Raw genomic sequence first — 112,240 nt, forward strand, 5'->3', positions numbered from 1 at the left:
GTTTGGAACACGTTTGTTATGCCCCAATAAATTAACTTCTGTTCCGCCCTACTAAAAAGTCTTAAATGGCACAAAAAAACGCTTCAAAGCGTTTTTTTGTTTGCTCATATATTAAAATCTTGAAGAAAAGGATTATTTTGGCGCTCATAGCCTATGCTACTTTTGGGACCATGCCCACAAATAAAACAAACATCATCGCCTAAGGGTAAAACTTTTTCTCGAAGAGATTGCATCAATTTTTCATAGGAACAGAAGGGGAAGTCCGTACGTCCAATAGAACCACGAAAAAGAACATCACCCAAGAGGGCTAAGCGCTCTTTTTCATTGAAATAAATAACATGACCAGGGGAATGTCCTGGGGTGTGAAAAACCTTAAACACATGTCCAGCAAAATGAACACACTCACCATCTTCTAACCATTTGTCAGGAATACAGATGCAAGCATCAGTGATGCCATAATTTTTTGCGCTTTCGCTCACAGCATCCATCACAGGCTTATCATCGCGATGTGAACCGATAATTTTTACATTAAGCGCTTCTTTCGCTTGCATTGCTGCTCCTACATGATCAAAATGACCATGTGTTATCCAAATAGCCTCAACGATAACGCCATTCTTTTCGATTACGTCTTGAATCCGCGGCCAATCACCACCAGGATCAACGAGAACCCCCGTTTTACATTCACTATCAAAAAGCAAAGTGCAATTTTGTTGGAATGTCGTAACGGGAATAATATGTATATTAAGACTACCCATAATATCCTTTTCAAAAGTAACTTTTTTAAATTTATAAATAAAACTTTCTCTCCTTTAAGGTAAAGGTGCTGCTCGACAGCTTTATACAACTTATGTAAACTTGCATTTTGTGTAAACTAAATTTTTATCAAGGTTTTTTTAAGAATGACCAATCACGTTCAAGTTTTGTGTGACGATGCCCCTCACCTTCTTGTGATTGATGACGATACTCGTATTCGCAATCTTTTATTTCAGTTTCTCATTAAAAATGGATTTCGTGTTTCAGTTTCAGCCAATGCGAATGAAGCAAGACGACTGTTGGCAAGTTTAGATTTTGATCTTCTTATTGTTGATGTCATGATGCCTAGCGAAAACGGTATTGATCTCACTCATTCACTCCGCCAAACAAAAGATGTTCCTATCTTGATGCTAACAGCTTTATCAGAAATAGACAATCGTATCCGTGGATTAGAAGCAGGGGCCGATGATTATCTGTCTAAGCCGTTTGACCCTCGTGAACTTCTCCTTCGCATCAACGCCATTTTACGACGTGGTTTTCCTCTTAGCCAACCTAAAATTGAGCAAATCGTTTTTGGTCCTTATATATTTTCAATTTCACGACGCGAACTCAAAAAAGGAGGAGAAATTATTAAATTAACAGATAAAGAACAAGAAATGATGGTCATGTTTGCCGAAAATGCAGGCGATACAATTCCGCGCCATAAATTCGCGACAGATGACAGCAATATAAGTGAACGTGCCATTGATGTGCAGATCAACCGCCTTCGTCGTAAGATCGAAACAAAACCAGCACTGCCTATATGGCTCCAAACCGTGCGAGGAATAGGGTATAAACTCTCTATTGAATAGGCACAAGAATGATCAAACCTTTAAGATTTTTTCTTCGATGGTTAACGAAAAAAATGCCTAAACGGCTTTATGCTCGCTCTTTAATCATTATTATCGCTCCCATGGTGCTTCTGCAAACGGTCATTGCTTATGTCTTTATGGAACGCCATTGGCAAATGGTAACCGAGCGTCTTTCAACGGCTGTCGTGCATGATATTTCAGCCATTATTGATATTCTTGAAACATATCCCCAACAAGATAACTATGAAGATATCAAGCGTATTGCACAACAACGTATGGGATTAAATATTTCTATTCTATCTCCTACCTCCTTACCCCCTCCAGGACCTAAGCCATTTTTTGCAATTCTTGACTATTTTTTAAGTGAAGAAATCACCCGCCAAATTAACCGTCCCTTCTGGATTGATACCGTAGGAGATTCTGATCTTGTTGAAATCCGTATCCACCTTGGTCACAACATCTTACGCGTCTTTGCTCCACGCAGCCAAGCCTATGCTTCCAATACTGCTATTTTTTTAAGCTGGATGGTAGGAACAGCTCTTGTTTTATTGCTGATAGCAATTTACTTTTTGCGCAATCAAATCAAACCGATTCAACAATTGGCTGAAGCAGCAGAAAGCTTTGGACGCGGTCGTCCTTTACCAAAAGGATTTCAACCACAAGGAGCTGATGAAGTCCGTCGTGCAGGCATCGCTTTTTTACGCATGCGTGAACGTATTGAACGCCAAATTGAACAACGTACCATGATGCTCTCAGGAGTAAGTCATGATTTAAGAACCATTCTTACACGCTTTAAACTTCAGCTGGCATTAGTAAATACTGACTTTGATATTAAACCGCTTGAGCAAGATGTAAGTGACATGCAAAATATGTTAGAAGATTATCTTGCTTTTGCTCGTGGTGAAGGAAGTGAAAGTGTCAAGACTTTTGATTTAAATGCTCTTATGCAAAAATTCTCCACCGATGCTCGTCTTCACAAACGTCAATTTTCTTACACCATTGAAGGTCCTACAGAAATACAAGTACGTCCCCGTGCTTTCACACGCTTAGTCAGCAATCTTGTAACAAATGCATTTTGTTACGGCACGACTGTTAAACTAACCGCTAACTCTCAACAAGAATCTTTTATATTGATAATCGATGATAATGGACCTGGAATTCATGAAGATATGCGCACAGAAGTTTTTAAGCCATTCTTTCGACTTGATAAAGCGCGAAATCAAGATGCAAGTGGAACAGGACTTGGTCTTTCTATTGCTCAAGACATAGCACGCAGCCATGGTGGCAATATACAATTAGATGAGAGCCCACTCGGGGGAGTGCGCGCTATTCTTGATGTCCCCCTATGAGCAATATTTCCGCAAACCGTCTGTAAAAATAACAGACTGTATATTTTAGGCATTCCCTACAGTTTCAAACAAAGTGTACTGTAGTGCCTTGTAAGCACTTTCTCCCGACAAAGCAACCATCTGAAATGCAACATAATGGCTTTCACAGGCTTTAAGTGCATGTATCAACAATGTTTCAACCTGTATATGAGATGGATGCATCCCACCAGCCAAAAGAAGACCTTGTCGATAAATGACTGAATTATTCCTTTGCCAGTAATCAAAATGTCCCAACAACAACTTTTCATTAATTGCTAGCAATAAGCGCTGTATTTCAGCTGTTCGAGCATTTTTAATAGAGAGATCAAACGAACAAGCTAAATGAAGTGCTTCATGCTCTTCCATCCATGAAAAAGCAAGACGATAGTTTGCGCGTTTTCCTTCCACACAAACGCTAATTTCATCTTGTGCATCCCGCTCAAACGACCAATCATATTCACAGGCAATCTGTTCGATAAAGTCAACAGGGTGCTCTTTTCTTTCTGTGGCGCAAAATGCAAGCCTCATCACAATCCTCAATCATCTTAAAACATTGTCAACAGAATATAAACCGTCTAAACTGTAACAATATTTTGCTACAATCAGAACCTTTACACCAAACAAATACACATAAAAACATCGACAGTACACAAACACCCAGAACACAATCGCGCTGTTTAGGGCAACCTGATAGTCATAAAACGAATCATCAAGTCTTTTCAGTGTATTGATACAATTTCATAGCGCCAGCCCCCCTGATTCAAAAAAATGTATTTTACCCCAAAAAAAATCAAAAATAAACAAATGCTCCGCTCTAACAGACTCAAGATTAAGCATTTTTTAGTTTCACGCATCACATTGAAAAATTGGGGATATTTTTTGAAGATTCTTTTTTTAAGAAACTATTTTACTTTTTTGTGTCTGCGTTTTTTTTTAATCACCTTTCTTTAAATCATCAAGGCGCCTTTTCAAATCAGCATTATCAGCATGGATTTTCAGCACCATCTCCTTAAAAGTCTCAAACTCTTCGCGAGAAACAAGATCAAGTTTGTTTGCTATCTTTTCAGCCTGCACACGAAAAGCTGTTCCAGCTTCACGTCGTATGCCTTGCGCAACGTCAGCAGCATCCGTTGCTAATTTTGCTAATTCATCAAGAATACGATTTGATCCATTACGCATAACATTTTTCCTTAAATTTTAATTATTGACGCACGCATTATAGCGTATTCTCATAACATTTAGATACTGTAATTTGTTCCTTTTACTCTATATTTTACATACTATGTAGACTTTTCATAACGATTTTGTTTAAGATTTTTTAATATTCCTTTATCACCATATTTTTTTACCGCGATAAACCAGTGGAAATCTATCCCCCTTTCTGACTAGCCTCCCTACTGACTTGACCATTGCGCATTCATCTGTCATTTCTGACCATCAGAGTCACTTCATATTCATCTCGTATAATGTAAGATGCTTAATTCATGAACAATCTTTCTTGTCCAGCCATTGCTTTTCCGTCTTTTCTTGATCCTGTCATTATCCAGCTAGGTCCCATAGCACTTCATTGGTATGGACTTGGTTACGTGGTGGGTATTCTTTTTGCTTGGTGGTATGCGCAAAAATTATTAAAAAAAACATCTCTGTGGTATAGAGACCACCCTCCTATGGATAAAGAAAAGATCGGAGATTTTGTTGTCTGGTCTGCTATAAGTGTTGTTGTCGGAGGGCGTTTAGGACAAGTTCTTGTATGGGATCCCATTTACTATTTTAACCATCCAAGTGCTATCATTGCTGTATGGGATGGGGGAATGTCCTTTCATGGCGGACTTATTGGCATTATCATTGCTATGATCTGGTTTGCCCGTAAAAATCATATTAACATACGAGCCATGTTTGATATCATTGCTGCAGGTGCTCCTATTGGCATCGGCATTGTACGAATTTGCAACTTCATTAACCAAGAGTTATGGGGCAATATTACTACACATCCTTGGGCTGTTTGTTTTCCTCTCGATCCTCACTATCTACCGCGCCATCCAAGCCAACTTTACGAAGCTTTCATGGAAGGATTTCTTCTCTTCATCATCCTGTGTTTTCTTATTTTTGGGTTCAACGCATTAAAACGTCCAGGTACTGTATCAGGAACATTTATTATAGGCTACGCAATAGCACGCAGCATTTCTGAAGTTTACCGTGCACCTCAAGAAGATCCAGAATGGTTTTCGACTCTTTTCCATTCTACTGGTTTTACCTATGGCATGGCTTTATCTCTTCCCATGCTTCTTTTAGGGGGGTATCTTCTTCTCCACGCCTTTAAATATAAATCGACAGCAAATGGCCAATCTAAAAGAAAAAATTAAAGAAATTATTGCCCTTAATGGACCAATCACTGTTAGCCAATATATGACGTTGGCACTTACCGACCCTCAATTTGGTTATTATCAAACACAAACACCTTTTGGACGTGCTGGTGATTTCATTACAGCACCCGAAATAAGCCAATTATTTGGAGAGATGATTGGGATTTGGACTCTCGCAAGCTGGAACGCTCATGGTTGTCCTCACCCTTTTATCCTCGCTGAAATAGGTCCAGGACGTGGAACTCTCATGGATGATGTTTTGCGTACCATTCAAAAATTATCTACGACAGCATTTAATGCCGCTGAAGTTTTTCTCCTTGAAATAAGTGAAAAACTCGCAAAAGAACAAAAAAAGCGCCTTTGCTCTTATCAAAAACAAATCCATAGCATTGAAAATTTTAATCAAATTCCTTCAAAACCTCTCTTCCTCATTGCTAATGAATTTCTCGATACAATCCCTATCAACCAATATATTAAAGTCAATGGAGAATGGAAAGAGCGCTGCATTACAGTCAATCAAAATGGAGATTTCATCTTTATTGCTGCCCCGCATAAACTTCCCTCTTCTTGTCTACAAACCTATTGTTCTAAAGTGCCTGACGGAACAATTTTTGAACATACCCCTTTACGGCATCAATTCATGCAACAAATCAGCCACCATTTAGTGCAAGTGACAGGTTCTGCTTTACTTATCGACTATGGTGCTTGTGAGCTTGCCTTTGGCGATACCTTGCAAGCACTCTCAAAACATAGATTTCGTGATGTTTTTGATGCCCCTGGTGAACATGATTTAACATCCCATGTTGATTTTTCTTTTTTAAAAAACATAGCTCTTGAACAGGGCTGTTTTGCTGAAATCTTAGAGCAAGGAGAATTTCTTTTTAAAATGGGGCTACTGGAGCGCGCAAACCAGCTTGGAGTTGGCAAAAGTGCTCCTTTGCAAGACAAAATCCGCCAAGACATCGAACGGCTCGCTGGTCCAGATCAGATGGGAAAATTATTTAAAGTTTTACATTTCAGTGATAAAAACATCTCCATACCTCCTCAATTTTGATGATCGGCGCTTTTGTCAATAAGCACATCAGTATCTGAAATATTCATTGACAAATATGAACATCTCCATCCTCATTTCAAATAATCTCCATAAGGAACTTTTATGAAATCTATCCCTCATCCCATTCTTGCAAAAAATCTTTCTACTTTACACACCCATGGGATAAAACATGGATTTTTTACACGTCAAGGTGGTGTTTCAAAAAATCTTTATCATAGTCTTAATGTTGGGAAAGGTTCAAATGATCAGCTTGAATATATTGTACAGAATCGTCTTTTGATCGCCAATTATTTTTCTATTGAGGCGCAAAATTTAGTCACAGTCAATCAAATACACTCCTGTAACGTTGTCGTAGCTCATCAAGCAACTATCGGTGCACCTCCTCAAGCTGATGCTCTGGTTACGACCACTCCAGAACTCGTTATTGGGGTTCTTACAGCAGATTGCGGACCCATTCTGTTTGCTGATCCACAAGCTGGAGTCATCGCTGCAACTCATGCTGGCTGGCGTGGAAGCTTAAATGGAATTATCGAGAAAACAATTGCTGTTATGGAAACACAAGGAGCCAAAAGACAATCAATAACAGCAGTCCTTGGACCTTGTATTGGCCCTTATCACTACGAAGTAACAAATGAATTTTACGACCAATTTATTGATTACCACAGCAAATACCAAAAATATTTTTTAAAAACAGACAAAATAAATCGCTTTTATTTTAATCTATGGGCATTTATTATAAACCAACTCAAAGAAGCAGGCGTTAATGCTTCTTGTGTAGAGCTTTGTACCTATCAAGATGAACAGCGTTTTTTCTCCTATCGCCGTGCAATACACCGCAACGAACCCGATTACGGACGGCAAATTTCTGCTATTATGCTGAAAAACAAAAGATGAGCCCCTTTTATACTTGAGAACAATACCAAAACTGCAAAACTAAACTTTTTACCCAAATGTAAAAATAAATCCCATTGGACTTTGCTTTTTTCACGAAATTATCTACCAGCACATAAAATATGATAGCCTTCGCTGTGATCATTTTCAATGTTTGGTTATAATAATTGAAGGCAAGATGATACTTCTTTTTATTACTCCCCTTCATTCATCTTAAATATGAAACATTCCCCATATTGAAAGCATTTTTATAAAGTAATAACCAAAAAGATTAATCAATATGTATTTCTTTGCCGCATGGAGAAAAAACTTTGCTCTAAAAGTAACAAACTTTTGGAAAAAGAGAAAACATACTGCATAGCTCTTTAATAATAATCGATAAAATTGTAAGGCTTTTGTAATTGTTCTCTTGCAATTTAATAAAAAAAAATTAAAAACCGTGTCGCATTCCACCATGATAATTCAGAGGTTCTACTATGAAACTTTTCTGCGGAAATTCTAATCCACGCCTAGCTGAAGATGTTGCAAATTATTTGAACATCCCCTTAGGCAAAGCAACTGTAAAGCGCTTTGCTGATCAAGAAATTTTCGTAGAACTGCATGAAAATGTACGTGGCCAAGATGTTTTTGTTTTGCAATCTACATCCTATCCCGCAAATGATCATTTGATGGAATTGCTCATCATGATTGATGCCCTTCGTCGTTCTTCTGCACGTCGTATTACAGCTGTTATCCCCTATTTTGGCTATGCCCGCCAAGATAGAAAACCAGGACCGCGGACTCCTATTTCTGCAAAACTTGTTGCCAACCTAATTACGGAAGCAGGGGCCCATCGTGTTTTAACATTGGACCTTCATGCAGGACAAATTCAAGGTTTTTTTGATATCCCTACAGATAATCTCTATGCTGTTCCTGTCATTTCTCGCGATGTCAAAGTACATTATTCTCTTGAAAATGTTATCGTTGTTTCACCTGATGTGGGTGGTGTGGTTCGCGCGCGCGCGCTCGCCAAGCGCTTGAACAGTTTGCTCGCTATTGTGGATAAACGTCGCGAAAGCCCCGGTGAATCAGAAGTTATGAATATCATTGGAGATGTATCGGGAAAAGATTGCCTTCTGCTTGATGATATTGTTGATTCAGGTGGAACTTTATGCAATGCAGCAAGTGCTCTGCTTAAACATGGTGCCAATAGTGTCACGGCTTATATCACGCACGGTGTTCTTTCTGGTAATGCAATCGAACGAATTGCCAATTCAGAGATGAAAGAATTGGTTATTACAGATTCAATTATGCCAACACAAGCTATTGAGAAAACCCATAATATTCGTGTTTTGCCCATTGCCGACCTTATTGGAGAAGCAATAGCAAGGACAGCAGCAGAACAATCAGTTTCCAGCTTATTTGGTTAAAGTGGTTCCTTGGGGTCTCCCGGTGCTGTTTCAACACCAAGATCAGGAAATGCAACAATACGTTGACCACTAAAATGCGTGTGAATAACAATAAGTCCACGCTCTTCAAAGTAGGTTAAAAGTCGGCGTGCACGGCTTAAAGAATGAGTTCCATAAAGACGTGCTAAAAATGCGTCAGATGGACATGGCTTTCCCCCTAATGCGGCCTGTGCCACATTCAAGAAGACTCCTTGAACATCTTCTTCCAAACTTTCTGATATCTGCAAAATATGTTTCCAATGTTCACTGACAGCCGTTTGTTCATCAACAAAAGCCTGAGCAATAGCCAATTTACGCCGAAATTGTGAAAGATTAAAAGGAACCTTTGACATACCATGGATACGGCAACGAACTGAAAAATCTTGATAAAGCACCGCTGTTGAACGATAAAAAGCCTCAGAATCCTCAAGAATTTCCCGAATAATATGTTCTGCTTGGCCGTCACGCTCAACATCAGAAAGTTCAGGAAATAAACTCAGATTTTCTTCCAACAGCTCTTGTTTTTTATGCACTACCTCCTCTAACATCTCGTGCATTGATTTTTCCCTCATCGGCTCTCGTGTTTGTTTAAATAGCGTTAAAATTTCCTCTGGTGAAGCAGTAAAAACGAGCTCTTGCACATCATCCCGCTCTGTTGGAAGTGGCATTAATTTAGGACTAGAAGAGCGTGCCAAAGTTTCAACAGAACCGATAATGATTGGTAAGGGACGTCGTGATAAAGCAGGGCCTAAAGCTATAAAATTTCCCCGTTCAAGATCTCTAAACATTTCCGCTTGGCGACGCTCCATTCCCAAAAGATCAGCAGCGCGCACCATATCAATATCTAAAAAAGTCCGCCCTATTAAAAAGTTTGAAGCTTCAGCAGCAACATTTTTGGCAAGCTTAGCCAAACGTTGTGTCGCAATAACACCAGCAAGACCACGTTTACGTCCTCGACACATAAGATTGGTCATAGCGCTCAAAGAAATTTTACGCGCTTCATCAGAAACTTCTCCTGCTGCAGTTGGAGCAAACAATTGCGCTTCATCGACAACGACAAGCATAGGATACCAATAATCACGTTCCACATCAAAAAGTGCCCCAAGGAAAGCCCCTACAGCACGCATCTGTTGTTCAGTATCCAAGCCTTCAAGATTAAATACCACTGAAACTCGATGTTGTCGAATGCGATGGGCAATACGATTCAACTCTAATTCACTACGTTGAGCCTCTACAATAACATGACCAAATTTATCTGCCAAAGTTACAAAATCGCCTTCTGGATCAATTACACAATGCTGCACCCACTTAGCACTTTGCTCCAAAAGACGGCGTAAAAGATGTGATTTCCCTGAACCGGAATTACCTTGTACAAGAAGACGTGTCGCCAATAATTCTTCTAAGTCAAGAAGTGCTGGCATCGATTTATGCAAAGCACGATTCTCTGACATCTCACCCAAGGCAATCTCAACCTTCATAACATCTCCAGTGTTTGATTTTGAACATATCAGTGCCAGCACATATTGGTTGATTCTCCATCCACACCGCAATTTGTAACATTTCCTCCTTTTTAACGGTAGAAATCATCGATTTTTCCCACAACTCTTGCATCTATGAATAGTTTGAACTATAGAACAAACTTCTGCGTAGACACCCTTGGAGGCAACGTAGAATGGAGTGATCGCTGTTGGTTAGCGCATATCTTCATATCCATGCAAAAACTATTACTGTTTTTGAAGGATCTCCAATCATGTAAAAAGGACTTAAATTATGAGTAAAAGCTACACTCTTAAGGCCGAAAAACGCGAGCGGGTTGGTAAGGGGTCCTCCCGTGAACTTCGCCGCAACGGTCTTATTCCTGCTGTCATTTATGGTGAAAAACAACCACCCTTGGCAATAACAGTTCCCTATAAAGAAATTTTCTACAAAATTCATGCCGGTGGCTTTCGTACCACCATTGCAACGATTATTCTTGACAAGCAAAAAATTATGGTTTTGCCAAAAGATTATCAATTAGATCCCGTGCGTGACTTTCCCCTCCATGTAGACTTTTTACGCATTTCAGCAAAATCCGTTGTAGAAGTGAATATTCCTGTCCACTTCCTCAATGAAGATACGGCACCTGGACTTAAAAAGGGTGGTGTCCTCAATATTGTTCGGCACGAAATTGAATGTACAGCTCCAGCAAGTGCTATTCCTGAAGCTATTGAAATTGATCTCTCCAGCTACTCTATTGGTGATTCTATTCACATTTCAGCAGTGCAACTGCCAAAAGATGTGACTCCCATCATCCAAGATCGAGACTTTACCATTGCAACCATTGCAGCTCCTGCTGGCATGGATGTCAGCGATGAAACTTCTGAACAAGAAAATGATGAAGAAAACACGGAAACTTCATAAAACTCAAAAGGCGGGAATTTTTTCCGCCTTAATTTATGAGACATTACCCTTACTCATACTTTGACTGAAAATACACATGTGGCTTATTGCTGGTCTTGGCAATCCTGGTTTACAATATCAAAATAACCGCCATAATATCGGTTTTATGGCTGTTGATGCCATTTTTCAGTCCTTCTCTTTTTCTCCATGGTCAAAGAAGTTTCAAGCAGAAATCTCCAATGGTTTCATAAGTAATGAGAAGATTTTTCTTATAAAACCACAAACTTTCATGAATCTTTCTGGTCAAGCTATTGGCGAAGCTTTGCGATTTTATAAATTAGATTTGAAGAATTTGATCATCATTTATGATGAGTTAGACCTGTCACCGGGAAAAGTTCGTATAAAAATTGGTGGAGGAAATAATGGGCATAATGGCATTAAGTCTATTGATGCCCATTGTGGTACTGACTATTGTCGTATACGCATAGGAATTGGTCATCCTGGAAGCAAAGAACTTGTTCATCAGCATGTTCTGGGAAATTTCACCAAATCTGATCAAGAATGGTTATCCCCTCTCTTAGAGGCAATTGCAAAAAATATCGCTCTCCTTATAAAAGATGAAAAATCCCTCTTTATGAATGAAGTTTCACAAACGATAAAAAACAATCAAAACCATTGGCTTGAGTGTCCCAGTCGCGTGAAGAATATGGATAAGAACTCTTAAAAAAAATCCTCTTATAAACTTTCTCAAAGGAAAAATCTGTTGGCAACGTGAGAAGCTAGAAAATAGAATCAGAATACAAGCTTGTATGCACTTTTGAAAAAGAAAGGCTTATTTTCTCTTTTAAGAAAAAGAGAAGATTGAACAGAAAACCAAAATACTTAAACAGCTCTCTCCAATCTTCTCCCCAAAATTAAAAAAATTCATTTGGCTGAATGGTCGACTGTAGCGGATCATAGCCATTTGATTGTTGACTATAAACTGTAGGAATACTCCTATTGTTTTGCAATACCACAACACGCGAACCAACGGGAACACGATCATAAAGATCGATAATATCTTGATTAAGCAAACGAATGCACCCACTTGAAATAGCACGCCCAATTGACCACGATTCGTGTGAACCATGAATACGGAAAAGTGTATCTTTCCCATTTTTGAACAAATAAAGTGCCCGCGCACCTAATGGATTATCGGGTCCTGGTGGCATTCCTTTCCCAAGATGTCCATAACGTTCTGGTTCTCGAGCCATCATAGCTGCAGTAGGAGCCCAATTTGGCCACCGACGCTTGCGCTGTATAACCCCCTCACCTTCAAATGCTAAACCTTCCTTACCGACCCCAATCCCATAACGCAAAGCTTTTCCATTTTCACCAATAAGGTAAAGAAAACACTCTTGCGTATCTACAACCAATGTTCCAGGTGGATAAGATGTATAATAAATCACTTCTTGTCGCCAATATTTTGGATCAATTGTCGCAAGATCAACAGCAGGTAACGAATAAGTCTCATTCGTTACAGGACCATACAAAGCCTGTATTTCTGGTGGAATGTATCGAACTTGTTGAAAAGAAACCGATGACATATCTGACTGATGTGTAGCACATCCAGCCAAAGCCAAAAGTGCTGCAATTAAAAAGGCACAACGAGATAACACTCTTCTATTTTCTCCGATTAATTATTTATGCAGATTTGCATACCATGAAAAACTTAGCACAATATTAACATTAATTCGAAGTTTTCTTATCCTTGAAACTAAGGAGAGAATTAAGATAAGAAGAACTAAGGTAAAAAAAGCAGATACCTGCTACTTTATACTTTTTTCTCACTTATCGCAAGGCAAGGACTATAACTCTATATGAAAATATGCTATAAAAAAGAAGCTTTATCTTGACTATAAAATCAAACGAAAAGAAAGACTCTCATGGGCTTTAAATGCGGTATTGTCGGATTACCTAATGTTGGGAAATCAACTCTTTTTAATGCATTAACAAAAACAGCCACTGCACAGGCTGCCAATTATCCTTTCTGTACCATTGAACCCAATACCGGTGAAGTTGCTGTTCCAGATTTACGAATGGAAAAAATTGCATCAATCGCTGGTTCAAAAGAAATGATTCCTACACGCATTAACTTCGTCGATATTGCGGGGCTTGTGCGAGGAGCTTCAAAAGGCGAAGGTTTAGGAAACAAATTTTTAGCCAATATTCGCGAAGTCGATGCCATTGTCCACGTTTTACGCTGTTTTCAAAATGAAGATATTACCCATGTAGAGGGACGTATTGATCCTGTTAGTGATGCAACAACGGTTGAAACCGAACTCATGCTTGCGGATCTTGAAAGTCTTGAGAGACGAATCATACAAATTCGTAAACGAGCAACCGGAAAAGACAAAGAAGCTCTCACAATTTTGCCTATTATGGAAAAAGCATTAAACATACTGCAACAGGGAAACCCTGTCCGGTTATTGCTCAAAGATATCTCTTCCGATGAACACCACATTCTTAAAAGCTTGAATCTTTTAACCTCCAAGCCTGTACTTTATGTTTGTAATGTAAGCGAAAATGACGCCGCTCATGGAAATAGCTTTACCCAAACAGTTGAAAAAATGGCAACAAAGCAAAATGCGCAAAGCATTATCATTTCTGCTTCTATCGAAGCGGAAATCACACAACTGAGTGATGCTGAAGCATCAGAATATCTCAATGCTTTAGGACTCTTTGAACCGAGTCTCAATCGCCTCATTCGCGCTGGTTACCATTTACTTGATCTCATTACTTACTTCACCTGTGGGCCTAAGGAAACACGAGCATGGACAATTACGCGTGGTACAAAAGCTCCCCAAGCAGCTGGCGTTATTCACTCAGATTTTGAGCGCGGTTTCATTCGTGCTCAAACCATCAGCTACAATGACTATATTACTCTGGGTGGAGAAAGCGGTGCAAAAGAAGCAGGAAAAGCCCGCGATGAAGGAAAAGAATACATTGTGCAAGATGGCGATATCATGTTATTTAAACATAATACTTAAATCTTCACTCTGTCTTAATAGTTTATCTTGAAAACTTTGGTAATAGCTCCCTGGAATCTTGTCGCAAAAGCTCTCAAGAGTTTTTAGAACAAAAAGACTGTTGCTAGCATATGATTATGATAGCAACAGTTTTATCCATTAAAGAATGAAAATATAAAATTAGCGTGTCCAACGCCCTTCGTATTTAAATGTTGGAGCGTCCTTTAAAGAATCTTTTGTCGCATTTGTAATGAGTTTCCATTTACCATAATCATTTGTCATCTGGATTGTTTCTGGAGAAACGACCACATAACTCTCGCCTATGCCAAGAAAACCACCAACAGCAATAACAAATCCTGCAATATTATTTTCACGTAAAATAATATCTTTTACTTCACCAATATTTTCATCTTCTATATTATATACATTGGCGCCTATAAGACTGGAAGCTACAAAATCCGTTGCTAAAGGTGTCACATAACGCACAGACTTATCTATCCCCACCTGTACAATACCCGTCGAAGAGATCATTTCAGGTTTTGAAGGCACTTCAAAAGACTGAGCATAAGTACTAGAAACCATCAAAATTGACATAAGAGTAGTACATGCAATTTTTTTCATTTTAACATCTCCATTTTTACTTTGCTTTTACTTTATAAAACCTCAATGCATCATAAAAAGATTTGTTCCTTATGCTCTTTATACTCTATACTCTTTCGAGTCTTGTCGCTTTACCCTTTTCTCTTTATTTCGTCTTTTATTTCTTTCTCTAACTCTTTTTCTAAACCACACCAAATACGATTTTTTAAAATATAAACAAGCCCTGCAAAAATGATTAAAAATAAAATAACACGAAAACCGGTTTTTTTACGAATTTCCATATGAGGATCGGCAGCCCACATCAAAAAAGCAGAAACATCGCGCGCATAATGTTCAATGATTTCTGGAGTTCCATCTTCATAAGCAACCATACCATCACTCAAAGGAGGAGCCATCGTTAAAGAATTACCGGCAATAAAATAAGGATTATACCAATAACCATTCGCAATTTTTATCTCCTTCGGTGCCTTCTGATATCCTGTTAAAAGAGCTGTAATATAATCTGGACCAGCTGTATCATAATGAGTTAATACATCAGTAATTAAAGCAGGAAACGGCAAAGATACCCCACGTGCACGTGCCATCAATGACAAATCTGGAGGATAAGCACTATTCAAAATAAATCTTTCTTCTTCTTCATGTGAAAAGGGAGAAGGAAAATAATCCGTTGCAACCCCAGCACGTTTAAAAAATTTTCCTTCTCGATTAGGGCCATCGCGCACTTCATATTGCCCCGCCAAAGCTTTAATCTGTTCTTGATCATACCCTAGAGCTTTTAAATTGCGAAAAGCCACATATTTTAGCCCATGGCAGCTGGAACAAACTTGTTTATAAACCTTTAATCCGCGCCTCAATTGCGCCTTATCATAAAGCCCAAATGGACCTGAAAAACTCCATTCTTGTTTTTTAGGAACTTGTAAAGGAAAAGAAATAAATCCCTCTTCCTGATCAGAGTCATCACTCGCTAAACTCTGAGCAGAAAAGCTCATAGCAACAATAAAAATCAGTCCGACAAAAACATTTACCATAGTCTCTTTTTCTGTTTTAAATCTTGCATAATTGAAGAAGGAAGAGAACAATTTTTTTCAAACGCTGGCAAAATCGGCAAAATAACAAAAAAAAATATAAAATAATAAACAGTAGCCAATTGTGTCCATAAAAGAATTTTATCACTTATTTCTCTTGACCCCAACCAACCAAGAAAAACGACATCAATAACCAACGCCCAAAAGAAAATTTTATAAACAGGTCGATATCTTGCTGAACATATTTTAGAACGGTCTAACCATGGCACAAAAATTAAAATGCAAATCGAACTGACGAATAAAACAAAGCCAACAAAGTTTGAAGAGAAAATACCAATATCAAAGGTTATAGCACGAAGCATCGCATAAAAAGGCAAAAAATACCATTCTGGAACCACACGAAGAGGTACCTTTAAAGGATCTGCCACACTATAATTTTCAGCCTGCCCCATATAATCGGGCATATAAAACAAAAACCAGGCAAAGAAGATCAGAAAAACAGTAATAGCAAAAATATCTTTGATAAGCGCATAAGGCGAAAATGGAACTGTTTCCTTATCTGATTGTATAGCAAGACCCGTTGGATTACCTTGCCCAACACAATGGATTGCCCAAATATGCAGCCACACAAAAAGAAGCAAAATAAATGATAAAACATAATGGAAAACATAAAAACGATTCAACGTTGGTTGTCCTACGACATAACCACCCAGAAGTGTCTCATGCAACCATGTCCCCACCAAAGGTATCGTTTTAAAAAGCCCTGCAATCACTGAAGCCGCTGAAATAGACATCATCCCCCAAACAAGCACATAACCAAAAAATGCTATTGCCATCATGATGATATAAATAAAAATACCTGTAACCCATACCATTTCTCGCATGTTTTTATAAGAACCATAATAAAGTCCACGTGCCAAATGGATATAAACAGCAATAAAAAAAAACGAAGAGCCTACACAATGCCATGGACGAAAAAGCCAACCAAACTGCCCTTCACGCCGAAATCGTTCACTAGTTTCAAAAGCCAAATGAATATCTGGAACATAATGCATAGCCAAGACAATACCAGTCAAGAGCTGTGATAAAAGCATAATGGTCAAAATACCGCCAAATGTGTAAAAGTAATTAAGATTACGCGGAACAGGAAAAGTCACAAATGTATTATAAAAAAAACGAGGAAGAGGAAAACGCTTATCAAACCAACGAGCAAGAGCATTTTTAGGACAATAAGGAGGAAACCTTGTCATAACCTTATCCTATTTTGAGCAAAGTGTCAGAAAGAAATTGGTAAGGTGGAATAACCAAATTATAGTTAGCTGGTCCTGACCGCACTCTTCCAGCGGTATCATAAACAGACCCATGACAGGGACACAACCATCCTCCAAATTTACCCGATTGCCCAAGTGTTACACAGCCTAGATGCGTACAAAGATTAATAACAATCAGCCAATTTTCACGTCCTTTACCTGCTGAACGCGCAAAATCTGTTGCTTCTTTTTCACCTTCAAGATTAGGATTGCGCGCTTGACGATCTTTTAGAAGTCTCAATTCAGTAGCGCGCGCATCAGCAATTTCTTTTGCCGTACGATTTCGAATAACAACAGGCTGTCCTCGCCACTTTACCGTTACCGACATCCCCTCTTCAATACCAGAAAGATCAACCTCAACAGAGGAAGATGCCAAAACAGCTTCATCTGGACGCAACTGACGGATAAAAGGCCACGCAACCGCTCCCATTCCAACTGCTCCTGCAACAGCTGTTACCAAAAACAGAAAATCCCGCCTCGTTTGCTCACCCATGGACTTAACTTAAAGAGACACTTTGCTAAAACATTCTTTTACCATACCCTCTCCCATTGTACAATGCTTGATCATTCAGTTACCTCAACCATGAAAACATCCCCGTAAAAAACTCCTGCCATTTGTATGGTTTATACAAAAACTGTTTTATAATGATAATTCATCGTTTTACAGAGTGAATGAAATCCTGAAACACCGTAAGTTTCTTTCATTTCAAACCTATTCATATTAATCAATCAAAATTACTCCCCCACCCGTGAAAATCAGAGATAGCATGTAAATAAACACTTCTAAAGAAAGAAACATTGTCTTGTTATGACCATATCTCAGTAAATAAGTTGAGCTTATCGGTTATTTCTTTAACACATTTACAGCATCTCTCCCTTCCTCAATTCCAACTGGTTGCATGAGTATTTTTTTCGCTTCTGTTTTTGCATAAAAAGCATATTTTGTTGATTTTAATTAAAATGGATGATCTAACCTCATTAAATACCCCACTTTTCAACATAATGAGCCAATCCATTTCATGGATCGCTCAATAAAAGGAAGTCTCTAATAGGGAGCTTCTCTCTTATCCCAAACAGACCTGTATACATAACTTTTTCCCTGAAATTTAAAGGGAATAAAAATTAACCGTAAAAACATGTATTTCTCAAAGCATATTTTTCGAATAAATTGTGGTGCTTCTTTACAAAGTCGAAAGAAAAATCATATTACAGAGAACATGACACTTCATATAGCTCTTTTCCAACCTGATATTGCTGGTAATACTGGAACGATTTTACGTCTTAGCGCTTGCTTTGGTTTACATGTGCACATTATTGAACCTGCAGGCTTTAATCTGTCGGATCGTAATCTCAAACGCGCAGGATTGGATTATCTCGAATATGCTTCCTTAGAACGACACATTGATTGGCAACATTTTATAAGCTCCATGAAACACTTAAACCGCCGCCTGTTGCTTTTAAGTACAAAAGCAAAAACATGCTATACGCAGATATGCTATCAAAGAAATGATGTTTTACTTTTTGGTCGTGAAACAGCTGGCGTTCCCGATTATGTTCATGAAGCGGCCGATTACACATTGAAAATTCCCATGCAACCACAGGCACGCTCTCTAAATCTCGCCATGAGCGTAGCCATAACAACAGGAGAAGCATTACGCCAAATTGGTTATCATGAAAGAACCTGTAATCTATAAAAACACAACAATTCCACTAAAATTTTTAATAGAACGATAAAAATACATAAAATATAGTTTTAAATAATTAAAAAATATTTTTTATAGCGTATAATAAGTAATTAAAAGCGCATACGTTTCAATAATACTTTTGGAATAACTTACAGAATTCCTGTAAAAAAACATAAATTATTACGAAAAACAATATACAATATATAAAAAACAGTTAGAGCGTATAATGCCTATCATTTTCCAACAATTAAGTGCTGATAAAATAAACATTTCTTAGTGCCCATCATATCCATTTCATATCACCACCTATAAATGATTAAATACTCCTCCTAGTAAAAATTCATTAGACATCCCCCTCTTCATGCTCATACAAAGTGCAAACCGCTATCACTATTCTCTTTATTCGTTCTCATTTTCGAGAATCCTTATCTTTGAGATGGTTCATAAGAGACATTTTCCTCTCTGTAATCATTTTTCCTCACTTGTGACGTCTAAGGCAATAATTTTGATTGATGTAATATGAACAGATTTGAAATAACCTTACAATATTTGGAGCTCTTGTTTCACATGAAAAATTACTATTATAAATTAATATGTTGACTTAAAAAATATAAACAACAGTGGGTTTGTAAACAGATATATTATAAATCAATTTTTTCTAATAGTGCATGACGATCCATTAAAAATCCGTTTTCAACCCATATCATTTCTAGCTCTTTAAGCTTTTTTCCTAAAAGTACACCTTTCGTAAAACCTTTCTTTATTAAATCGTTACCATTAATAGGAAAAGTTGGAATCTGCCATTTTTTGGCAAGTTGATGAAGCTTGACATAACCCTCTGCTTTTTGCAAAGCATCACTTTTTTCCAGATGATCAAGATGTGATGCAGCGACAGACAACGATAATTGATCTAAAACTGGCTGTCGTCCATGAAAATAAATCAGTTTTTGCACAAAATGATCAGAACAGTTTTGGTTTATTATTTCTAACTCTGCCCATTCTTTTAATCGCGTTCTTTCTTTATGGGAAAAATGCAAGCGCTGTGCCATTTCATGAAGACGTATGGGGTCAGGAGGAAGAAGGCTTTCTAGCCGTAATAATGGATCAACTTTCCAACCAAGAGTCTGTTCTGTCTTCACCAATGCGTGAATTGCATCAATGCCCCATCGTTCTGTTTCAGGAAAAATGAGTGCCAAAACTCTGCTTTGTCGCATCCATAAAAGAGCACGCGTTGGATCAAACGCCGCAAGAAGCTTTTTCATTTCTGCCCAAATACGTTCAGAAGAAAGTTTTTTTAAACCGTGTTTTAAACGAACACATGCCTTCAATCCTTGCACATCAGGTCGCCCTGCTCCATACCACGCAAAAAAGCGAAAAAACCGTAAAATACGCAAATAATCTTCGCAAATACGATCTTCTGCAACCCCAATAAAACGAACTGTTCGGCTAGCAATATCACTCAAACCTCCCACATCATCATAAAGGTTTCCAGCAGCATCACAATAAAGTGCATTTATCGTAAAATCCCGCCGTTCAGCATCTTTTTTCCAATCACGACCAAATGCCACTTTTGCATGACGACCATCTGTTTCAATATCGCAGCGAAGCGTTGTAACCTCATAAGAACATGAATGAGCAATTACTGTTATTGTACCAAAAGCAATCCCTGTAGGAATAGCTTTAAATCCTGCTTCTTCTACACGTGCAATAACCTGTTGCGGCAAACAGGTTGTTGCAATATCAATATCACTAATAGGCTGCCCTAGCAGTTGATTGCGCACTGCTCCCCCTACAATACGCGCCTCTTCCCCCTCCTCAGACAAAACACGAAGAAGTGTTTGAATATCACTTTGTTGTAACCACGCAACCTGTTTGAAGTTCTGTCTTATATTCACCCTTTAACCTTTCAAAAAAGTTGTCTTCACTGCTTTAAAGAACTCTCTTCATAAAACAAAATTTTTAAGACATCCCTTATAAAGCACGTCTATTCTTCCAAAGAAACTTTTCTCTTCTATACGAATATGAAAAAAAACGGCATATGATACTTCATTTCTTCTCATTTTCTGTTACAAACAATAAGATATCCATTATCATGCAGAGAAAATTACCATTTTTGCGACAAACGCCTTAAGGAAGAAATATGAGTCAACATGATCCATCATCCAATTCTATAAAAAAGGTCAATATCAATCATGAGGCTCAAGTCATTATTGATGATATTGATACGACACACAAAGAATTGGATATTTTACAACAAGAAATTGACAAAGTTATTTTTGGGCAAAATCAGGTAATCGAATATGCTTTAATCGCTATTTTTGCTGGTGGTCACGCCCTTCTTGTCGGTGCTCCAGGACTTGCAAAAACACGTCTTGTTGAAACATTGGGAACAGTCTTAGGACTTGATGAAAAACGCATCCAATTCACTCCTGACTTAATGCCATCGGATATTATTGGTTCTGAAATTATGGATTCCGATAAAGACGGTAAACGTTCTTTTCGATACATTCAAGGTCCTATTTTTACGCAACTTCTCATGGCCGATGAAATCAATCGTGCTTCCCCACGGACACAGTCAGCCCTTTTACAAGCTATGCAAGAATATCATGTCACTGTTGCAGGTACCCGTTATGATTTGCCACAACCTTTTCATGTTCTTGCAACGCAAAACCCTCTCGAACAAGAAGGGACATACCCACTTCCTGAAGCACAACTGGATCGCTTTTTGATGCAAATCGATATTGACTATCCTGACCTCACAACAGAGCGACGGATTATTTTAGAAACAACAAAAGAAAAAAAATCAAATGCAAAACCAATTTTATCCGGCAAAAAATTGCAAAAAATTCAAAATATCGTTCGCAAAATGCCTCTTTCAGAAAATGTGATTGAAGCTATTTTAAAAATTGTCCGCTCATCTCGCCCTCATAAAGACAATAGCCTTGCTAATACTTATGTTTCTTGGGGACCTGGTCCACGGGCATCACAAGCCCTTTCACTTTGTGTTCGCGCCCGTGCTCTTTATTATGGACGCTTAGCCCCTTCACTTGATGATGTTGAAGCATTAGCCTATCCCGTATTACAACACCGCATGGCTCTTAATTTTTCTGCCCGTGCTGAAGATATAACCGTAAAAGATATTATCAATAACCTTGTGAAAGATGCTCTTTGAATGGCACTTGGCAAAAAAGTTTTACAAAAGCCTCCATTGTCGCTGGCAAATGAACTGCATAAGGATACTGGCAAAATGCCATATTTCCTTTTGCAAGCGCGTCATATCGCTAATACACTGATAACCGGATGGCACAGACAACGTAAAAGCGGTAATGGGGAAAACTTTTGGCAATTTCGTCCCTATATGGAAGGAGAATCCATTACCCGCATTGATTGGCGTCGCTCAGCGCGTGATGAAAATACGTATCTGCGCGAAAACGAATGGCAAATGACACAAACCGTTTGGCTTTGTCCTGATCAGAGCGCATCAATGCATTACTGTTCGCGCTTTTCTAAAATCTCTAAAGGTAATCATGCCATTATTCTTACCCTTACCTTGGCATCCCTTCTTGCACGCAGTGGCGAACTTATTGCTATTCCCAACTTAATGTCTCCCACAATGACATCCAATGTCGTAGAACGAATAGCCTTTGCTTTAGAAAATCATTCAGATGAAAATTCATTTCCGGATTTTTCAACGATTACACGCTTTTCACATGTCGTTATAATGAGTGATTTTCTCGACTATCCTGAAAAAATCATCCAACATTTAACCGTTTTAACTACAAAACAGGTGACAGCTCATTTAATTGAAATTTCTGATCCCGCAGAAGAAAGCTTTCCCTACACAAGTCACACAGAATTTTTGGATCCTGAAACGAAAGAGAAACATGTTTCCACTAAAGCAGAAGATCTTCGTAAGAGCTATTGTAAACTATATCACGCAAGGCGACAAGAATTGGTAAATTTTTGCGCACGCCAAGGATGGTCTTATCACGTTAGTACAACGGATCAACCTTTAACAGAGACCATTTTTCATCTTGCAAATACAATGAGCGACTCTCCATTGCAAAAAAGGAGGGCACTTTGAGTTTTGCTGCTCCCTTTCTGTTACTAGGGCTTTTGTTCCTACCGGTCATTTGGTGGCTGTTGCGGATAACTCCTCCATCTCCGCGCAAAGAGCTTTTTCCCCCTTTTCGCTTCTTACCCAAACCAACTCATCAACAAGAAACAGCAAAACATACACCTTGGTGGTTGCTCTTGTTGCGTTTAACCATAGCGGCACTTGTTATCATAGCTCTAGCACGCCCCACTTGGAATCAAAAACCAATCAGCTTTTCTGGATCTCAACCCCTTGCACTCATTATTGATAATGGTTGGGCTTCTGTAAAAGAATGGAAAAAGCGCATCTCTATCACTGAAATGCTTCTTGCACAGGCAGAAAAACAGCAAAAAAATATTTATCTTGTTGCAACGGCTGAAAATGATATCTCCAATATAGAGCCCCAACCAGCCAAGATTATAAAACAGCATTTAATGCATTTGCAACCGCGTCCTTGGCCTGTCAACCGTGTGCATGCCTTCAAAAAACTCAGCGAAATAACCAAAGGAAAACCTCTTGATATTGCTTATTTAAGTGATGGATTACGAACAAATGAAGATGAGCAAGCTTTTGCTCATCTTGAAGAATTAAAACCTAGAAACTTCTTGTGGTATTTGACTGATATTTCCGATTTAACCGGCATAACATCCATAGAAAATAACAATGGAAACATGGGCGCGCGTATTATCCGCTCAACAACACACAGCAACACTCCCGCTATACTCAGCCTCTACGATTCAAATAATCAACTTCTCGGTCAATTTACGAACAATTTCTCTGAAGGAGAAACAACAGCACTTGTTCCTTTTAATGTACCACTTGAACTACGCAATGATATCGCTTGGATAAAAATAAACAATCAAAACCATGCTGCTGCAACCTTCTTGGTAGACAGCCATAACAGGATAAGCCGTGTTGCTCTTCTCTCACCAGATACCAATGAAATGGCACAGCCTTTACTTGCTCCATTTTATTACATTATCAAAGCCTTACAAGGTCATACACAGCTTATAACAGCCGGTGGAAGAGAACTTTCAACGGATATTGATCATTTGCTTAAACAAAATCCATCTGTTTTGATTATGGGTGACATTGTTAACATACCCCCAAAAGCAGAAAAAAAACTTTCTGATTTTGTGAATAAAGGGGGGACACTCATCCGCTTTGCAGGAGAAAAACTCAGTGGCGCAGAACATTACGATAACCTTCTTCCGATACCACTACGCCCAGGTCAACGTTCCCTTGGAAGTATTATGTCTTGGACAAAACCACAAAAGCTTGCCCCTTTTGCAAAAAATAGCTTTTTCTTTGATCTTCCTTTTCCAAAAGATGTCACTGTCTCGCGCCAAATCCTCGCAGAACCAACCCCAGATCTTTTTGAAAAAACGTGGCTTAGCCTTTCAGATGGAACTCCTCTTATTACCGCAGCAAAACGTGGTAAAGGAACCCTCATTCTTATTCATGTTGCTCCTGACCCAACATGGTCTAATCTTCCTCTTTCTGGCTTTTTTGCACAAATGCTGCAAAAATTAATCACATTAGGGTCTAACGAAAACACAAACCTAACACACAGAGAAAAAAGAACAGTGGTACAAAGCCCTTGGCGAACTATAGCCGTTGACGGACAATTACAAGTACCACCCTCTGATGTTGTTCCTTTGATCTTTGACTCTCAAAATCCACCCCATCCTTCCTACCATACTCCCCCAGGACTTTATGGTGTCAAAAACAATTTTTATGCACTCAATCTCTTAACTCATTCGTCGCACTTGATGAAACAATCATCATTGCCAACTTCTCTTAATAAAAGCCCTTTATCTTACGATACAAAAGAAAAAAATCTTATTGGTCCACTTTTAGGATTAGCCATCTTATTATTCGCCTTTGACAATTTTCTCATTTTATGGATGGGCGATATTTTTTCTTTCATGAAACGGCGTAATATGTTTCTCCTCCCCTTTATAAGTCTTATTGCCTTGTTTTCATATGATCCAACTCTTCATGCACAAACGAAAGAAAACCATCATGATAGTGTACAAGCTGCCGGCGCAACACATCTTGCCTATGTTATAACCAATAATCATGAAATTGATACAACGAGTAAAAGTGGTCTAGAAGCGTTAAGTCAATTTATCGCAGAGCGCACAATGCTTACCCTCGGCTCTGTTACAGCACTTGATCTCGATAAAGATGAGCTCTCTTTTTATCCTCTTATTTACTGGCCAATTGATATTAAAAGTCCTATACCAACCCCCAAAAGCCTTGAAAAAATAAATAACTTTATGAAACATGGGGGAACAATTTTATTTGACACGCGCGATCAGATAAAGAGCAATCTTAATCTTGAAGGAGATGCCACTCCAGAAACGCAAAGATTACGAGATATCTTAAAAGAGTTAAATATTCCATCCATTGAGCCAGCATCAACAGATCATGTTGTTGCACGTTCTTTTTATATTATGCCAGATTTTCCTGGTCTCTACCGTGGTTCACCTTTATGGATTGAATCCTCCTCAACAAACAAAAAAAATAAAAATTCTCTTGCCAGCGGCGATAATGTAAGTTCTCTTCTCATTACTGCCAATAACTTTGCCGGTGCTTGGGCACTCGATGAAAAAGGGACATGGAAATATCCCCTTGTTCCCAATGATCCCATGCAACGTCTATGGGCATTTCGTGCAGGTTTAAATATTGTCCTTTATGTTCTTACAGGAAACTATAAAGCGGATCAAGTTCATGTTCCAGCACTCTTGGAACGCTTTAAAAGAGAAAGAAGGCAATGATATCATTTTTCACTTTTCAGCCTTTTTTACCACTCATTTGGATTCTGTTCTTAAGTGGAATATCGATTCTTTTTGTCGTTGTTGGTCTTGTTACGCAACGGCAAGGTTCTTTATTTCGTCTGATGGCATTAAGCGCCCTCATCCTTGCTTTGCTCAATCCAATGATCATAAAAGAACAGCGCGAACCACTGAAAAGCACAGTGGGAATTGTTATTGACCGCAGCAAAAGCCAAACATTTGGAACACGTACAAACGACAGTGATGAAGCGCGCGCGCAATTAACTCAAGCATTGGCGCATTATCCACAATTTGAACCACGCTTTATTGAAGCTGGAAAACTTGCTGATAATCAGTATGCGCCCTCAACGAATTTGTTTGAGGCTTTAACACAAGCAGTATCTGATGTACCGCTCTCTCGTTATGCAGGAACCATTTTTATCACCGATGGACAAGTGCATGACATTCCTGACCTATCAGACCTTCATCATGAAGCCCCTCTCAATGCCCTGATTACAGGGCACTCAGATGAATTTGATCGCCAAATTAAGTTTATCTCTCCTCCACGATTTGCCCTTGTCAACAAACCACAAACGCTCTCCATTTTGGTAGAAGATAAAGGCCCCACCAAAAAAACAATACCACAGAAAGCAAATATTACATTAAGCGTCAATGGACAAGACATTGGCCATTATTCTGTGACTCCTGGCGTGATTTTTCAAACTGAAATTACCCTTCCTCATGCTGAAAAAAATATTATCCAAGTTATAACCGATCCACACAAAGGTGAACTAAGCTTTGAAAACAACCGCGCCATAACAATTATTGAAGGAATCAGAGAAAATTTACGCGTTCTTCTTATTTCAGGTGCTCCTTATAATGGAGAACGGACATGGCGAGACCTTTTGAAAGGTGACTCCAATATTGATCTTGTTCACTTTACTATTTTGCGTCCTCCCACCAAAGCAGATAATACGCCCTCAAGCCAATTATCCTTAGTGGTCTTTCCCACAAGAAAACTCTTTGTTGAAGAAATTAATAACTTTGATCTCATCATCCTTGATGGCTACCAGCACTCTACTGTTCTCCCCTTAATCTATTATGATTATATCGCCCAATATGTACAAAAGGGGGGGGCATTGTTGATGGTAACAGGACCTGAATTTGCCCAAAAAAACTCACTTGCGAAAACACCTTTAATAAGCATTTTACCGGCATTACCTAATGGAACTATTATTGAAAAACCTTTTCGCCCCACATTAACCAAAGAAGGTGAGCGCCATCCTGTCACAAGAGGTCTTGCAACACTTAACCTTCCAGCTTCTCAATGGGGGCAATGGTTGAGACAAATTGCTATTCAAAACATAAATAACGGAATCGCCCTCATGAAAGGAGCCGATGAGCAACCACTTTTACTTCTCTCGCATGTTGATAAAGGACGTGTAGGCATGTTGCTTTCTGATGAAAGTTGGCTTTGGGCTCGAGGTTTCGAAGGCGGCGGTCCTTATGCTGCTCTTTATCGACGAATTGCTCATTGGCTCATGAAAGAACCAGAACTTGAAGAAGAAAAATTAAGTGCGACCAGCAGCCATCATCATTTAACAATTCGCCGCCAAACTCTAAAAGACCATCCAGAACCCGCTGAAATAATCTTTCCCTCTGGAAAAAAAGAAAATATTACTCTGACCAAAGAGCAAGAAGGCCTTTTTACTGCAACTGTGACCACTGATGAGACAGGAATTTTTACCATTAAAAATGGCGATTTAACAATACTTTCTTCTGTAGGGATGCTCGATAATCTTGAGTTGTTTGACTTGACTTCAACACAAGAAAAACTAGCCCCCATTATTAAGCACACAGGCGGCTACATCGGACGTTTACACCCTGAGGGAAAAAAAAACATTCATCTTCCTCCATTCAAGCTGATTCAATCAAAAACAAGTCCGTCCTCTTCCCCAGCACATTCAATTGTTCTGAAAGAAGCAACAGAAACCCGTTTAATCAATACCTTTTATTTTTCGATATTTTCTGTTTTTTTTGCATTGCTTGCTTGCCTTTTACTGTTGAGCAGCATGTGGTATTATGAAGGACGTTAAAAGGTTTGAGATTTCGTATAATAGTTTTAAAATTCAGCTTATCTTTTTACGTATTTACTTGTCTTTTATAATTAGATAACGTATTGATTTATAACTAAAAATACAGTATAATTCTCCTTATTTCAAATATCCTCATATTAAAAAAATAAAAAACATTCTCTTGCGTATTATTAGAAGAGATGCTGTATGGATAGAAACCATCGAAGAAAAGAATGAAATACCTCTTATGAATCCTCTTAAAGCAAGGATTTTCATAAAATTGGAGGAAAATAGTATGATGGTTTTTATTTGCACCTTGTATAAGCGTAGAGATGGTAGTGTACAGTAAGCCCTATATACTTCACAGAAGCTTTCTATTATAGCATCGAATACCGGTCGTGAAATTAGCTCAAACGCATTGAGAAATGTTTTTTTTTACAAATATGTGAATGTACAACACAATGATATTCTATTGGGGATATTCCGCTTGAGGCGTTCTTTTTTGCAAGCTAATTTTTATTTTACAATCTTTCTTGCCTTTAAGCACTAACTTATCTTATGTTTATTCTTTAAATCGTTTTTAATACTCTACGAGCTTTTATGTTTTATCTTGCCCATATATCGGATGTACATCTTTCACCTCTCCCGCAACCTTCCCTCTTCGAACTTTCTGGGAAACGTCTTACCGGTTATCTGAATTGGCAAAAAAAACGTAAGAGTCAGATGGCAACAGATGTCCTAGAAACTTTAATAGATGCCTTGAACAAAACAAAACCTGATCACCTTGTGATCTCTGGTGATCTTGTCAATCTTGCTCTCGATAAGGAATTTGAACAAGCGCATCGTTGGCTACTTAACTTAGGACAACCTCAAGATATTTCTTTGACATTTGGAAATCACGATGCCTATGTCCGCGGCGCTTTCCAAAAAGCATGCACTCTCTTTAAACCTTGGATCACAGGTGACATCCCTCAAAAAAATGCCTTTCCTTATATGCGCATTCGCAAAGATGTTGCCATCATAGCAGCTTCTTCAGCCATTGCGACACTGCCTTTTCAAGCTTCTGGTTATTTTGGTAAAATGCAAGCGCAAACTTTACCGCTCTTTTTAAAAGAAGCAGCACAGCGCAACCTTTTTCGTGTCGTCATGATTCACCATCCCCCCTTTCCCAATGCAACATCTTGGCATAAAAAACTACGGGATATAAAACGTTTTCTAAACGTTATCAAATATCACGGTTGTGAACTTATTCTTCACGGACATACTCATTTACCCACATTGAATTACATTGAAGGACCAATTAAAAAAATTCCTATTGTTGGTGTTCCTTCCGCATCACAAGCTTTTGGTGATAAAAAACCACCCGCAGGCTTTAATTTATTTTCCATTGAACGCTTACAAAATCAATGGCATTGCCAATTACAACGTTATAGCATTATCAACCCCAAAAACGAGATTGCATGTACTGAAACAATTAATCTTTAAACACCTTCATAGTTGCCAAAACAACCAAAAACGAAAATATTTTTATTTCACATCCCTTTGGAAATCATAATTCTTATTTCCCTTTTTCTCCTTAAAAGACAAAGTTTCACCTTCTCTGTTAATAGATCAATTTTTCTCAGAGAATTCCATCTGCTGCCCCACTTATGTAACGAGCTTTTTACAAACTTATTGGTTTTCTTCCTTCCCGCCCTAAAGGACGAAAATTCTACCCCATCTGATTTATAAATAATCCGGATTCTTGTCGCATGGGTTCCAGCTGCTAATTGCGCATGTGATTTACTTCACAAAGCTCTACACATAAACCCTGCTTTAAATTTCATCATACACTCCTCCAAAAGCATCTAATGCGTAAAATCCTTATAATATTACAATGATGATATTTTATAGAATAATAGAGAAGCTCATTCAGCTTCTATACCTGAAAATAGATGACTAAAAAAGCCAAATAATAACTAAAGTATATAATTTCAATAACCCAACCTATTTGTGATTTATAAACAAATAATGTTGATTGATTTATCGTAAATAGATTTGAAATAATCCCTTACTATTTCACTCGACATTTATTATCGTATATTGAAAAAAATATAAAAAATAATAGATTATATTTCGATAACAGATATAGGTAATAATGTTTTTTATGTCTCGATAAATTCCTAATTTGCTATCTATTTTTTCCTATAAATAAAAATTATAATATGAATTTTTATTATTATTGAGTTATATTGCGGATGTAATTTTATGTGCTTTAGAATTTTTTTGCGATCTTTTTGTTATTAAATAAAATATTTTACGATAACGCAAAACAGAAAAGTCGATTGTATCAGAGGTCTTTCAAATAAAACAAAACGCCATTAAGTTGCCAATTCATGTGTTGGTTTAAAAAAGCATCTTTTACAGCACCCAAACTCATTTCCCGACGGCACCTATGAATGATGTAATGATAAGTCCATTTAGCATCACCATCTTTACGTTTATGGAAAAGCAAGCTAATATCAAATCTCACACTTTGCCAATCCCCAATGTAGCGACAGCTTTTGGCACTTAAGATGATTCATAAGAGGCATTTTTATTCTTTCTTTAATGTTTTTTATCTCACTGCTCTCCCTCCTTTTGACGTACAAAAGACGCGGTTTTGATTGGTCAACATGGTATAGGTTTAAAATGAGAAAATCTTATGATCCTTGGATCTCTCACTCAACATGACAAAAAGTAAATTATATTTATAAATCAACGTATTGTTCGAATAAAATAGTAGCTCTTTTGAGTGAAGAATATTTTCCAGCGCATATCTGAAAAATAAAAGCCTCATTCGAAAATGAGACTTTTGAATTGTTTAATTCTGCAAAAAATTAAAATTTATAAGCTACACCCACACGGAAATCATTTGTTTTGTAGCCCATTTCAAATTTATCCTGTATGAACTTCTTTTTGCCAAAATCTGAATAACGATATTCTGCACGCACAATAACATTATCAGTCATTGCAAAATCAATACCACCTCCAAGGGTGTAACCAATCATGGTCTTTTTTTCATCATGCAACCAATCAGAAAAATCAACTTCTCCATTTTTGCTATCAGTAACTAACCCAAAAATATTCTGAAGCTGCGTATAAGCAACCCCTCCGGAAATATAAGGCATCATACGCTCAATCGCAAAACCAACTCTCACCCGTGTAGCACCAGCCCATTTTTGTTTTAAGGTATGACGTACAGCTTTAATACGCCTTGTTGAATCATTCTCATGCAAATCTCTTGTTAGACTTTTTTCTTCTGTAGGTTGTGGTTTTTCTTCAGTTGGACTTTTTTCCGGTAGATCGACATCTTTAGAATCCTTTTTACCAGACCACATAATATCCGTATCAATACCTATAATAAAACTATTATCGATATCAATATTGGAACCTGCATAAACTCCCCCTATAAAACCAGAAAGTTTAGGTAAATTCTCCTTTCCAATTGGATTCCATATCCTTGTCTCATCTTTTAAATAACTTGCAGTTGTTTTACCTGAAAAGTTACCAATCTGTCCTCCAAGATAAAATCCTGTCCAAGAAAAAGCAGGCGCTGCAATAACAGGAACAGGCTGTTCAGGAATAGCGATATCCGACGCCTGTACTACAGAAATTGAAATTAAAGAAAATATAGATGTTGAGGCTAAATACTTTGTAATCATAATTGCTCCCCTAAAAGCTAATGTGATACATAAATAATAATAAATCGTTTCACACTTTTTTCAAAAAATCTATAGCAAAAATGACACAGTTGAAAAATTAAAATATTATTTATAATTTCCTAAAACTATTAATCTATAGTAGCTTTTATAGCTTCATATTGATCATTATTATCCAGAATTATATAAATAATTATAATATCAATTTTTTGAAAAGAATGAGATAAGGCTCATAAAGCATATCATTCACTAAACTAGTCACTCATCGCTTTTTGTATAAAGAATAATACCTAGAATAGCACATTTAACAGAGAAGTTTTTTCATCACACTTGAAAAATCACTAGAGAACTTCACTCTAACCCTCTCAAGCGTGTAATGAAATAAAAGACAAAAATTAATATATAAAAATGGAATTAATAATTTTTATTATTCTTATAGAATTATTTTAATGTTTCATGATTTTTGTAAAAACTGAACAGACCAATTGCCCAGTTTCTGCAATTAATTTTTCAACACGAAGCAAATCAGGTTCCCCAACACTATTTAACAAAAGGTCACTTAATCCAGGTGGCATGTCATTGGGATCAAGAGAATCATTTAAACAAAGCCGTATAATTTGACTCAAATTTGTATAAAGACGATAGGCATAATGTAAATCAGCAATACATGACTGATTAAGAAAACTGTTTGGTAAGTGATCTAAAATATCCGCTGTCGTCGCTCCAATTTGAAACTCAATGACATGCGTAATAAGAGAAAATTGAGCAATAAACTCCAAATCCATAATGCCACCAGACATCGTTTTTAAATCCCATTGATTTTTTGGCGGCTTTTCTTTTGCAATCAAGGAACGCATTTCACACACTTCTTTTGCAACTTCCTTCTTATCACGAGAAATAGCAATAATTGCACACACTTCATTTTCTAGCTTTTGTAAAAAATCAGGATCTCCTGCAATGCCTCGAGCCCTTGTTAAAGCAAGATATTCCCATATCCATGCTTCTTGGCGATAATACTTTTTAAAAAATGGAAAAGAAACAGCAATAGGTCCTTTATTGCCTAACGGCCGTAACCTTAAATCAACGACATAAAGAACACCTTGGCTTGTAAGAGTGGATAAAGCAGAAACGAGGCGCTGTGCTAAACGCGTATAATATTGAGAAATATAAAGAGGCTTTTCTCCATCAGATATTTCTGCATCATCATCATGTTCATAAAGCAAAACGAGGTCAACATCGGAATCTGCTGTTAATTCACGACTTCCAAGTTTCCCCATACCCAATATGCCAACACGCCCCCCTTTAATACGACCATGAAGACGAGAAAATTCCTCTTGAACGGTAGCAAATGTTTTTGTAATCATAAGATCAGCAAGCGCAGTAAAAGCAAAACCCGCTCTTTCTCCTGTAATTGCACCATTCAAAATTCGAATACCAATCAAAAAACGTTGTTCATCTGCAAAAATCCTTAAATGGTCAAGAATCTCCTCATAAGAAAGAACATTTTCAAGAAAATATTCAAGCCGTTTTTCTAAATACGTTTTTGTTGGTAATTCTGAAAGAATATTTGGGTCTAACATTCCATCAAAAACGTGGGATCTGCGTGTAATAATTTCTGCAAGACGTGGAGCAGCACCCATAATAAGGACAAGCATATCCAAAAGAGAGGGATTAGATTGCAAAAGACTAAAAAGCTGAATTCCTGAAGGTAAGCCCTGTAAAAAACCATCAAAACGCAACATCGCCTCATCAGCTCGTTTTGTCCCACCAAAAGCTTTCAAAAGAGCTGGTGTTAATTCCGTTAATCTCTCGCGTGCTTCGGCTGATTGCGTTGCTTTATAACGACCAAAATGGAGCGTGCGCATAATACGACAAATATCACTTGCTCTTTCGAAGCCTAAACGGCTTAACGTTATTAATGTCTCCGGATCATCTTCTTCACCGGTAAAAACTAAATTACCAATTTCTAAACCAAGTTCTTGCTCATTCTCAAACAGTGCTGCATAATGTTTTTCAACAACCTGAAGTGTTTTTAATAAATCACGGATAAAACTGCTACTGTCTTGATAACCCATTAAATAGGCAACACTTGTGAATTGAGCAGTATCATTTGGAAGAAGATGTGTTTGTTCATCGAAAAGCATTTGAATACGATGTTCCACATTTCGAAGAAAAGCATAACTTTTTATAAGGCTATTTCTCGTTTTCTCACTGATCCAACCAAGCGTGTGAAGTTCTGCTAACATTGCAACTGTCTGACGTCCACGTAATTGAGGAAAACGTCCACCAGCAATGAGTTGCTGTGTCTGAACAAAAAACTCAATCTCACGAATACCACCACGACCTAACTTTATATTATGCCCATAAGCTGCAATTTGACCGTAATTTTTATGCGCATGAATTTGACGTTTGATCGAATGAATATCAGCAATAGCAGCGTAATCTAAATATTTCCGCCACACATAGGGAAACAGCTCTTTGAGAAAGTTAAAACCTGCCCTCTTATCACCAGCAACTGGACGTGCTTTAATCATGGCTGCTCGTTCCCAATTTTGCCCACGCCCTTCGTAATAACGCAATGCAGTCCTTACTGGTAAGGCCAAAGGGGTTGAACCTGGATCTGGACGAAGACGAAAATCAAGACGAAAAACATATCCTTCCGCAGTGCGTTCTTGAATGATACGGATTAATCGGCGTACCATTTTAGAAAATACGTCAACACTTTCAGAAAGATTACCAATATGAGGTGATGTTTCATCAATGAAAACAATAAGATCAATATCAGAAGAATAATTAAGTTCCCCTGCTCCTAACTTTCCCATCCCTAAAATAATTAAACCACAGTCTTTTTCTGGATTCTCACGGCTTAATAAATTGATCTTACCATGATCATGCGCTTCTCTTAATAGAAAACGTAGTGCTACACTTAATGCTGCTTCGCCCAAACGTGTCAACCAAGCACATGAAACTTCGTAAGTAAAAACACCTCCCAAATCAGCTAAAGCAATGAGAACATGCGCTTCTCGTTTTTTGCGCCTTAAAGCAGCCATCAATGAAGTGTCATTTATAGTTTCATCCTTATCAATAGCCGTAATATCATCTATAATTTCGCTCAGCCTTGTTTCTATATCAACATTTAATAAAGCACTAAGATATGATGGATTGGCAATTAAAACCTCACGCAAAAAAGGAGATAAGGTCATAACCGAACTGATAAAATCAATCTGCGTTCCACTCTCTGAAATGATGGAAATAAGCGATTCTAAACCTTCTTTCCTTGCTTGTTCTTCCATGTCTTTTAACCATTGGGAACCACTTTTATCGAGAGGGCATAAAGGGAGAAGCTGTGTTTTTAAAAAAGCTTGTTTCGTCTGCGCTCCCTTGAAAAGCATTTTGCTTTCCTTTCTACTGCTTTATACTTTTAAAATAGTTGTTACGTATGAAAAGAGAAAAGTGAAGAAAAATATCTTTAAGGAAATAACAAAACAGCCCTAAGCCCTGGATTTGCATTTTCAAGTAACAATTCACCCCCGTGAAGCTTCATAACTGCTTTTGCTATACTTAACCCAATCCCAAACCCAGGTTGTGTGCGGCTTTCTTCAAGACGAACAAATCGTTCTGTCACTTTTTCACGTTTATCCTCTGCTATTCCTGGTCCATTATCGCTCACAACAACTAATAAATGTTCATCACGATATTCCATTGATAAGCAAACCTCCGCTTTCCTTTCACCTTTAGAGGCATATTTAATGGCATTATCTATAAGATTAAAAATTGATTGTGCAACAAGCTCACGATTCAACTTAAGCTCTTTATCAAATATATTCCCCAACCGAAGTAAAACACCTGACTCTTCAGCAAAAGGTTCGTAAATCTCAACAGCATCCTCAAGGATCAGTTTCATATTCATCATTTCAAGATGCTCAATTGCACTGCTGGCCTCAATACGTGAAATCATTAAAATTGCATTGAACGTACAAATAAGTTGATCTGATTCTGCAATAACCCTATCAAGGACCTGACGATATTCAAGCTTTGTCTTATTTCCTGAAAGCGCTTCTTCAGCACGATTTCTAAGACGCGTTAACGGCGTTTTCAGGTCATGAGCAATATTATCTGATACTTGACGTAAACCAATATTTAACTCTTCAATGCGGTCTAACATAACATTAAGATTGGTTGACAATCGATCAAACTCATCCCCTACTCCAGAGACAGGTAAACGCCCACTGAAGTCACCATCCATCAAGCGCTGTGATGCAGCCGTTACATGATCAATCCTTTGTAAAGCTCTCCTGCCAACAAAAAACCATATGAGTAAAGCGCCTCCAACCATTGCAGCAAGTGCAATGATCACAGCTTTACGAATAACCACTGCAAAACGTTCTGGCTCATCCAAATCACGTCCTATAAGAATCTTCATAGCATTAGGCAAATCAACAATAACCGCCAAAGCGCGATGTTCACTTGTTTTGCCATGTTCTCCAAAACGGGAATACAAAAAAGAGGTAGAAATAAAACCACTCTGATTCAAAAGACCTAATTCAATACGTGCTACATTTCCTGCTAAAATACGCCCCATAGAATCTGTAACAAGATAAAGAAATGCTCCTGGTTGTCTTGAACGATAATCAATAGTGCGCATTAATAAGGATAATCCCCCATAATTATAAGCATTTTCAATATACTTTAATTCTTCATGTAAAGCCTGTTCAGTTTGCTCTGTTAACAATGAAGCAGAAAATGCCGTCATATAAATAGAAAGTCCTGTTGCCACCAATCCAAACAATAAAATGTAAAGTGCTGAAAGCCTTAGCGCCGTCGTGCGCATTATATTAATCAAACGATTCATGCTTTGTTATCTGGTACTTTTAGCATATATCCAGCTCCACGCACTGTATGGAGAAGGGGAACATCAAAATCTTTTTCAATTTTGGCTCTCAAACGGGAGATATGGACATCAATGACATTCGTTTGTGGATCAAAATGGTAATTCCAAACATTTTCCAAAAGCATAGTGCGTGTAACAACCTGCCCCGCATAACGCATCAAATATTCAAGTAAACGAAACTCTCGTGGTTGCAATAGAATGTTTCTATCACCCCGTTTTACCGTATGTGCTAACCGATCAAGCTCAAGATTACCTACACAGTAAACAGTCTCTGCTTCTTTAGGATTTTTCCGCCGTTGTAAAACTTCAACACGCGCAAGAAGTTCAGAAAAAGCATAAGGCTTTGTCAAATAATCATCTCCCCCTGCACGCAGCCCCGTTACACGATCATTAACTTGCCCTAAAGCAGACAGGATAAGAACCGGTGTTTCATTGCCTTTAGCGCGCAATTCAGCAATAATAGAAAGACCATCACGATGTAAAAGCATTCGGTCAACAACCATAACGTCATAATTTTCCGTGGTTGCTAAAGCATATCCCGTATCCCCATCATAAGCAACATCAACGGAATGCCCTACTTCCAAAAAAGCTTTTTCGAGATAATGCCCCGTCTCATGATCATCTTCAATAACGAGTATCTTCATAAAACGTATCTCCATTATTTTATTATGTTGTAGGACAAATATTTAATAAACATTTGTCCTACAAACTAAAGCCTTACTTTTTGAAAATTGGAAGAGCAACAAAACGATTTTGATCATTTGTCCGCACTTGTAAGAGTATAGCCTTTCGTCCTAACTGCTGAGCATTTTTGATTGTGTTAATAATATCAGAGACTCGTTTAACCGGTTTATTATTTACTGTCACAATGACATCACCAGGGCGTATCCCTTTATCTGCAGCATCTGAATCGGTATCGACATCCGTTACAACAACCCCTACACCATCATCAGAAGGCATAACAATCAGACCATAATCTTCCAATGTTTCATCTAAATCACTCTGTCCATTTGAATATTTTGAAGTCTCTTTCTTACTTTCATCTTCAGACATTGAAGCGAGTTTAACCTTGATGCTCTCCTCCTTACCTGATCTCCAAATCCCTATGGTTACCATTTCTCCTGGTTTAATATTTGCAATACGTTTCGCCAGCTCACGCGCATCAGCAATTTTTTCATTATTCACTGAAATAATTACATCACCCGCTTTAATACCAGCCTTTTCTGCCGGTCCTTTTAACGGATCAGTAACCAAAGCACCTTTGGCTTCTTTCAAACCTATTGAATCGGAAATCTCCTTTGTTACCGGCTGAATCTGAACACCTAACCAACCACGTTGAACTGAACCTTTTTCAATAAGTTGTTGTACAACCTGTTTTACAGTCGCAGCCGGAATAGCAAAAGCAATCCCAACATTTCCTCCAGAAGGAGAAAAAATTGCTGTATTAACCCCAACAACCTTTCCATTAAGATCAAACGTTGGACCACCAGAGTTTCCTCTATTAACAGCAGCATCAATCTGAATAAAATCATCGTACACACCAGTGCCAATATCACGTCCACGTGCAGAAACAATACCTGCTGTCACAGTTCCACCAAGACCAAATGGATTCCCAATGGCAACAACCCAATCCCCAACACGAAGCTTTGAATCATCACCAAAATCAACATAGGAAAATTTTCTTTTATCATTCACTTTTAGTACGGCAAGGTCGGTTTTGGGGTCTTTCCCAATGAGCTTTGCATTCAATTCTGTACCATCATCAAGAACAACAGTATAACTTGTTCCATCAGAAATCACATGATCATTGGTCACAATGTAACCATCAGATGAAATAAAAAAACCCGATCCAAAAGCAACAGGACGGAGTCTCTGCGATTGGTGCGGAAATTTATTTTTAGGTTTATCAAAATCATAAAACTCTTTAAAAAATCTTTTTAAAGGATGCTGATCTGGTAATTGATCAAGTCCTGGACCACTAAAAAAGTTGCTAAAGAACCTATCTTCTTTCTTTTTATTGCTCTTTACTTGTACTGCTACAACGGCTGGTTTCACTTGAGCAACAATATCGGCAAATCCCTGTTGTTGCATTAACGAAGTAAATACAGAACTTGCATGAGCCTTTGTCATCCACAAGCTTGATGTACATCCACTAAAAAACAGTGCACTTTCCAATATCGCAGAAAAACTCACTGCGACAAATGTTTTAAAGAAAGCCTTTTTAACCATTTACTCTATGCTCCTATTCAATCATACCTTTATTCCAATTCCGACCACTTATAAAATACCAGACCTTACCGTTTTCTGTCTAAATTATTAAAGTTTTGTAAGGTTTCAGTATTCCCTAATATAATTACAATAAGATTGTATGCTCATTGCAAATGATCTGATTTCTTTTATGTAACATCTTTTTTAATGCAATGACATTTTTGACTGTTCTTTTTCATTCACATAACGCATGATTATTCCGTTTGAAGTGGAAAAATATGATACTTATGCCAATGATAATAATGATCAAAGGCGAGAACCATAAAAACCAAGTTATTTTATTCAATGGTGGCTTCAAGAGAATAAATTCACCATATCGCTCAACAAGAAAGTCAGTGACTTGCTGATTACTATAGCCCATTTTTAGCCTTTCCCGAATTAAAAGCCGTAAATCACGTGCTAAAGCAGCATCTGAATCATCAATTGATTGATTTTGACAAACCGGACAACGTAAATGCGATGAAATATGGCGTGCTCGCGCTTCAAGAATCTTATCCTTTAAAATCTCATCCGGCTCTACTGCTATTGCTAATTGAAAAGGAAACGTTGCAATTAAAAAAAATACAATCCAAAGAATTTTTTTCATCTCAATGTCTTTTCCAAAAATTTAAAGCAAGCACTACCCTATTGTACATGCCAATGCGAAACCAATACCCCAGAAGAGAAAGACATCCCCCCATAGCCATCATGAATGCCCCTAACCAAATACATATTACATAAGGCTTCCACCATACGTGCACAACAAGACTCCGATTATCGACATGTCCCGGTACAATATATAGCTGCGATAAGCCATGATTTTTCAGACCAACTTCTGTTGTTGATGTATTTTGACTTGAGTAAAATCGCTTTGAGGCTGTTACATGACCCACAATGTTTTTATTTTCATATATTTTAAAATAAAACTCCATTGTCGAATAATTCGAACCAACACCATCATACACTGCATCAAAATGAAGCGTTTTATCCGCTATCGTCACCCTATCCCCTATGTTCAAGATTAAAATACGTTCTTGCCCAAAACTTGCCACACAAACAATACCAAATAGTGTAACGCCTAATCCCATATGTGCTATTGCTGCACCAAAAGTAGACCATGGCAATCCAAGAAATCTCTTAACGCGTACTGAAAAAGCTCTCTTGCCATATCCACTCTTTCCCCATAGATCCGCTAAACTGCCTAAAAAAACAAACGCTGAAAGCCCAATCCCTAAAACTGCAAAAATATCACGCACAGATGCCGCATAGAATATTATAAAACAGACGATACCAACGAATACAAAAACAAACCATAACCGTTCAAAAACTGCAAGAAAATCACCGCGTTTCCATGCCATCATTGTCCCAAACGGAACAAACAACAACAGCAAAACCATTAGCGGTCCACAAGTAATGTTAAAAAAAGCAGACCCTACAGAAATTTTTTGCCCAGTTAATATCTCAATAAAATAAGGATAAAGCGTACCAATCAATACTGTTGCTGTTATTGTTGTAAATAACAAATTATTTAAAACAATAAACCCTTCACGTGAAATTGGTTGAAAAAATCTTTCTGTTTTTAAAATAGGGGTGCGCAAAGCAAAAAGAAAAAAAGCCGCTCCTGTAAAAAAAAAGAAAAGCGCAAGCATTGCCTGCCCCCGTGCTGGATCAACAGCAAAACTATGAACAGAAATTAAAAGCCCAGAACGCACAAGAAAAGTTCCCATCAGAGAAAGGGAAAAAGTAAGCAGCGCTAAAAACAAAGTCCAACTTTTCAATATTTCTCGTTTTTCGAGAACAAGAGCAGAATGTAAAAGAGCCGTTCCTGAAAGCCAAGGCATAAACGAAACATTTTCAACAGGATCCCAAAACCAATAGCCGCCCCATCCTAGCTCATAATAAGCCCAATAGGAGCCAACCATAATACCCAATGTCAAAAAACACCAAGAAAGTAAAAGCCACGGACGAATCCCACGCGCCCAAATTCTATCAACATGTCCCATAATCAATGCCGCAACGGCAAAAGAAAAACAAAGTGAAAAACCAACATAACCTAAATAAAGTAGCGGTGGATGAATTGCTAATGCGATATCTTGTAAAAGAGGATTGAGACCATTTCCCTGCAATGCTGGTGGATTCACGCGTAAAAATGGATTGGATACAAAAAGAATAAATAAAAGAAAAGAAGTTGTAATCCAACTTTGGCAAATTAAAACAAGCGTCTTAAAATCTTCTGGCAAATGTTGGCTAAAAAAAGCCATCAATGCGCTAAAAAAAGCAAGACTTAAAACCCATAACAACATAGAGCCTTCGTGATTTCCCCAAACACCTGTAATTTTATAGAGCATCGGTTTTTCTGAATGAGAATTCTCAACAACGTTCAAAACAGAAAAATCAGATACGACATAAGCATAAATTATCACTAAAAAAGATAAAAGTAGTAATGTAAAAGTGATATATGTTAGAGGAACAGCTGTTTGCATTAACAAACGCTCTCTCCACCAAAAACCTAAAGCAGGTAAAAACGCCCCTAATAAGCTTACTGAAAATGCTGCAGCTAAAAAAATATGACCCAGTTCGACAAGCACAATCGAATTATTTCTCCATAATGTAATGTTTTTTCAAACGATCAGCTGTTTCTTTAGGCATATAAGTTTCATCATGTTTTGCTAAAATACGCATCCCTATAAAAAAGCCCTGTTTATCGAAATGCCCTTCTACAATCACCCCCTGACCTTCACGAAAAAGATCCGGTAAGGCACCATTGAAAACCACTTTTTCATGTTTTTTGTTATCCGTTACAAAAAAAATAACTCCTCTCTCTCCAACATATTGAACGGTTCCCTTTTCAACAAAGCCACCCAAACGCAAAGGGCGCTCCGTTAAAATATCTTCTCTTGTAATTTCAGAGGGCATTCTAAAAAAACTGACCGCATGACGCATTGCATACACTATGAGACTTGCTGCAATTGTCATAACCAAACAACATAATAATATGATCAGTAAGCGCCTTTTTTTTCGCTGCTCTAAAATAACCTTCCATGAGGCAGAACTCTTTAAAGATTGACTGTTCATAGACACTCTGCGAAAAAAGTTTAAATACGTTATAATTAAGTATCAATATTTTATTTTTTAAGAGCTTTGCACATCTTCTACATAGGTGCAAGATTTCTTTTCTCTGTATGCTCACTTGATAAATCACGTAACTGAATCATCATTTTTTTAACACGTGATTGTCCTGAAAAATTTTCAGGCATTGTATCAAGAAAGCTTTGTAAAAATTGCACTGCCTGCGCAGTTTTTCCTGCTTGATGCAATGCATCGGCCAACAACAAACGTGGATAAAAATCTGTTGGGGCTAAATCTGCTGCTTTTTGAAAGGCATTTTGCGCTTCTTGCGTTATCACCCCCCCTTCATAACCAACCAATGCTAAACCGTATCCGACAAGCCTTGGAGCTGTTTCTCCATTCAAACGAAGTGCATCTAAATAAGTATTCACAGCTTCTTGAAAAAGGCTTTCTTCGAGATACCCTACCGCTAACGCATCTGCTAGCTTGCCATCGTGAGGTGCACGGAAAAAAAGCACTTGTAAACGAATAAGCTTTTCTTGCTTACTGAGAGTTTTAGGATCCTTATCCATTAATTCGCTAAAAAAATAACTTTTCACTTCTGGATTGCCTGTCAGCCCATAAATACTCCATGTCATCAGAAGAACAAACAAAATACTCAAAGCCTTAAGAATATTTCTTTTTTTATAATTCATATAAAGCTTGTTAAACTCAATCGTACGCTTATGGCTTCTATAACCATCTACGGTTTCAACTGTCCATTCTTTCTTTATCTCATCGTCAAAACGTAGTGAAAGAAAAAGAATACTTGCCAGAAAAGTCAGAAAAAATGCTGCAAAAATTAATAAGAGCATATCGTTTTTTTCCAATACGAACAGAGAATAACTCGCTTACATTTTATCCTCTTCATAAGAAGAGTGATGTGAATTAATAAAAATTCATTTTTTCATGGAGAATATTATAAATATCTATCATATATATCAATTAAGCAAAGAAACTAAAAACAATGTTTCCCTACTCTTTATGTATTGTCTAAAATACTGCTTTATAAACTTTATAGACATTTCTTGCTTAAGAAGAAAATATGTTATTCTCCCATCTTAGGTAACAAAACTTTTGCATACAATCCACCCAAATCAGAACGTGATAAAAAGAGATTGCCACCATATTCACTGACCATATCTGAAACAATTGCTAACCCTAAGCCTGCCCCTAGTTTACTTTCATTAAACCGCCGCCCTCTTTTTAATGCTTCATCAATTTTGTCTTCTGTTAAACCAGGACCATCATCTTCTACAAAGATACTAAAATATTCTTTTTCTTCAACATTTTCTTCTAAACAACAAGAGATCAAAACCTTTGCTCGAGACCACTGAGTAGCATTTTCAATCAAATTCCCTACAATTTCTTCTAAATCTTCCTTCTCTCCAGAAAAAACAATATCATCAACATCCATAATAAATTGAATTTGTTTTTCAGGATTAAGCTTTTTCATAACCCGCACCAAACGTTCAAGCACACTGCGAACAGACGTATGATAGACAATACTATCGCATTGTGCTGCAATCCGTGCACGCTGAAGATAATGATTGATTTGAGCTTGCATTATTTGCGTTTGCTCTCTCAACAAACAAGCCTTTTCTCCGCGCATCTTATCTGTCTCATTCATAATCACAGATAGAGGCGTCTTCAATGAATGCGCGAGATTACCAACTTGTGTGCGAAATCGCTCAATAATACGCTGATTATTATTAATGAGAGCATTCATCTCTTGTACAAGCGGCATCACTTCGCTTACTAAATCCGTATTCACATAATGAACTCTTCCTTCGCGAATATCATTCAATGCGTGTCGAATAAGCTTCAACGGTTGAAAACTAAAGAAAATAATAGCAATATTAATAAGAACACTCCCGATACCGAAACTCCAAAGAAAAATTTGCAAAGTTCGCGTAAATTCCTTTACCTGGGCATGAGCTTCATCGATATTCCCAACAAGCCGAAAACGTGCAATATGATTTTTATTATCAAGAACAACATCACTCTCAATCACTTGTAACTTTTGACCATTGTTCCCCGTTATCCGATAAGAGCGAAAGAATTTATTGTCAAAAGGTATATCAACATCACTTGGTGTAAATATCTCGCCTGTTCCCAATGAGGGGGATGTCAATCTTCCTTTTAAATTATGGGATATCGCAACAACTTCCCAATACCATCCTGTTGTTGGATCAGAATAACGAATATCATCAATCCCAGCCCCTCCTATCAAAGTACCTTCCGATGACACCGTCACTGTTGCAATAAGACTGTAGAGTTGAGCAGAAAGGATACGCTCTAGGCTTTGTTCAGTTGAACGCTTATAAAATAAAATACTTACTGCAGAAATCGATAAAAGAGAAATAACAACCCATAATGTTGATAAGATCATAACACGTAAACTGAGAGATCGAGTAATTACAAAAAAGAACCTCCTACACCAATTATTCTCTTCAAAAACATTCATTAATCACCTAGCATTCTCACGCGATACCCCATTCCTCGAATAGTTTCAATCAAATCCACTCCAAGCTTTTTCCGTAACCGACCTACAAAGACTTCCACCGTATTCGAGTCCTTATCAAAATCCTGATCATAAAGATGTTCTGTAAGCTCTGTTCTTGAAATGACCCTGTCACAATGATGCATGAGATACGAAAGCAGTCTGAATTCATAAGATGTTAGTTTAATCAATTGACCATCTACAAAAACACGAGACGTCTTTGTATCCAACAAAACATTTCCGCAACATAATGCACTTGTCGCATGTCCCGTAGTGCGACGAATTAATGCTCGCAAGCGCGCCATCACTTCCTCCAAATGAAATGGCTTCACAACATAATCGTCAGCTCCAGCATCAATACCGTGCACCTTATCAGACCAACGGTCTCGCGCCGTTAGCATTAAAACAGGCATGGAGAGCCCTTCTTGACGCCACTTTTCAACAACACTAATACCATCAATCTGCGGTAAACCTATATCAAGTATCACCGCGTCGTAAGACTCTGTGCTCCCTAAAAAATAAGCCTCTTCACCATCGAAAGCACTATCGGAAACATATCCTGCACGTCTTACAGCTTCTGCTAATTGATGGTGAAGATTCCGATCATCTTCAACGATTAAGATACGCATCACAACACCATCTGCCAAAAACTAATCAGCAGGAACAAAAAACTCAACACGACGTAACTTTTCACCATTACGGGCTGGTACAACAACTACAATTGCACACATGTCCTTTCCATCCTGAACAACCGGTTTTGAACGGACGAGAACCCCGCTCTCTTGCGCGGCAGCCTTCTTACCTACTTCAGCACACCCAGAAGCTAGAACAGAATCTGCTCCTAAAAAAGCTGCTATTATTACGAACAAGAATTTTTTTTTCATCATAAATATTTCAATAACCCATCTCTTCTCCTTGATAAAGGATAAAAGAAATAATGGTTTTTTTTAGTCGATTTAAAAATCACAAATGGAAATAATTTATCCTCTATCTTACAGAAGAACATATTAACATTACTCCAAATTTTTAAAAAATCAAAAAAATATTTTTAATAATGAGAATAAAATTTATTCAATAAAATAATAAAATATTAATACACTATCTTACGAAAAATGAATAATTCTAAAATAAACTCTTTCTCTGTTAGCACTATAGCAAAAAAATACTTCTACTCCATATAATTATTGTAGATTTGTTTGGTTGTATTTCTTTGCCATAGGCTCTCTTTAAATGTTTGATTTTTTTAAAAAAAAGAAAGGGCAACATCGTAAGCCATTTCACAGTCCTGCTCTCATTGAATTAGACGCACGATTAGACACAGCACTTTATCACATTCGTTCTGCTAACAGTTTTTTCTGGAAAAAGGCAAAAATCGTCTCACAAAATTTTCATCTTCAAGGATGGAAACGTTTTATCGTTGAAGTTCTCGATGAAATACTGACATTAGGGTTGATGGGATTTACTCTTTTCACTATTTTGGGCATTTCTGTTTTTGAAGTGACCAAAACAGATTGGTTTTCTCCTAAAAACTTTTCCATTCTTTTTCTAGATCGCTATGGAAATTCCATTGGGCACCGTGGTGCACTGCCGGCGATCTCTGTCCCCGTTGAAGAAATGCCTGACACTGTTATTAAAGCGGTTCTCGCTACAGAAGACCGTCGTTTTTTTGATCATTGGGGCATTGATTTTCAAGGACTTACACGGGCAATTTCACAAAATATGCAAGCTAAAGGTGTGGTGCAAGGTGGTTCAACTCTCACACAACAATTGGCTAAAAATTTATTTTTAACAAACGAAAGAACCATAACACGTAAAATCAAAGAAGCTTATCTTGCTCTTTGGCTAGAAGCAAATTTTAGCAAAAAGCAGATTTTACAACTTTACCTTGACCGAGCCTATATGGGAGGAAACAATTTTGGTATTGCCGCAGCAGCAAAATTTTATTTTGGAAAAAACATACGTCATGTCTCTTTAAGTGAATCTGCTATGTTAGCAGGACTCTTTAAAGCTCCAACAAAATATGCTCCTCATAGTCATCTCTTTGCGGCTCAAACACGTGCCAATATCGTCCTTTCTAATCTTGTTAATAGTGGCTTTATGACGAAGAGCCAGATTATCAATGCGCATCGCCACCCTGCTAGGGCACTTCCCCAAATAGAAAATAATCAGGCTGATTATTTTCTTGATTGGGCATTCGAGGAAGTCAAAAAAATGCGCAATCAACTTCCAAGCCATAGTTTAATTATTCAAACGACTCTTGATCCAAATATTCAAAAAGCAGCAGAAGAATCAATTGCATATCATTTACATCAGTATGGTCAACAATATCGCGTAACACAAGCTTCCACTGTTATACTCGATAATAACGGTGCCGTATGCGCAATTGTTGGAGGACAAGATTATAAAAATAGTCAATTTAACAGAGCAACACAAGGCGGACGGCAAACTGGTTCTTCATTCAAACCTTATGTTTACGCAACCGCACTGGAACACGGACTTTCTCCCTCGACAATCGTTTTAGATGCTCCGATCAATTGGGGAGGTTGGACACCAAAAAATAATTCTGGCCGTTATTTGGGGAAAATTGATTTAGCAACAGCTTTAGCTTTTTCTATTAATACAGTCCCTGTGTATCTCACCTATCAATATCTTCACCGCGATACCCAACCTATCATAGATCTCATCAAGAATATGGGGATTAACGCGCATATTTTATCACACAAAACGATGGTTCTGGGCACTTCCAACATGACCCCCATGGATCAAGCAACTGGCTTTAATGTCTTTGCTAATGGTGGGATAGCTGGTAATCGGCACGGGTTCACGCAAATCAGAACAATTGATGGGCATGTGGTATGGGATTTCGAGCATAACGGAAATAAGTTACACCGAGTTCTCAGCAGACAATCAGCTGCTTATATGAACCAAATGATGGTGGGTGTCACAACACGAGGGTCTGGTAAGCGTGCTGCTCTGCCCATGACTCTCGTCGCTGGGAAAACTGGAACATCACAATCCTATCGTGATGCTTGGTTTGTTGGCTTTACTGGCAATTATACTGGAGCGGTATGGATGGGAAATGATAACTTTTCACCGATGAATCGTGCTTTTGGGGGTGGAGTCCCTGCCATGATATGGCAACGCATCATGCTTGCTGCACACCAAAATATTATGCTCAAACAACTCTATGGTGTTAAAGATTCTCTTCTTCCTTATCATCCCCCAATACTTTCCTCCCATGCAGATTCTGAATTTTTTTCCCCAATACCCTCTACGCTTTCTCCTGAAACATTGAATATTGTGCGATTGATTAACAAAGATCTGAAAAAACCATCTGCAATTTCTTTGAAGGTGAAAACAACTGGAGATTCAACATTTTGAATTCAAGATATTCACTGATGTTTTTAAATATCACCATTTTCTTTTTTATCTTCGCTTTTTCCATTTTATGTGGAAAACTGAGTGTCGATTATGTGCTCAATTCCTTTCCTCATTTTGAACGCTTTAGAATTGGAAAATGGAGTGCTTATCCAAAAATGGGAACCGCCAATATGGATCCTTATACCCGCGCCCGCACGACCAAACGAGGCATTGTTTCACTCGGACGCACTGAAGGTCTTCAATTCCAGATTTGGCAAGACAACCAAGGGCGTCCACTCCACCCCCACTGTCATTATTTACTCAAAGGCACCATCCCTGAAACTCGTCTTTTCACCCTTTATACAGCTGACAAATCCCTAAAACCCTATACTTCATCCAAAGAAATACCTTTTGAACTCCACACGAACGCTATTATTTATGAGCATGATGGCTCATTGCGCATCAATATTTCACCTACACCGCAAGCCGGCAATTGGCTTGCAACAGTTAGTCAAAAAGAATTCGGGCTTATTCTTACTTTATACGATACCTCAATCATCTCTGCAACGGCATTACAAAAGCTTACAATGCCATCAATAGAACAAATTCCATCAGGACAAATAAATTGTGACTAGATTTATTCATACCGCACTTCTTGCAATCATTGGCGCTATTATCGTTCATATTTGCGTTCTCTTTCTGATCCCCTATTGGACACAAAATAATATATGGACAGCACTTAAAAAATCCGGAGCCCCTTATCAATTTGTTGCTTTTACTCCCGATAATCCTATTCAACAATCTGCTGATCCCCTCTTTCTTCTTAAAGTCTGCAGATTTAATCTTGAAAATGGACCTGTTCATTTAAAAGCTTTGAAAACACGACAATTTTGGTCACTAGCAGCCTACACACACAAAGGAATTATTTTCTATAGCCTTAATGACCGAACAGCCCCTGATAATACACTCGATCTTATTATTGGAAAACCAATACAAATCATAGAACTCAAAAAATCAAAACCTAAAAAAAATGCCAATTCAGTTTTGGTTGCTAAAAATTTGAATGAAGGTTTTGTCATTTTACGTATTTTTGCCCCTTCTTCACTTGCAAAAAAAGAAAGTGAAGCTTTTCTTTCATCTGCGACCTGCCGCATATTTTATGAATAAAAACGGAGTAACCTCTCATTTGTACAATACCTTACTTTCTATACAAAATACATGAAGCCTATCAAAATGGTTATCTTTTTCTCTATTAATTGAATCTTCGAATTCAGATTTATCTGATTATAAATCCCTCAATTTTTTATTGAGATAGAATGAAATCTCTATTGCACATCATCATATCCTATTTGATTACGCATTATCTGACAGAAAAAACTCCCAGCAATCAGAAGAGAAAATCAAGAGTAAAGTTCTAGAAAAATATGCTGCTAACAACCGTAAAACTTGTTATTTGAGTTTATTTCTTTTTATTTACAAACATTCCCATAAAATTCGCATCAATGACATGATAAACTATAGAAGAAATACTGATTACCTTCAATGAAGTGCAAAAATAATCGCTGGAAACTTATAAGACATTATGAATCCTTGACCTCAAAAATAAGTGCTTTATTTTTGTTTTATGAGCATAAGCTTTTTGTAAGATATGCACTCTGAAAAAACTTGGCTTATAGTTTACAATTGAGGGGAAAAACTTCATGAAGAAGAGATATGTTCGGTTCATTTCAAGAGCAGCAGTATGGTCCCCTCGATTTGGTGGATTGTCGTTCTTTGTTTTATTATTTTCAGTCATTTTACAACGTTTTTCCGTCATTAACGTAACCGACTTCATAATTTTGATCGGAATCTCTACCGGCTGTGTGATTATTTCTCTTTTTCTTGCTTTAAAAGCACTTTACAGCTTATGGATCTATGGAGCCCTAGGGGGAATGAAAGCTTTAAAAGGGATCATTTATTCGTTGATAACGGCTACACCATTGATGTTATTTTTTGGACTTTGGTTTACCTTACCGGCTCTTTACGATATTTCTACCGATACACAAAGCCCGCCAGCTTTTTTTCGCACAATACGTCCCAGCGATGCTTTACCGCTCAAAAGTGTTTTGACTGAACAAGCAACATTACAGATGTCACAATGGCCAGAAATGTCGGGGCGCCGTTATGATGGTTCACCTGATCGTATTCGCGAATCTGTTCTTAATGTTTTAGCAGCCTATGATTGGCCTGTTGTGGCTCAACGAGAGTTTAAAGGTGAAGAAAATGCGCTTTATATTGAAACGAGAGCTAAAACTTTTTACCTTGGGTTTATTTCGGATATCGTGATACGCTTAACTGATGAAGGGGATACAACTTTTGTTGATATGCGTTCTGCTTCTCGTTATTTGCCAAGAGATTTGGGGACAAATGCTGCTTTTATTATCGATTTTATGGATGCCCTTGATACGGAAATCGCTTCCCTTCCTCTTTCACAAGAAGATGAATAACGATCAAGAGCGAGAGAGAAGACACTTTATTTCACAAAAATTGCTTATTTTTCAATAAACATGATACATAAGCAAACAATCACTTTTCAAAAGCTATAAACTAAAAATTCTTATACAAAAGATAATATTCTCAAACCTAACCATTCTTGAAATAATGAAAAATATTAAAAAAAATAGGAAATAAAAAACAGAAATATTGATAATAATATTAAAGTCTCTGTCTAACTGTAATCAGTAAATATTTTTTAAAGTTTAATATTAAATAAATTATTATAAAACTCATATCAAAAACATTATTATATAAAGATAATAAATAATCATTTTTCATATAAATAACGTATACAAATAAAAACTGTTATAGAAAGTAATATAACAAATATAATGAACAAAAATGTGCTTAAAAACATTTTTTTCACAATTTCTTTGTTACTATAACATTTAAATTTATACAGTAAAAACATTGCATAGAAAAATATAAAGAAAGCACATGTAGAAGATAATAATTCTGCAATAATACGAATAATATCACTCATAAAAAATCCAAATTAAAAATATATAAAAACAATAAACATTAATATATATTATATCATATAAAACTTAATAACTTAAAATAATATAAAAAACGAATTTATTCTTAATTAATGATTTAATTTTAATATTTTTTTCATTACATACCTTAGATACATAATAAAATTTAAATAAATATAATTAAACAAAAAATGCAAAAAACAATTCATAAAATATATTAAAAATATAGATAACAAATAAAATTTCCAAATAAATCTATAATTATAAATTAATAATGAATAATCATTGTTCATAGAAATAACGTATATAAATAAAAAATATTATAAAGAACAAAAATATTCTTAACAAATTTTTTTCCAAATTTCTTTTTTACTATAACCTTTAGATTTATAATATGAAAACAATGTATAGAAAAATATAAATAAAGCACCTATAGAAAATAATAATTCTATAATAATACTAATAAGCTCATTCATAAAAAAAATCCAAATTAAATATATAATTTTGTAGAATTATGCACCTAAACCTTCCTGTCAAGTTTGTAGACACATAATTATGCCTACAAGCTTGTTCATTTTAGAAATATCTGCTGATTTTTATATTAGCGATAACATTCATAGCCTGTATATCCCAAACCTGTACCAAATCCTACTGCAGAGCCAACTCCTCCTCCTAATGATAGACCTCTTCCGCAGCGCTTATTGGTCCTCCAACTGACACCCCATAACTCCACCAATTACCACTCCCATATTATGTCCCCTATGTCCCATTGAAAATCCTGCTGAGAAATAATCTCCAACAGTACAGCCAAGTCGTGATCCACTGCTTGAAAAATTCATTGAAGTAAAATTAGACCAACCATTAGAAAAACTAGAACCAAATGAACGATACATATAAAACCTCTTTAATTATTGTTAAAAATAACTGTATCACAAAGATACAGTGGAAAATTCATTATGTTCACTTTATAAGAAGTAAAACATAATTTGTAAAAATAATAATAAAAATACTGTATAAATAATAAATACATTATGTTTATATTATATTAATACAAAATATATATTTTGTATTAATATAATACTATTTACAATACTGTTTAAATATGCGACATCAATCGCTCTTTCTCTTAAATAAAATCATAAATTCAAATGAGACATTCACAAGAAAAACTAGTATCCTTTTCTCTTGGTTTACAATAACAACAAAGAAATATATTTATTATGTCATCGAACTCAGTTGCGTTGCTGTTGTTTTGCGTTTGCTGGGCTTGGTGAATCCTTTTATTTTTCAAGCGATTATCGACCGTATTCCCCCTTTTCAGCGTATTGAAAGTCTCTATGCTATCGTTGTCTTGATGGTTGCTATCATGCTGTTTAGCACGGCTCTTAGCACTCTTTCAGGTTACTTAGGTGCCTATTTAGCCAATCGGCTTACGCTAGAATTTGGACGGCGCATTTACACCCATGTGTTAAGTCTTTCCTTGCCTATTTTACGCACTTGGCAAGTGGGAGAATTGTTTTCACGTATTGGAGAAGTTGATACAATTCGCGGGTTTCTAACAGGAACCATCGCCACAACTGTGCTAAATGTTCTGTTCGCAATCATTTATCTTGCGGCACTCTTTTCCATTAGTCCGAAACTGACCTTTATTGTCCTTATCATTTTACCTTTACAAATGGGCTCTTTAGCGTTTGTCGGTCCCTTCTTGCGCCGCCAATTACGCCGTGCTTTCACTCTGCAAGCCGCCCATCAATCGCGCCTCATTGAAAGTTTTATCAATCTTGAAGCCATTAAAGCGCATGTAAAGGAGCCAGCCCATACAATACGCATGCAAGAGACTTTAGCCCGTAGTTTAGATCAAAGCCTTACAACTAGTAAATTGCATCTTCTCAATGGAGCCATGAGTCATATTTTTGGTGATTTTTTCACTATTTTTATTATCTTTTTTGGTGCTCAGGCAGTTCTTCAAAACCAGATTACACTAGGACAACTTATTGCCTTTCATCTCCTCGCTGGAAATGTTTCTGGTCCTATCTTAAGCCTTGCATCCCTACGGGAAGAATGGCAGCATTTGAAAATCTCTCGTCTTCGTTTGGGCGATATTCTTAACTCCCCTTCAGAATGGGAAGAAGAAAAGCCGCCTCTTCAACTCAGCGCTCCTCCTCATCTTGAAGCCAACGATCTCTGTTTTTCTTATGGAGATAAATCCATTATCAATCATCTTGATGTCTGTTTACAACCTGGGCAACCAATTATGTTACTTGGTCCTTCAGGGTGCGGAAAAACAACCTTGGCGAAGCTCCTTTGTGGACTCTCCCCCAACAAGCGGGAAGATATTGATTAACGCACAACCTTTACAGAATTTTGATGTCCGTAGCGTGCGTGACACAATCGCGTATTTTCCCCAAAATCCTTGCCTTTTTTCCGGAACCATTCTTGAGAATATGCTTCTTGCTAAACCAGATGCCACTAAAGATGAAATCGACTCTGCACTATATGTTAGTGCTTGCCATGATTTGATTGCTCAGTTGCCTTTAGGACTCAATACTCAAGTAGGAGAGCAAGGTGGTTTTTTATCAGGTGGTCAGCGCCAACGCTTGGCTTTGGCTTGTTTCTTTCTGATAAACCCAAGCCTTCTTATTTTGGATGAACCTACTTCCGCATTGGATGACGCTGTCAGTGCACAAATTGTTGAGCATTTATATAAACTTTCACAAGATCGTATTGTTCTTGTTATTACCCACAAAAGTGACCTCTTTCCTCAGCATGCAACCGTCTTAAACTTTACTGATTTGGAGGCAAAAAATGGCAGATAAAACTCCCTATTTGCGCCCTTTGTCACCAACGCTTCATATGGTGGTTGCTGTTTGATTGCTTTATTTCTCTTTATTGTGATCGGCAGCTTTATCGCAAAAACAGAGATTGTTGCACGGGGGCAAGGAAGTGTTATTCCCACCACCTATGTTCAGCTGGTCCAAGCGCAAAATACAGGACGCATTGAGAAAATCCTTGTAAAAGAAGGGCAATTTGTTCATCAAGGGGATCTCCTTATTCAATTAGATCCCCGTGAAGCCCTCAATGAGTGCGCACGTGTTCAAGCAGATATCGCGCAACAAACCCTTCAAGCACAAATTGCAACAGCTATTTTAACAGCTTTGCATGAAAGTGATCCTTTGGATAAAGATTTTGTAACCAAAGGGCTTGCCTATCTGCCAGCTCCTCCTTCTGGCAACACGACTGCAAGAATAGAAGGGGAAAAACTCATTAGCGCTACCCTTCAATCTCTCCAAGATAAATTAAGAGCGCTAAAAGCACAGGCGGACCGCGTCGAGCGCAGCGGTGCAACACAACATGCGCAATTAGATAGGTTGGAAGATAATCGTCAATTAAGCCAAGGAAAATTAAAGGCTGCAAAAAGCCTAATGGAAACAAAAGTCATTAGCCAAGCGGTTTATTTAGAGCGTTTACATGATTTTAAAAATGTCGAGCATGAAATTTTAACCAATCAAAGACGTTTGGAAGAAAATGCCGCCGAAATAAACACCCTCCGCCAACAACGGAAAAGTCTCATTTCCGATGAAATCGCCCGCTATCGGCAACTTTCGCGTGAAACAGAACTGAATCTTCAAGGATTAAAAGCAAAGCTTGATAGCACTCAATACCATCTTGACCACTTATCACTTTATGCACCTGTTGATGGACGTATCGATGATTTAAGTATCCATACTTTGGGCGGCTTTGTAGAGGCTGGTAAAACTCTCATGCGCATTGTCCCTGGTGCGGGTGGTCTCATTATTGAAGCATTTTTTGATAATCGAGATATTGGTTTTTTAGAAAAGGGCCAACGTGCTTACATCAAGTTTTCTGCCTTTCCTCCTGAACGTTTCGGTGTTATCCACGGCACAGTCGTTAATGTAGGCGCTACAGCGCGCTATAATAAAGAAATTAATGGTGTCTACGCTGTTTTAATCAAAATTGACCAATATCACATCACTTTGAATAACAAACAACTTAAATTTATCCCTGGCATGACTGTGACAACGGATGTCATTACCTCAAAACGGCGTCTCATTTCTTATTTCTTTGAGCCTATCACCAAAATTTTAGAACAATCTCTAAAGGAAAGATGATGTCTGTAAATGAAAATCCATCACCATCACTCATAGATCCTCTTACAGCGTTAGGAGCTATGGTTGTTTTAATGCTTACATCTCCCTTATACCGCCGCTGGCGAATCTGGGATATCGAACGAAATTTAGGACCAGCTTTACAGACTGGGCAATACAAGCTCTATAAAAATGAACGTGGAGAATTTTGTGCCTTTATCACTTGGGCTTTTTTAGATGAGAAAAATCATCAATCTATGTTTAAAAAAGGAGAATTTTTACCCGATGTCAATTGGCAAAATGGAAAATACGTATGGTTTATTGATTATGTAGCACCCTATGGACATGCTTCTGGTATGGTACGTGACATGCAGCGACATGTGTTTCCACCAGCATTATTGCTACGCTGTTCGACGTAATGAAGATGGTGGGATACGAAAAATTGCACGCTGGTGTTGCTATAGAGCGCAAAATCCAGCTAAATAGTTTTTCTAAAGCAAGTGCGCATAAATCATTTACCCCTCGTCTTATAGAAAAGAATCTTTTAAAAGAGCTCTTTAAGTGATAGCTATAGTAAAAGAACCTTACCATATTTAGAGCTTCCCCGCTACAAATGGGTATTTTTCAGCTTACCAGACTTGCTATGAATAGCAATAGATGGTTAAGAGGGTTAATCCACTCTCAAGCTGAACTTTGATTAACATTTCACTAGAATTGGCTGGGGTACCTGGATTCGAACCAGGGAATGCCGGTACCAAAAACCGGTGCCTTACCGCTTGGCTATACCCCAAAAAAACACGCTTTATAGCGACTCCTGCACCTTATAGCGATTCCTGTGATTGGACGCAATATCTGAAAATCAAAGACTTTACTTTTTTATCATAAAATTTCTGAGTCTTGTATGGCATTGCCATCGATACAAATTCGTAGCAGAAACTGATATACAGTTGTAATTTTAACATAAGAAGGAACCATTTATCCATCAATTATTTTGCTCTTTGTATTGATTTTCTAGGAACAGAAAATGAAAATCTTGCAGTTTACTCATGTGTCTAATAAATTTGCATATGATTTACTTTTCTTGATATATTAAAATCCCATCTTGCTCAATTAAAAAAAACTGTCTCCACATTGGCAACCGGTAAGTGTATGATAGTGCTGCTGTGCTCTTGCATTAAGCATAAAGATGGTAATGTCCACTAATTTTTACATTATATTATTCATGGGTAGCACCATAAAATAAAATCAAGCACATTGAAAAATATTTCCTAAAAAATAACACTTAATATTCTGTTGAAAACATTATGATACACCAATAAACTGGAAGAGTTTTGAAAAAATTAAAAACATTTTATATGGTATTTGAAAAAATAGAGATACAAAAACAAGGAATAATAGCTATTTCCATTTACTTTTTATTCAAAAGATAATGATATTTATTACCCACTCATAGATGTAAAAAATCTTCAGAAGCAATCTTTATGTAGACCAATACCCTTTTTGATTGATGAATATACATTTCCTAAAAGCTTCTTTTACAAAAAGAGAGACATTAAAACTATTTCATACAAACTAGGTATTCAACATTTGCTTTTAAATGCGGTAAATGGCAAATTAGGCTTATGAAATAAGCTTAACAATTAGAATCGAGGAGATTTTTAAATGGCTTTTGAATTGCCCCCATTGCCTTATGATTACGATGCCCTTTCGCCTTATATGTCACGCGAAACGCTTGAATATCATCATGATAAGCATCACCTCGCTTATCTTACCAACACCAATAATTTTGTGAAAGAGTTAGGCTTAGAAAATGAAAGCCTTGAAGATATTGTTAAAAAAAGTTTTGGAAAAAATATTGGTTTGTTTAATAATGCAGCGCAGTATTACAATCATAACCACTTTTGGCTTTGGATGAAAAAAAATGGTGGTGGCCAAAAACTTCCTGAAAAGTTAGCAAAAGCTATTGACGCTGATCTAGGTGGTTACGACAAATTCCGCGCTGATTTTATTGCTGCTGCTAGTGCCCAATTTGGTTCTGGATGGGCGTGGGTTGCTGTTAAAAATGGCAAGCTTGAAATTATGAAAACGCCTAATGGTGAAAATCCCTTAGTGCACAATGCTCGACCTATTTTGGGTGTCGATGTGTGGGAACATTCCTATTACATTGATTATCGCAATACTCGACCGAAGTACCTCGAATCCTTTGTAGACCATTTAATTAATTGGGACTATGTTTTGAAACTTTATGAAGAATGTGAATTTTAAACTGTCTCAATAATTTTTTAGTGTATGAAAGTCCCTATAATCCAATAAATTATCGGAGGCTTTCATACAGAGGTATTATGGATTAGCAAAAGTCTTTTCCTGCTATCTTTAGAATATATGCATAGATATAGGCAACTTCTTCTAGCTTTGAAAAACGTCCAGCTGCACCAGCGTGCCCTGAATCCATATTAATACGTAATAAAATTGCATTATCGTCTGTTTTTAGGTCTCGTAATTTTGCCACCCATTTTGCAGGCTCCCAGTAAGTTACACGAGGATCTGTTAATCCTGCCATCACAAGTATAGGGGGATAGTTTTGAGCTTTGACATTATCGTAAGGGGAATAGGAAGCAATAAGCTTATAATCTTCTTCTGATTCAAGAGGATTCCCCCATTCGGCCCATTCTGGAGGTGTGAGTGGCAATGAAGCATCTAACATTGTCGCTAAGACATCAACAAAAGGCACATTTGCTACGATCCCAGCAAAATCCTGTGGAGCTATATTGGCAATGGCTCCCATCAACATCCCCCCTGCTGAACCACCATGAGCAATCAGCCGGTCGTGAGAAGTGAATTTATTGTTTACAAGGTAACGCCCACAAGCAATAAAATCTGTAAATGTATTGTGCTTAAAGAGATGTTTTCCTTTCTCATACCATTCTACTCCCTTTTCTTTTCCTCCGCGAATATGAGCAATAGCGTAAATAAAACCTCTGTTTACTAGAGAAAGTACATTACTATTGAAACTGGCAGGTATAGAGATCCCATAAGCACCATAACCGTAAAGCAGACAAGGCGCACCACCATCAAGGGGAGTATTTTTGTGATAAAAAAGTGAAATAGGAATCTTCTCACCATCGTCTGCTATTGCTGTAATACGTCGTGTTACATATGCATCTTTATTATGCCCAGAGGGAATTATTTGCGTTTTTAAAAGCATTCGTTTACAATTTTTCATCTCATAATCAAACACTTGATCAGGTGTTGTCATAGACGAATAGGAAAAACGAATAGTTGGACTGTTATATTCTGCAACTCCTTGCAGACCTAAAGAATAAGCCTCTTCAGTAAAAGCAATGGAATTAACTTGTTTAGTGGTACGTTCCATTACTTTTATACGTGGAAGCCCCTCAAAACGTTCGATCCAGACAAGAAAATCTTGATAAGCATCATGGGATAATATTAGGCACCCAAGCTGATGTGGGACAAACTCAGACCAATTTTCTGATTGTGGAGATGTATATGGCGCTACCATAATTTTGAAATCTTTTGCATTATCTAAATTGGTCAGAATATAAAAGACATCACCACCTTCTGTAAGTGAATATTCAATACCTTTTTGTCGTTTCCGTACACATTGGGGAATAGTAAAAGGCGCCTCAGCAGGAATTAACCAGATCTCGGATGTTTCATGATCATGAATCTTAATATAAATAACATCATTAAGCTTAGAACCGCTTACATCTAAGAAAAAACCTGGATTGTCTTCACGAAAAATAAGCTTATCTTGTGATTGATCTGTGTTTAATTGGTGATAATAGAGCTCTGAAGGTCGGTGGTTTTTATCCATCTTAGTATAGAAAAAACCTTCAGATCTAGCATCCCATACAATTTGACCAGATGTATCAGTAATTGTGTCCATACAGTCAGACAATGTCTCAAAGTTACGAATTTTAGCTGTATAGAATTCTGATCCTTTGTCATCATAGGTCCATACCACATGTGTATGGTCAGGAGATTCTTGAACTGAACCAAATTTGAAATATTCTTTGCCTTCTGCCAAGACATCACCATTAAGGTACACGTTTTTTTCTCCGCCATTCCTTGGTGTCCGAAAATAATGTGGTTGTTGGCCTCCGGTAACATAAGAGAATCCGTAAGCAAAAGGACCATGTTTTATAGGAACAGAACTATCATTCTCTTGGATCCTGTTTTTCATTTCGATAAAAAGCAAATCTCGTAGTGGTTTTGTATCAGCCATTTGAGCTGATTGATAAGCATTTTCTTTTTCAAGATAATGTCGAATATTGAGATCAAGACAGTTAGGATTTTTAAAAACATCTTGCCAGTTAGACGCACGTAGCCAATGATAGGGATCATCACGAAAAATACCATGATATATTTCCTTATGAGTGATTCTAGATGCTTTGGGAGGAATTGCAAAAGTGCGAGTCATACACAATCCTATATTAAAATATGTTAACAGCTTCATTTATATGTTAGAATCACAATTATTGATGCAAGTGTACAAATCTATAAGTTCTATTCACTTGCAAAAATAGTGCCATGATAATTTTTAAAACTAATACCTTTCTGTTCATTACATATCACAGCTATTGTTTTCTAGGGATATAATACCACTTTTATAATGAAAGTGACTGGTAAAACAATTAAACTATGAGAAAAAGAATTGATTTTTTTTGAAACAGTATAATCGCATAATTTTATAGAAATGAATAAATATATCAGAAATATTATTATTACTTTATAAAAAATAAAAATATTCTATGTCGTTTTAATGAATAGTTTTATATTATAAACAATGCTATTGTTTCATGTTTATAATATATATTGTTTTTTATTATTAAATTTAATAAATATAAATAATAAAAATAAATTTGAAATTTATTAAAAATAAACTTACTAAATTATAAGTATTCAAAACAAAAAATAATAATTTATATATTATATTTTTATAATTAGTAATTTTATTTTTACGTTCTCAAAAAAATAAATAAATTTCATCCTATATCTTTTTATATTTGTGATGTATTATATATTATGTATGATATGTTATAGGCTAAAATATATTTTAGCATGTAATAATTTCGTTTTTCTTATTGTATATTATGACAAAAAATGGGTATTTATTTGATTTTTTTGTGTTTTGGCAATTTTATAGAATAATTGAATTGACAAAAAAGATTTTTGTACAATATGAAACTCATGTGCATGAGATCTTTATATCATGAGTATATGCACTATATCTCGATTTTGAATTACTCAATTTTAAATTAAAGGAAACAAGAATGGAACATCGTGCAGTCTTAGAGACTGAAAGCAATTTAGTTATTACATTGGTTGCTGATATTGTTGCTGCCTACGTGAGTAATAATTCTATTCGACCGACTGAAGTGCCAAGTTTAATTGCTGATGTCCATGCTGCTTTTCGTAAAGCAGGGAATCTAGAGTTAACAGAAGTCGAAGTTGAAAAACAAAGGCCTGCCGTTAATCCAAAACGTTCAGTATTTCCTGATTATCTCATTTGCCTTGAAGATGGAAAGAAGTTTAAATCTCTAAAGCGTCATCTCATGACACATTATGGAATGTTGCCAGAGGAATATCGTGAAAAATGGCAGTTAGATAGTTCTTATCCTATGGTGGCGCCTAATTATGCAAAAACACGATCGGCTTTGGCCAAAGAAATGGGTCTTGGACGCAAAAGCAAACGGAAAAAAACTAAATAATCTTATTTTGCGAAAAAATGGTTTCGTGTATAAAGTTGATTTTAGTATACATGTGTTGTGTGAAGCTTTTGTATATATAGCAATTTCTACCAAGGGGATTACGTATAGCTTTCGTTACGAATCCGTTTAATCATTGATTTCAAACCATTTGATCGTTGTGGTGTAAGATTTTCATTTAAACCAAGTTTTTCAAAAAGCTCTTGAGCATCAGCATTGCGAATTTCAGAAGCTTTTTTGCCTGAATAAAAAGCAAGAAGTATATAAATGAGTCCACGCACAATATGAGCATCGGAATCACCTTGAAACGTCAATATTGGATCTTCTGAGTTATTACGTGAAGATAAAAGCCACACTTGGCTAACACAACCAGGAACTTTGTGAGCATCATTTCGAGCGCTTTCCGGAAAAGGTGGCAATTCATAGCCAAGCTCGATGACATAACGATAACGATCTTCCCAATTATCCAAAAGCGAAAAGTTCTCTATAATAGTACCGATTTTTTCCGCCATTATTTTAGTCCTGTTTCGTTTGAATAATCATTCTTGAATACACTTATAAAAAATAAATATTTATTCTTCCTAACATAAATAACACGAAGAACGTTAAAAATCCTTATTTCAAGATAACATTTCATGGTTTTGTAAGAACTCTTGTATTTCTATTTTGTAAGAAACATTAGGGGAAGTCTCTGATATTATTTTTGTTCCCTAATATGTTCCCTAAATATTCATAAGCAGCTCTTGCACCGTAATATGCGCGTTCGCCAAGTGAACTTAAAAAAGATTTTCCTACTTTACAGGTTTTTATATTACGGTCACAAAATGCGCCTAAATCATTTAAGGCTTCCTTAAAAGCAATAATCACATCGCTCGTTGTTGTCTCATTATTTTTGGGGCTAGAAGAATGATTACTGCTTGGATCTGCTACAAAAAATGAAATAATGACAAAAATAAAAAATAATAATAATAATAATTTGATTAAAAAACGTATCATGGATAATCAATGTAGCGCAGTGGTAAATACAATAAAAGAAGCATTTTATATACTGTTGCTTTATAAACAATTTATAAAATGTGCTTTTTATAAAATTGAGTATTCATGTATTGGGTCTATATCATTGGCTTTTTTATAAATATGGCACAATTCCGCCGTATAAAATAGGATACATTGTCTATTCAGTAAAAAATTAACATCAAAATTATACACTTACAGGCTGATCATGTTAATGAACATACTATGGTAAAAAATGAGAGATATAATCATGTCGTGTACATACTTATTTTAGATAATAGTTCACCATCTTAGCTTAGTTGAAAAAGCTAAAAAGAGTAAAATTCTGTTATTCTGACTCTAGTGTCGATAAAATATTTATATTATCTATAAAATTTTTACTAGCACATCATAAACATGATCAACATGTCGATCAAAATATTAAACAATAGATGCATCTCTTACAACTCCATCTAAAGATCTCAAGACCAGTTTTTCTATAACATTGTAAATCAATTTAATTGATACGAAGTTATTTACACTAAAATATAATTATATTAAGAGATAATTATATTTTACCAAACCGTTTATGGATAAGTAACCATCTATATGTAAATTATAAAGAATAGATAATGATTGTCATCTGTTTAGTGTTATAGGCAAATATTTTCAATTTTATTTTAAATAATAGGCAAACATATGCCCCAAAATGAAGAATACCGTGGCATTATTGTTTAGATAATTATATGTGATAATGCAGTTTGCAAACACCAAAATGATCTTGAATGCTAATCATTTGGTGCTCTCTTTATACACATTAAAGACTTGTCAAAATGAAATGAATAAAAGTTGCCAAGAACTCTTGTTGATTTATCAACTTATAAATTGATATAATGAAGCTGCTCATTTTAGGAGTTTGAAAGGAAAAATCAATAATGTCAATGCACTTCTCTCTGGCTGGAAGTAAGAACTGATTCATATTCGTTTCCTAATTTATATTTGTTTCTTTGTAAAAAATAAACGCAACTGAAAATAAAAGTAATGGCAACAAAACGAAAGACATACCGAAAAAAAACTGTAAAACACCGTAAATACTATAGTAGTATTGTTATAACACTTCTTCTTATAATTTTTCATTTTATTTTTTGGAGTGCAAAAACTCTTTATTTCTATACGCGAAAAAATACTTTATTTTTTGTTGGATCTCTTCTTTTTAGCATTAGTTTTTTATTTATTTCATTTAATGCTTTATTTTCGCAAATGACAACGCATCAAAATATTTTAACTCAAATGAAATTTTCCTCTGTTCAAAGTATAGGTAAGAGCTCTACTTTATCGGAAAAAGAAGAAAAATCACAAGAACTCTCCCGTGTAACTTCTGTACATTCTCAAAATCATAACCACACAAATTCATCTTTATCCTCTCAATCAGCAAGCATGCTGGAAAAGCAAAAAGAACTAGCAAAATTAGGCCTTTATGATGGACCCTTAGATGGATTGGAAGGACCTAAAACACGCCGAGCCATCACTTTATGGAAACAGCAAACTGCTCAGAGAATGCAAAAGAATGTTCTATCTAATCCCGCAACAGATGAAATCGCGATATTAATTAAGCAAAGCGAAATAGAAACAAACAATACAAAAAATATGACACACTTAAAAGAAGCTATTTTAGAGCCTTCTGTTGAAGATATTATACAAGTGCAAAAAGCTTTACATATTTTTGGGAATGAAGAGGTTATTGTCACAGGAATAGAAGATCAAAAGACGATAGAAGCTTTAAAACAGTTTCAAAAAATATTTGATCTTCCTGTAACAGGTAAAATTAATCACACAATTTTAATGAAAATGCGTGAAATTGGTTTATTTAATTGAAGCTAATCATCTACATTATAAAAATAATCTCTTAATTTATAATGATAATTCATCTTTCGTTTGTTTAATGCTCCCCTCAAACATTCCTTCATCTCAAGCCCTCTTATATTCAATCAATCAGAATGGTTTTCTTACACATTACATATTGAGCCGTATAATTTGCTGCAAGAAAACCACAACCGATTGCAGAAAAAAGAAATATTGCAAAATAGAAAACGCGCTTGTTCTAGCATTTTTATTGCTTCTGATGATAAAAGGACACAAAATTTTTGTAGTATCACGTAAACCTTTCATATTATCGAACCACGAATTGTCCATATATTATCGTCAATTTGATCTTTATAAATATGATGCAAAGAATTTATGCAAACACCTGTAAGGATAAGTAGACGTAAAGCTAGTTGTGTTATGGTTGTTGTTTTGCAAAGTATCTGAAAAAAACAGCACCTCTCTCCAATCTATTGCTGGAAAATTATGTGTTTTATGACATTGTTTTCCTAAAATAGCGTGTGTGTTTAATATTGCCTATAAATCAACATCTAAATTTAACGCAGCAGTATATTTGAAACAAATGTTAAGACAGTTTAGTACTTTTCTCAGCTGTTATAGCTTTTGTATGCCAAATGGGGGCAAGAATATTGCGCATCTCTGTTTGTATAATCTCTTAAAACAGGGAGACAGCCTAATTTGGGAAGAATATGAAATTTTAAGGTAAAAACCAGTTTTCATCTTTGCCATTTCCTTTTAATTCAGCTTTACGCCTTTCAAAGACATCTAAAGCAATATCTTTAAAATAATGGAGATTACCTATTGCCTCATGCTTTTATTTATCACATGTCTTTTTGAACTCACTCCCCCCCCTCACGCAAAACAAAATGTCCCAAACGAAATACACTTGGATTGCCATTCACGGGCTTTCTTAAAAAAACATCTCTTAAAGCACCCAAGACCATTTCACAACAACGCCCGTGAATAATAGCAGCCCCTACTGCGCGCGCGCTATCATTTTTACACTTGTGAAAAAGCAAGCCAGCACCATTACACACTGTACCTACCTTCAATTTGTGACAGCTCTTGACACTTGAGATGATTCATAAGAGGCATATCCTTGCTTTATTTTTTATCCACAGACGCTCATCCCGCCTATAACATGCAAAAAACATGGTTTTGATTGATTCATTATAAAAGAAGTTGAAATGAGAAGATCTTATGATATTTACAGCTTTTGTTCAATATAAGAAATAAAAAAATATCATTATAAATCAACATATTGTATAACTTTGATATTCCTTCATAAAGGTAAAGATGGTAGCGTATAGTGGAGTTTATAAACTTACGGGGAGTTTACATAATCCCCATTCCACGAATGTCAATGTGAAATGGACATCCACTGAAAGATGTCTATCTCAAACAGCATGATGTGCAAAAAAATACATTTGTTTGGAGCATTCTATTTTGCGTGAGGAGCTCATTCCCCCATAAAAAAGCAAACGCGTAAATTGACTGCACAATAACACGTTTCTCTCTATCAAGAGGTTCTTCAATAGAAAGTGTATTAATAATACATCTTTGTCTATTCTGCTTTATATTTTTTCTTATAAACTTCTAAAAAAAGCACTTTCTCGCGTAACATAACTTATCGTGCATTTTAGAAGCATTTTTATTCCCTTTATTAAAGAAAATAAAAGAATATATAAAAATTTATTTCAGTAATAACGATACAACAAAAAATATTAACCCATTACATCCTTTTTGCTATTGCGGCCTGAGCTGCTGCTAAACGAGCAATTGGTACTCGAAAAGGAGAACACGAAACATAATCTAAGTTATTTTCTTCGCATAAAGTAATAGAAGCAGGATCGCCTCCATGTTCACCGCAAATTCCCAATTTTATTTTTGCACGCTTTGAACGTCCACGCTGTGCAGCAATGGTAATAAGTTCCCCTACTCCATCACGGTCAATAGACACGAAAGGATCTTGCTCTAAAAGACCTTTTTGAAAATAGGTTGCTAAAAAAGGAGCAGCATCATCACGGGAAATCCCAAAAGTAGTTTGTGTCAAATCGTTTGTTCCAAATGAAAAAAATTCAGCAGTTTCAGCAATTTCATCTGCTCGAAGCGCCGCCCTTGGAAGTTCAATCATCGTCCCAACCATATATTGAATAGTGCTTCCCTTTTCTTTCATCACTTCTTCAGCAACCTGATCAATACGCGCTTTTACAAAATCGAGTTCAGATTTAAGCGCAACCAGTGGCACCATAATTTCAAGCATAACAGGAGATCCAGATTTTTGGGCAGCTTCTGCTGCTGCTTCAAAAATCGCCCGCGCTTGCATTTCTGCAATTTCAGGATAAGTAATAGCTAAACGGCATCCTCGTAATCCAAGCATAGGATTAAATTCGTGCAACTGCTGAGCGCGTTCAGCAAGCACTTCAGCAGAAACCCCCATAGCTGTTGCAACATCAAGAATTTCTGCTTTCGTTTTAGGCAAAAATTCATGTAATGGTGGATCTAGCAAGCGGATAGTAACAGGTAAACCACACATAATTTCAAATAATTCACTAAAATCTGAACGCTGCATTGGCAAAAGCTTATCTAGTGCTTTACGACGACCACTTTCATCATGACTTAAAATCATTTCACGCATAGCAACGATACGTTCATCAGAAAAAAACATGTGCTCCGTACGGCAAAGACCTATACCTTCAGCCCCAAAAGATCGCCCCATACGGGCATCAGATGGTGTATCAGCATTAGCGCGAACTCTTATACGTCGCATCCCATCAGCCCATTCCATTAATTTTGCAAAGTCTCCGCAAAGCTGAGGCTGCAACATTGCAACTTTCCCTTTGAAAATTTCTCCACTTCCACCATCAATTGTGATAACATCACCCTTTTTTAAGCTTTCTCCTGAGGCAAACAACGTATTTGTGTTATAATCAATCTGCACACTACCAGCACCAGAAATACATGGTTTTCCCATCCCCCGCGCAACAACAGCAGCGTGACTTGTCATACCGCCACGCGTTGTTAAAATTCCTTCTGCAGCATGCATACCATGAATATCTTCTGGGCTTGTTTCTACACGGACCAAAATAACTTTGCGACCTTCCGCCGACACAGTTTCTGCCTCTTCTGAAGTAAAAACAATTTCACCAGTTGCGGCTCCAGGAGAAGCAGGTAAACCACGTCCTATAACAAAACGTTCTGCTTTAGGATCAAGTGTTGGATGCAAAAGTTGGTCCAGCGACTTTGCATCAATACGCATCACAGCCTCTTCACGGTTTATTAACCCCTCCTCAACCATTTCAATTGCCATCTTGAGAGCCGCACGAGCCGTGCGTTTTCCTGAACGAGTCTGAAGCATCCATAATTTACCTTTTTCAATGGTAAATTCGAGATCTTGCATATCCCGATAATGCTGCTCAAGCTTCTGCGCAATCTGACATAATTTCAAAAAAGCCTCAGGCATAATTTTTTCTAACGACGGTCTATTTGAACCAGCAACAATACGCGCACTTTCTGTAATATTTTGAGGCGTTCGAATGCCCGCCACAACATCTTCCCCTTGCGCATTAACTAAAAATTCACCATAAAGTTCTTTTTTCCCTGTCGATGGATTGCGTGTAAAAGCAACACCTGTTGCCGAATCTTCTCCCATGTTACCAAAAACCATAGCTTGCACATTAACTGCCGTTCCCCAACTTTCAGGAATGCTATGTAAACGGCGATAAGTAACTGCGCGTGCCGTCATCCAACTTGAAAAAACGGCTCCAATTGCCCCCCATAACTGTTGTTCAGGATCTTGTGGAAAAGGGGTTCCTAATTTTTCTTCAACATAGGCTTTATAAGAAATAATAACATTCTTCCAATCATCTGCTGTCATTTCTGTATCAATAGTGTAACCATTGCATGCCTTTGCTTCATCAAGAATCTCTTCAAAATACGAATGGTCTAGCCCCAAAACAACGTTAGAATACATTTGGATAAAACGCCGATAACTATCATAAGCAAAACGTTCATTATTGGCTTGTAAAGCAATGGCTTTTACAGTCTCATCATTCATGCCAAGGTTAAGCACTGTATCCATCATCCCTGGCATAGAAGCCCTAGCTCCTGAACGAACAGACAGCAAAAGTGGCTTTTGCTCACTCCCAAATTCACGTCCTGTTTGTTCACCAACACGTCTTAGTGCTTGCTTAACAGATTCCTGTAGCTCTTCTGGATATGATTTGTCATGGGCGTAATAAAAATTACAAACTTCTGTTGTCAGCGTAAATCCTGGCGGTACGGGCAAACCAAGATTACTCATTTCTGCCAAATTAGCCCCTTTACCTCCGAGAAGGTTACGCTCACTTGCACTTCCTTCTGCCTTTCCATCTCCAAAACTATAAACCCATTTTTTCACTGTACAAATCCTCCCATATCAGCATCAAAACATCATTCAACCGAAGCTCATTTAAAAGCAATGATTTGATTCAAAATTGGCTCAAAAACAATATCGCTTCATAAATGCATAATATTAATCCTTCCAAAGGAGATAATGGCCAAAAGTATCACTATCCATCTTCTGGAAGATTAAGATTCAGTTTTTAAGAAAACTATCAATCACCGAAAAAAATTCTTCTACTTTCATGGCACCTTCATATTTACTACCATTAATAAAGAAAGTAGGTGTTGCTGTGACACCAAGCTCTTTACCGCGTTCAAAAGATGCATTTACTTCATCTAAAATGGACTGATTTTTCAAACAAGCAGTAAAACTTTCATCTGTAAAACCAGCCATTAAGCCAATTTTTTTCAATGGTGTTAGAGCATTTTTTCCGAAAGCCCATTCATTTTGTTTTTGAAATAAAACTTCTATCAAAGGAAAATAGCGATCTTCTGGTGCACACCGTGCCAACATAAAACCTGCTGTTGCCCGAGGATCAAAAGCATATTCTCGGAAAATAAGTTTTACTTTTCCTGTTTTGATATATTTTTTACGAATTTGGGGAAGTATATCATTATAAAAATGCGCACAATGGGTACATGTCAACGAAGCATACTCAACAATGACGACTGGTGCATCCGCCTCTCCCTCAAAGCGATCCTTTACTTTACCCGATTGGAGAAGCTCTGCCATATCAACAGTTGTTGCCACTGGTTTGGGATCACGCGCTAAAGCAACTGTTACACTGTTTTGTACAATCGTTATGAAGAGAAAAATTATCCCGAAAGATAAAAAAGAACGATATTTTACCATAAATAATACTTTTCTGTTGTTATTAACGAATAGGAATCCAATGCTTTCTCATATATTAAAGGAAAATATATAAAATATCTTTCTATTTATTATTTTTTTCCAAGAAAATGCAACAGCCAAGTTTATAAAGTGCTTGGTGCAAGCTTTTATCTTCAATTCCTTCAAGCATTTTTTCCACGCATTTTTTGTCTTGTTCACTCAAAGGCGGTTTTAGAGGCAAGTGATTCATAAAAACCGACATACTCCTTTGCTCAATCTTGATGCGATCAATAGCAATGTAGCCAAAAAATCCGTTAATTCTATGAAGTAATTCCTCTGTTTCATGCATCAATTTTAACGCAGCAAATCCTTCACATGCGACAACAAGTGTTGCTGGCTGAAAAACTTCATCTTGATCTGCACGACGTTTCCAAATAATTTTAAGCGGCATTGTATGTTCACTGATATCATAGCCCGCAATCTGTGGCCAATGTTCTATAAGCGCTACATTAAGCCCTGTCCGTTTGCGTAAAACTGGATCAAGTATTTTGTATACCGTCTCAGAAAGAGAATAAAAGATACGTTTTTTAAGCTGTTTTCTCATTTTTAGATCATTGTTCAACCGCTTACTAAATTAAAATCATTTGTTTCATCTAGAAATTGTTGCCTCCTCAATTTATGAAATATCAACAAAATAAAAAGCCTTTTCTCACCAGAGCCTTGACAATAAAAGAGCAAAAAACATGAATTACAAAATAAATAATTTTTTCTTTTGCATTTTATATCTCCCTATGCTTGAAAGCAATCATGTATGAAATTTCTTCGCACCTCCTTGCTTGGTACGATCAAAATCACAGACATCTTCCATGGCGGATTACCCCTGAAAAGCAAAAACAAGGTATCCGTCCTGATCCTTATCAAGTTTGGCTTTCTGAAATCATGCTTCAACAAACAACCGTTGAAACAGTTAAGCCTTATTTTAAAAAATTTCTAAAACTATGGCCTGATCTTTTCTCTTTAGCAAAAGCCTCACAAGATGATATCATGAAAGCATGGGCTGGTCTTGGTTATTATTCACGCGCACGTAATCTTAAAAAATGTGCGCGACAGCTTGTTGAAAACTACGCGGGACAATTTCCACAATCTGTAAAAGAATTGCGAACTCTAGCCGGTATTGGAGATTATACTGCCGCAGCCATTGCTGCGATTGCTTTTAACCACCCTGTAGCAGTGGTTGATGGTAATGTCGAACGTGTGGTAGCGCGACTTTTTGCTATCACTTTAATATTGCAAAAAGCAAAAGTTGAAATTAAAGAAAAAACACAAAAAATTACTGCTTTAAATCGTCCTGGTGACTTTGCTCAAGCAATGATGGATTTGGGAGCAACAATTTGTACTCCACGCAAACCATCTTGTTATACCTGCCCTCTTCAATGTTTATGCAAAGCAGAAAAGATGCAACAACCGGAGTCTTTTCCAGTTAAAGCCCCTAAAAAAGAACGCCCTTCAAAAACAGGTATTGCTTTTGTGGTCCTTAATAAAAAGAGACAAATTTATTTGGAAAAACGACAGACGCAAAAGCTCCTTGGTGGAATGACCCAAATTCCTAACAATATTGGCATAAACAACGAAAATGGGCTCCAAAACGCACCCTTTACTGCCAATTGGCAATTCAAGGGACAAATTACACATGTTTTTACTCACTTTTCTCTAAAACTCGATGTTTACTATACCGAAGATGTTCATGAAATGAATTGTGAAAATGGTTGGTGGTGTAACATTCAACATCTTACCGAAGAAGCATTACCTACTGTTATGAAAAAAGCCATTTCCGTAGCACTTCCCAATTCTTTCAGATTTAAATAACCTTTCCCTATTCATAAAAATGTTTTCTAACAGAGACTTTTGTATCTCTAGCGATTATTTATTAATCTGCAAAAGAAAAATTTAAAAAATGAAATAACCAATTTTTTCTACAGATAAGAATTAAGGAGGAATAGAAAAGCTTAGAAATCTTAAATTTAAATTTCAGGTTCTATCCTTTTTTCGCTTATGAAGGAGTAAGTCGGCTCCATCGTTATATTTACCAGCCCCCTCAACATCCCTTGGTACGTGAAACGGTTCATAAGAGGTATTTTTAGTTCTTTCGTTAACAATTTTTATTCACACGCCAACCCCGTTTATGACATGCAAGCAAGTAATTTTCATCGATTCAATATGGAACAAGTTTGAAATGAAAAAACTTGACGATATTCCGAGGGCAATTCAATATGAGTTGCGTTAAATTATCTTTATAAATAAATACATTTTACGCACTTTACAGATGTACGTATTCAAAAAAGCACTTAATTTGGAACTTCTGAATGAACCTTTTAATTCTGATATTTCATTTTTATAAGCTTATATTGAAATTTTACTGTCTTGGAACTAAAACTAGAACATAGAGTGAAAATTTCTCATTTTAATTTCTTCTACAAGAAGCATAAAAATACTCGCTTGCCGCTTACAAGCGAGATTAGTGTGTCAATAAAAAACATCTAAGAAAGGCATAAAACGCCCTCACGTCCATCTTAATCAAGATCAGGTACATTGGTGGTCAATAGAATGAAGCGATCAGCTTAGTTCATAAAACACCCGTTTTTAACATTTGTGAACGTATGATCATTCTTAAATGATCTATGGACTTCAACCGTCCATTTTCCTCATAATACCAAAAGGTCCAACCATTACAACTCTGCGAATCTTGAGCCTTTCTTCCCATTGCGTGAATTGAGCCCGCTTCACCACCATGCATAATCGTACCATCAGCTCTTACAATAGCAGATACTTGCTTCTTACGATCATAAAGAACTTCTCCAGGATAGAGTAAACCTGCTTCAAGCAAACTGTTGAATGCTACGCGCGGTTCTGCTTTTTTTCTATCCAAAATCGCTAGTTCTGGTTGCGCTAAAGGTTGAACTGCCGCAATTCTCTCACATGCTGCATCGATGTAATCTTGCTCGCGTTCAATCCCAACAAAATCACGCCCTAAAAGCTTGGCAACAGCACCTGTTGTTCCCGAACCAAAAAACGGATCGAGAATAACATCACCAGGTTTACTAGAAGCCATAATAATACGCGCTAATAACGCTTGCGGTTTTTGTGTTGGATGCAATTTACGCCCTGAATCATCCTTTAAACGTTCAGCTCCAGTGCAGAGAGGGAAAAGCCAATCTGAACGCATTTGTAGATCTTCATTTGCCGCTTTTAAGGCATCATAATTAAATGTGTACTTTTTATCTTTTTGATCTCGCACGGCCCAAATAAGCGTCTCATGAGCATTTTGAAAACGGCGCCCTCGAAAATTAGGCATCGGATTATTCTTGCGCCAAATAATATCATTAAGCATCCAAAAACCTAAATCTTGTAATGCCGTCCCAACCCGAAAAATATTATGGTAAGATCCGATAACCCAAAGTGTTCCGTTGGGTTTTAATACACGACGACAAGCAAGCAACCATGCACGGGTAAAAGCATCATAAGCAGCAAAACTCTCAAACTGATCCCATGCATCATCAACCGCATCAACAAGCGAATGATCTGGACGGTATAAAGCTCCATCCAATTGCAAATTATAGGGTGGATCTGCAAAAATCATATCAACAGAATGTTTGGGAAGTTTTTCTAGAACGGAAACACAATCTCCTTTAAAAATTTTATTGCGCCATGGCATTTGTGAGGGGATACGAAGGAAATCTTTTTGAAGCTGAATAACTGTCATGAAAAACCCAACAAAATTAACTAAATTTGCCCTATAATCAACTAAAATAGTTTATAGGCCCGCATTACCAATCCATATTTACAAAATAGCGTAAACGTATCGTTAAAATTCTACAAAATTGATAATTGTTTTTGTTTTTTTAGTAAAAAAAAACTTTCACATGAATGAAACCTTAATTTTCTTTTTTTCAATGTACTGTTCCCATATCTTTTATTTCGTAAAAGAATTAAGAATCATTTTCAAAACTTATTTTTATGAAATAAGATCCTCTCAATATCGTTTTCATGAAAATTGTCCATCTCGTAACATGTAAAGGAATATCTTATGCCTCAGATAGATCTTATTATTTTTGATTGTGACGGAGTTCTCGTTGACTCTGAATATCTTGCAGCAAAAATTGGATCACAATTGCTCAAACAAACAGGATATGAAATATCACCCGAAGAATTGAGTGAGCGTTTTGCAGGGCTTATCTTTCGCGATATTCTTAAACACGTTGAACAGGAAACAGAAAAACCAATTTCTGCTCATCTCATAGACCAAATGACTAATATTTTTCGTACACAAATAAAAACTAAATTACGGGCTATTGATGATGTAAGAGAAGCTGTAGAAATTATTCAAACACGCTATCCCTACTGTATCTGCTCTAATGCAAAAAGCGTAGATATAAAAGAGATGCTCACCACGGTTGATCTCTATGACCTTTTTGAAGGTAAAATATTTTCAGCACCTGAAGTTGGAACAAAAAGAACGAAACCGGCCCCTGATGTTTTCCTTTTTGCCGCACAACAATTACAGGCAGAGCCCCAAAACACTATCGTTATAGAAGATTCACTTCATGGTGTACACGCAGCCATAGCAGCAGGCATGCGTGTCATCGGCTTTACGGGAGGATCACATAGCTATTTTGGCCATTCTAATGCACTTGCAGAAGCTGGTGCAGAAACAGTTATTGCAAAACATGCTCATTTAGGAGAAGTCTTAGAAGCAATGGCAGTATGGCGAGATCTATTATAAAAAATCTCTTGAATATATCAATTTGTAAACTCTTGTAAGAAGCATTTTTATTCAAATGTCCTTCTCTTCTCGCTGCTCCTTTTATAATAACTTCAATAAATGCGTAATTCACGACACGGGTGAATTGCATCTCAATGTGAAGGAAAAATATAGCGCCTCATTGAAATCATAAGTCTGTTAACCATTGCACGTGCTTTAAAAAAAGCAAAAAACAGGGGTGCCAACTCATGAAAATTAAACCCTGCTTATCTATCTCAACTCCGATATCCCACTCCCAACCTCAGCAGCTCATCCTGATAAATTATTATATTTGTCAAAAAAGGAATATTACGATGCCTTGCTCGATAAGATGTGAGAATTGCTAGCCTCTTTCATCTGATCAAAAAAATCACATACTATGGTAAAATTGTAAGGGATGTGCCTATTGATCATGGAAAAAAATATTAAAATTCGCGGAATCTATGGAACACAAAAGTTTATTGAAAATGACAAAAGCGTCCTTGTTGAGTTACACGGGCTTATATTTATTCAATCCAAATCTCGTAAACTTGTTGAAGGCTTATTTACTTTGCTGCTCAAACAGTATTTTAACAGCATCAATTAGTACAACCTCCCTAAGATTACAAAAAACAAAAAGAATACATTTTTATGAAAAATGTGCCTTTTATAAAAAACATTTCATACTAAGTAATTTACAGACAACATGTTGATTTATAATCAATAATTAATCATTATTCAAATTAAGCAAAAAACCGAATATTGTAAGATTCTCTCATTTAAAATCTGGATATGCTGAATTAAAGAAATAAAAATGCCTTTTAATGAATTATCTCAAAAGGCAAAAATTAGTAGCAACATTAGGAGCGAGCAAAGTGTATGGCACTGCCATCTTTCTTCTTTATAAACGTCAAAAATTCTGATGTCCTAAGAATTTTATATTATGGGACTTTATCATCATATATAGCGTTGCAAAATAGGCTTGAGTACCTTGAGAACGGTTTCTTTAAAAAAGCACTTAAATATGAAACATACAATCATGTTAAACAACGTACAGAGATACCAGTAGTTGCTCAAAATTTTCCAAAAGCACTTAATAGACTTTTTAAATAAGCAATGAAATCAGATCTTTTCAAAAGTAATCCAACTTTAGGAAAAACACCCTTTCTAAAAATAAAAGCGGCTTTTCAGTTTGGAAAGAAGAAAATGTCGAAAAATATTATCCAATGCTGATCTTTCGGCACTCATAAATATGTCTGAATTGACATTCTTCTATACACTTTGCATCATAGTAATACGCCGCTCATATTGGTGAGAAAAAGATAATATCATTTATCTCTATCCAATTCGAGCTCTACTTTCCACTATGAGAGATCTGTATATTTTTTAGTATCTATAACATATTATTATCTATAAGATAAATGTATATAATTAATAGTTAAGTAAGCAGTAGTATTATGCTATCATGATGCAATTAATAATCATTGATTAATAACTTAATAATATCTATAGAACACATATTATTACAATAATGACTATCTATAATAACTCATATAAATAATAATATTTTAGCTTGTCCATTAATATTTTAATTTTTAAGAATATTTTTATAAATACATCATAATTTTTATGTTTTTATTATAATATCTATAATAAATAAATTTATATATATTTAATATGTAAAAAGTTTGATCAACTTTATTATTTATAATTGTATTAAAAAAAATAATATTAATATCATTTTATAAAAATCATACGATAACCACTTGTTGTTTTATATATAACACATAATAAGATATTGCATAAAATTTTTTAAAAAATATTTTTGTAATTATTACTGTTACTTTTTTACAATAATGTTTATAAAAAATTACAGTTATATTTTTATATGTATTTTTATTATTGACTAAAAATACATATTGAAATACATAAATTATATATAGTGTGAGATACATAACCATTATGTATATTTCTTACATATATAACTTAAAAATATTTGAGGTAAAGTTATGATAAAAATATTTAAAAATTATATCTTAAGCATTTTTATAGCGAGCACTTTTTTTATTTCACAAACTGTAAATGTTAATGCAAACTATTTGAAAAATGATACTCCAAAAGAGGAACTTTCTGTTTTCCCAATGGAACAAGTAAAATATGCGACATCCGATGTAGTTTCTACGACTGCTTTCTATGTTCCATCTGCAAATTATCAAACAGAAAATGGAACAACTGGTGAAGGAAAATTAGAAAAGGTCGTTGAGCCTATAACTATAGGAATGGGACTATTGTTTACTGGATATGCAATGAGCTTTATAGGATCGATAATAAGTTGGATAAAGGACATAGTATTGATGTTCAAATAATTCAACCTCATCTAGAACTCTAGAATATTAGCTTCGTTATGTGTCTATAATTTATTGTAAATAATTACATAATGAAGCTCATCTTTCTACAAAATATAAATATTGTAGATTATATCCAAATATCCAAAGTATAAATTTACGCATATATAGTATAAAATATTTGAGGTAAATTATGATTAAATTATTTAAAAATCATATATTAAGTATTTTCATTATGTCTGCCTTTTCTCTTTCTCAGGTTGTAAATGTACATGCAAACTCTTTGCAAAATAGTACTCATCGTGAGAATACTTTTGTTTCTGCAATAAAGCAGAAAAGAAAGGATGCAGTCCATACCGTTTCTCTCTATAGACCCAGTCTAAATCGTGGAGTGAGTAATGAAACTACTATTGAAGGAAAATTTGAAAAGGTCGTTGAACCTCTTACAATCGGGGCTTTTGGTATGGGGATGGCACTTGGATATGCATCAAGTACGATAGGCATGTTTTTAGGATGGATAATAAGTAAAATAATATCGTGTTTTAAATCTCGTTAGAATTGAAATTTCATCAGAATAAAACCTTCTCATATGAAATATAAACTATGGATATATTCTGTGTTGATCGATTGTTGATGACAAAAAACTAATGAATTATCACACTAAGAATGAAAAAAGCTTTAAATGCTTCTGTTTCTCTCAATGTGCACTAATTCTGCCGACGAATCTATTCAATTCAGATTAAAATAAAAGTAAAAGTATTGGTGAAAAATTATGATTAAAGTATTGAAAACTTACGTATTAAATATTTTAATAGCAGTTTCTTTTTTGCTTTCACAAGTTATAAATGTTCATGCCAATCATTTGAACAATGATACTCAATGGGAAACTGTCTCTTTAATAGAACAAGGAAAGAAAAAAGCTATCGATATAGCGGCTCTTTATGTCCCAAGTTTCACTCATAAAGCAAAAAGTGAATCTGCCTTTGAAGGAAAATTTGAGAAAGTGTTTGAACCAATTACGCTAGGAATTTTTTCTACAGTAGGAGCTTTAGGTTTTGGATTCTTGACTGGATTTGTTATGTCCATATTTAGCGGGATAATCGGATGTGCAATAGGAAAAATTAAAGGAAAATAATTCAAAGATACTCAGTATTTTTTCTATTAAAAATGAGAATACTTTACAGCCTGCTTCACATCATTTAGCAGGCTGTTGTATGTTTTCTATGGATAAACTTTAAGTTACCATACTGTATAGCATAAATATAATATCTATTATTATACAAAATGATAAATTATGCTAAAAAAAGATTATGCAAAGTATAGATTTGCGCACGAAATGCCATAAAATTACCTTATAAATCTTCCAGTGTGAATTCTGAGATGTATCATTTTAACATTCGGTTTAGCAGATGTAATTGTTACAAAGTATTAAGAGCATAAAATAACTATGAATGATTGAGTTTTATACAAAAGTTCTTCAGTAACTACCATTCTATCTATTTAATTTTATTATTTTAGAAGGAGCACAAGTGAAGATACATTGTAAAATTTAAGTGAGTGAATAATAGAGAGGAAATTTTCGTCTGCAACAGATTTTCTGTGAACATTTGACGTTTATATCTTAAAAATAAAAATGCTTAAGACTATTTCCTTTCATTATTGAGTTAAAAAGAAGAAAAGAAGCTCTATCCATTTAATAATTTAAATATTATGAAAAACGTGAAATAAATAACTTCACCAATTTGCCAGAAATAAAAAAAAGGATAAGACTTATGGAATATATCAGCACGAGAGGTGAAGCTCCTGCTTTAAGCTTTACAGAAACAATCATGACAGGGTTGGCAAGTGATGGGGGACTTTATTTGCCAGATAAATTTCCTCAGCTATCATTTGATGCGTTACGAGCACTTCGTGGTCAGTCCTATACAACAATTGCTAAAACTATTCTGTGGCCCTTTGTGAATAACGAAATCGAATATACAGCTTTTGAAAATATGATCGCTGAATCTTATGCAACCTTTCACCATCCAGCAATCTGTCCGTTACGACAAACTGGAGCAGATGAATTTATCCTTGAACTCTTTCATGGTCCTACTTTAGCTTTTAAAGATGTAGCAATGCAGTTTCTTTCTCGACTGATGGATTATGTTTTGACTGAAAAAAATAGATGTGCAACGATTATTGCTGCAACATCAGGTGATACAGGTGGAGCTGCGATACAAGCTTTTGCTGGAAAAGAACACTCAGATATTTTTATTTTATTTCCTAAAGGACGTGTATCACCTGTTCAACAACGGCAAATGACAACCAATCAATGTTCAAATGTTCATGCCATTGCCATTGAAGGAAATTTTGATGATTGCCAAGCCCTTGTCAAAGCAATGTTTAATGACCACAATTTTCGTACAAAAAGAGCACTTTCAGGTGTGAATTCTATAAATTGGGCGCGTATCATGGCGCAAATTGTTTACTATTTTTCATCTGCACTTTCTTTAGGAGCTCCTGATAGAGCTGTTTCATTTACTGTTCCTACTGGAAATTTTGGTGATATTTTTGCAGGTTATGTCGCAGCCCGTATGGGATTACCCATTGCTCAACTGGTCATCGCAACGAATGATAACGACATCCTTGTACGTACATTGACCAGTGGTACTTATGAAACACAACCAATAGTCCATACAACATCACCTTCTATGGATATTCAGGTCTCTTCTAATTTTGAACGTTTGCTCTTTGAAAGTGGCAATCGTGATCCAATCTGGATTCGCAATGCAATGGAAAACTTGAAAAAAATGGGGCTCTTTACTCTTGATGAAAAGCAACTCAAAAATATTCGTTCCCTATTTTCCGCCGGGAAAAGCAACATGGCTACAACAGCTCAAACAATTGATAGTGTCTATAAGGAAAGTGGCTATCTTGTTGATCCACATACAGCGGTTGCTCTTCAAGTAGCGCGTGAAAACAAAAAACCGCATATTCCAATGATCGTTCTTGCCACGGCTCATCCAGCTAAATTTCCTGATACGATTAAAAGCGCTTGTGGCCTTCATGCTCCATGGCCATCTCATCTCAATGATGTAATGAAACACGAAGAACATTTTATAAGTCTTGCTAATGATGAAAAAATAGTAAAAGATTATATTTCTTTAAAATCGCGTGCATCTTATTAAAGTTAGCTGCATTAATTTAAATCAAGAATATTCTAATACCTTTACAATGAGGTATTTAGCTTATTAATGGAGTTGTAAATACATGGATGTAGATATATGTCGCCTTAGTAATGGTTTGACTATCGCCACACATACAATGCAACAAATTGATAGTGTTGCCCTCGGGATATGGGTTAAAGTGGGCTCACGCAATGAAACCTCCACACAGCATGGTATTGCTCATCTTCTTGAGCATATGGCTTTTAAAGGAACCGAAAACCGCACTGCTTTTCAAATTGCAACCGATATTGAAGATGTTGGCGGTGAAATAAATGCTACAACCAGTATTGAAACAACAGCTTACTTTGCACGTGTACTTAAAAGCGATATCCCTCTTGCTATAGATATTTTAGCCGATATTTTAATGCATTCAAAATTTGACGACAATGAACTAGAACGAGAAAAACAAGTAATCTTTCAGGAAATTGGTGCTGCCCATGACACTCCTGATGATATTGTTTTTGATCATTTTACAGAAACAGCCTTTCGTCATCAATCCCTTGGGCGCTCTATTTTAGGAACAGCTAAAACTATTCAATCATTTACATCTACTGATCTCCATGATTTCATCAATAAACAATATAGTGCAGATCGTATGATTGTCGTTGCAGCAGGAGCTGTAAAGCACGAAAGTTTCGTGCGAGAAGTTGAAAGTCGTCTTGGTACTTTTCGCTCCCATTCAACCGCACCTCTTACTAATCTTGCAAATTATGTCGGTGGCGACTTTCGTGAATATCGCGATTTAATGGATACACAAGTTGTTTTAGGGTTTGAAGGACGCGCTTATCACGCGCGTGATTTTTATGCGGCCCAAATTCTTTCAATCATTCTTGGTGGTGGTATGTCTTCACGTCTTTTTCAAGAGGTAAGAGAGAAACGTGGATTATGCTATTCTATTTATGCTTTTCATTGGGGATTTTCAGATACTGGACTTTTTGGTGTTCACGCAGCTACCGGACAAGACGGGCTCAAAGAACTTATTCCTGTGATTCTTGATGAACTTTCCAAGGTCAGCAAAAATATTCACGCTAATGAACTACAACGAGCACAAACGCAATATCGTGCGAACCTGACAATGTCACAGGAAAATCCTTCTAGTCAAGCACATCTCATTGCTCGCCAAATACTCCTTTATGGTCGACCAATTCCAATATCGGAAACAATTGAACGCCTCAATCTCATTACTCCTAAAAGATTAACTGATTTAGCACATCGTCTTTTTACAAACTCCACACCAACACTAACTGCTGTCGGACCTGTAGGACCCCTCATAAATTTTGATGATTTAACGTCAACTCTTTCATACAAGCTAAAGTAAAAACTTCTTTTCAAAGCAGCATCACAATAACATCACATATTTTATCATAAAATTTACCACAAAAGCTCTTCTCATTAAATAAGTTTTGGAAATATTGGGCAAAGAGGCGTACAAAACTACCCAATTCATACTTCATGTGATAAAGATTCTAATGAGTGAAGGTATATCCGTGAAATCTGGAAATTTATGGTTTAACTTTGCCCTTTTAAAATATAAAACTTCATTCGCTTCAAGTTCTATTGGAGCAAATGGGTATGTGGTTTATTTGTATATAAAATCACACAACTTAAGAAAAAGTGATAACAATTTATTATGTAAATAAATTATAAAAGATGGACGTTTTTTCTCAAAAATCGAAATGAAAATTAAACATCCTAAAATATTGAGAGTGGGACATTGTGAAGAGTTTGCGTAAAATAATTGACATCATTTTCATTGTAGTCGTTAGTTCTTTTGTCCATCTTACATCAGCACAAGCAATTGAGCCAGTTAAAATTTCTTCTCAAGATGCTGCTCTTAATCTCTCAAAAGCAATTGAAATTCACCATACAAACAACTCTATTTTTCAAACAAGTACAGCGCCAGGACCAGATGGTATTGTATGGCGTATTGAAGTGCAGGCAAAAAATGAAAAATTTTCCGGAAATTGGGCAGTTTTTTCTCTTGCAAATCCAACAGATGAACAAGTTGATCGTCTCATTGTTGCCCCCCATTACCGCATGGCACGTTCTGGATTTTTTTGGCCAGACCTTGGATCAGAAAGGATTCAATCCATAACGCCAAGCGAAGGTTTTTCCCTCGATCGTCAACTTAGTGCAAACTCTGATATCTTTCGTATTACTCTTAACCCTGGTGCTGTTGTTACATTTGTGGCCGAACTTAACTCTGCAAATCTACCGCAAATCTATTTATGGCAACCTGAAGCTTATAAAGATGCAATTAATTCTTATACGCTTTATCATGGTATTCTTCTCGGGATATCAGGTCTCTTAGCGCTTTTGTTAACTGTTCTCTTCGTCGTCCGTGGAACAGGGCTGTTTCCTGCAACAGCTGCTGTTGCTTGGGCAGTGCTTTTTTATATTGGTATTGACTTCAACTTTTTAAATAAATTCTTTGCAGTTACACTCACAACACAACCAATCTGGCGTGCTGGTACAGAAGTAGCTCTTACTGCTACACTCTTCATTTTTCTTTTTACCTATCTCAGCCTTAACCGCTGGCATTATCATTTTAGTTACGGTGCTATCGCTTGGACCATTGCCTTTTGCAGTCTAGGAGCCTTTGCTATTTATGATCCCATCAGAGCAGCTGGAATTGCGCGTTTGTCTTTTGGCCTTACCGCTGTGCTTGGTATAATATTAATCATCTATTTCTCAATCAGAAGCTATGACCGCGCTATTATGCTTATTCCAACATGGTTGCTCATTAGCTTTTGGTGTGTTGGAGCCTATGCTTGCATAGCTGGACATTTAAACAATGATATTATCCAGCCAGCATTAGCGGGGGGATTAGTGCTCATTGTTCTCCTCATAAGCTTTACTGTCCTGCAACAAACTTTTTCTAATGACGCTTTCCATGAAGGAATATTTTCCGACCTTGAACAACAAGTACTCGCAGCAAAGGGAGCTGGAAATATTATTTGGGATTGGAATATTGAGCGTGACCGTATTGTTGTACATCCAAACATGGCAACCCTTTTTGGTACTGAAATTCATAACCTCAATGGACCTATGCGCAACTGGATTTCAGCCTTGCACCATGATGATCGTGAACGCTTTCAAGCTGTATTGGATATCATTCTTAAAAATAAAAAAGGGCGCATTGATCAAATTTTTCGTCTTTCTTCCGGTGGTGGTTATTATCATTGGTTTTCTCTTCGTGCACGTCCGGCTATGCAAAAAGATGGAAAAATCACACGTGTCATTGGAACCATTGTCAATATTACTAACCATAAAAAATCCGAAGAACGCTTATTGCATGATGCAATCCACGACAGCTTAACCGGACTTCCTAACCAACAAATTTTCTTTGATAGACTACAAAATTATACCTCTTTAGCGAAAGCAAATATCAAAATTAGACCGACTGTCTTTATGATTGATTTTGACAATTTTCGCCAAATTAATCGCAAATTAGGCATAGCAGTTGGGGATACTGTACTGCTTATAATCGCACGTCGTTTAAATCGTCTCATTAACTTTCAAGACACCTTATCGCGTCTTTCAGCAGACCGCTTTGCAATTATTTTACTTAGTGAAACCGAACCACAAAAAATTGCAGCATTTGCAGATCATTTGCACAAAACAATTTCAGCACCTATTTCACTTTCAGAAAACAAAATAATCCTTTCAACCTCTATCGGATTGGTTACATGGAGTGAAAGCCGATCGACGGCTAAAGATATTTTTAATGATAGTGAATTAGCGATGATTCGCGCAAAACAAATGGGTGGAAACCATATTGAACCTTTTCGTCCTAATTTTCGCACTTTTGGTCTCGAACATAATACTCTGGAGAAAGATATTCATTATGCCATAAAACGTAATGAGATGAAAATCCTCTACCATCCTATTCTTAATTTATCAGACGGACATATTATTGGTTTTGAAACAATTGTAGAATGGCATCATCCCACTTATGGAAATTTAAATGTCTCTGATTTCATAAAAATCGTAGAAAATGAACAAATTGTTATGGATTTGTCACAATTTATCATCGATAATGCCATTATTGATCTTATAAATGTACAAGAAAAGTTTTCCCAACAATCTTTCTTTATTTCAATTAATTTACCAAGCGCAGAAATGATTCATCCTCGTTTTATCAGTCAATTGCGTGCCGCTTTGCTTCGCCATCCGCTCCACAAAGGGCGTCTGATGATTGAAATATCTGAATTTGTCTTAAGAAATAATCCTGAACAATCAGCGCACTTTCTTGAACAAATTAAAACACTTGGAATGAATCTCGCACTCGATAATTTTGGAACAGGTTATTCGTCTCTGACCTATCTCGTACGTTATCCATTTGATATGGTTAAACTTGATCGTTCACTTATCTCAATCGACTCTCTTAAGAAGAAAATTGTTCTAAAGTCTATCATTAATATGGCAACAGATCTTAATTTGCAAATTATCGCAGAAGGTGTTGAAAATGAAAAAGAAGCAATCTTTCTTCGTCAAGAAGGCTGTAAATATGTTCAAAGTACACTTGTGACGAAACCGATTGCCATAGAAGAATTAATTACACTCGTTCAGAGCCATTTCCCTTATAAAATAAAAACATAATGGATAAAATAACGTGTAAAGTTAAAAAGCTTAGAAAAAACTCTACGCGTGTCCCATTTCAGAAGCAAGATAAGTTGGATCGATACCCATGCGTGTTAAACTTTTATCATATTTGCAGCTTAAATCGCTTTCAAAAAGAAAACTAGGTGATGTAGAACTGATTAGCCAACCATTTGTAGAAATTTCTGCCTCAAGTTGCCCCGCTTTCCATCCAGCATAGCCTAATGCGACCAGTGCATGTTGCGGACCTTGTTCGCAACTGATCGCTTTTAATATATCAATTGTCGCAGTAAAACAGATCTTATCTGCAATAAAAACAGTTTCTTCACAAGCATAATCATCTGAATGAAGGACAAAACCACGCAAAGGATCAACAGGACCACCATAGCGAACTGGAAACTGTTTTATTGGTTCAGAAAGACTTTTTTTTTGGCCACTGTCTATGACTCCCAAATGAAGCAAAAGCTCTGGAAAATCAATATGATGCAATTGATTAAGAATGATGCCCATCGCACCGGCATCAGAATGCGCACAAATATAAATAACAGAATGAATAAAGCGTTTGTCATTCATCCCAGGCATTGCTATGAGTAATTGTCCACCTAAAAAGCCATTACACCGCTTCATTAATCTGTTATTCTCCATAATTTACATGATAAAAGTTTGTTCATTTAGCACACTAGGAAAATAAAACTCCAATGAAAAAAAGTCGTATATTTACAAATTTACAAAATATCGCAACTTTCTTTTATAAAAAGCTTTTAGTTACTTTAAGCTTAACATTCATAGTTTTAGAATTACTTAACATTCCTGTAAATGCCCAAACAGAACAAAAACTCCAGCTTTTCGCAACATCTTGGTATGAATCAGATGGTGGTCGTATCCGATTAGCGATCACTGAACCTTCTCTTTCTGGAATAAGAGAAGGCATTATTGAAATTGAGCTTAAACCAGGATGGAAAACTTACTGGCGTAATCCAGGTAATTCTGGCATGGCACCATTTTTTAATTTCAACCAACAGATTTCTTATGAAATCTTCTATCCTACTCCACAGCTTTTTGAAACAGAAAATGATTGGTCATTAGGTTATAAAGATAAAGTAATATTGCCCTTCAATCTTTCTGGTTCAAGCAAAAATTTAAGTGGTGCTTTCACTCTTGGATTATGTAATAAAATCTGTCTTCCATTTACTATTAACTTTGATTTTTCGCCATCTGCTCTTAAAAATAAACATCTTCCTGCTTCCTTCTTAAAAAAGGCGCAAGATTCTTTGCCCCGCATGATGCAGAATGCACTAAAAATAAGTGCCGAAAAAAATAACAGTACCCTTCTTATAAAAATACAAAATAACAACAAAACTACACCTTCCTCTCTCTTTTTAGATGGAGGAGAAATGCAAATTGGAGCAGCAAGAAAAGTCAGTGATAACGCAGAATATACACTCTTCAGTGCTCCACTCTATTTCGCACCAGAAGAAATAAACCAAAAAATTTTTTATACAGTTTCTTTTAAAGATCACGCCTTAAGTGGAACATTCATATTCCATACGCAGCCAACCCCGCTTGCGACTCCGTGATAAAAGAAAAAGCTCCCAAACAGCAATTATGCTGGAAAACGTCCATTTTCACGATATTGAGTAATTGCTTTGCGAGCAAGGGCATCTGCGCGTTCATTTTCTGGATGTCCCGCATGCCCTTTTACCCAGTGCCATCTGACTGTATGACAAGAACTAGCATCCTCAAGAGCTTGCCATAGCTCCATATTTTTAACAGGACTTTTTGATGCGGTGCGCCAATTATTCTTTTTCCAATCTTCAATCCACTTAGATATACCGTTACGCACATAAACTGAGTCTGTATAAAGATCGACCAAACAGGGCTCTTTAAGCGCCTTTAATGCACAAATTGCCGCCATGAGTTCCATTTGATTGTTTGTCGTATGGACCTTACCGCCATAAAGCTCCCGTTCATGACCATTCCAGCGTAAAATTGCCCCCCATCCTCCAATTCCAGGGTTCCTTGAGCAAGCACCATCTGTATAAATTTCAACGACTTTTTGTTGAGTTGCCATAAAATTTAAAAACCTAATTCACTTAGCGAATTTACATTACTGAAAAAACAAAGCTTGTGCCAATACTCCCATGGATCTTTCTTAATAACAAAGCTATTAGGCGGTGTATTAAACCAATCATATAGACGTGTGAGTAAGAAACGTAGAGATGCACCACGAGCTAATAAAACCATCTTGTCCAATTCTAAAGGGATCAATGGTCTTATTTTTTGATAACTTTCCAATAACTTACGTGCTTTGGTAAGATTATAGGAATGATCAGGCTCAAAGCACCAAGCATTTAAACAGATCGCTAAATCATAAGCAAAAAAGTCATTACAAGCAAAATAGAAATCTATCATCCCAGAAAGACGATGATTCACAAAAAAGACGTTATCATTAAATAGATCTGCATGAATAATGCCTATTGGTAAATTGAACGGCCAATTTTTCTGTAAAAAAGCCAATTCCAACTCAATTTTTTGTCCAAATTCTTTTAACAATGCATCTTCTTTGGTTTGACAACGTTGCCACAAGACCTTCCAATCCATAACAGAAAGGGTATTTTTACGACTAAGTGTAAAATCCTGTCCTGCTAAATGTAATTGTGCGAGCCCCATCCCCACTTCGCCACAATGATCTATATTGGGCTGGCGGATCCACTCTCCTTCCAGAAAAGTAATAATAGCGGCAGGACGTCCTGCTAGTTCACAGATCATCATTCCATCATTTTGAATAACAGGTTGAGGACAAGGAATTCCACGCTGTCCTAAATGCTGCATCAAGCGACAAAAAAAAGGTAAATCATCTTTTGAAATACGCTTTTCATAAAGTGTTAAAATAAATCGCCCTTGTGTTGTCTCTAACATAAAATTAGAATTTTCAATCCCCTCCTCTATACCTTGATAAGACAAAAGTGATCCTATTGCATAACGTGTTAAAAACACTTTTAAATCATTTGGGTGAATATCTGTATAAACGGCCATTATTCTGCTTTCGTTGTAGATATGTTTGTATTCTGATTTTCATTTTTTGCATTATTTGCTTGACCATTGACGAAAGCCATATCTTGAGACGTTAAAATGACGTCACGTAATTCGCGACTCACTAAAAATTTTTCCGTTTCTACCGCTGTTTCAGCTAATTCTATTGTGACATCATAACGCTCACGAAATGCTGAAATAATTTCATCAATAATAATTTCAGGAGCCGAAGCCCCTGCTGAAAGACTGACAATAGAAAGAGATTTTAGGTTTTCAAAATTAATTTCATCAGCGCGCTGAACTAAAATAGCTTGCCGCGCACCAGACTTTTCGGCAACCTCTACTAAACGTCGTGAATTAGAAGAATTTGGTGCTCCAACAATCAAAAACAAATCACTCCCCTTTGCCGCTGCTTTAACCGCATCTTGTCGATTCGTTGTAGCATAGCAAATTGACTCAGCCGCTGGGGCTGCTAATGTAGGAAAACGTTGTTGTAATATATCGAGAATTCCTGCCGTATCTTCAACAGAAAGCGTTGTTTGTGTAACAAATCCTAATTTATCTGGATCATTGGGTTGATAATGCAAAGCATCTTCTATTGTTTCAATAAGCGTCACAGCCCCTTCTTCAAGCTGCCCCATTGTCCCTATCACCTCAGGATGACCAGCATGACCAATCAATATAATATGACGCCCATGACGTTGATGTCGTATCGCTTGTTTATGAACTTTTGAAACCAACGGACATGTTGCATCGAGATAAAACAAATTATAGCATCGCGCTTCTTCTGAAACAGATTTTGGTACACCATGAGCAGAAAAAACAACCGGTTGATTTCGATGTTTTTTTGGAATCTCATCAAGTTCTTCGACAAAAATAGCACCCCGTTGCTGTAATCCCTCAACCACGTAGCGGTTGTGTACAATTTCATGACGAACATATACTGGAGCACCATATTTTTTTAATGCAAGCAAAACAATCTGGATAGCACGATCAACCCCCGCACAAAATCCACGTGGACCACAAAGACGTATCGTTAAAGGGGGAAGTCCAGACATAAATCATCCTTAATCTCTATAGTGTTAGCTATATATTCAAACAACCTATTATTATACATGAATAAGCAATGTAAAAAAACGCGCAATATCATCTTTTGCATAAGAACACACTCTATCGTGTTTTCTTACGACATTTTCTTGCAGCAAAGCTCTTTTAAAATTTGTTCTTTCATTTTACGCAACTAAAGAGCGATAAAATACCAAACAAGAGATTCAATCAAAAGAACTCCAAAGATAGCTGCCAAATAAAGTAATGAAAAGAAAAATAGTTTTTTTGCCATCAAAATAGTTTCATTATGTGTATCAGCTTTCCACAAACGATAGGCAAAACAAACAAAGACAATGCTTAAAATTGTAGAAAAAATACCATAAAAAACTCCACCAAGACCAGTAAAGGAAGGAGCAGCAGCGCACAATGCCGTCAAGATAGTATAAAATAAAATCTGTTTTTTTGTTGAATATTCACCTCGTACATTAGGCATCATAGGAATACCTGCAGCCTCATAATCAAGGGATGAAAATAAAGAAAGAGCCCAAAAATGAGGGGGGGTCCACATAAAAATGATTAAAAATAATAAAAAGCTATCAATACTCACTGTCCCTGTTGTCACAGACCATCCAATCATTGGTGGAAAAGCCCCAGAAGCACCCCCAATAACAATATTTTGCGGTGTAATACGCTTTAACCAAATTGTATAGATAACGACATAAAAGAAAATCGTAAACGCAAGAAAAAATGCTGCAAACCAATTAATGATGCTCCCCATAACCAATACCGAAAGCATAGAAAGAGCCATGCCAAAAATAAATGCTTTTCGGGAACTGATTTTACCCATAGGAATAGGACGCTTTTTGGTCCGTTCCATCACGGCATCGATGTCAGCATCATACCACATATTCAGTGCTCCCGCACCGCCACCACCGATAGCAATACATAAAATCGCTAAAAAACCATACAACGGATTGATAGGAACAGGCGACACAAGCAAACCAACTAGAGCCGTAAAGACCACAAGAGACATAACACGTGGCTTTAATAGTGTGATATAATCACCAATACCGGATTTTGGTGGCGTTGATTTACCATTCACAACCGATAACTCTCCTGAAACTGACATTCCGCTCAAAGCCCTTTTCCATTTCTGTCATTCACAAACCAATATTATCTGACAAATATTATCTAGCGTATGGAAATGACCAATTAAAACCAATCGTATTTTTGAGAAAATATGAAATACCTCTTTCGCACGTATCCCCTACAAATAGATGGAAATATTAACAACGAAAATACATTTTTTTAATCAACATTCTCTCCTACATTGCAAATGTATCATAAAAATATACCACATGAATTAATATATTTGGGTAAATACTGTTTTTGTGTTATAGTTTTTTATGGGGAATTCATTTTTTTATGTGAATCTATGCATGGTTGTGGGTGTTGAGTCGGATAGGATTTTCTGTGGTACTTTATAAATTACTCAAAAAAACTTTTTTCATTGGTACTGTTTTTTACACATTTTATAATAGTTTTATCAGTCATGCATTTGCACAAACACCCTATGCGCAAAATGTCCCTGCTCCACAAACCTATGGTGCATGGACAAAAGTTTGTGCTCTACCACCAGGTACACCTAACATGCAGTGTGAAGTTGTACAAAACGTTCATACACAAGGGCGTCATGATATTACCTTGCGCGTTACTTTTTATAAACTTCCTCAAAAGCAAGGTGCTTTGATGCGTGTTTTTGTTCCGATTCGCGTTGAATTACGTCCTGGCGTTGGTATTAAAATTGACGATAAAAATATGGGCAGAATGGAATATCGTCGTTGTCTTGGTGATAATTGTGTTGCTGAAGCCTTTCTTAAAGAAGACATATTGCAGCTCTTTTTAAAAGGAAAAATGGCAACCTATTTTATCTTTACAACTCCTGAACAAGGGATTGGAGGTTTTGTTGACCTTCATGGTCTTGGAGACGCCTATGCAACCTTACCGACATGAATGAAATCGATACGCTTTAGACGATAAAAATCTCATCGTATATTTTGAAAGTTCCTTAAAGATTAATAAAAATCTTCTAAGCCCCCATAAAAATAGGATAATTCTTATGAAATCGCTGATTGATCATTTTGATATTGCTTCCTCTAAAGTACAATCACTTGTACAGGAAACGCTTCACCATGCTGATGATGGTGAGCTTTACCTTGAGTATACAGAAAGCGAAGCTCTTTTATTTGATAATGGACAGCTTAAAAACGGCTCATTTCATCAAGATATGGGATTTGGGCTACGTGTTGTTGCTGGAGAGGCTACTGGATATGCTCACTCTAGTGAATTATCAGCTGCTGCACTCAAACGTGCCAGTGAAGCAGCTAAAGCTGTTACCTATAATAATCATGCTGGGACTTATAGCATAGCACCTCAACAAACAAACAAAAGACTTTATAAACCGCATAATCCCCTTGATGCTCCATCATTTGAAGAAAAAAGTGCTCTTTTGCAAAAAATTGATGCCTATTTACGTGCTAAAAATGATAAATTGCATCAAGTGACTGCTTCTCTTTCCGGCTCGCTACAACATGTTGAAATTTTACGTGCCGATGGTTATTTGGTTCGTGATATTCGTCCCCTTGTGCGACTTTCCATATCTGTGGTCGCAGCTGAAGGCAATCGACGTGAAAATGGTTTTTATGGATGTGGAGGGCGACAAGCGTTTGACCAATTTATTCATGAAGACAATTGGAAAAAAGCTGCGGATGAAGCCTTACGTATGGCTTTAACAAATTTAGAAGCAGAAGCAGCACCTGCAGGATCTTTTGATGTTGTCTTAGCTAATGGATGGCCTGGCGTTATGCTCCATGAAGCCGTAGGTCATGGTTTAGAAGGTGACTTTAACCGTAAAAAAACATCCGCTTTTGCTGGACTTTTAGGACAACAAGTTGCGGAAAAAGGTGTTACAGTTGTTGATGATGGAACAATTCCACAATGCCGTGGCTCTCTCACTGTCGATGATGAGGGGACCCCTTCAGGATATAACGTTCTCATTGAAGATGGAAAGCTTGTTGGTTTTATGCAAGACAGGCTTAATGCACGGCTTATGGGAGGTAAATCAACTGGAAATGGACGGCGTGAATCTTATGCTTATGCACCAATGCCACGAATGACCAATACAATCATGCTAGGAGGAGATAAAACACCTGAAGAAATCCTTTCTTCACTTAAACATGGTATCTATGCTGTTTCATTTGGTGGAGGACAAGTTGATATTACTTCTGGAAAATTCGTCTTTGAATGTACTGAAGCATACCGAGTAGAAAATGGCAAAATTGGTGCACCAATCAAAGGCGCAACTCTTATTGGAAATGGTCCGGATGCTATGAAACGTATTACAATGATTGGTAATGATAGTAAACTTGATAATGGTATCGGTATCTGTGGAAAAGCTGGCCAAAATGTCCCTGTAGGTGTTGGTCAACCTCATCTTCGAATCAATAATATGACAATCGGTGGAACCGCGCTTATAAAGGAATAAGCTTGCTCATTCCTTCCCAACATTGCCTCCTTCTCGTCTATTACGACCATTTTGTGAGGGAGCAATTCATTGATTTATAAAGATAATTTATCGTTGTTTATATTGAATTAGAACCTTGAATACCGTAAAATTCTCTCATTTTAAATCTGTGTCTGTTGAATCAATCAAAATCATTCGTTTGTACGTTATAGGTGGGGGGAGTCATATGAATAAAAACTGTACAAGAAAGAACCAAAGATTCCTCTTATAGACCGTCTCAAGTACCAAGAGTTGTAACCACATTAGAAAATGGCAAATATAACGACGGCACAGGCTTATTCAGACACATCTTCTTCGTAATACATTAGTCTTTTGTGTGGGGTAAGTTGTCTTTTATATTTCATAATAAAAAAGTTTAAAAGAAAAAAACACTTTCTACATTCAGTGTTCTTAATTCAACGAGAAAAAGGTTATTATTATAGATAAATTTTGGAAAGATTTTATAGTAATACTCAGGTAAACTTTTAAAAAAATCTTCATAGCATTAAAAAAATTTTAGGCTAAAGCTTCCAACCTTTCTTTTTTTTCTTTTTGCTCAAAACAGCAATAATTTCGACATGTGGTGACCATAAAAATTGATCAATCGGTATGATTTTTTCTACTGTATACCCGCCTGCAACAAGGAGAGATAAATCACGAGCAAATGTAGTAGGATTACAGGAAATTGCTACAACACGAGATACTGTTGTCTTCGCTAATTCACGTACTTGTTGCTCTGCACCAGCGCGTGGAGGGTCAAAAACTACACACTCAAAACACTCAAGTTCCTTTACAGAAAGGGGATGTCGGAAAAGATCACGTTTTTCACAAGTGACCGTTTTTAAACCAGTCGCAAAACGTGCTGCTGTATTTAGATTTCTTAATGCATCTTCATTATTTTCTACTGCATGAACATTCATCTTTTTTGCCATACGCAAGGTAAATGTTCCTACCCCTGAAAACAAATCAACAGCATTCTTTGCTTTTTTTAAATGAGTCAAAATAATATTGCCCATTATATTTTCCGCTTCACAAGTTGCTTGCAGAAAACCACCAGAAGGAAATTCAACACGGACATCTCCAAAGTAAATCTCTGGTTTTTCTCGTTCAACCAAAACTTCACCGTCAACAGATAAACGTATAATCCCATATGAAAGAGCAGCACTGATCATTTTCTGACGAAGTGATTCATGGTGTATAATGCAACCGCTTAAAGCAACATCTAAACCATTTTCAACACATGTTATCGTAACATGAAACCGTTTGGCAGAGTTCTTTAAAAAAGCACAGAGCTCTCTGATATTATGCAACTGAGAAATAAGCTCTGGACGGCTTACTGGGCATTCCTCAAGAGCTACAATCTCATGAGAGAGATAGCGGTTAAAACCAACTTTTTGCCCCTGTGGGGTCATGGAAGCTGTTAGAGTAATCCGCCGTCGGCTATAAGGTTTACATTCTATTAAAGGCGCAACAACATTATTAAGTCCATACTTTTTAAGAGCATCAACAACCAATTGTTGTTTCCATACGCGATAAGCATCCATACGCCAATGCTGAAGAGTACACCCTCCACATTCTCCAAAATGCTGACAAAGAGTATCAATGCGTTCTGATGATTTTTCTTTTAATGCTATATATGTTGCATATTTTCCATGAACAGTAATTTCAGCACACTCTCCTGGTAAAGTAAAAGGAACATAAACGAAACCGTAAGACGTCTTAGCAATACCATAACCATTTGCTCCGATATGATCGATTATGACATTGTCACTCACTCTTGTTTTTCTCCGAATAGTAAATATTCCACGTTGCCATCACCACCTGTAATAGGGGAAGAAATTAAACCTTTTGCACTCCACCCTGTTTGTGTATTTAACCAAACAAAAAGCGCCTCAGCAGTTTCTTTAGCACTTGATGGACTTAATATTCCTCCCTTACTAAAGTGTTTACGACCAACCTCAAACTGAGGCTTTACCAGTAAAACAGCTTGGGCACCCTTCTTGGCTAAAGACAAAACAGGAGGCAATGCAAGTTTGAGAGAAATAAAGCTAACATCTGAAACGATAAGATCAATTTCTCGCCCACCTAAATGTTTCTGTTGAAAATCTCTAACATTCAAGCCTTCTAATAACGTTATAGCACTGTTGCCCAATAAACGTTTGTCAAATTGATGATGCCCAACATCAACGGCAATGACATGAGCCGCCCCACGCTCTAAGAGCACTTGTGTAAAACCACCTGTTGAGGCACCAACATCAATGGCTGTCACTTTATCTGTTATAATTGGAAAAGCATCAAGTGCAGCAATCAATTTTAACGCTGCCCGAGAAACATAATTCTGCGCTGGATCACAAACGGTAATCTCTGCATCATCAAAAACGATTTGCCCAGCCTTAAAAACGACTTTGCCGTTAACTTTAACAGTTTGACGTATGACAGCATCACGTGCACGTGAACGTGTTGTAAAAAAGTTTTTTTCAACTAAGAGAATATCGAGCCTTTTTCTGGCAGCCATATCATACTCGAATTTTTTATCCTGTTCGAATCTCGCGGCCTAAAGCAGCAAAAACCGTGTTGACAATACCCATAGCATCAAGCCCAATACGTGAAAGAACTTTTTCTGGTGCACCATGATTCAAATATTCATCAGGAAGTTTTAGTGTACGAACTTTCAAACCATGCTCCAAGAGCCCTTCTTGCGCTAAAAATTGTAATATGTGCGCTCCAAAACCACCGATTGCCCCTTCTTCAATTGTCACCAATACTTCATGCTCACGTGCCAAACGGCACATCAAATCCTTATCTAAAGGTTTCGCAAACCGTGCATCTGCAACCGTTGTAGATAACCCTTCAGCCTCTAACGCATCAGCAGCTTGCAACACTTCTAACATCCGCGTTCCAAAACAAACCAAAGCGATCCTATTTCCTTCACGCAGAATACGGCCTTTTCCAATTTCTAATAACTCACCACGTTGCGGTAAATCTATACCAATACCCTCACCACGTGGATAACGAAAAGAAATTGGTCCCTGATCATAAGCTGCAGCTGTACGAACCATATGCATCAGTTCAAGCTCATCAGAAGGTGCCATAACCACAAACTCAGGAAGAGTGGACAAAAAAACAATATCAAAACTTCCAGCATGTGTTGCACCATCTGCCCCCACAAAACCTGCTCGGTCAATAGCAAAACGTACCGGTAATTTTTGAATTGATACATCATGAATAATTTGATCATAAGCACGCTGTAAAAAAGTAGAATAAATTGCAACAAAAGGCTTATACCCTTCACAAGCAAGTCCTGCCGCAAAAGTTACGGCATGTTGCTCAGCGATACCAACATCAAACATTTTTTCAGGAAATTTTTTCGCAAAAGAATCAAGACCCGTCCCTGTTGGCATCGCTGCTGTTATGCCAACAATCTTATCATCATGGCGAGCTTCTTCTATTAAAGCCTTAGAAAATACCTTGGTATAGGGTAGAATATTACTTGATGCTTTAACCTGTTTTCCTGTCGTAACATCAAAACGATTAACACCATGATATTTATCAGACGAGGCTTCTGCAGGTGGATATCCCTTTCCCTTGTGTGTGACAACATGCACCAAAACAGGACCATTAGGATATTCACGAACATTTTTAAAAACAGGCAATAAATGCCCCAAATTGTGCCCATCTATGGGTCCAACATAATAAAAGCCAAGCTCATCAAATAAAGTTCCCCCGACCAAAAGTCCACGCGCAAATTCCTCTGAACGACGTGCCTTATCCAAAAAAAACTTTGGCAATTTTTCGCTCAACATCTTTACGCGTTCACGCAAATGACGATAAGAAGGACGAGATACTAATCGTGCAAGATGTGCGCTCATAGCTCCTGTAGGTGGTGCGATAGACATATCGTTATCATTAAGAACAACAATCAAGCGTGCATCCAAAGCACCAGCATTGTTCATTGCTTCATACGCCATGCCCGCAGACATTGCACCATCACCAATGACAGCTATGATATTGCGTCTTGTCTCTGCTTTCAAAGCACTTGCCACCGCCATGCCAAGCCCCGCTGAAATAGAAGTAGACGAATGACCCGCTCCAAATGGATCATACACACTTTCTGAACGTTTTGTAAAACCTGATAATCCGCCTTCTTGACGTAATGTGCGAATTTTTTCTCTACGCCCCGTTAAAATTTTGTGTGGATAGGTTTGATGACCAACATCCCAAATAATCCTATCCTCTGGTGTATTAAAAATATAATGTAACGCAACAGTGAGCTCAACAACACCAAGCCCCGCTCCAAGATGACCACCTGTTACAGAAACCGCATCAATTGTTGCGGTACGCAACTCATCAGCCAACTGTACCAAATCAGACTCAGGTAATGCCCGCAAATCTTGCGGAAAACAAACACGGTCAAGCAATGGTGTTAAGAGCTGAGACAAAAAAAACCTTTCTATTATCCTAACTCAAGAAAACGCAACGATTAAAAATATATCTTCTCTACTCTTATTTACAGTTTTGCATCTTTTTTACTGAAAGATGCTCTTTGCATTTGAGATGAGCTATATTTTCTCATTTTTAACTTATTTTATAAAAAAGAAATCAATAAATTTAATTTTCTATAAAAAAGGTTATTATATCTTCTAGTTTCACAATAAATATCCAAAATATTTAATATTATTTAGCATCAAGTGGTTCTACTCCTTCTGGAGAACCTTCTTCTGAAAGCTGGATTTTTTCAACTTTAGCTTCAGCAACTCTTAGGAGTTTTTCACAATGCTTTTTAAGCGCTTCACCGCGTTCATAAATATCAATGGATTGTTCCAAAGGCACATCGCCACGTTCCAAATTTTCGACAATAATTTCAAGTTGCTTAAGCGCTTGCTCAAAGCTTAAGGTCGTAATATCCCCCTCTTGTATCTCTTTTTTCATATGAACCTCAAAAAATATCTGTTCTGGATATACGAATTCCAAAACCTTCCAAACCTACATAATGACGCTCTTTAGAAGCATAAACAATAACAGAGCCTATTCCTAAATATTTTAAAATTTGTGATCCTAAACCAATTTTGCGCCATTCTTCTTCGCGTTCAATCGCCTGCACATGGTTTTCTGAACTGTCTCTTGCCATGTTTTGAATACCAATAGTTGATTGTATAACAGATCCTTCACGCAAATAAATAAATACGCCACGTTTTTCTTTTTCCATCATACGCCGCATCATCACCATAATATCTGAAGTTTGACAAAAAACGTCATTTATAATGTTTTCATGATGTAAATACACAGGAATATCCTCCCCCTCACGGACATCACCAAAAACAATTGCAATATGCTGAACGGCTTCCCAAGGGAGTTGATAACTTTGAATAATAGCGGGACCTACAAATGTTTCAATAGGCATTTCTCCAACATTTTTGATCAATATTTCCTTACGTTGGCGGTAAGCAATTAAATCTGCAACCGTTATAATATGCAACCGATGTTCTTGCGCAAATTTCATAATCTGATCGCCATGTTTAACGCTTCCATCATCATTAACTAACTCACCGATAACACCAACCGGCGGCAAATTAGCTAATTTACATAAATCAACAGCCGCCTCTGTGTGACCTGAACGCATGAGCACCCCCCCTTCATGCGCAATCAAAGGAAAAACATGCCCTGGACGAACAAAATCATCCGCACTTGCATTTGAATTTGCAAGATTACGTACAGCTAATGTACGGTCATGTGCTGAGATCCCTGTTGTTATGCCGTGTTTAAAATCAACAGTAACCGTAAATTGTGTCCCATGTGCAGAGTTATTATCTGGTACCATAGGAGAAAGATTAAACCGTTTTGCTTCTTTTTTTGGCATAGGTGTGCACACAATACCTGTTGTGTGACGAAGAATAAACGCCATCTTTTCTTCTGTACAATGCGCTGCAGCAACAGTTAAATCACCCTCATTTTCACGGTCATCATCATCTGTTACCACAACAATTTCACCGTGTTCAAAAGCTTTAAGTGCAGAAACAATTTTTTTTTCATCATACGCCATTGTTCACCTTCTCAATCACCCAACTTGACCGCGATGTCTTAGATAATGGTCAGCAATAGCACAAGCAACCATCGCTTCACCAACAGGAACGGCACGGATCCCAACACATGGATCATGACGCCCCTTTGTTATAACGTTTATATCATGACCATCAACATCAATAGAGCGACGAGGTGTTAAAATTGATGAAGTAGGCTTTACAGCAAAACGTGCAACAATTGGCTGTCCACTCGATATTCCCCCTAAAATACCTCCAGCATGATTTGATAAAAAAAGCGGTTTTCCATCATTTCCCATTCGCATTTCATCGGCATTTTCTTCTCCACTCAAGTGGGCTGCCGCAAAACCATCACCAATTTCCACACCTTTTACCGCATTAATCGACATAAGTAACGAGGCAATATCTTGATCAAGCTTTGCGTAAATAGGGGCTCCTAAACCTGCCGGAACATTTTCTGCAACGATCTCAACAACCGCTCCAACAGATGTCCCCTCTTTACGGAGTTTACTGATATAATCACTAAAAATGTGAACCATCTCTGCATCAGCTGTAAAAAAAGGATTATTATCAACCTCTGACCAATCCCAACGATCACGATTAATATTATGAGGACCAATTGCTATCACTGCTCCTCGTACAATCAAACCAGGAACGATTTTACGAGCAAATGCACCAGCTGCAACACGTGCTGCCGTCTCCCGTGCCGAAGAACGTCCCCCACCTCGAAAATCACGAATGCCATATTTAATATCATAAGTATAATCCGCATGTCCTGGACGATACTGATGGGCAATCGAGCTATAATCCTTCGAACGCTGATCTGTGTTTCGAATCAACAGAGAAATTGGTGTACCTGTTGTCACCAATGTCGTCCCATCGTCTTGAACAACAACTCCTGAAAGGACCTCTACTTTATCTGATTCTCGGCGCTGCGTTGTATATTTTGATTGTCCTGGTTTGCGTTTATCAAGATAAGCTTGAACTTCTGCAAGAGTAAAAATAATTCCAGGTGGACAACCATCAATGACACAACCAAGAGCAGCACCATGACTTTCACCCCATGTTGTTACACGAAACAAATGACCAAATGTATTATGCGACATGAAAAAGATCCGTTTCTCTGTCAAATATTACAACGACAACGCATGTTGTATGCTATACACAAGGTAGCTCTTTGCGCTCAAATACTCTTAGCCACTTTAAATTTGGTCAAATTACTGCTGTCCAATAAAATCCTATAAACCAAACTTTATTCTTTAACGACAGAAATGTCTGGTGCATCAACGGCTTTCATACCTATGATATTATAACCCGAATCGACATGATGGACTTCACCAGTAACAGAACGAGACAAATCTGAAAGAAAATAAAGCGCAGAATCACCAACCTCTTCAATTGTTACCGTACGACGTAATGGAGCATTATATTCATTCCATTTTAAAATATAACGAAAATCACCAATACCAGAAGCTGCTAACGTTTTAATGGGTCCAGCAGATATAGCATTAACACGAATATTTTGAGGACCTAAATCTACCGCTAAATATTTCACGCTCGCTTCAAGAGCCGCTTTAGCAACCCCCATTACATTATAATTTGGAACAACCTTTTCTGCTCCATAATAGGTCAGTGTCAAGATTGAACCACCATCTGGCATCAATTTTTCTGCACGCTTCGTTAGAGCCGTTAGGGAATAAACGGAAATATTCATGGTCATCATAAAATTTGATTCGCTGATATCAATATAACGACCACTTAATTCATCTTTATCAGAAAAACCAATAGCATGAACTAAAAAATCGAGTTTTCCCCATTTCTTCTCTATTTCTTTAAAGACCGTATCAATAGAGACACTGTCAGAAACATCACAATGTCCACAAACAAACCCCTTTAATTCTTCAGCCAAAGGCTCAACACGCTTTTTCATTGCTTCACCCTGATAGGTAAAAGCAAGCTCTGCCCCTGCGCTACTTGCCGCTTTAGCGATTCCCCAAGCGATGGAGCGATTATTGGCCAACCCCAAAATTAAACCACGCTTACCGTACAATAAACCATTACCCTTAGCCATCAGCACTGCCCCATTGTTACTTAAAATTAATATTATTCATCTGCCTATGACACAGGTCAACTTTTTCTTCAAGCAATTGGTTTAAAATCAAACAAAAACTACGCTTTTATATATAAAAATTTTAAAATTAATCTTGTTGCATTTGCAAAAACTGTTCTAGCGCGGCATTTTCACCTTCCGGCAACATAATGCGAACATGCACATAAAGATCATCTCTTGTACCATTTTTTAAACGAAGCCCTTTCCCTTTCAACCGTAAAACGCGATCAGAACTTGACCACGCAGGAATCGTTAAAACCACACGTCCCTCCAACGTCTCAACTTCTTCTTTTGCTCCCAAAACAGCATGTTTAAGAGAAACTGGTAAATCAAGATGAAGTGCTCTTCCTTCAACCCGAAAACGAGGATGTTTTTGAATCTGAATGGTTATCAACGCATCTCCTGCTTGCCCAAGAGCTACCTCTTCTCCCTGACCTTTTAAACGAATAACCTGTCCGTCTTCAATATAATATGGAAGTTTAATTTTTAACTTTTTTCCATTTGGAAAAACAGCTTCCACCTTTTCTGCGCCAACCATCTGCTCTAGTGTTATGGCAAGATTAGCACGAACATGTGCTCCTTGTTGGGGACGGTTATAGTGTGTGGAATTCGAAAAGCTACCTCCTCCTCCAAACAGATCCCGAAAAATATCACTCGCATCAAAACCTGCACCACCTGAAGAGGAAAAATCAAATCCCTTTGCTCTTCCTGAAAAAGGATTTTGTTTATTGCTAAAATTTTCACCAGTACCATAGGCTTGATAAAGCGGTTTTCCTTCCATATCAATTTCACCGCGGTCAAATTGTGCCTTTTTATCTTTATCACCTATAATTTCATAAGCTTGATTAATTTCAGCAAATTTTTCTTTAGCCTTTGCATCATCTCTATTATGATCTGGATGATACTTCTTTGCTAATCTTCTAAATGCCGATTTAATCTCTTGCGATTTTGCGGTACGTGCCACACCCAGAATCGTGTAGGGATCACGCATATTGCCCTCTTTTCAATTTCTTCGTTTTCAAAATATCAACTGATACGTTGTTAATACCCCTTATAGCTTCATCAATCTATTCTAGAGAATAATTTCTTCTTTTCTCTTTATATGTCTATCAATAAACTAAAATACCAGATAAAATGAGATATTTATTTAATATAGCTCCTTGTAGTCTATGCTAAAGTAAAAATAATTAAACTACCATAGAAATACACGATAGCATTGGCTTTTTGAAAATAAGGAAAAATGGTACTGTGACTTCTTGATGATAAAGTAAATGAGAAAATGCCTCACCCATGCTCACTGATATTTGGAGAAACTATGAGCAAAAAAATACCAACAGATGATCATTTTATGCAAATGCAAAAACCTTTTGAACTTTTCGCAAAGTGGCTTGAAGAGGCAACGATAAGTGAAATAAATGATCCGAATGCTATGGCATTAGCAACAGTTGACGAAACAGGACTCCCTAATGTTCGTATGGTTCTCCTCAAAGACTACAGTCCCCAAGGCTTTGTCTTCTATACCAATTATGAAAGCTGTAAAGGACAAGAAATTTTAAAATCAATGAAAGCATCCTTAGTTTTTCATTGGAAATCGCTCCGTCGTCAGGTCAGAATTAGAGGAATTGTTGAAAAAGTAAGTCAACAGGAAGCCGATGCCTATTTCCAATCGCGACCACGTGGTAGTCGAATTGGTGCATGGGCATCTAAACAATCTCAACCTTTAGACAATCGTTTTGTGCTCGAAAAAGCAATTGCTCAATATACTGCGCGTTATGCTCTAGGTAATATTCCACGACCACCTTATTGGTCTGGGTTTCGTGTTAAACCCCTTTCTATAGAGTTCTGGTGTGATCGTCCATTTCGTTTACATGATCGTCTGCTTTTTACACGCGATTGTGTTGAACACAGCGATTGGAAAAGACAAAAACTTTATCCCTAATCCTTCAAATTTCATCGTTATGAAGATTTTTTCTTCCCAACAGTTAAACAAATATTTTTTATTTGAAAAATTCTAAAAGAAGATGATTTATTTTATTTAAATAGAAGAATTTCATTTCCACTGTAACAGTTGATTAGTAATATTTTCTACTGTATCGCTTAAAAATAGATTAGCAACAAGCTTATTTAAAAAAACATACTGTATTCAGTAGAAACTATGATTTTAGCTAACTTATTTTTAGACCGCAGGATAAAATATCGTCCATATACCCCCACATACTAAACCAGCAAAAATCACAAAACCAATAAGCGAATTAGATTTGAAAAGCCTGAGGCATTGTGAACTGTCATCTATATCAATGACTTTAATTTGAATAAACATATGGATGCTTGCCACAAAAATCCCCAAAAAACTAAGAACAGGGACTCCAGCTAAATAAAATGCTAGACTAATGAACATCACAAAACCACCATACAAAAATACTAAAGCACGCTTGGTTGCTTTACCAAAGAGAAGAGCCGTAGAACGGACACCAACAGTAACGTCATCTTCTTTATCTTGATGTGCGTAGATTGTGTCGTATCCTATGGTCCACAAAATTGATCCCACATAAAGCAAGATTGGTGCCCAGCTTAAACTTCCAAAGACAACAGCCCACCCCATTAATGCCCCCCAATTAAACGCAACGCCTAAAAAAAACTGCGGCCAATATGTTACGCGTTTCATAAAAGGATAAAATGCAACAGCTATCAATGACGAAATACCTAGAAAAAAACTAAACCTATTAAATTGTGATAAAACAACTAAACCAACCAAACATTGCACAAGTATAAAAACTCTTGCTTGAAACCGACTCACATGACCTGTCGGCAATGGGCGAGAACGTGTCCTTTCTACCTGAGCATCAATTTTATGGTCAATAAGATCATTCCAAGTACATCCTGCCCCTCGCATAGCAATAGATCCCAGAAAAAAAAGAAAAAGATACCAAACCCAATGAAGAAACATTGATAAAAGAGTATCGTAATGCATTTTATAAGAGAAAAAAGCCATTGTTGTTGACCAAAAACAAGGCCACATCAACAATTGCCATCCAATAGGCCGATCCCAACGCGCCAATTGCGCATAAAACCATAAAGAACAGGGAAGGAAATTGTAAACCCATTGTTTGGAAGATGCATCCATAACCCGTCCTTGGCTATCATAGGACTGAACATGCGCGATATTTTTATTTTTTTTCATCAAATGATTTACCTTTGGTCTTGCGATAGAGACATTTCATTCTTATGAGAAGGGGATGAGATTAATCATCTTTTATGAGAGGAGCAAGCAATGAATATTCTTCTTATTGGCTCAGGTGGACGAGAACACGCTTTAGCATGGAAAATAGCAGCATCACCACTGCTAACAAAGTTATACTGTGCTCCTGGAAATCCTGCAACAACAGAATTTGGTGAAAATATTAATTTAAACATTGATGACCATTCCCTTGTTATTGCTTTTTGTAAAGCACGTTCTATTGATCTTGTAATTGTAGGACCAGAAGCACCATTGGTTGCGGGTATAACAGACTCTCTTAATAGCGCTAACATCTGTGTATTTGGTCCTACTCAAAAAGCTGCTCAACTAGAAGGTTCAAAAGCTTTTACAAAAGATTTATGTCGTAAGAATAACATTCCTACAGGAAGTTACCAATGCTTTAATGATGCCTCTAAAGCTAAAGCTTACATTCAGCAACAAGATGTTCCCATTGTTATTAAAGCTGATGGCTTAGCAGCTGGCAAAGGTGTTGTGGTTGCAACAACTATGGAAGAAGCATTTAACGCAGTTGATGCCTGCTTCAAAAGTACATTTGGAGATGCAGGAAACAAAATTGTTGTAGAATCTTTTCTTGAAGGTGAAGAAGCAAGCTTCTTCTGCCTTTGTGATGGTAAAGTTGCTCTTCCTTTTGGATCTGCTCAAGATCATAAACGTGTAGGTGATGGGGATATTGGAGCAAACACCGGTGGTATGGGTGCTTATTCACCAGCGCCCATCATGACCAAAGAAATAGTGAATCGTACTCTCAAAGAAATTGTTGAACCAGCTTTAAAAAGCATGAAAGAAATGGGCGCTCCCTTTAAAGGTATTCTCTTCGTCGGATTAATGATAACGCAAAAAGGACCCGAATTAATTGAATTTAACGTACGATTCGGCGATCCTGAATGTCAAGTTTTAATGATGCGCCTCAAAGATGACATTTTGCCAATTTTTCTTGCTGCAGCTCAAGGAAAACTTGAAAACAAGCCTCTTCGGTGGTCTGAAAAAGCTGCTCTCACCGTTGTTATGGCTGCTAATGGTTATCCAGACTCTCCCCAAAAAGGTACTGTTATCCGTAACGTTGATCAAGTAAACTCTCTTCCCGATGTGAAAGTTTTTCAAGCTGGTACAGTGTTGCGTGATGGAGAACTCATTGCAAATGGTGGACGTGTTCTCAATATAACTGCAACAGGAAAAACGATTACGCATGCACAAAAACGTGCCTATGAAGCTGTTGATTGTATTGATTGGCCAGAAGGTTTTGTTCGTCGTGATATCGGATGGAGAGCCGTTGCGCGAGAAAATAAAATCCTTTGAATATTCTTTTTTACGATTTTATTATTTTATATAAGAGCATGACACACAAATTTTCTCACTGTTTTACGTTGACCATAATTTTGAAAAAATGAGTGTGCTTTCCTTTGAACAATCAAATATTATAAATAGAATATCTACTCATGATAAAATAGGAAAATTTTTTGAATCTGAAAATGTAATATAAAATGATCATTTTACTGTTACTTTAAACGTATTTTCTCATCATTTTTATAAACACTTTCTTTCTTATAAAGTCCTGAAGAAAAACATATATACTATCATTTCTTTTATCTATCGCGTTTTTAATGAAATTCCGCTTTTACAAAAAATAAAATGCCCAAAAAAGATAGTTATATTATTCACATACAAATTCTTAAACAATACCTCTCATGCTCATCACTCCCATTTTACGACACTACCTGCAAATAGTATAAATCCACTCTTCCATCTTTCTGGAATAAAAATAAAAACCGATACCATCTTTGTATTTTCCAACTCTCAATATTACGATAACCCTTTCTATCTAAATGATTTTGATTATAAGAGAGAGAGAGATGAAATAAGAATATTCTGCAATATTCAAAGCTCTCATTCAACATGGAGAAATTATTTATAAAAAAATTCAAAAACACTTCCAGCAATCTGCTGGTGTTTTTATGATGTGGCAAAAACCCAAAATTATACCGCCAAAAAAAACAGTTTCTATTGTTATGAAAACCGTTTTTACCTCTCCGAAAAAAGCGTTTTACATAATCGATTCCTGCTGCCAATGTATGCTGTCAAAAAACTCTCATTTACAATCATTGACTTCCTCTTTTTGTTTTCAAGAACCAAAAGTCACACCAAATCCCGTCTGTAAAGGTCTGGATTCTCATTGAGCGGGTTCCTCTTGCTTCCCACTCCTATGCTGCACTTACACAAATACCTACAAGCAAACTTAAGAATATTTGCCATATCTCCTAAAACACTTCATGTGTGAAGTTTACATGCCTTATATTACCGCTCCAAACAACGATGTTTTACAGCACAACAAGATAAATGCTGACGGTAGTACAAAAATAAATGCATGTTAATATTACTGGAGTGCAATTCGATTCGCAATCACCAAACGCAAGCCTAACGGATTGCTATAACGAAGTAAAAAACGCTTTTGTTTAGAATGTGCTGTTGTACCAAAAAATCGATGTAAATCAGAACGATCTTTTACAACCAGAATGCGATTATCTTCATTGATCATAAGCATGGGAAGGCCATAAGTATCCGCCCATAACCGCCAATCCAGAAGAACATTATTCAAATCTCTGGAAACCAAAAGCGGTATACAAGCTTCCTCATCGGCATGAAGTAATTCTAATGCAACAGCTCTTTCTCCTGAATGCGTTTTTACGGTACGTGCTGCAATTCCTTGGAAATGATAAGGGGGTATTAAATGCGATAAACTTGAAGGCATATCCGTTTTAAAAGAAACACCACGCTCATTTAACGAACAAATAACCTGATTACCCGTTTTGGATGAAAAATATGTCGTCGTTTGTGGCAAATGGCACGGATCTAACCGAAATTCAAGCACCGCTTTTGCCTGATTAAAGCATTGATTAGCCATATACATTATCCCAATTTATCTTAAATAACATACACCCTTTAGCAGCTTTTTCTCATTGGATTATTAAAAGTTTGAATAAAAAACAACTGGTTTCTTTTTTGGTTATTAAAATCTAAACAAAAATACATGATCACCATTCTTGAATTATAATACTTTTCCAGGATTCATTATCCCTAAAGGATCGAGCGTTTTTTTAATCCCTTGCATAATATCCAATGCGACAGGCGATTTAAAAGAACGAAGTTCTTCGCGCTTAAGCTGACCAATTCCATGCTCAGCAGAAAATGCACCTCTATAGTCCACCACTAAACTATGAATGCGATGATTCATTGTTGACCATAACTGCAAGAACACTGTCGTATCAGCTCCTACAGGTTGTGTAATATTATAATGTAAATTTCCATCGCCCATGTGTCCAAAACAAATCACCCGTGCTCCTGGAGCAATATCTTCTACAATAAGCGCTGCCTCAGCAATAAAATCAGGAATAGAAGCAAGTGGGATTGCAATATCATGCTTAATGGACCCTCCTGCTAACTTTTGTGCTGATGATATACTTTCTCGTAATTGCCAAAAAAAATCTTGCTGTTTTAAAGATTGCGCAACAACTGCATCTTCTATCACCGCATTCTTTAAAGCTTCTTCTAAAATAGTACTCAATACCGATAATGCCTCATCATTGCCTTGCAACGATGAAATGTTCATTAATACATACCATTCATGTTTCCGCTGAAGAGGAGGCTTCTCACACATCTTATAATCTAAAGCCATTTGCAAACTGAGATTTCCCATGAGCTCAAAACCTGTCAACATCCCTCCTCCATATTCTTGAGCCAGAGATAAAAACTCTAAAGCCTTCGCCGGACTATATAATCCCACCAAAGCAACAGCTTTTCCTTTTATTTTTGGAAACATCTTCAAAACGGCTGCGGTTATAACTCCCAATGTGCCTTCTGCACCAATAAAAAGATCTTTTAAATCGTAACCGCTATTGTCTTTTTTAACAAAACGCAAATCATCTAAAATACGCCCATCCGGTAAAACAACTTCTAAACCAAGACAAAGATCACGCATATTGCCATAAGCTAAAACAGCTGTCCCTCCAGCATTCGACGAAAGATTGCCTCCTACTTGGCAAGAACCTTCAGATGCCAAAGAAAGAGGGAAAAAACGACCTGATTCATCCACTTTTTTCTGTAAATCCTGTAAAATAACACCAGCCTCTACAACAACAAAATTTCCCTCAAGATTTATAGCTCTAATCTTATTTAATCGCTCCATGGATAAAAGAACGCTCCCTCCTCTTTCATCTGGTTGTTGTCCCCCCACAAGCCCTGTATTTCCACCCTGTGGCACAATCGGTGTGCGCGTTTTGCTCGCTAACTGCATAATCGATGAGATCTCTGCGCAAGAAGATGGACGTAAAAGTAAAGGTGTTTTTCCATGAAAAAGCCCACGCTCTTCAAGCAAATACGGCGCAATCAACGCTTGATCTGTTATAGCATGCTTAGCACCAACAATTTCCCTAAACCCCTCAATTAATTCCTGCTCCATGTTCATTTCTCCTTTGGAGCTGCAGCCCGTATAAGACGATCATTGATAGCCTCCCCTAATCCGTATGATGGAATAGGTTCTACTGCGATACATCTCACTTTAAATGAATCTAATTCCTTCATATATTGAAATAAATGAGAGGCTGCCTCTTCCAACTTTCCATCTTCGCTAAGGTTTAAAATAGAAACGGCATTTTCAGCCCCCATAACACGCTTTGAACCAAATGCTAAAAGCGCTTCACCATTTTCCACCTTTTCTACATTCAAACGAACCGTGGCATTGGGGGCATAATGCGATTTTAACATCCCAGGAGCTTCAATCGCCGCCCTTTGATCTATCCGTTTTAAAGACTTCCCCACAACTTCTTCAATTTTATCAGCCGTAAGCCCCCCTGGACGCAAAAGATAAATATTTTCACCACAAATTTTAATAATCGTTGATTCTAGCCCTATTTTAGCAGGTCCTCCGTCCAATATTAAAGGAACAGATTCCCCCAAAGATGCAAAAACAGCCTCAGCTGAAGTAGGGCTAAGACGCCCCGATTGATTCGCACTAGGAGCAGCAAGTGGACGGCCAAAATGTTGTACCACTTCCGCAAAACGACTGTCTGGAAAACGAACAGCCAAGGTATTCAAACCAGAGGTTGTTAAAGGATGGATATTATGCTGTTCCTTTAAAGGCAAAACCAATGTCAAAGGCCCTGGCCAAAATTCCTCCATTAATTGGCGTGAAAGAAAGTCAATTTTAACATAACGTTGTGCCATTTCGATGCCGCTAACATGCGCAATAAGAGGATTAATTTGCGGACGACCCTTTGTAGAATAAATAGAAGAAATTGCCCTCCCATTGGTTGCATCGCCCGCTAATCCATAAACAGTTTCCGTTGGTAACGCTACTAACTTCCCTTTTTCAAGAAGCGCTATTGCTTCTCTTATCGAAGCACTATCGAGTGGTAGAATCGTCATGATACATCATTTCTATAACACTCTTTTAGTGATATTATGCTCTTTTTTATTCATATATCACATTGATTTTATATAGTTTTTTTTAAAAGTGCGAGGTTCATAAATAAAGGTTAGGGAATAGGATTTTCCAATATTCTTCTACAAAACATATCTTATTCTGCCAACTTTCTCTAATCATTTTTTGAATTTTGCTAAGTTCTCTTGTGAAAAGCTATTGTTGAAACTCTTGACATAAACTTAACGTGTAGTACATTGTACTACAATTGAATAGGAGGTTTAGCAATGGGAAAAATTCAAGCCCGCATACCTGATGAAGTTCAAGAAATTGCAAGTGCAGTTATTAAGTCTACGGGTTTAACTGTATCGGATGCAGTACGCATGTTTATGACCCGCATTGCTAGAGATCGAGCATTACCGCTTGATCTATTCCAACCGAATCCGGAAACATTACGAGCTATCGAGGATGCTGAAATGAGGCGCATCGAACATACATCATTAGACGGCTTAAGGACCATGATACGGGAAGATAGAACCGAAATGCGTAAATCTGAAAAGCAAACCTAAGCTTGCTATGCGGGAAATTGTCTATACGCGTTCATTCCGGTGTGATCTTAAACATGAAAGCAAAGGTAGGTATGCTAATGCACTAGAGGAGAATTTACTGCTTGTGGTCAAAGCGTTAGCGGAGAATGAACCGCTAACGGCGCATTGGAGAGATCATGCACTAACATGTCAATGGCGCAATTGTCGTGATTGTCATATCAAGCCAGATTTAGTTGTGATCTATCGAAAGCCAGATACCAAAACACTAGAGCTCTTACGACTTGGTTTGCATTCTGAACTACGCTTATGATTGGATCTCCAATTCATAGTAAAAAGAATTTTTCGTAGTTTTGCTTGTATGACAGTTTTCCTAATTCTTTGAGAACCATTGTTTTAAATGTGCAATGACATTATCTAGCGCATCCATGAAGCGTGCAAAATCAAGGATAAGCAAAAAAAAGAAAAAATGCTATCCACTTCATCAAGCGAGACATCATTTTCACGCTTTGATAGGTGATGATCATTTCTTGAAGCATTTCTTTTCTACTTCTGTAATTTCTATATCGTCTTGTGTTTTTTTTCTAACCATGTTTCCACCCACACAAGCGTTGGCCCTGCTTGTTATGCTTTAAGATCTCTCTTACTAAGTTTGAGCTAATGGTGTTCAGATCTTGCCGGCTTAAATAAACAGGTAACCAACCAACACAAGAAGAAGCATATTTATTTGTCGCGCAATCAATCAAAGAGAGCAGCACGCACATCAGCAGCACTTTTTTGATTAACTTCACTTTCCACCTCCAGACGTGTTGTGGCTGCTTTTAAAGCTTTTTCTGTTTGCTTTTGTTGTTCTGCTTTTTTTTCCAAGAGTAAAGGCTCTTGCTAAAATCATAAAAAAAAGCGGCTAAAGCCCATTGAACTAGACCATTGCCCGCTAAAAAACCGCCAAGACCTGAGAAAAAACCAATAATGGGTGCCAATGCTTCTGCTTTACCCCCCGTTTCTACTGTTTGATAGTTAGAGGAAACATAAGCAGCTTTCGTCCATAGCCCTTGCCTCTGATACACGCCGGAGTACAAAACCTTGTAAACGTTTGCCTCTTGGCTTTGGTCCATTTTCTGCAATTCGGTTGGTACAGCTTCATAATCACCCCGATTAAGCCTTTTAAGCAATGTTCTATAGCCTTTTTGAGGGCTTAACGTGCTGCCTATGATTTTCATGGCAAGGTCTGGATATTGTGTGAGTGCTTGCGCATCTTCATCGCTATACCCTTTAGAGCGTAAAAATTGCAAAGTTTGTTTATGTTGTGCGTGTTCCTTGTTGCCCTGCCGCATAAGGATAGATGCATTTGAAAAACTTTCTTGTGGTGTCTTTCCTAACGCAAGTCCTGCAAAAAAATCCATTAAATGCTCGGAAAATTCTGATTTTCTAAAACGCTCCCATAAGCTACTTGGATTTGCTCCTGTCTGAACAAAGTTATCAAGTGACTTGATATAATCTGTTTTTTGTTCAAGATCACCACTTGCTTTTAAATGCTCCTCTTCTGGTAAGTGTGCATTCAAATGTTTTTCTTCTCCTATAGGTGCCTCAAAAAGCTTTTCCTCATCATTTCCAGAATCGTTTTTCAAAGAGTTTTCCGCTATAGATTTCTCATTAAGTTGAGCAATATAATCCATCACATCTTTTTGCTGTCGCCCAGCTTCATCCCCACTAGACTGATCAATGTTCCCAACAAGTGGAGATTGAGGAATCATTGATGCAACACCTCCCTGCTCTGAGAAGTCATGCTTTTGTTGCTCTGGCGCCTCTTGTATCTTAACAGTATCCTTTGAAACATCCGGCAATGGAGGCATTTGGCGCTTTAAATCATCTGTAGACATAATCAATTCTGCTGGCGTTTTTTCCCAGCTTGTTCTGTCCCTGCTTGAGAACCACGAATAAGCTCTGTAGGACTCAATTTTTGTGGAGTATTATCCCCATTGCTCGCATCAAAAGGGTCTGTGCTAAAAGCAGCGCGTTCTAAAAAACTTGGCTTGTATCGCCCTTCCAACGGCGTGCTTGGAGGCGTAGAAAGCTGTTCGAACAAATGCTTTGGCAATTGATACATACCCTGATATATCAAGGGACGCAAAAATTTTGGATCAAACAACTTTAAAAGAGAATTTGTGTTTTCTTGTTCCATCACTGCACCCTTTCCATCTCAAAGCCAAGCTTGCCATAATCCACATGCAAAAAGCCTGTCGCCTTATACAAGAAAACAGCTTCAGGTTTTGACTTCAAAACATCTTGCACCATCACCCCGCGATAGCGCCGCTCTGGATAGCCCTTGTAATTATACTCATAGAGTTTGTGTCCATCTCGCTGCCCTACTCGTACAATATTTTCTTTTGATCTGATGTCGCTAAGCCCAGCAAAAGTACCAAGGATAGTTCCAACATTTCCAACAATCTCCCATGGTTTAGGTTTTGGCTACAACAAGATATTGATTTATAATTATAATTTACTGTTTTGTATGTTGAATGAGAGTCCCGAATAACGTAAGATTCTTTCATTTCAAATCTGTTTATGTTGAATCAATCAAAACCACTCATTTGCACGTCACAAGCGGGGCTGATGTGTGGGTAAAAATTGTACAAGAAAGGAGTAAAAATGGTTCTTATGAATCGTCTTAATGCAAGGGCTGTCGTAACACCCACGAGCTGGTAAATATAATGATGGTGCCGGCTTGTTACTTCATAAGTGTAAAGATGGAGGTGCTCAATGGATTTACCGTTATACCATTCATGGTCGGCGCCGCGAAATGGGCTTGGGTGCCTTGCGAGATGTTTCTTTAAAACAAGCCCGTGAATTGGCAACTAGGTGGCGGGCTGTTTTACGTGAGGGGCGTGACCCTATTAAAGAACGCAACAAACAAAAGCGTGAGGCAATGCGCAATCTCCATTATTTAAAAGATATTGCTCTAGATGCTTTTGAAAGCCGTAAAGCTGAATTAAAAAATGATGGTGAGTCTTGTAATTGGTTTTTACATTTACGCCTCCATATTCTCCCCAAATTAGGTTGCCTCCCCGTTTCAGAGATTACGCAAACAGAGATACGCGATACCCTTGCCCCTATTTGGCATACAAAAGCTGGAACTGCTCGAACAGCACTAATGCGTCTTAATCTTTGTCTCAAACATGCGGCTGCATTAGGGTTAGATGTTGATTTACAAGCAGTAGAAAAAGCAAAAGCTNGCACTAATGCGTCTTAATCTTTGTCTCAAACATGCGGCTGCATTAGGGTTAGATGTTGATTTACAAGCAGTAGAAAAAGCAAAAGCTCTCTTAGGCAAACAACGTCATAAAAAACAAAGCTTACCAGCCATGGATTGGAGAGATGTGCCGGCTTTTTACCAATTTCTCTGCAAAACAACAACTATAAAACATTTAGCTTTGCGTCTGCTTATCCTTACAGGGGTTCGTAGCAATCCTTTGCGTCATATTCGTGAAGATCAGATTGAAGATGATATCTGGACAATCCCTGCTGAGAATATGAAAGGCAAGCGTGATGCCACAACAGAGTTTCGCGTGCCCCTATCATCTGAAGCAATAAAAGTAATTGAACAAGCCCGCTGTATCTCTAAAAGTGATTTCATCTTTTCACTTACCGGTCGTGGTCCTCTTTCACATACGATGATGGCGGCGTATATGAGAAAAAATAAAATTGAAGCCTGCCCCCATGGTTTTCGCTCTAGTTTACGCGATTGGCTTGCTGAAACAACCGATGCCCCCTATGAGGTCGCTGAAACCATCCTAAGTCATACAGTAGGAGGACAAGTAGAGCGCTCCTATCGTCGTACTGACTATCTAGAACAGCGCCGTGTCTATATGGATAAATGGGCGGCTTATGTCACGGGTCAATCTTAAG

Annotated in this window: 90 protein-coding genes, 1 tRNA gene and 6 pseudogenes; 43 read left to right on the top strand and 54 right to left on the bottom strand. The window is 37.0% G+C overall.

Annotated elements, in window-relative coordinates:
• Window positions 1-104: 104 nt before the first annotated feature.
• Window positions 105-755 carry an MBL fold metallo-hydrolase gene (locus tag ACFILU_RS03220; RefSeq protein ID WP_375674729.1) on the bottom strand — a complete coding sequence of 217 codons (651 nt, stop codon included), beginning with the start codon at window positions 753-755 and terminating at the stop codon, window positions 105-107.
• 144 nt (window positions 756-899) lie between these two features.
• On the opposite strand from ACFILU_RS03220, the gene ACFILU_RS03225 reads away from it, so the two are divergent.
• Both ACFILU_RS03225 and ACFILU_RS03230 read left to right on the top strand, forming a co-directional pair.
• Window positions 900-1,604 carry a response regulator gene (locus ACFILU_RS03225; RefSeq protein WP_375674731.1) on the top strand — a complete coding sequence of 235 codons (705 nt, stop codon included), beginning with the start codon at window positions 900-902 and terminating at the stop codon, window positions 1,602-1,604.
• 8 nt (window positions 1,605-1,612) lie between these two features.
• On the top strand, window positions 1,613-2,953 hold the full coding sequence (locus tag ACFILU_RS03230; RefSeq protein WP_273791227.1) for an ATP-binding protein: 1,341 nt from the start codon (window positions 1,613-1,615) through the stop codon (window positions 2,951-2,953).
• A 45-nt stretch (window positions 2,954-2,998) separates the two neighbouring features.
• On the opposite strand, the gene ACFILU_RS03235 is transcribed toward ACFILU_RS03230, so the two are convergent.
• Window positions 2,999-3,499: a YbjN domain-containing protein gene (locus ACFILU_RS03235; RefSeq protein WP_273724125.1), complete on the bottom strand. Its 501-nt coding sequence runs from the start codon at window positions 3,497-3,499 to the stop codon at window positions 2,999-3,001.
• A gap of 405 nt (window positions 3,500-3,904) precedes the next feature.
• Window positions 3,905-4,150 (bottom strand): accessory factor UbiK family protein, encoded by a 246-nt coding sequence (locus ACFILU_RS03240; protein ID WP_375630830.1) that lies wholly within the window; start codon window positions 4,148-4,150, stop codon window positions 3,905-3,907.
• 305 nt (window positions 4,151-4,455) lie between these two features.
• Here ACFILU_RS03240 and lgt point away from each other — a divergent pair, with 305 nt between their 5' ends.
• The 4 genes from lgt (at window position 4,456) to ACFILU_RS03260 (ending at window position 8,688) form a co-directional block, all read left to right on the top strand.
• The gene (lgt, locus tag ACFILU_RS03245) at window positions 4,456-5,334 is read left to right on the top strand and encodes a prolipoprotein diacylglyceryl transferase (protein WP_375674733.1); all 879 of its coding nucleotides are present in this window, start codon (window positions 4,456-4,458) and stop codon (window positions 5,332-5,334) included.
• Window positions 5,309-6,388, top strand: coding sequence for a class I SAM-dependent methyltransferase (locus ACFILU_RS03250; protein ID WP_375674735.1), 1,080 nt, complete (start codon window positions 5,309-5,311; stop codon window positions 6,386-6,388). Before lgt ends, ACFILU_RS03250 begins: the two co-directional genes overlap by 26 nt.
• A gap of 102 nt (window positions 6,389-6,490) precedes the next feature.
• Entirely contained in the window at window positions 6,491-7,282 is a 792-nt protein-coding gene (gene pgeF / locus ACFILU_RS03255; protein WP_375620697.1) for a peptidoglycan editing factor PgeF, read from the top strand.
• Window positions 7,283-7,755: 473 nt separating this feature from the next.
• A complete protein-coding gene (locus ACFILU_RS03260) occupies window positions 7,756-8,688 on the top strand; it encodes a ribose-phosphate pyrophosphokinase (protein ID WP_273791232.1) in 933 nt (310 codons plus the stop codon).
• Here the strand turns inward: ACFILU_RS03260 and ACFILU_RS03265 are convergent.
• Window positions 8,685-10,184, bottom strand: a complete 1,500-nt coding sequence (locus ACFILU_RS03265) for a helicase HerA domain-containing protein (protein WP_375674737.1) — start codon at window positions 10,182-10,184, stop codon at window positions 8,685-8,687. The genes ACFILU_RS03260 and ACFILU_RS03265 overlap by 4 nt on opposite strands.
• A gap of 292 nt (window positions 10,185-10,476) precedes the next feature.
• Here ACFILU_RS03265 and ACFILU_RS03270 point away from each other — a divergent pair, with 292 nt between their 5' ends.
• Together ACFILU_RS03270 and pth are read left to right on the top strand one after the other, a co-directional pair.
• Window positions 10,477-11,106: a 50S ribosomal protein L25/general stress protein Ctc gene (locus tag ACFILU_RS03270; RefSeq protein ID WP_273791234.1), complete on the top strand. Its 630-nt coding sequence runs from the start codon at window positions 10,477-10,479 to the stop codon at window positions 11,104-11,106.
• Window positions 11,107-11,182: 76 nt separating this feature from the next.
• Window positions 11,183-11,809, top strand: a complete 627-nt coding sequence (gene pth / locus ACFILU_RS03275) for an aminoacyl-tRNA hydrolase (protein ID WP_375674739.1) — start codon at window positions 11,183-11,185, stop codon at window positions 11,807-11,809.
• Window positions 11,810-11,999: 190 nt separating this feature from the next.
• Here pth and ACFILU_RS03280 read toward each other — a convergent pair whose 3' ends face one another.
• Entirely contained in the window at window positions 12,000-12,743 is a 744-nt protein-coding gene (locus tag ACFILU_RS03280) for a L,D-transpeptidase (protein WP_375663210.1), read from the bottom strand.
• A 267-nt stretch (window positions 12,744-13,010) separates the two neighbouring features.
• Here ACFILU_RS03280 and ychF point away from each other — a divergent pair, with 267 nt between their 5' ends.
• Window positions 13,011-14,114, top strand: a complete 1,104-nt coding sequence (gene ychF / locus ACFILU_RS03285) for a redox-regulated ATPase YchF (RefSeq protein ID WP_375674741.1) — start codon at window positions 13,011-13,013, stop codon at window positions 14,112-14,114.
• A gap of 159 nt (window positions 14,115-14,273) precedes the next feature.
• Here the strand turns inward: ychF and ACFILU_RS03290 are convergent, their stop codons facing one another.
• The 4 genes from ACFILU_RS03290 to petA form a co-directional block, all read right to left on the bottom strand.
• Window positions 14,274-14,714 carry a PRC-barrel domain-containing protein gene (locus ACFILU_RS03290; protein WP_273791238.1) on the bottom strand — a complete coding sequence of 147 codons (441 nt, stop codon included), beginning with the start codon at window positions 14,712-14,714 and terminating at the stop codon, window positions 14,274-14,276.
• A gap of 110 nt (window positions 14,715-14,824) precedes the next feature.
• Window positions 14,825-15,721, bottom strand: coding sequence for a cytochrome c1 (locus ACFILU_RS03295; protein ID WP_273791239.1), 897 nt, complete (start codon window positions 15,719-15,721; stop codon window positions 14,825-14,827).
• Entirely contained in the window at window positions 15,715-16,968 is a 1,254-nt protein-coding gene (locus tag ACFILU_RS03300; protein WP_375674742.1) for a cytochrome bc complex cytochrome b subunit, read from the bottom strand. Before ACFILU_RS03300 ends, ACFILU_RS03295 begins: the two co-directional genes overlap by 7 nt.
• Window positions 16,969-16,972: 4 nt before the next feature.
• Window positions 16,973-17,521 carry a ubiquinol-cytochrome c reductase iron-sulfur subunit gene (petA, locus tag ACFILU_RS03305; RefSeq protein WP_375630845.1) on the bottom strand — a complete coding sequence of 183 codons (549 nt, stop codon included), beginning with the start codon at window positions 17,519-17,521 and terminating at the stop codon, window positions 16,973-16,975.
• Window positions 17,522-18,245: 724 nt separating this feature from the next.
• Between petA and ACFILU_RS03310 the strand changes: the two genes are divergently transcribed.
• On the top strand, window positions 18,246-18,722 hold the full coding sequence (locus tag ACFILU_RS03310; RefSeq protein WP_273791242.1) for a tRNA (cytidine(34)-2'-O)-methyltransferase: 477 nt from the start codon (window positions 18,246-18,248) through the stop codon (window positions 18,720-18,722).
• A 632-nt stretch (window positions 18,723-19,354) separates the two neighbouring features.
• On the opposite strand, the gene ACFILU_RS03315 is transcribed toward ACFILU_RS03310, so the two are convergent.
• Window positions 19,355-20,608 (bottom strand): CCA tRNA nucleotidyltransferase, encoded by a 1,254-nt coding sequence (locus ACFILU_RS03315; protein WP_273791243.1) that lies wholly within the window; start codon window positions 20,606-20,608, stop codon window positions 19,355-19,357.
• 245 nt (window positions 20,609-20,853) lie between these two features.
• Between ACFILU_RS03315 and ACFILU_RS03320 the strand changes: the two genes are divergently transcribed.
• The 5 genes from ACFILU_RS03320 to ACFILU_RS03340 all read left to right on the top strand — a co-directional run bounded on the left by ACFILU_RS03320 (window position 20,854) and on the right by ACFILU_RS03340 (window position 29,149).
• Window positions 20,854-21,885 (top strand): AAA family ATPase, encoded by a 1,032-nt coding sequence (locus ACFILU_RS03320; RefSeq protein WP_375660135.1) that lies wholly within the window; start codon window positions 20,854-20,856, stop codon window positions 21,883-21,885.
• Window positions 21,886-22,797 (top strand): DUF58 domain-containing protein, encoded by a 912-nt coding sequence (locus tag ACFILU_RS03325; RefSeq protein ID WP_375674744.1) that lies wholly within the window; start codon window positions 21,886-21,888, stop codon window positions 22,795-22,797.
• Entirely contained in the window at window positions 22,794-25,592 is a 2,799-nt protein-coding gene (locus ACFILU_RS03330; protein ID WP_375660537.1) for a DUF4159 domain-containing protein, read from the top strand. The genes ACFILU_RS03325 and ACFILU_RS03330 overlap by 4 nt, the downstream gene beginning before the upstream one ends.
• Window positions 25,589-27,685 (top strand): glutamine amidotransferase, encoded by a 2,097-nt coding sequence (locus ACFILU_RS03335; protein WP_375674746.1) that lies wholly within the window; start codon window positions 25,589-25,591, stop codon window positions 27,683-27,685. The genes ACFILU_RS03330 and ACFILU_RS03335 overlap by 4 nt, the downstream gene beginning before the upstream one ends.
• Before the next feature lie 579 nt (window positions 27,686-28,264).
• Window positions 28,265-29,149 carry a metallophosphoesterase gene (locus ACFILU_RS03340; RefSeq protein ID WP_273791248.1) on the top strand — a complete coding sequence of 295 codons (885 nt, stop codon included), beginning with the start codon at window positions 28,265-28,267 and terminating at the stop codon, window positions 29,147-29,149.
• A 1,373-nt stretch (window positions 29,150-30,522) separates the two neighbouring features.
• Here ACFILU_RS03340 and ACFILU_RS03345 read toward each other — a convergent pair.
• From ACFILU_RS03345 to ACFILU_RS03400, 12 genes are all read right to left on the bottom strand, one after another.
• Complete coding sequence (locus ACFILU_RS03345; protein WP_273791555.1) at window positions 30,523-31,347, bottom strand: outer membrane protein; 825 nt, start codon at window positions 31,345-31,347, stop codon at window positions 30,523-30,525.
• A gap of 443 nt (window positions 31,348-31,790) precedes the next feature.
• On the bottom strand, window positions 31,791-34,736 hold the full coding sequence (locus ACFILU_RS03350; protein ID WP_375674748.1) for a bifunctional [glutamine synthetase] adenylyltransferase/[glutamine synthetase]-adenylyl-L-tyrosine phosphorylase: 2,946 nt from the start codon (window positions 34,734-34,736) through the stop codon (window positions 31,791-31,793).
• 77 nt (window positions 34,737-34,813) lie between these two features.
• Window positions 34,814-36,196 carry a HAMP domain-containing sensor histidine kinase gene (locus ACFILU_RS03355; protein WP_273791553.1) on the bottom strand — a complete coding sequence of 461 codons (1,383 nt, stop codon included), beginning with the start codon at window positions 36,194-36,196 and terminating at the stop codon, window positions 34,814-34,816.
• Window positions 36,193-36,879 (bottom strand): response regulator transcription factor, encoded by a 687-nt coding sequence (locus tag ACFILU_RS03360; RefSeq protein ID WP_273791552.1) that lies wholly within the window; start codon window positions 36,877-36,879, stop codon window positions 36,193-36,195. The genes ACFILU_RS03355 and ACFILU_RS03360 overlap by 4 nt, the downstream gene beginning before the upstream one ends.
• Before the next feature lie 73 nt (window positions 36,880-36,952).
• Window positions 36,953-38,464, bottom strand: a complete 1,512-nt coding sequence (locus ACFILU_RS03365; protein ID WP_273791551.1) for a Do family serine endopeptidase — start codon at window positions 38,462-38,464, stop codon at window positions 36,953-36,955.
• A 214-nt stretch (window positions 38,465-38,678) separates the two neighbouring features.
• Window positions 38,679-39,089, bottom strand: coding sequence for a cytochrome c-type biogenesis protein CcmH (locus ACFILU_RS03370; protein ID WP_375654403.1), 411 nt, complete (start codon window positions 39,087-39,089; stop codon window positions 38,679-38,681).
• A gap of 1 nt (window position 39,090) precedes the next feature.
• Window positions 39,091-41,070 carry a heme lyase CcmF/NrfE family subunit gene (locus ACFILU_RS03375; protein WP_375674749.1) on the bottom strand — a complete coding sequence of 660 codons (1,980 nt, stop codon included), beginning with the start codon at window positions 41,068-41,070 and terminating at the stop codon, window positions 39,091-39,093.
• Between the two features lie 7 nt (window positions 41,071-41,077).
• Window positions 41,078-41,557 carry a cytochrome c maturation protein CcmE gene (gene ccmE, locus ACFILU_RS03380; RefSeq protein ID WP_273791548.1) on the bottom strand — a complete coding sequence of 160 codons (480 nt, stop codon included), beginning with the start codon at window positions 41,555-41,557 and terminating at the stop codon, window positions 41,078-41,080.
• 77 nt (window positions 41,558-41,634) lie between these two features.
• Window positions 41,635-42,405 (bottom strand): tetratricopeptide repeat protein, encoded by a 771-nt coding sequence (locus tag ACFILU_RS03385; RefSeq protein ID WP_375667665.1) that lies wholly within the window; start codon window positions 42,403-42,405, stop codon window positions 41,635-41,637.
• A gap of 233 nt (window positions 42,406-42,638) precedes the next feature.
• Complete coding sequence (locus ACFILU_RS03390) at window positions 42,639-44,057, bottom strand: ATP-binding protein (protein ID WP_273791546.1); 1,419 nt, start codon at window positions 44,055-44,057, stop codon at window positions 42,639-42,641.
• Window positions 44,057-44,722, bottom strand: a complete 666-nt coding sequence (locus ACFILU_RS03395; protein ID WP_375630861.1) for a response regulator transcription factor — start codon at window positions 44,720-44,722, stop codon at window positions 44,057-44,059. The genes ACFILU_RS03390 and ACFILU_RS03395 overlap by 1 nt, the downstream gene beginning before the upstream one ends.
• Before the next feature lie 21 nt (window positions 44,723-44,743).
• Window positions 44,744-44,980 carry a hypothetical protein gene (locus ACFILU_RS03400; RefSeq protein ID WP_273723886.1) on the bottom strand — a complete coding sequence of 79 codons (237 nt, stop codon included), beginning with the start codon at window positions 44,978-44,980 and terminating at the stop codon, window positions 44,744-44,746.
• 343 nt (window positions 44,981-45,323) lie between these two features.
• Between ACFILU_RS03400 and ACFILU_RS03405 the strand changes: the two genes are divergently transcribed.
• The 4 genes from ACFILU_RS03405 to ACFILU_RS03420 all read left to right on the top strand — a co-directional run bounded on the left by ACFILU_RS03405 (window position 45,324) and on the right by ACFILU_RS03420 (window position 49,939).
• Window positions 45,324-47,474 carry a transglycosylase domain-containing protein gene (locus ACFILU_RS03405; RefSeq protein ID WP_375674750.1) on the top strand — a complete coding sequence of 717 codons (2,151 nt, stop codon included), beginning with the start codon at window positions 45,324-45,326 and terminating at the stop codon, window positions 47,472-47,474.
• Window positions 47,475-47,491: 17 nt separating this feature from the next.
• Entirely contained in the window at window positions 47,492-48,088 is a 597-nt protein-coding gene (locus tag ACFILU_RS03410; RefSeq protein WP_375674752.1) for a DUF1214 domain-containing protein, read from the top strand.
• On the top strand, window positions 48,081-48,620 hold the full coding sequence (locus ACFILU_RS03415) for a hypothetical protein (protein WP_375622282.1): 540 nt from the start codon (window positions 48,081-48,083) through the stop codon (window positions 48,618-48,620). Before ACFILU_RS03410 ends, ACFILU_RS03415 begins: the two co-directional genes overlap by 8 nt.
• A 533-nt stretch (window positions 48,621-49,153) precedes the next feature.
• Window positions 49,154-49,939 carry a DUF1499 domain-containing protein gene (locus tag ACFILU_RS03420; protein WP_375674753.1) on the top strand — a complete coding sequence of 262 codons (786 nt, stop codon included), beginning with the start codon at window positions 49,154-49,156 and terminating at the stop codon, window positions 49,937-49,939.
• A gap of 1,226 nt (window positions 49,940-51,165) precedes the next feature.
• Here ACFILU_RS03420 and ACFILU_RS03425 read toward each other — a convergent pair.
• Window positions 51,166-51,360, bottom strand: a complete 195-nt coding sequence (locus tag ACFILU_RS03425) for a hypothetical protein (RefSeq protein ID WP_375674754.1) — start codon at window positions 51,358-51,360, stop codon at window positions 51,166-51,168.
• 209 nt (window positions 51,361-51,569) lie between these two features.
• Between ACFILU_RS03425 and ACFILU_RS03430 the strand changes: the two are divergent.
• The 3 genes and pseudogenes from ACFILU_RS03430 to ACFILU_RS03440 all read left to right on the top strand — a co-directional run bounded on the left by ACFILU_RS03430 (window position 51,570) and on the right by ACFILU_RS03440 (window position 54,992).
• Window positions 51,570-53,283, top strand: a pseudogene (locus ACFILU_RS03430) (peptidase domain-containing ABC transporter).
• Between the two features lie 51 nt (window positions 53,284-53,334).
• The gene (locus tag ACFILU_RS03435; RefSeq protein ID WP_375674755.1) at window positions 53,335-54,597 is read left to right on the top strand and encodes an HlyD family type I secretion periplasmic adaptor subunit; all 1,263 of its coding nucleotides are present in this window, start codon (window positions 53,335-53,337) and stop codon (window positions 54,595-54,597) included.
• A complete protein-coding gene (locus tag ACFILU_RS03440) occupies window positions 54,597-54,992 on the top strand; it encodes a toxin-activating lysine-acyltransferase (protein ID WP_375674757.1) in 396 nt (131 codons plus the stop codon). Before ACFILU_RS03435 ends, ACFILU_RS03440 begins: the two co-directional genes overlap by 1 nt.
• A 296-nt stretch (window positions 54,993-55,288) precedes the next feature.
• Here ACFILU_RS03440 and ACFILU_RS03445 read toward each other — a convergent pair.
• A tRNA-Gln gene (locus tag ACFILU_RS03445) sits at window positions 55,289-55,363 on the bottom strand.
• A gap of 872 nt (window positions 55,364-56,235) precedes the next feature.
• Between ACFILU_RS03445 and ACFILU_RS03450 the strand changes: the two genes are divergently transcribed.
• Window positions 56,236-56,838 carry a superoxide dismutase gene (locus ACFILU_RS03450; protein ID WP_375663218.1) on the top strand — a complete coding sequence of 201 codons (603 nt, stop codon included), beginning with the start codon at window positions 56,236-56,238 and terminating at the stop codon, window positions 56,836-56,838.
• An 82-nt stretch (window positions 56,839-56,920) separates the two neighbouring features.
• Here the strand turns inward: ACFILU_RS03450 and ACFILU_RS03455 are convergent, their stop codons facing one another.
• Window positions 56,921-59,014 carry a S9 family peptidase gene (locus ACFILU_RS03455; RefSeq protein ID WP_375674759.1) on the bottom strand — a complete coding sequence of 698 codons (2,094 nt, stop codon included), beginning with the start codon at window positions 59,012-59,014 and terminating at the stop codon, window positions 56,921-56,923.
• A gap of 853 nt (window positions 59,015-59,867) precedes the next feature.
• On the opposite strand from ACFILU_RS03455, the gene ACFILU_RS03460 reads away from it, so the two are divergent.
• Window positions 59,868-60,305, top strand: coding sequence for a MucR family transcriptional regulator (locus tag ACFILU_RS03460; protein ID WP_012754848.1), 438 nt, complete (start codon window positions 59,868-59,870; stop codon window positions 60,303-60,305).
• Between the two features lie 98 nt (window positions 60,306-60,403).
• Here the strand turns inward: ACFILU_RS03460 and ACFILU_RS03465 are convergent, their stop codons facing one another.
• Window positions 60,404-60,814, bottom strand: coding sequence for a SufE family protein (locus tag ACFILU_RS03465; protein ID WP_375663220.1), 411 nt, complete (start codon window positions 60,812-60,814; stop codon window positions 60,404-60,406).
• A gap of 108 nt (window positions 60,815-60,922) precedes the next feature.
• Window positions 60,923-61,298, bottom strand: a pseudogene (locus ACFILU_RS03470) (DUF5330 domain-containing protein).
• A 1,038-nt stretch (window positions 61,299-62,336) separates the two neighbouring features.
• Here ACFILU_RS03470 and ACFILU_RS03475 point away from each other — a divergent pair.
• Complete coding sequence (locus ACFILU_RS03475) at window positions 62,337-63,170, top strand: peptidoglycan-binding domain-containing protein (RefSeq protein ID WP_375643145.1); 834 nt, start codon at window positions 62,337-62,339, stop codon at window positions 63,168-63,170.
• An 848-nt stretch (window positions 63,171-64,018) separates the two neighbouring features.
• Here the strand turns inward: ACFILU_RS03475 and ACFILU_RS03480 are convergent.
• The 4 genes from ACFILU_RS03480 to ACFILU_RS03495 form a co-directional block, all read right to left on the bottom strand.
• Window positions 64,019-64,216 carry a hypothetical protein gene (locus ACFILU_RS03480; protein WP_375667975.1) on the bottom strand — a complete coding sequence of 66 codons (198 nt, stop codon included), beginning with the start codon at window positions 64,214-64,216 and terminating at the stop codon, window positions 64,019-64,021.
• 695 nt (window positions 64,217-64,911) lie between these two features.
• Entirely contained in the window at window positions 64,912-67,578 is a 2,667-nt protein-coding gene (ppdK, locus tag ACFILU_RS03485; RefSeq protein ID WP_375674761.1) for a pyruvate, phosphate dikinase, read from the bottom strand.
• A gap of 177 nt (window positions 67,579-67,755) precedes the next feature.
• Entirely contained in the window at window positions 67,756-68,415 is a 660-nt protein-coding gene (locus tag ACFILU_RS03490; protein ID WP_273791562.1) for a DsbA family protein, read from the bottom strand.
• 82 nt (window positions 68,416-68,497) lie between these two features.
• Window positions 68,498-68,998 (bottom strand): DUF721 domain-containing protein, encoded by a 501-nt coding sequence (locus tag ACFILU_RS03495; RefSeq protein ID WP_273791561.1) that lies wholly within the window; start codon window positions 68,996-68,998, stop codon window positions 68,498-68,500.
• A 203-nt stretch (window positions 68,999-69,201) separates the two neighbouring features.
• Between ACFILU_RS03495 and mutY the strand changes: the two genes are divergently transcribed.
• The gene (mutY, locus tag ACFILU_RS03500) at window positions 69,202-70,260 is read left to right on the top strand and encodes an A/G-specific adenine glycosylase (protein ID WP_375674763.1); all 1,059 of its coding nucleotides are present in this window, start codon (window positions 69,202-69,204) and stop codon (window positions 70,258-70,260) included.
• Window positions 70,261-71,017: 757 nt separating this feature from the next.
• Here the strand turns inward: mutY and ACFILU_RS03505 are convergent.
• Window positions 71,018-72,106 carry a site-specific DNA-methyltransferase gene (locus ACFILU_RS03505; RefSeq protein ID WP_375613050.1) on the bottom strand — a complete coding sequence of 363 codons (1,089 nt, stop codon included), beginning with the start codon at window positions 72,104-72,106 and terminating at the stop codon, window positions 71,018-71,020.
• Window positions 72,107-72,478: 372 nt separating this feature from the next.
• Between ACFILU_RS03505 and ACFILU_RS03510 the strand changes: the two genes are divergently transcribed.
• The 9 genes from ACFILU_RS03510 (at window position 72,479) to ACFILU_RS03550 (ending at window position 83,327) form a co-directional block, all read left to right on the top strand.
• The gene (locus tag ACFILU_RS03510) at window positions 72,479-73,174 is read left to right on the top strand and encodes an HAD family hydrolase (protein ID WP_375660123.1); all 696 of its coding nucleotides are present in this window, start codon (window positions 72,479-72,481) and stop codon (window positions 73,172-73,174) included.
• 430 nt (window positions 73,175-73,604) lie between these two features.
• On the top strand, window positions 73,605-73,778 hold the full coding sequence (locus ACFILU_RS03515) for a hypothetical protein (protein ID WP_375637425.1): 174 nt from the start codon (window positions 73,605-73,607) through the stop codon (window positions 73,776-73,778).
• Window positions 73,779-74,050: 272 nt separating this feature from the next.
• Window positions 74,051-74,284: a hypothetical protein gene (locus ACFILU_RS03520; RefSeq protein ID WP_273791557.1), complete on the top strand. Its 234-nt coding sequence runs from the start codon at window positions 74,051-74,053 to the stop codon at window positions 74,282-74,284.
• 896 nt (window positions 74,285-75,180) lie between these two features.
• A complete protein-coding gene (locus tag ACFILU_RS03525) occupies window positions 75,181-75,537 on the top strand; it encodes a hypothetical protein (protein ID WP_375674765.1) in 357 nt (118 codons plus the stop codon).
• Between the two features lie 172 nt (window positions 75,538-75,709).
• Complete coding sequence (locus ACFILU_RS03530; RefSeq protein WP_273791362.1) at window positions 75,710-76,072, top strand: hypothetical protein; 363 nt, start codon at window positions 75,710-75,712, stop codon at window positions 76,070-76,072.
• A gap of 216 nt (window positions 76,073-76,288) precedes the next feature.
• Entirely contained in the window at window positions 76,289-76,651 is a 363-nt protein-coding gene (locus ACFILU_RS03535) for a hypothetical protein (RefSeq protein ID WP_273791361.1), read from the top strand.
• A gap of 637 nt (window positions 76,652-77,288) precedes the next feature.
• Entirely contained in the window at window positions 77,289-78,686 is a 1,398-nt protein-coding gene (thrC, locus tag ACFILU_RS03540; RefSeq protein ID WP_375674766.1) for a threonine synthase, read from the top strand.
• An 82-nt stretch (window positions 78,687-78,768) separates the two neighbouring features.
• A complete protein-coding gene (locus ACFILU_RS03545) occupies window positions 78,769-80,043 on the top strand; it encodes a M16 family metallopeptidase (protein WP_375674768.1) in 1,275 nt (424 codons plus the stop codon).
• A 398-nt stretch (window positions 80,044-80,441) separates the two neighbouring features.
• Window positions 80,442-83,327: an EAL domain-containing protein gene (locus tag ACFILU_RS03550; RefSeq protein ID WP_375674770.1), complete on the top strand. Its 2,886-nt coding sequence runs from the start codon at window positions 80,442-80,444 to the stop codon at window positions 83,325-83,327.
• 42 nt (window positions 83,328-83,369) lie between these two features.
• Here the strand turns inward: ACFILU_RS03550 and ACFILU_RS03555 are convergent, their stop codons facing one another.
• Entirely contained in the window at window positions 83,370-83,954 is a 585-nt protein-coding gene (locus tag ACFILU_RS03555) for a YqgE/AlgH family protein (RefSeq protein ID WP_375674772.1), read from the bottom strand.
• Window positions 83,955-84,025: 71 nt separating this feature from the next.
• On the opposite strand from ACFILU_RS03555, the gene ACFILU_RS03560 reads away from it, so the two are divergent.
• The gene (locus ACFILU_RS03560; protein WP_375631386.1) at window positions 84,026-84,904 is read left to right on the top strand and encodes a protein-disulfide reductase DsbD domain-containing protein; all 879 of its coding nucleotides are present in this window, start codon (window positions 84,026-84,028) and stop codon (window positions 84,902-84,904) included.
• Between the two features lie 26 nt (window positions 84,905-84,930).
• Here ACFILU_RS03560 and rnhA read toward each other — a convergent pair whose 3' ends face one another.
• From rnhA to cyoE, 4 genes are all read right to left on the bottom strand, one after another.
• Window positions 84,931-85,398, bottom strand: a complete 468-nt coding sequence (gene rnhA / locus ACFILU_RS03565; protein ID WP_375674773.1) for a ribonuclease HI — start codon at window positions 85,396-85,398, stop codon at window positions 84,931-84,933.
• Window positions 85,399-85,403: 5 nt separating this feature from the next.
• Window positions 85,404-86,363, bottom strand: a complete 960-nt coding sequence (locus ACFILU_RS03570; protein WP_273791354.1) for a homoserine kinase — start codon at window positions 86,361-86,363, stop codon at window positions 85,404-85,406.
• Complete coding sequence (gene ispH, locus ACFILU_RS03575) at window positions 86,363-87,418, bottom strand: 4-hydroxy-3-methylbut-2-enyl diphosphate reductase (RefSeq protein ID WP_375674774.1); 1,056 nt, start codon at window positions 87,416-87,418, stop codon at window positions 86,363-86,365. The genes ACFILU_RS03570 and ispH overlap by 1 nt, the downstream gene beginning before the upstream one ends.
• Before the next feature lie 182 nt (window positions 87,419-87,600).
• The gene (gene cyoE, locus ACFILU_RS03580; protein ID WP_375674797.1) at window positions 87,601-88,536 is read right to left on the bottom strand and encodes a heme o synthase; all 936 of its coding nucleotides are present in this window, start codon (window positions 88,534-88,536) and stop codon (window positions 87,601-87,603) included.
• 344 nt (window positions 88,537-88,880) lie between these two features.
• Here cyoE and ACFILU_RS03585 point away from each other — a divergent pair, with 344 nt between their 5' ends.
• Both ACFILU_RS03585 and tldD read left to right on the top strand, forming a co-directional pair.
• On the top strand, window positions 88,881-89,420 hold the full coding sequence (locus ACFILU_RS03585; protein WP_375674776.1) for an invasion associated locus B family protein: 540 nt from the start codon (window positions 88,881-88,883) through the stop codon (window positions 89,418-89,420).
• 106 nt (window positions 89,421-89,526) lie between these two features.
• Complete coding sequence (gene tldD, locus ACFILU_RS03590) at window positions 89,527-90,951, top strand: metalloprotease TldD (RefSeq protein ID WP_375674778.1); 1,425 nt, start codon at window positions 89,527-89,529, stop codon at window positions 90,949-90,951.
• Between the two features lie 539 nt (window positions 90,952-91,490).
• On the opposite strand, the gene ACFILU_RS03595 is transcribed toward tldD, so the two are convergent.
• The 8 genes from ACFILU_RS03595 to ACFILU_RS03630 form a co-directional block, all read right to left on the bottom strand.
• Complete coding sequence (locus ACFILU_RS03595; protein WP_375674780.1) at window positions 91,491-92,744, bottom strand: class I SAM-dependent RNA methyltransferase; 1,254 nt, start codon at window positions 92,742-92,744, stop codon at window positions 91,491-91,493.
• Window positions 92,741-93,484: a TlyA family RNA methyltransferase gene (locus ACFILU_RS03600; protein ID WP_375674782.1), complete on the bottom strand. Its 744-nt coding sequence runs from the start codon at window positions 93,482-93,484 to the stop codon at window positions 92,741-92,743. The genes ACFILU_RS03595 and ACFILU_RS03600 overlap by 4 nt, the downstream gene beginning before the upstream one ends.
• Window positions 93,485-93,500: 16 nt before the next feature.
• Entirely contained in the window at window positions 93,501-95,408 is a 1,908-nt protein-coding gene (gene dxs, locus ACFILU_RS03605) for a 1-deoxy-D-xylulose-5-phosphate synthase (protein ID WP_375674784.1), read from the bottom strand.
• A gap of 235 nt (window positions 95,409-95,643) precedes the next feature.
• Window positions 95,644-95,898, bottom strand: a complete 255-nt coding sequence (locus ACFILU_RS03610) for an exodeoxyribonuclease VII small subunit (RefSeq protein WP_375674785.1) — start codon at window positions 95,896-95,898, stop codon at window positions 95,644-95,646.
• Between the two features lie 7 nt (window positions 95,899-95,905).
• Window positions 95,906-97,009, bottom strand: coding sequence for a 3,4-dihydroxy-2-butanone-4-phosphate synthase (ribB, locus tag ACFILU_RS03615; protein WP_375674787.1), 1,104 nt, complete (start codon window positions 97,007-97,009; stop codon window positions 95,906-95,908).
• 15 nt (window positions 97,010-97,024) lie between these two features.
• On the bottom strand, window positions 97,025-98,113 hold the full coding sequence (gene aroC, locus ACFILU_RS03620) for a chorismate synthase (protein ID WP_375674789.1): 1,089 nt from the start codon (window positions 98,111-98,113) through the stop codon (window positions 97,025-97,027).
• 146 nt (window positions 98,114-98,259) lie between these two features.
• The gene (fabI, locus tag ACFILU_RS03625) at window positions 98,260-99,078 is read right to left on the bottom strand and encodes an enoyl-ACP reductase FabI (RefSeq protein WP_273791344.1); all 819 of its coding nucleotides are present in this window, start codon (window positions 99,076-99,078) and stop codon (window positions 98,260-98,262) included.
• Window positions 99,079-99,205: 127 nt separating this feature from the next.
• Complete coding sequence (locus tag ACFILU_RS03630) at window positions 99,206-100,108, bottom strand: J domain-containing protein (RefSeq protein ID WP_273791343.1); 903 nt, start codon at window positions 100,106-100,108, stop codon at window positions 99,206-99,208.
• Window positions 100,109-100,432: 324 nt separating this feature from the next.
• Here ACFILU_RS03630 and pdxH point away from each other — a divergent pair, with 324 nt between their 5' ends.
• Window positions 100,433-101,056, top strand: a complete 624-nt coding sequence (pdxH, locus tag ACFILU_RS03635) for a pyridoxamine 5'-phosphate oxidase (RefSeq protein ID WP_375674791.1) — start codon at window positions 100,433-100,435, stop codon at window positions 101,054-101,056.
• A 237-nt stretch (window positions 101,057-101,293) separates the two neighbouring features.
• Here the strand turns inward: pdxH and ubiA are convergent, their stop codons facing one another.
• Window positions 101,294-102,298: a 4-hydroxybenzoate octaprenyltransferase gene (gene ubiA / locus ACFILU_RS03640; RefSeq protein ID WP_375631380.1), complete on the bottom strand. Its 1,005-nt coding sequence runs from the start codon at window positions 102,296-102,298 to the stop codon at window positions 101,294-101,296.
• A gap of 90 nt (window positions 102,299-102,388) precedes the next feature.
• On the opposite strand from ubiA, the gene purD reads away from it, so the two are divergent.
• Window positions 102,389-103,672: a phosphoribosylamine--glycine ligase gene (gene purD / locus ACFILU_RS03645; RefSeq protein WP_375674793.1), complete on the top strand. Its 1,284-nt coding sequence runs from the start codon at window positions 102,389-102,391 to the stop codon at window positions 103,670-103,672.
• Window positions 103,673-104,747: 1,075 nt separating this feature from the next.
• On the opposite strand, the gene ACFILU_RS03650 is transcribed toward purD, so the two are convergent.
• From ACFILU_RS03650 to ACFILU_RS03660, 3 genes are all read right to left on the bottom strand, one after another.
• Complete coding sequence (locus ACFILU_RS03650) at window positions 104,748-105,275, bottom strand: DUF6101 family protein (RefSeq protein ID WP_375674795.1); 528 nt, start codon at window positions 105,273-105,275, stop codon at window positions 104,748-104,750.
• A gap of 144 nt (window positions 105,276-105,419) precedes the next feature.
• Window positions 105,420-106,829: an FAD-binding oxidoreductase gene (locus tag ACFILU_RS03655; RefSeq protein WP_273791339.1), complete on the bottom strand. Its 1,410-nt coding sequence runs from the start codon at window positions 106,827-106,829 to the stop codon at window positions 105,420-105,422.
• A gap of 2 nt (window positions 106,830-106,831) precedes the next feature.
• Window positions 106,832-107,794: an L-threonylcarbamoyladenylate synthase gene (locus ACFILU_RS03660; protein WP_375664732.1), complete on the bottom strand. Its 963-nt coding sequence runs from the start codon at window positions 107,792-107,794 to the stop codon at window positions 106,832-106,834.
• A 282-nt stretch (window positions 107,795-108,076) separates the two neighbouring features.
• Here ACFILU_RS03660 and ACFILU_RS03665 point away from each other — a divergent pair, with 282 nt between their 5' ends.
• The gene (locus tag ACFILU_RS03665; protein WP_273791337.1) at window positions 108,077-108,358 is read left to right on the top strand and encodes a type II toxin-antitoxin system RelB/DinJ family antitoxin; all 282 of its coding nucleotides are present in this window, start codon (window positions 108,077-108,079) and stop codon (window positions 108,356-108,358) included.
• A gap of 7 nt (window positions 108,359-108,365) precedes the next feature.
• A complete protein-coding gene (locus tag ACFILU_RS03670; RefSeq protein ID WP_273791336.1) occupies window positions 108,366-108,647 on the top strand; it encodes a type II toxin-antitoxin system YafQ family toxin in 282 nt (93 codons plus the stop codon).
• Between the two features lie 60 nt (window positions 108,648-108,707).
• Here the strand turns inward: ACFILU_RS03670 and ACFILU_RS03675 are convergent.
• The 5 genes and pseudogenes from ACFILU_RS03675 to ACFILU_RS03695 all read right to left on the bottom strand — a co-directional run bounded on the left by ACFILU_RS03675 (window position 108,708) and on the right by ACFILU_RS03695 (window position 110,782).
• Window positions 108,708-108,926 (bottom strand): annotated as a pseudogene (locus ACFILU_RS03675) (hypothetical protein).
• A 146-nt stretch (window positions 108,927-109,072) separates the two neighbouring features.
• Window positions 109,073-109,201, bottom strand: coding sequence for a hypothetical protein (locus tag ACFILU_RS03680; RefSeq protein WP_375674800.1), 129 nt, complete (start codon window positions 109,199-109,201; stop codon window positions 109,073-109,075).
• A 32-nt stretch (window positions 109,202-109,233) separates the two neighbouring features.
• Window positions 109,234-109,509 (bottom strand): annotated as a pseudogene (locus ACFILU_RS03685) (glycoside hydrolase family protein); the annotation flags it as partial.
• A pseudogene (locus ACFILU_RS03690) lies at window positions 109,504-110,516 on the bottom strand (hypothetical protein); the annotation flags it as partial. The pseudogenes ACFILU_RS03690 and ACFILU_RS03685, both read right to left, overlap by 6 nt.
• On the bottom strand, window positions 110,516-110,782 hold the full coding sequence (locus ACFILU_RS03695) for a tail fiber domain-containing protein (protein WP_375674798.1): 267 nt from the start codon (window positions 110,780-110,782) through the stop codon (window positions 110,516-110,518). The pseudogene ACFILU_RS03690 and the gene ACFILU_RS03695, both read right to left, overlap by 1 nt.
• Window positions 110,783-110,983: 201 nt before the next feature.
• Between ACFILU_RS03695 and ACFILU_RS03700 the strand changes: the two are divergent.
• Window positions 110,984-112,239 (top strand): annotated as a pseudogene (locus ACFILU_RS03700) (tyrosine-type recombinase/integrase).
• Window position 112,240: the final 1 nt, after the last annotated feature.

The sequence above is a fragment of the Bartonella sp. CL100XZDX genome (genome assembly GCF_042195375.1).
Lineage (GTDB): Bacteria > Pseudomonadota > Alphaproteobacteria > Rhizobiales > Rhizobiaceae > Bartonella.

What these genes read in the sequence shown, in the direction of transcription:
- ispH (WP_375674774.1), bottom strand. Translation starts at nt 87,418, where the DNA reads ATGTCTGGACTTCCCCCTTTAACGATACGTCTTTGTGGTCCACGTGGA.
- pgeF (WP_375620697.1), top strand. Translation starts at nt 6,491, where the DNA reads ATGAAATCTATCCCTCATCCCATTCTTGCAAAAAATCTTTCTACTTTA.
- ACFILU_RS03425 (WP_375674754.1), bottom strand. Translation starts at nt 51,360, where the DNA reads ATGTATCGTTCATTTGGTTCTAGTTTTTCTAATGGTTGGTCTAATTTT.
- ACFILU_RS03460 (WP_012754848.1), top strand. Translation starts at nt 59,868, where the DNA reads ATGGAACATCGTGCAGTCTTAGAGACTGAAAGCAATTTAGTTATTACA.
- ACFILU_RS03320 (WP_375660135.1), top strand. Translation starts at nt 20,854, where the DNA reads ATGAGTCAACATGATCCATCATCCAATTCTATAAAAAAGGTCAATATC.
- purD (WP_375674793.1), top strand. Translation starts at nt 102,389, where the DNA reads ATGAATATTCTTCTTATTGGCTCAGGTGGACGAGAACACGCTTTAGCA.
- ACFILU_RS03600 (WP_375674782.1), bottom strand. Translation starts at nt 93,484, where the DNA reads ATGGCTGCCAGAAAAAGGCTCGATATTCTCTTAGTTGAAAAAAACTTT.
- ACFILU_RS03335 (WP_375674746.1), top strand. Translation starts at nt 25,589, where the DNA reads ATGATATCATTTTTCACTTTTCAGCCTTTTTTACCACTCATTTGGATT.
- ACFILU_RS03650 (WP_375674795.1), bottom strand. Translation starts at nt 105,275, where the DNA reads ATGGCTAATCAATGCTTTAATCAGGCAAAAGCGGTGCTTGAATTTCGG.
- ACFILU_RS03665 (WP_273791337.1), top strand. Translation starts at nt 108,077, where the DNA reads ATGGGAAAAATTCAAGCCCGCATACCTGATGAAGTTCAAGAAATTGCA.
- ACFILU_RS03450 (WP_375663218.1), top strand. Translation starts at nt 56,236, where the DNA reads ATGGCTTTTGAATTGCCCCCATTGCCTTATGATTACGATGCCCTTTCG.
- lgt (WP_375674733.1), top strand. Translation starts at nt 4,456, where the DNA reads ATGAACAATCTTTCTTGTCCAGCCATTGCTTTTCCGTCTTTTCTTGAT.
- ACFILU_RS03390 (WP_273791546.1), bottom strand. Translation starts at nt 44,057, where the DNA reads ATGAATGTTTTTGAAGAGAATAATTGGTGTAGGAGGTTCTTTTTTGTA.
- ACFILU_RS03570 (WP_273791354.1), bottom strand. Translation starts at nt 86,363, where the DNA reads ATGGCCGTTTATACAGATATTCACCCAAATGATTTAAAAGTGTTTTTA.
- ACFILU_RS03655 (WP_273791339.1), bottom strand. Translation starts at nt 106,829, where the DNA reads ATGGAGCAGGAATTAATTGAGGGGTTTAGGGAAATTGTTGGTGCTAAG.
- ACFILU_RS03265 (WP_375674737.1), bottom strand. Translation starts at nt 10,184, where the DNA reads ATGAAGGTTGAGATTGCCTTGGGTGAGATGTCAGAGAATCGTGCTTTG.
- ACFILU_RS03495 (WP_273791561.1), bottom strand. Translation starts at nt 68,998, where the DNA reads ATGAGAAAACAGCTTAAAAAACGTATCTTTTATTCTCTTTCTGAGACG.
- pth (WP_375674739.1), top strand. Translation starts at nt 11,183, where the DNA reads ATGTGGCTTATTGCTGGTCTTGGCAATCCTGGTTTACAATATCAAAAT.
- ACFILU_RS03270 (WP_273791234.1), top strand. Translation starts at nt 10,477, where the DNA reads ATGAGTAAAAGCTACACTCTTAAGGCCGAAAAACGCGAGCGGGTTGGT.
- ACFILU_RS03475 (WP_375643145.1), top strand. Translation starts at nt 62,337, where the DNA reads ATGGCAACAAAACGAAAGACATACCGAAAAAAAACTGTAAAACACCGT.
- ACFILU_RS03660 (WP_375664732.1), bottom strand. Translation starts at nt 107,794, where the DNA reads ATGACGATTCTACCACTCGATAGTGCTTCGATAAGAGAAGCAATAGCG.
- ACFILU_RS03400 (WP_273723886.1), bottom strand. Translation starts at nt 44,980, where the DNA reads ATGATGAAAAAAAAATTCTTGTTCGTAATAATAGCAGCTTTTTTAGGA.
- ACFILU_RS03555 (WP_375674772.1), bottom strand. Translation starts at nt 83,954, where the DNA reads ATGAAGCGGTGTAATGGCTTTTTAGGTGGACAATTACTCATAGCAATG.
- ACFILU_RS03510 (WP_375660123.1), top strand. Translation starts at nt 72,479, where the DNA reads ATGCCTCAGATAGATCTTATTATTTTTGATTGTGACGGAGTTCTCGTT.
- fabI (WP_273791344.1), bottom strand. Translation starts at nt 99,078, where the DNA reads ATGGCTAAGGGTAATGGTTTATTGTACGGTAAGCGTGGTTTAATTTTG.
- ACFILU_RS03455 (WP_375674759.1), bottom strand. Translation starts at nt 59,014, where the DNA reads ATGACTCGCACTTTTGCAATTCCTCCCAAAGCATCTAGAATCACTCAT.
- ACFILU_RS03440 (WP_375674757.1), top strand. Translation starts at nt 54,597, where the DNA reads ATGTCTGTAAATGAAAATCCATCACCATCACTCATAGATCCTCTTACA.
- ACFILU_RS03670 (WP_273791336.1), top strand. Translation starts at nt 108,366, where the DNA reads ATGCGGGAAATTGTCTATACGCGTTCATTCCGGTGTGATCTTAAACAT.
- ACFILU_RS03370 (WP_375654403.1), bottom strand. Translation starts at nt 39,089, where the DNA reads ATGAAAAAAATTCTTTGGATTGTATTTTTTTTAATTGCAACGTTTCCT.
- ACFILU_RS03310 (WP_273791242.1), top strand. Translation starts at nt 18,246, where the DNA reads ATGACACTTCATATAGCTCTTTTCCAACCTGATATTGCTGGTAATACT.
- ACFILU_RS03300 (WP_375674742.1), bottom strand. Translation starts at nt 16,968, where the DNA reads ATGACAAGGTTTCCTCCTTATTGTCCTAAAAATGCTCTTGCTCGTTGG.
- ubiA (WP_375631380.1), bottom strand. Translation starts at nt 102,298, where the DNA reads ATGAAAAAAAATAAAAATATCGCGCATGTTCAGTCCTATGATAGCCAA.
- ACFILU_RS03560 (WP_375631386.1), top strand. Translation starts at nt 84,026, where the DNA reads ATGAAAAAAAGTCGTATATTTACAAATTTACAAAATATCGCAACTTTC.
- ACFILU_RS03405 (WP_375674750.1), top strand. Translation starts at nt 45,324, where the DNA reads ATGTTTGATTTTTTTAAAAAAAAGAAAGGGCAACATCGTAAGCCATTT.
- petA (WP_375630845.1), bottom strand. Translation starts at nt 17,521, where the DNA reads ATGGGTGAGCAAACGAGGCGGGATTTTCTGTTTTTGGTAACAGCTGTT.
- ACFILU_RS03420 (WP_375674753.1), top strand. Translation starts at nt 49,154, where the DNA reads ATGAAGAAGAGATATGTTCGGTTCATTTCAAGAGCAGCAGTATGGTCC.
- pdxH (WP_375674791.1), top strand. Translation starts at nt 100,433, where the DNA reads ATGAGCAAAAAAATACCAACAGATGATCATTTTATGCAAATGCAAAAA.
- ccmE (WP_273791548.1), bottom strand. Translation starts at nt 41,557, where the DNA reads ATGAACAGTCAATCTTTAAAGAGTTCTGCCTCATGGAAGGTTATTTTA.
- ACFILU_RS03260 (WP_273791232.1), top strand. Translation starts at nt 7,756, where the DNA reads ATGAAACTTTTCTGCGGAAATTCTAATCCACGCCTAGCTGAAGATGTT.
- rnhA (WP_375674773.1), bottom strand. Translation starts at nt 85,398, where the DNA reads ATGGCAACTCAACAAAAAGTCGTTGAAATTTATACAGATGGTGCTTGC.
- ACFILU_RS03360 (WP_273791552.1), bottom strand. Translation starts at nt 36,879, where the DNA reads ATGAAGATACTCGTTATTGAAGATGATCATGAGACGGGGCATTATCTC.
- ACFILU_RS03220 (WP_375674729.1), bottom strand. Translation starts at nt 755, where the DNA reads ATGGGTAGTCTTAATATACATATTATTCCCGTTACGACATTCCAACAA.
- ACFILU_RS03250 (WP_375674735.1), top strand. Translation starts at nt 5,309, where the DNA reads ATGGCCAATCTAAAAGAAAAAATTAAAGAAATTATTGCCCTTAATGGA.
- ribB (WP_375674787.1), bottom strand. Translation starts at nt 97,009, where the DNA reads ATGGCGTATGATGAAAAAAAAATTGTTTCTGCACTTAAAGCTTTTGAA.
- ACFILU_RS03535 (WP_273791361.1), top strand. Translation starts at nt 76,289, where the DNA reads ATGATTAAAGTATTGAAAACTTACGTATTAAATATTTTAATAGCAGTT.
- ACFILU_RS03545 (WP_375674768.1), top strand. Translation starts at nt 78,769, where the DNA reads ATGGATGTAGATATATGTCGCCTTAGTAATGGTTTGACTATCGCCACA.
- ACFILU_RS03230 (WP_273791227.1), top strand. Translation starts at nt 1,613, where the DNA reads ATGATCAAACCTTTAAGATTTTTTCTTCGATGGTTAACGAAAAAAATG.
- ACFILU_RS03525 (WP_375674765.1), top strand. Translation starts at nt 75,181, where the DNA reads ATGATAAAAATATTTAAAAATTATATCTTAAGCATTTTTATAGCGAGC.
- ACFILU_RS03325 (WP_375674744.1), top strand. Translation starts at nt 21,886, where the DNA reads ATGGCACTTGGCAAAAAAGTTTTACAAAAGCCTCCATTGTCGCTGGCA.
- ychF (WP_375674741.1), top strand. Translation starts at nt 13,011, where the DNA reads ATGGGCTTTAAATGCGGTATTGTCGGATTACCTAATGTTGGGAAATCA.
- ACFILU_RS03240 (WP_375630830.1), bottom strand. Translation starts at nt 4,150, where the DNA reads ATGCGTAATGGATCAAATCGTATTCTTGATGAATTAGCAAAATTAGCA.
- ACFILU_RS03515 (WP_375637425.1), top strand. Translation starts at nt 73,605, where the DNA reads ATGGAAAAAAATATTAAAATTCGCGGAATCTATGGAACACAAAAGTTT.
- ACFILU_RS03350 (WP_375674748.1), bottom strand. Translation starts at nt 34,736, where the DNA reads ATGCTTTTCAAGGGAGCGCAGACGAAACAAGCTTTTTTAAAAACACAG.
- ACFILU_RS03345 (WP_273791555.1), bottom strand. Translation starts at nt 31,347, where the DNA reads ATGATTACAAAGTATTTAGCCTCAACATCTATATTTTCTTTAATTTCA.
- ACFILU_RS03290 (WP_273791238.1), bottom strand. Translation starts at nt 14,714, where the DNA reads ATGAAAAAAATTGCATGTACTACTCTTATGTCAATTTTGATGGTTTCT.
- ACFILU_RS03465 (WP_375663220.1), bottom strand. Translation starts at nt 60,814, where the DNA reads ATGGCGGAAAAAATCGGTACTATTATAGAGAACTTTTCGCTTTTGGAT.
- aroC (WP_375674789.1), bottom strand. Translation starts at nt 98,113, where the DNA reads ATGTCGCATAATACATTTGGTCATTTGTTTCGTGTAACAACATGGGGT.
- ACFILU_RS03490 (WP_273791562.1), bottom strand. Translation starts at nt 68,415, where the DNA reads ATGGTAAAATATCGTTCTTTTTTATCTTTCGGGATAATTTTTCTCTTC.
- ACFILU_RS03630 (WP_273791343.1), bottom strand. Translation starts at nt 100,108, where the DNA reads ATGCGTGATCCCTACACGATTCTGGGTGTGGCACGTACCGCAAAATCG.
- ACFILU_RS03355 (WP_273791553.1), bottom strand. Translation starts at nt 36,196, where the DNA reads ATGAATCGTTTGATTAATATAATGCGCACGACGGCGCTAAGGCTTTCA.
- ACFILU_RS03530 (WP_273791362.1), top strand. Translation starts at nt 75,710, where the DNA reads ATGATTAAATTATTTAAAAATCATATATTAAGTATTTTCATTATGTCT.
- ACFILU_RS03520 (WP_273791557.1), top strand. Translation starts at nt 74,051, where the DNA reads ATGGCACTGCCATCTTTCTTCTTTATAAACGTCAAAAATTCTGATGTC.
- ACFILU_RS03295 (WP_273791239.1), bottom strand. Translation starts at nt 15,721, where the DNA reads ATGGTAAATGTTTTTGTCGGACTGATTTTTATTGTTGCTATGAGCTTT.
- ACFILU_RS03340 (WP_273791248.1), top strand. Translation starts at nt 28,265, where the DNA reads ATGTTTTATCTTGCCCATATATCGGATGTACATCTTTCACCTCTCCCG.
- ACFILU_RS03610 (WP_375674785.1), bottom strand. Translation starts at nt 95,898, where the DNA reads ATGAAAAAAGAGATACAAGAGGGGGATATTACGACCTTAAGCTTTGAG.
- tldD (WP_375674778.1), top strand. Translation starts at nt 89,527, where the DNA reads ATGAAATCGCTGATTGATCATTTTGATATTGCTTCCTCTAAAGTACAA.
- ACFILU_RS03385 (WP_375667665.1), bottom strand. Translation starts at nt 42,405, where the DNA reads ATGCTCTTATTAATTTTTGCAGCATTTTTTCTGACTTTTCTGGCAAGT.
- ACFILU_RS03235 (WP_273724125.1), bottom strand. Translation starts at nt 3,499, where the DNA reads ATGAGGCTTGCATTTTGCGCCACAGAAAGAAAAGAGCACCCTGTTGAC.
- ACFILU_RS03505 (WP_375613050.1), bottom strand. Translation starts at nt 72,106, where the DNA reads ATGCCATGGCGCAATAAAATTTTTAAAGGAGATTGTGTTTCCGTTCTA.
- ACFILU_RS03225 (WP_375674731.1), top strand. Translation starts at nt 900, where the DNA reads ATGACCAATCACGTTCAAGTTTTGTGTGACGATGCCCCTCACCTTCTT.
- ACFILU_RS03365 (WP_273791551.1), bottom strand. Translation starts at nt 38,464, where the DNA reads ATGGTTAAAAAGGCTTTCTTTAAAACATTTGTCGCAGTGAGTTTTTCT.
- cyoE (WP_375674797.1), bottom strand. Translation starts at nt 88,536, where the DNA reads ATGTCAGTTTCAGGAGAGTTATCGGTTGTGAATGGTAAATCAACGCCA.
- ACFILU_RS03410 (WP_375674752.1), top strand. Translation starts at nt 47,492, where the DNA reads ATGTTTTTAAATATCACCATTTTCTTTTTTATCTTCGCTTTTTCCATT.
- thrC (WP_375674766.1), top strand. Translation starts at nt 77,289, where the DNA reads ATGGAATATATCAGCACGAGAGGTGAAGCTCCTGCTTTAAGCTTTACA.
- mutY (WP_375674763.1), top strand. Translation starts at nt 69,202, where the DNA reads ATGTATGAAATTTCTTCGCACCTCCTTGCTTGGTACGATCAAAATCAC.
- ACFILU_RS03395 (WP_375630861.1), bottom strand. Translation starts at nt 44,722, where the DNA reads ATGCGTATCTTAATCGTTGAAGATGATCGGAATCTTCACCATCAATTA.